Source organism: Pedobacter frigiditerrae (genome assembly GCF_032678705.1).
Taxonomy (GTDB): Bacteria; Bacteroidota; Bacteroidia; order Sphingobacteriales; family Sphingobacteriaceae; genus Pedobacter; species Pedobacter frigiditerrae_A.
Genome location: NZ_JAVTSS010000002.1, coordinates 1,672,476 through 1,787,818, shown reverse-complemented (window position 1 = coordinate 1,787,818; position 115,343 = coordinate 1,672,476). Strand labels below are relative to the sequence as shown.

At 35.2% G+C, this 115,343-nt stretch carries 102 protein-coding genes (2 of these 102 cut by a window edge); 45 read left to right on the top strand and 57 right to left on the bottom strand.

The window, feature by feature from the left end; genetic code table 11:
• The 7 genes from R2Q59_RS18350 to R2Q59_RS18320 form a co-directional block, all read right to left on the bottom strand.
• Window positions 1-476: the 5' portion of a hypothetical protein gene (locus R2Q59_RS18350; protein WP_316786815.1), read on the bottom strand. The gene continues 178 nt to the left of window position 1, outside the view; 476 of the gene's 654 nt are visible here — the first part of the coding sequence; its start codon is at window positions 474-476; its stop codon lies beyond the left edge, outside the window.
• A 39-nt stretch (window positions 477-515) separates the two neighbouring features.
• Window positions 516-833 (bottom strand): hypothetical protein, encoded by a 318-nt coding sequence (locus R2Q59_RS18345; protein ID WP_316771529.1) that lies wholly within the window; start codon window positions 831-833, stop codon window positions 516-518.
• On the bottom strand, window positions 833-1,282 hold the full coding sequence (locus R2Q59_RS18340; protein WP_316771527.1) for a hypothetical protein: 450 nt from the start codon (window positions 1,280-1,282) through the stop codon (window positions 833-835). The genes R2Q59_RS18345 and R2Q59_RS18340 overlap by 1 nt, the downstream gene beginning before the upstream one ends.
• Before the next feature lie 405 nt (window positions 1,283-1,687).
• On the bottom strand, window positions 1,688-2,203 hold the full coding sequence (locus R2Q59_RS18335; protein ID WP_316786813.1) for a hypothetical protein: 516 nt from the start codon (window positions 2,201-2,203) through the stop codon (window positions 1,688-1,690).
• Between the two features lie 8 nt (window positions 2,204-2,211).
• Window positions 2,212-3,342: a hypothetical protein gene (locus R2Q59_RS18330; protein WP_316771524.1), complete on the bottom strand. Its 1,131-nt coding sequence runs from the start codon at window positions 3,340-3,342 to the stop codon at window positions 2,212-2,214.
• A gap of 271 nt (window positions 3,343-3,613) precedes the next feature.
• Entirely contained in the window at window positions 3,614-5,869 is a 2,256-nt protein-coding gene (locus R2Q59_RS18325) for a M1 family metallopeptidase (protein ID WP_316786811.1), read from the bottom strand.
• Between the two features lie 271 nt (window positions 5,870-6,140).
• Window positions 6,141-6,863, bottom strand: a complete 723-nt coding sequence (locus R2Q59_RS18320) for a hypothetical protein (protein ID WP_316771522.1) — start codon at window positions 6,861-6,863, stop codon at window positions 6,141-6,143.
• Window positions 6,864-7,017: 154 nt separating this feature from the next.
• On the opposite strand from R2Q59_RS18320, the gene R2Q59_RS18315 reads away from it, so the two are divergent.
• Window positions 7,018-7,317 (top strand): hypothetical protein, encoded by a 300-nt coding sequence (locus tag R2Q59_RS18315; protein WP_316771521.1) that lies wholly within the window; start codon window positions 7,018-7,020, stop codon window positions 7,315-7,317.
• A 7-nt stretch (window positions 7,318-7,324) separates the two neighbouring features.
• Here the strand turns inward: R2Q59_RS18315 and R2Q59_RS18310 are convergent, their stop codons facing one another.
• Window positions 7,325-7,489: a hypothetical protein gene (locus tag R2Q59_RS18310; protein ID WP_316771520.1), complete on the bottom strand. Its 165-nt coding sequence runs from the start codon at window positions 7,487-7,489 to the stop codon at window positions 7,325-7,327.
• 177 nt (window positions 7,490-7,666) lie between these two features.
• Between R2Q59_RS18310 and R2Q59_RS18305 the strand changes: the two genes are divergently transcribed.
• A complete protein-coding gene (locus tag R2Q59_RS18305) occupies window positions 7,667-8,026 on the top strand; it encodes a response regulator transcription factor (RefSeq protein ID WP_316771519.1) in 360 nt (119 codons plus the stop codon).
• A gap of 94 nt (window positions 8,027-8,120) precedes the next feature.
• Here the strand turns inward: R2Q59_RS18305 and R2Q59_RS18300 are convergent, their stop codons facing one another.
• The 11 genes from R2Q59_RS18300 to R2Q59_RS18250 all read right to left on the bottom strand — a co-directional run bounded on the left by R2Q59_RS18300 (window position 8,121) and on the right by R2Q59_RS18250 (window position 16,534).
• Entirely contained in the window at window positions 8,121-9,302 is a 1,182-nt protein-coding gene (locus tag R2Q59_RS18300; RefSeq protein WP_316786809.1) for a GAF domain-containing sensor histidine kinase, read from the bottom strand.
• 113 nt (window positions 9,303-9,415) lie between these two features.
• Complete coding sequence (gene xth, locus R2Q59_RS18295) at window positions 9,416-10,189, bottom strand: exodeoxyribonuclease III (protein WP_316786807.1); 774 nt, start codon at window positions 10,187-10,189, stop codon at window positions 9,416-9,418.
• 56 nt (window positions 10,190-10,245) lie between these two features.
• On the bottom strand, window positions 10,246-11,964 hold the full coding sequence (locus R2Q59_RS18290) for an ATP-binding protein (RefSeq protein WP_316786805.1): 1,719 nt from the start codon (window positions 11,962-11,964) through the stop codon (window positions 10,246-10,248).
• Between the two features lie 10 nt (window positions 11,965-11,974).
• Window positions 11,975-12,289: a circadian clock KaiB family protein gene (locus R2Q59_RS18285; protein ID WP_316786804.1), complete on the bottom strand. Its 315-nt coding sequence runs from the start codon at window positions 12,287-12,289 to the stop codon at window positions 11,975-11,977.
• Window positions 12,290-12,302: 13 nt separating this feature from the next.
• Complete coding sequence (kaiB, locus tag R2Q59_RS18280) at window positions 12,303-12,584, bottom strand: circadian clock protein KaiB (protein WP_316771511.1); 282 nt, start codon at window positions 12,582-12,584, stop codon at window positions 12,303-12,305.
• A gap of 13 nt (window positions 12,585-12,597) precedes the next feature.
• Window positions 12,598-14,319 (bottom strand): circadian clock protein KaiC, encoded by a 1,722-nt coding sequence (kaiC, locus tag R2Q59_RS18275; RefSeq protein WP_316786802.1) that lies wholly within the window; start codon window positions 14,317-14,319, stop codon window positions 12,598-12,600.
• A gap of 173 nt (window positions 14,320-14,492) precedes the next feature.
• A complete protein-coding gene (locus tag R2Q59_RS18270; protein ID WP_316786799.1) occupies window positions 14,493-14,642 on the bottom strand; it encodes a hypothetical protein in 150 nt (49 codons plus the stop codon).
• 3 nt (window positions 14,643-14,645) lie between these two features.
• Window positions 14,646-14,933, bottom strand: a complete 288-nt coding sequence (locus R2Q59_RS18265) for a DUF3606 domain-containing protein (protein WP_316786797.1) — start codon at window positions 14,931-14,933, stop codon at window positions 14,646-14,648.
• A 2-nt stretch (window positions 14,934-14,935) separates the two neighbouring features.
• Entirely contained in the window at window positions 14,936-15,094 is a 159-nt protein-coding gene (locus R2Q59_RS18260; RefSeq protein WP_316786795.1) for a DUF3606 domain-containing protein, read from the bottom strand.
• 47 nt (window positions 15,095-15,141) lie between these two features.
• Window positions 15,142-15,906 carry a DUF72 domain-containing protein gene (locus R2Q59_RS18255; protein WP_316786794.1) on the bottom strand — a complete coding sequence of 255 codons (765 nt, stop codon included), beginning with the start codon at window positions 15,904-15,906 and terminating at the stop codon, window positions 15,142-15,144.
• Window positions 15,907-15,913: 7 nt separating this feature from the next.
• Entirely contained in the window at window positions 15,914-16,534 is a 621-nt protein-coding gene (locus R2Q59_RS18250; protein WP_316786793.1) for a hypothetical protein, read from the bottom strand.
• A gap of 156 nt (window positions 16,535-16,690) precedes the next feature.
• Here R2Q59_RS18250 and R2Q59_RS18245 point away from each other — a divergent pair, with 156 nt between their 5' ends.
• From R2Q59_RS18245 to R2Q59_RS18235, 3 genes are read left to right on the top strand one after another with little or no spacing between them, the layout of a single operon-like run.
• The gene (locus R2Q59_RS18245; protein ID WP_316771494.1) at window positions 16,691-16,858 is read left to right on the top strand and encodes a hypothetical protein; all 168 of its coding nucleotides are present in this window, start codon (window positions 16,691-16,693) and stop codon (window positions 16,856-16,858) included.
• 51 nt (window positions 16,859-16,909) lie between these two features.
• Window positions 16,910-17,320 carry a response regulator gene (locus tag R2Q59_RS18240; RefSeq protein ID WP_316786791.1) on the top strand — a complete coding sequence of 137 codons (411 nt, stop codon included), beginning with the start codon at window positions 16,910-16,912 and terminating at the stop codon, window positions 17,318-17,320.
• Window positions 17,313-17,807, top strand: a complete 495-nt coding sequence (locus R2Q59_RS18235; RefSeq protein WP_316786789.1) for a DUF892 family protein — start codon at window positions 17,313-17,315, stop codon at window positions 17,805-17,807. Before R2Q59_RS18240 ends, R2Q59_RS18235 begins: the two co-directional genes overlap by 8 nt.
• Here the strand turns inward: R2Q59_RS18235 and R2Q59_RS18230 are convergent, their stop codons facing one another.
• Complete coding sequence (locus R2Q59_RS18230; protein WP_316786786.1) at window positions 17,808-18,023, bottom strand: YtxH domain-containing protein; 216 nt, start codon at window positions 18,021-18,023, stop codon at window positions 17,808-17,810.
• Between the two features lie 156 nt (window positions 18,024-18,179).
• Here R2Q59_RS18230 and R2Q59_RS18225 point away from each other — a divergent pair, with 156 nt between their 5' ends.
• Window positions 18,180-18,926, top strand: coding sequence for a DUF3667 domain-containing protein (locus R2Q59_RS18225; RefSeq protein ID WP_316786784.1), 747 nt, complete (start codon window positions 18,180-18,182; stop codon window positions 18,924-18,926).
• Between the two features lie 63 nt (window positions 18,927-18,989).
• Here the strand turns inward: R2Q59_RS18225 and R2Q59_RS18220 are convergent, their stop codons facing one another.
• Both R2Q59_RS18220 and R2Q59_RS18215 read right to left on the bottom strand, forming a co-directional pair.
• Complete coding sequence (locus R2Q59_RS18220; protein WP_316786782.1) at window positions 18,990-19,412, bottom strand: DUF1810 domain-containing protein; 423 nt, start codon at window positions 19,410-19,412, stop codon at window positions 18,990-18,992.
• A 98-nt stretch (window positions 19,413-19,510) separates the two neighbouring features.
• The gene (locus R2Q59_RS18215) at window positions 19,511-20,143 is read right to left on the bottom strand and encodes a DUF4142 domain-containing protein (protein WP_316786780.1); all 633 of its coding nucleotides are present in this window, start codon (window positions 20,141-20,143) and stop codon (window positions 19,511-19,513) included.
• 685 nt (window positions 20,144-20,828) lie between these two features.
• Between R2Q59_RS18215 and R2Q59_RS18210 the strand changes: the two genes are divergently transcribed.
• Genes R2Q59_RS18210 through R2Q59_RS18200 form a run of 3 tightly spaced genes read left to right on the top strand, consistent with a single transcriptional unit; the run spans window position 20,829 to window position 24,253 of the window.
• A complete protein-coding gene (locus R2Q59_RS18210; protein ID WP_316786778.1) occupies window positions 20,829-21,014 on the top strand; it encodes a hypothetical protein in 186 nt (61 codons plus the stop codon).
• On the top strand, window positions 20,986-21,360 hold the full coding sequence (locus tag R2Q59_RS18205) for a PleD family two-component system response regulator (protein WP_316771477.1): 375 nt from the start codon (window positions 20,986-20,988) through the stop codon (window positions 21,358-21,360). Before R2Q59_RS18210 ends, R2Q59_RS18205 begins: the two co-directional genes overlap by 29 nt.
• A 34-nt stretch (window positions 21,361-21,394) precedes the next feature.
• Window positions 21,395-24,253: a PAS domain S-box protein gene (locus R2Q59_RS18200; protein WP_316786775.1), complete on the top strand. Its 2,859-nt coding sequence runs from the start codon at window positions 21,395-21,397 to the stop codon at window positions 24,251-24,253.
• Window positions 24,254-24,335: 82 nt separating this feature from the next.
• Here the strand turns inward: R2Q59_RS18200 and R2Q59_RS18195 are convergent, their stop codons facing one another.
• Window positions 24,336-24,818, bottom strand: coding sequence for a hypothetical protein (locus R2Q59_RS18195; protein ID WP_316786773.1), 483 nt, complete (start codon window positions 24,816-24,818; stop codon window positions 24,336-24,338).
• Window positions 24,819-24,942: 124 nt separating this feature from the next.
• Between R2Q59_RS18195 and R2Q59_RS18190 the strand changes: the two genes are divergently transcribed.
• Window positions 24,943-25,347: a hypothetical protein gene (locus tag R2Q59_RS18190; RefSeq protein WP_316786771.1), complete on the top strand. Its 405-nt coding sequence runs from the start codon at window positions 24,943-24,945 to the stop codon at window positions 25,345-25,347.
• Between the two features lie 422 nt (window positions 25,348-25,769).
• On the opposite strand, the gene R2Q59_RS18185 is transcribed toward R2Q59_RS18190, so the two are convergent.
• Window positions 25,770-25,922, bottom strand: a complete 153-nt coding sequence (locus R2Q59_RS18185) for a hypothetical protein (RefSeq protein ID WP_316786769.1) — start codon at window positions 25,920-25,922, stop codon at window positions 25,770-25,772.
• 262 nt (window positions 25,923-26,184) lie between these two features.
• Here R2Q59_RS18185 and R2Q59_RS18180 point away from each other — a divergent pair, with 262 nt between their 5' ends.
• Window positions 26,185-28,347: a catalase gene (locus R2Q59_RS18180; protein WP_316786767.1), complete on the top strand. Its 2,163-nt coding sequence runs from the start codon at window positions 26,185-26,187 to the stop codon at window positions 28,345-28,347.
• Between the two features lie 111 nt (window positions 28,348-28,458).
• On the opposite strand, the gene R2Q59_RS18175 is transcribed toward R2Q59_RS18180, so the two are convergent.
• From R2Q59_RS18175 to R2Q59_RS18155, 5 genes are all read right to left on the bottom strand, one after another.
• Complete coding sequence (locus tag R2Q59_RS18175) at window positions 28,459-28,932, bottom strand: ankyrin repeat domain-containing protein (protein WP_316771469.1); 474 nt, start codon at window positions 28,930-28,932, stop codon at window positions 28,459-28,461.
• A 74-nt stretch (window positions 28,933-29,006) separates the two neighbouring features.
• Window positions 29,007-30,164: a zinc-dependent alcohol dehydrogenase gene (locus R2Q59_RS18170; RefSeq protein WP_316786765.1), complete on the bottom strand. Its 1,158-nt coding sequence runs from the start codon at window positions 30,162-30,164 to the stop codon at window positions 29,007-29,009.
• Window positions 30,165-30,192: 28 nt separating this feature from the next.
• Window positions 30,193-30,486 carry a hypothetical protein gene (locus R2Q59_RS18165; RefSeq protein WP_316771463.1) on the bottom strand — a complete coding sequence of 98 codons (294 nt, stop codon included), beginning with the start codon at window positions 30,484-30,486 and terminating at the stop codon, window positions 30,193-30,195.
• 68 nt (window positions 30,487-30,554) lie between these two features.
• On the bottom strand, window positions 30,555-30,839 hold the full coding sequence (locus tag R2Q59_RS18160; protein ID WP_316771461.1) for a hypothetical protein: 285 nt from the start codon (window positions 30,837-30,839) through the stop codon (window positions 30,555-30,557).
• 94 nt (window positions 30,840-30,933) lie between these two features.
• Entirely contained in the window at window positions 30,934-31,284 is a 351-nt protein-coding gene (locus R2Q59_RS18155) for a Spx/MgsR family RNA polymerase-binding regulatory protein (protein WP_316786764.1), read from the bottom strand.
• Between the two features lie 205 nt (window positions 31,285-31,489).
• Here R2Q59_RS18155 and R2Q59_RS18150 point away from each other — a divergent pair, with 205 nt between their 5' ends.
• The 7 genes from R2Q59_RS18150 to R2Q59_RS18120 all read left to right on the top strand — a co-directional run bounded on the left by R2Q59_RS18150 (window position 31,490) and on the right by R2Q59_RS18120 (window position 40,371).
• Window positions 31,490-32,992 (top strand): sensor histidine kinase, encoded by a 1,503-nt coding sequence (locus R2Q59_RS18150; protein ID WP_316786762.1) that lies wholly within the window; start codon window positions 31,490-31,492, stop codon window positions 32,990-32,992.
• A 223-nt stretch (window positions 32,993-33,215) separates the two neighbouring features.
• Entirely contained in the window at window positions 33,216-33,446 is a 231-nt protein-coding gene (locus R2Q59_RS18145; protein ID WP_316786760.1) for a GIY-YIG nuclease family protein, read from the top strand.
• Between the two features lie 240 nt (window positions 33,447-33,686).
• Entirely contained in the window at window positions 33,687-34,367 is a 681-nt protein-coding gene (locus R2Q59_RS18140) for a LytTR family DNA-binding domain-containing protein (RefSeq protein WP_316786759.1), read from the top strand.
• A 106-nt stretch (window positions 34,368-34,473) separates the two neighbouring features.
• Window positions 34,474-36,363 carry a CHASE3 domain-containing protein gene (locus R2Q59_RS18135; RefSeq protein WP_316786758.1) on the top strand — a complete coding sequence of 630 codons (1,890 nt, stop codon included), beginning with the start codon at window positions 34,474-34,476 and terminating at the stop codon, window positions 36,361-36,363.
• A 57-nt stretch (window positions 36,364-36,420) separates the two neighbouring features.
• Complete coding sequence (locus R2Q59_RS18130) at window positions 36,421-37,914, top strand: response regulator (RefSeq protein ID WP_316786757.1); 1,494 nt, start codon at window positions 36,421-36,423, stop codon at window positions 37,912-37,914.
• A 13-nt stretch (window positions 37,915-37,927) separates the two neighbouring features.
• Complete coding sequence (locus tag R2Q59_RS18125) at window positions 37,928-38,770, top strand: protein-glutamate O-methyltransferase CheR (RefSeq protein WP_316786754.1); 843 nt, start codon at window positions 37,928-37,930, stop codon at window positions 38,768-38,770.
• Between the two features lie 8 nt (window positions 38,771-38,778).
• Window positions 38,779-40,371, top strand: coding sequence for a response regulator (locus tag R2Q59_RS18120; RefSeq protein WP_316786753.1), 1,593 nt, complete (start codon window positions 38,779-38,781; stop codon window positions 40,369-40,371).
• Here R2Q59_RS18120 and pth read toward each other — a convergent pair whose 3' ends face one another.
• From pth to R2Q59_RS18105, 3 genes are all read right to left on the bottom strand, one after another.
• Complete coding sequence (gene pth, locus R2Q59_RS18115) at window positions 40,372-40,932, bottom strand: aminoacyl-tRNA hydrolase (RefSeq protein WP_316771448.1); 561 nt, start codon at window positions 40,930-40,932, stop codon at window positions 40,372-40,374.
• A 539-nt stretch (window positions 40,933-41,471) separates the two neighbouring features.
• Window positions 41,472-42,053, bottom strand: coding sequence for a 50S ribosomal protein L25/general stress protein Ctc (locus R2Q59_RS18110; protein WP_316786750.1), 582 nt, complete (start codon window positions 42,051-42,053; stop codon window positions 41,472-41,474).
• Between the two features lie 101 nt (window positions 42,054-42,154).
• Window positions 42,155-43,096, bottom strand: coding sequence for a ribose-phosphate pyrophosphokinase (locus R2Q59_RS18105; protein WP_316771445.1), 942 nt, complete (start codon window positions 43,094-43,096; stop codon window positions 42,155-42,157).
• Window positions 43,097-43,470: 374 nt separating this feature from the next.
• On the opposite strand from R2Q59_RS18105, the gene R2Q59_RS18100 reads away from it, so the two are divergent.
• Window positions 43,471-46,578, top strand: a complete 3,108-nt coding sequence (locus tag R2Q59_RS18100) for a DUF2723 domain-containing protein (RefSeq protein ID WP_316771443.1) — start codon at window positions 43,471-43,473, stop codon at window positions 46,576-46,578.
• Between the two features lie 151 nt (window positions 46,579-46,729).
• Here R2Q59_RS18100 and R2Q59_RS18095 read toward each other — a convergent pair whose 3' ends face one another.
• From R2Q59_RS18095 to R2Q59_RS18065, 7 genes are all read right to left on the bottom strand, one after another.
• Window positions 46,730-47,695: an acetyl-CoA carboxylase carboxyltransferase subunit alpha gene (locus R2Q59_RS18095; protein WP_316771441.1), complete on the bottom strand. Its 966-nt coding sequence runs from the start codon at window positions 47,693-47,695 to the stop codon at window positions 46,730-46,732.
• A gap of 489 nt (window positions 47,696-48,184) precedes the next feature.
• A complete protein-coding gene (locus R2Q59_RS18090; RefSeq protein WP_316771439.1) occupies window positions 48,185-49,765 on the bottom strand; it encodes a S10 family serine carboxypeptidase-like protein in 1,581 nt (526 codons plus the stop codon).
• Between the two features lie 123 nt (window positions 49,766-49,888).
• The gene (locus tag R2Q59_RS18085) at window positions 49,889-51,211 is read right to left on the bottom strand and encodes an alpha-L-fucosidase (RefSeq protein WP_316771438.1); all 1,323 of its coding nucleotides are present in this window, start codon (window positions 51,209-51,211) and stop codon (window positions 49,889-49,891) included.
• 110 nt (window positions 51,212-51,321) lie between these two features.
• The gene (locus tag R2Q59_RS18080) at window positions 51,322-52,305 is read right to left on the bottom strand and encodes a DUF5007 domain-containing protein (protein WP_316771436.1); all 984 of its coding nucleotides are present in this window, start codon (window positions 52,303-52,305) and stop codon (window positions 51,322-51,324) included.
• A 15-nt stretch (window positions 52,306-52,320) separates the two neighbouring features.
• A complete protein-coding gene (locus tag R2Q59_RS18075) occupies window positions 52,321-53,034 on the bottom strand; it encodes a fasciclin domain-containing protein (protein WP_316786749.1) in 714 nt (237 codons plus the stop codon).
• An 18-nt stretch (window positions 53,035-53,052) separates the two neighbouring features.
• Window positions 53,053-54,501 (bottom strand): RagB/SusD family nutrient uptake outer membrane protein, encoded by a 1,449-nt coding sequence (locus R2Q59_RS18070; RefSeq protein ID WP_316771432.1) that lies wholly within the window; start codon window positions 54,499-54,501, stop codon window positions 53,053-53,055.
• A gap of 10 nt (window positions 54,502-54,511) precedes the next feature.
• A complete protein-coding gene (locus R2Q59_RS18065) occupies window positions 54,512-57,730 on the bottom strand; it encodes a SusC/RagA family TonB-linked outer membrane protein (protein ID WP_316786746.1) in 3,219 nt (1,072 codons plus the stop codon).
• Window positions 57,731-58,226: 496 nt separating this feature from the next.
• Here R2Q59_RS18065 and R2Q59_RS18060 point away from each other — a divergent pair, with 496 nt between their 5' ends.
• From R2Q59_RS18060 to R2Q59_RS18045, 4 genes are all read left to right on the top strand, one after another.
• Window positions 58,227-58,919 carry an NUDIX hydrolase gene (locus tag R2Q59_RS18060; RefSeq protein ID WP_316786744.1) on the top strand — a complete coding sequence of 231 codons (693 nt, stop codon included), beginning with the start codon at window positions 58,227-58,229 and terminating at the stop codon, window positions 58,917-58,919.
• A 72-nt stretch (window positions 58,920-58,991) separates the two neighbouring features.
• Window positions 58,992-59,831, top strand: coding sequence for a ribose-phosphate diphosphokinase (gene prs / locus R2Q59_RS18055; protein WP_316786743.1), 840 nt, complete (start codon window positions 58,992-58,994; stop codon window positions 59,829-59,831).
• Window positions 59,815-60,213 (top strand): hypothetical protein, encoded by a 399-nt coding sequence (locus tag R2Q59_RS18050; RefSeq protein ID WP_316786742.1) that lies wholly within the window; start codon window positions 59,815-59,817, stop codon window positions 60,211-60,213. Before prs ends, R2Q59_RS18050 begins: the two co-directional genes overlap by 17 nt.
• Complete coding sequence (locus R2Q59_RS18045; protein ID WP_316786740.1) at window positions 60,210-61,664, top strand: nicotinate phosphoribosyltransferase; 1,455 nt, start codon at window positions 60,210-60,212, stop codon at window positions 61,662-61,664. The genes R2Q59_RS18050 and R2Q59_RS18045 overlap by 4 nt, the downstream gene beginning before the upstream one ends.
• Window positions 61,665-61,697: 33 nt before the next feature.
• Here R2Q59_RS18045 and R2Q59_RS18040 read toward each other — a convergent pair whose 3' ends face one another.
• Both R2Q59_RS18040 and R2Q59_RS18035 read right to left on the bottom strand, forming a co-directional pair.
• The gene (locus R2Q59_RS18040; RefSeq protein ID WP_316786739.1) at window positions 61,698-62,951 is read right to left on the bottom strand and encodes an ectonucleotide pyrophosphatase/phosphodiesterase; all 1,254 of its coding nucleotides are present in this window, start codon (window positions 62,949-62,951) and stop codon (window positions 61,698-61,700) included.
• 10 nt (window positions 62,952-62,961) lie between these two features.
• On the bottom strand, window positions 62,962-64,860 hold the full coding sequence (locus R2Q59_RS18035; RefSeq protein ID WP_316786738.1) for an alpha-amylase family glycosyl hydrolase: 1,899 nt from the start codon (window positions 64,858-64,860) through the stop codon (window positions 62,962-62,964).
• A 157-nt stretch (window positions 64,861-65,017) separates the two neighbouring features.
• On the opposite strand from R2Q59_RS18035, the gene R2Q59_RS18030 reads away from it, so the two are divergent.
• From R2Q59_RS18030 to R2Q59_RS18010, 5 genes are all read left to right on the top strand, one after another.
• Window positions 65,018-66,946: a sensor histidine kinase gene (locus tag R2Q59_RS18030; protein ID WP_316786737.1), complete on the top strand. Its 1,929-nt coding sequence runs from the start codon at window positions 65,018-65,020 to the stop codon at window positions 66,944-66,946.
• Window positions 66,947-67,057: 111 nt separating this feature from the next.
• A complete protein-coding gene (locus R2Q59_RS18025; protein ID WP_316786735.1) occupies window positions 67,058-67,693 on the top strand; it encodes a response regulator transcription factor in 636 nt (211 codons plus the stop codon).
• 152 nt (window positions 67,694-67,845) lie between these two features.
• Window positions 67,846-68,997: an acyl-CoA desaturase gene (locus tag R2Q59_RS18020; protein ID WP_316771414.1), complete on the top strand. Its 1,152-nt coding sequence runs from the start codon at window positions 67,846-67,848 to the stop codon at window positions 68,995-68,997.
• 106 nt (window positions 68,998-69,103) lie between these two features.
• A complete protein-coding gene (locus R2Q59_RS18015) occupies window positions 69,104-71,806 on the top strand; it encodes a PAS domain-containing protein (RefSeq protein ID WP_316771412.1) in 2,703 nt (900 codons plus the stop codon).
• A 43-nt stretch (window positions 71,807-71,849) separates the two neighbouring features.
• Complete coding sequence (locus tag R2Q59_RS18010) at window positions 71,850-72,212, top strand: PleD family two-component system response regulator (RefSeq protein WP_316771411.1); 363 nt, start codon at window positions 71,850-71,852, stop codon at window positions 72,210-72,212.
• A gap of 73 nt (window positions 72,213-72,285) precedes the next feature.
• On the opposite strand, the gene fabF is transcribed toward R2Q59_RS18010, so the two are convergent.
• The 6 genes from fabF to R2Q59_RS17980 form a co-directional block, all read right to left on the bottom strand.
• A complete protein-coding gene (fabF, locus tag R2Q59_RS18005) occupies window positions 72,286-73,536 on the bottom strand; it encodes a beta-ketoacyl-ACP synthase II (RefSeq protein WP_316787318.1) in 1,251 nt (416 codons plus the stop codon).
• Window positions 73,537-73,548: 12 nt separating this feature from the next.
• Window positions 73,549-73,767: a DUF2798 domain-containing protein gene (locus R2Q59_RS18000; protein WP_316771410.1), complete on the bottom strand. Its 219-nt coding sequence runs from the start codon at window positions 73,765-73,767 to the stop codon at window positions 73,549-73,551.
• Window position 73,768: 1 nt separating this feature from the next.
• Entirely contained in the window at window positions 73,769-74,539 is a 771-nt protein-coding gene (locus R2Q59_RS17995; protein WP_316786733.1) for an SDR family oxidoreductase, read from the bottom strand.
• A 237-nt stretch (window positions 74,540-74,776) separates the two neighbouring features.
• Window positions 74,777-75,364 (bottom strand): TetR/AcrR family transcriptional regulator, encoded by a 588-nt coding sequence (locus R2Q59_RS17990; protein WP_316786731.1) that lies wholly within the window; start codon window positions 75,362-75,364, stop codon window positions 74,777-74,779.
• A gap of 155 nt (window positions 75,365-75,519) precedes the next feature.
• A complete protein-coding gene (locus tag R2Q59_RS17985; protein WP_316786729.1) occupies window positions 75,520-77,685 on the bottom strand; it encodes a TonB-dependent receptor domain-containing protein in 2,166 nt (721 codons plus the stop codon).
• A gap of 175 nt (window positions 77,686-77,860) precedes the next feature.
• Window positions 77,861-78,172: a DUF6660 family protein gene (locus R2Q59_RS17980; protein WP_316786727.1), complete on the bottom strand. Its 312-nt coding sequence runs from the start codon at window positions 78,170-78,172 to the stop codon at window positions 77,861-77,863.
• 141 nt (window positions 78,173-78,313) lie between these two features.
• Here R2Q59_RS17980 and R2Q59_RS17975 point away from each other — a divergent pair, with 141 nt between their 5' ends.
• Window positions 78,314-79,378: a sensor histidine kinase gene (locus R2Q59_RS17975; RefSeq protein WP_316786726.1), complete on the top strand. Its 1,065-nt coding sequence runs from the start codon at window positions 78,314-78,316 to the stop codon at window positions 79,376-79,378.
• A gap of 5 nt (window positions 79,379-79,383) precedes the next feature.
• On the top strand, window positions 79,384-80,127 hold the full coding sequence (locus R2Q59_RS17970) for a LytR/AlgR family response regulator transcription factor (RefSeq protein ID WP_316786722.1): 744 nt from the start codon (window positions 79,384-79,386) through the stop codon (window positions 80,125-80,127).
• Window positions 80,128-80,201: 74 nt separating this feature from the next.
• Here R2Q59_RS17970 and R2Q59_RS17965 read toward each other — a convergent pair whose 3' ends face one another.
• Both R2Q59_RS17965 and R2Q59_RS17960 read right to left on the bottom strand, forming a co-directional pair.
• The gene (locus tag R2Q59_RS17965) at window positions 80,202-80,849 is read right to left on the bottom strand and encodes a GDSL-type esterase/lipase family protein (protein WP_316786720.1); all 648 of its coding nucleotides are present in this window, start codon (window positions 80,847-80,849) and stop codon (window positions 80,202-80,204) included.
• Between the two features lie 130 nt (window positions 80,850-80,979).
• A complete protein-coding gene (locus R2Q59_RS17960; RefSeq protein ID WP_316786718.1) occupies window positions 80,980-84,297 on the bottom strand; it encodes a caspase family protein in 3,318 nt (1,105 codons plus the stop codon).
• 470 nt (window positions 84,298-84,767) lie between these two features.
• On the opposite strand from R2Q59_RS17960, the gene R2Q59_RS17955 reads away from it, so the two are divergent.
• From R2Q59_RS17955 to R2Q59_RS17945, 3 genes are read left to right on the top strand one after another with little or no spacing between them, the layout of a single operon-like run.
• A complete protein-coding gene (locus R2Q59_RS17955; protein WP_316786716.1) occupies window positions 84,768-87,851 on the top strand; it encodes a TonB-dependent receptor in 3,084 nt (1,027 codons plus the stop codon).
• A gap of 24 nt (window positions 87,852-87,875) precedes the next feature.
• Window positions 87,876-89,684 carry a RagB/SusD family nutrient uptake outer membrane protein gene (locus tag R2Q59_RS17950; RefSeq protein ID WP_316771394.1) on the top strand — a complete coding sequence of 603 codons (1,809 nt, stop codon included), beginning with the start codon at window positions 87,876-87,878 and terminating at the stop codon, window positions 89,682-89,684.
• Between the two features lie 22 nt (window positions 89,685-89,706).
• Entirely contained in the window at window positions 89,707-91,371 is a 1,665-nt protein-coding gene (locus R2Q59_RS17945) for an endo-1,4-beta-xylanase (protein ID WP_316786714.1), read from the top strand.
• Window positions 91,372-91,888: 517 nt separating this feature from the next.
• Here the strand turns inward: R2Q59_RS17945 and R2Q59_RS17940 are convergent.
• The 4 genes from R2Q59_RS17940 to R2Q59_RS17925 are packed head-to-tail and all read right to left on the bottom strand — an operon-like array spanning window position 91,889 to window position 99,441.
• On the bottom strand, window positions 91,889-93,808 hold the full coding sequence (locus tag R2Q59_RS17940; protein WP_316786711.1) for a sialate O-acetylesterase: 1,920 nt from the start codon (window positions 93,806-93,808) through the stop codon (window positions 91,889-91,891).
• A gap of 9 nt (window positions 93,809-93,817) precedes the next feature.
• On the bottom strand, window positions 93,818-95,434 hold the full coding sequence (locus tag R2Q59_RS17935; protein WP_316786709.1) for a DUF5597 domain-containing protein: 1,617 nt from the start codon (window positions 95,432-95,434) through the stop codon (window positions 93,818-93,820).
• 20 nt (window positions 95,435-95,454) lie between these two features.
• On the bottom strand, window positions 95,455-96,549 hold the full coding sequence (locus tag R2Q59_RS17930) for a glycoside hydrolase family 43 protein (RefSeq protein WP_316786708.1): 1,095 nt from the start codon (window positions 96,547-96,549) through the stop codon (window positions 95,455-95,457).
• Window positions 96,550-96,570: 21 nt separating this feature from the next.
• Window positions 96,571-99,441 (bottom strand): glycosyl hydrolase 115 family protein, encoded by a 2,871-nt coding sequence (locus R2Q59_RS17925; protein ID WP_316786706.1) that lies wholly within the window; start codon window positions 99,439-99,441, stop codon window positions 96,571-96,573.
• 185 nt (window positions 99,442-99,626) lie between these two features.
• Between R2Q59_RS17925 and R2Q59_RS17920 the strand changes: the two genes are divergently transcribed.
• The 5 genes from R2Q59_RS17920 (at window position 99,627) to R2Q59_RS17900 (ending at window position 106,893) form a co-directional block, all read left to right on the top strand.
• Window positions 99,627-100,646, top strand: coding sequence for a LacI family DNA-binding transcriptional regulator (locus R2Q59_RS17920; RefSeq protein WP_316786703.1), 1,020 nt, complete (start codon window positions 99,627-99,629; stop codon window positions 100,644-100,646).
• Window positions 100,647-100,808: 162 nt separating this feature from the next.
• A complete protein-coding gene (locus tag R2Q59_RS17915) occupies window positions 100,809-102,290 on the top strand; it encodes a xylulokinase (RefSeq protein ID WP_316786701.1) in 1,482 nt (493 codons plus the stop codon).
• Window positions 102,291-102,390: 100 nt separating this feature from the next.
• On the top strand, window positions 102,391-103,722 hold the full coding sequence (xylA, locus tag R2Q59_RS17910; protein WP_316786699.1) for a xylose isomerase: 1,332 nt from the start codon (window positions 102,391-102,393) through the stop codon (window positions 103,720-103,722).
• A gap of 205 nt (window positions 103,723-103,927) precedes the next feature.
• Window positions 103,928-105,610, top strand: coding sequence for a sodium:solute symporter family transporter (locus tag R2Q59_RS17905; protein WP_316786697.1), 1,683 nt, complete (start codon window positions 103,928-103,930; stop codon window positions 105,608-105,610).
• A 104-nt stretch (window positions 105,611-105,714) separates the two neighbouring features.
• Window positions 105,715-106,893 carry an MFS transporter gene (locus R2Q59_RS17900; protein WP_316786695.1) on the top strand — a complete coding sequence of 393 codons (1,179 nt, stop codon included), beginning with the start codon at window positions 105,715-105,717 and terminating at the stop codon, window positions 106,891-106,893.
• Here the strand turns inward: R2Q59_RS17900 and R2Q59_RS17895 are convergent.
• Window positions 106,890-108,422 (bottom strand): sulfatase, encoded by a 1,533-nt coding sequence (locus R2Q59_RS17895; protein WP_316786693.1) that lies wholly within the window; start codon window positions 108,420-108,422, stop codon window positions 106,890-106,892. The genes R2Q59_RS17900 and R2Q59_RS17895 overlap by 4 nt on opposite strands.
• A 135-nt stretch (window positions 108,423-108,557) precedes the next feature.
• On the opposite strand from R2Q59_RS17895, the gene R2Q59_RS17890 reads away from it, so the two are divergent.
• On the top strand, window positions 108,558-109,487 hold the full coding sequence (locus R2Q59_RS17890; RefSeq protein ID WP_316786691.1) for a metallophosphoesterase: 930 nt from the start codon (window positions 108,558-108,560) through the stop codon (window positions 109,485-109,487).
• A gap of 92 nt (window positions 109,488-109,579) precedes the next feature.
• Window positions 109,580-110,326, top strand: coding sequence for a hypothetical protein (locus R2Q59_RS17885; RefSeq protein ID WP_316786689.1), 747 nt, complete (start codon window positions 109,580-109,582; stop codon window positions 110,324-110,326).
• 13 nt (window positions 110,327-110,339) lie between these two features.
• On the opposite strand, the gene R2Q59_RS17880 is transcribed toward R2Q59_RS17885, so the two are convergent.
• The 3 genes from R2Q59_RS17880 to R2Q59_RS17870 form a co-directional block, all read right to left on the bottom strand.
• The gene (locus R2Q59_RS17880; protein ID WP_316786687.1) at window positions 110,340-111,605 is read right to left on the bottom strand and encodes an Hsp70 family protein; all 1,266 of its coding nucleotides are present in this window, start codon (window positions 111,603-111,605) and stop codon (window positions 110,340-110,342) included.
• A 594-nt stretch (window positions 111,606-112,199) separates the two neighbouring features.
• Window positions 112,200-112,475, bottom strand: coding sequence for a hypothetical protein (locus tag R2Q59_RS17875; RefSeq protein WP_316786685.1), 276 nt, complete (start codon window positions 112,473-112,475; stop codon window positions 112,200-112,202).
• Complete coding sequence (locus R2Q59_RS17870) at window positions 112,472-113,071, bottom strand: sigma-70 family RNA polymerase sigma factor (protein WP_316786683.1); 600 nt, start codon at window positions 113,069-113,071, stop codon at window positions 112,472-112,474. Before R2Q59_RS17870 ends, R2Q59_RS17875 begins: the two co-directional genes overlap by 4 nt.
• Window positions 113,072-113,246: 175 nt before the next feature.
• On the opposite strand from R2Q59_RS17870, the gene R2Q59_RS17865 reads away from it, so the two are divergent.
• The 5 genes in view from R2Q59_RS17865 to R2Q59_RS17845 are tightly spaced (at most 13 nt apart) and all read left to right on the top strand, a layout consistent with a single transcriptional unit that may run on beyond the window.
• Entirely contained in the window at window positions 113,247-113,705 is a 459-nt protein-coding gene (locus R2Q59_RS17865; RefSeq protein WP_316786682.1) for a YHS domain-containing (seleno)protein, read from the top strand.
• Between the two features lie 13 nt (window positions 113,706-113,718).
• Window positions 113,719-114,162, top strand: coding sequence for a YHS domain-containing (seleno)protein (locus R2Q59_RS17860; RefSeq protein WP_316786681.1), 444 nt, complete (start codon window positions 113,719-113,721; stop codon window positions 114,160-114,162).
• Between the two features lie 12 nt (window positions 114,163-114,174).
• Window positions 114,175-114,567 (top strand): hypothetical protein, encoded by a 393-nt coding sequence (locus R2Q59_RS17855; protein WP_316771367.1) that lies wholly within the window; start codon window positions 114,175-114,177, stop codon window positions 114,565-114,567.
• A 4-nt stretch (window positions 114,568-114,571) separates the two neighbouring features.
• Window positions 114,572-115,078: a DinB family protein gene (locus R2Q59_RS17850; protein WP_316786678.1), complete on the top strand. Its 507-nt coding sequence runs from the start codon at window positions 114,572-114,574 to the stop codon at window positions 115,076-115,078.
• A protein-coding gene (locus R2Q59_RS17845) for an NRDE family protein (RefSeq protein WP_316786676.1) crosses the window boundary here: on the top strand, window positions 115,066-115,343 show its beginning. Its footprint extends 1,513 nt past the window's final position; the window shows 278 of its 1,791 coding nt (coding positions 1-278); the start codon lies at window positions 115,066-115,068; the stop codon falls past the right edge of the window. The genes R2Q59_RS17850 and R2Q59_RS17845 overlap by 13 nt, the downstream gene beginning before the upstream one ends.

The following is a 115,343-nucleotide window of genomic DNA, read 5'->3' as shown; positions in this document are numbered from 1 at the left end:
TGATAATTATTGTAAAAAATCCAAGTTGCTTCGTCTCTATGGTGGTTAAGATAGATGCCTGTTAAAAATTCTATTCTTTGGTTTTTTGCCAATGCAATTGTTCCGAAAGGAGGCTTAAATAAGGGAATAAATAATTCTGTTTCTTTATCATATTCAATTGCTTTTAGGTAATCACAAATATTACCGGAGATAAATGTCAGTGTGATTTTCTGTTCAAATTCGTTGGTTGCTGTTGTTACATTTAAATCATCCGTCAAATTGGTTTCACTAAAAAATACGGTACATATCTTAGCAAGATTATCTGCCTTTGCTTTTTCCCATAAATCATTTAGGGCATAAGTAAATGTTTGGAGAACCGAATGACTAGAATTGAATGTTCCGCCGTAATGATTAAGTATAAATCCAAAAAGCCGATAGAAACTAGCGGGATATTTTGATAATTTCCATAATTGCTCTTCTTCTGAAATATCTATCATTATTTTTTTGATAAAATTTGTTGTGCTTATATTTTGTATTCAATTGATTTTAAAGACAGCTTCCAAATCCTGAGCATAACTTTCCAGTATTTCCTGCTCAGCTATCAAATGTGTTTTCAAACTTCTTAACCAAATGGAGAACTCTTTAAAATGTATGTAGTTATCACTTTTCACCTCAAAAATACCTCCCCCAATATGAGAAGTATCTAATTGGTTAAGTAGAAAAAAGAAATCATTTTTATCTGTTATAATTTGCTTCGGCTGTAATTGTTGCAATATTTTCATCAAGTCCAACTCTTGGTTGATATCCATTATAGTTGGATGATTTTTATATAGTGCAATGATGTCTTGTATCATTATCTCCAAAGTTTTTCATAGTGTTCAACATCTTTCTTTAATACTTTTTCAACTTTATAATTTTCTGCAATAATGTCGAAGTAGTTGTCGTGCCCCTTGCAATGAAAGTGCCTGTAATTTTTATCTTTCCATTTTGTCCAATTGTTATAATGCCTGGTCCTAACCTGTATCATTTCATCCAGCCAACAAGAATTTTCTACCACGCAGATTGATGATTTATATTTCCAGTCTTCAATAGGGAAAATATCATAATATTCAATGTCCAAAGATTTTACAGCCCAAGCATTCTCAAAAATTATTTTGCCGATGTAATTAGCATAAGTAGGTTTATTATCTTCCCAGCAATCAAAGTATACATGGCAATCATCTCTTGATTTTTCTAACATCAGGTCTCCTTGTGGGTCTGCCCAAATCGGTAATTCAATTTCTGTTAAATATTGTGCTTTCATTTCGAAATAAATAAAGTAGAAAAGCTATCCACACCTCTTTGAAGCTGAATTTCTTTTATCTTCCAGCCATTGTTTTTCAATTGTAATTTCCAAAGACCAACAGGTATCAAATTACGGATGGCTTGTGTGTAAATGTGTTTTTCTGTCTGTGTGATTTCAACCGTTTTTTCAATTTCCTTGATGTGTTTAATTTTATCAACTCATAAATATGATTTATGTAAGGGTGAAACTTAAATGCGGTATAAAAATGGATGATTGCCAAAGCCAGTTGTTCTTTATTAACAGTGTTCTCTTTTTTCATTAGCATTTTTGCCGACGTAATAAAGTTTAGTACCACCTCTTCTGGCTTTGTAAAATCGGTCTTCCTATTGATGATTTGTTCTTCCATTTCTAAAAACCTAAAATTTAATATTGGGTTAAAATCTTAGAACCAGGCCTGCAAATTGAAGGCAGATAAACCTCCTTGGTTAATTTATCAATCAGTTTGCTGATGCTGCCATCTGTAGCTTTTTCTATTAAAAATGTTTTTTGAGAAGCTGATTTGTCTGCTTTGAAGATTAAAGTATTCCCAACTATTTTTACACTTCCAGATACATCAACCAACTTAGATTGGATGAGTATATCCTTGTTTGGTTTTCTATCATTGAGCGATAGCCATTCTTTCATAGAAATATTATGCTTAAAATAATTGGTAATGGTGGTCAGCAATGCTTTTCCCTTAAATGTGTAACCAAGTAGATGAGAGGACAATCTAGGAAATGTAACACTGTCTTTGGTTACATCCTCTTCTACATAGTGATGAAAACAAGTTGATTTTACTTGCTTTATTTTTTTGGCACTTTTTGTTTGTGCATTTACCGCTTCTATAAAGAAAGTAAAGACTAAAAAAGCTATAAAGTATCTTTTAACAGAATGGTTCATCTTTTTTATTAGCTATATTTTTTTAACAGGTATGCTTGTCCATCACATCTAACAACGATGTAGTTTTTGAAGAAATCAAATTCTGGTTCCCTGTAATTTTTACCAAGTTTATTTGTTATAAATTCTTCTAGTAATTCGAGGTTATCATTTTTTATATGATAAAGTCTAAAACCTTGTTGTTTCTCTTCGTTATTAAAAGAAGTGGGTTCCAGAAGAAAAGCTTCCTTCCCATTTTTAAAAAGCCATCCATCCTGACCTGTAATATTTCTTTGGGGTACTTCTTTTAATGTGAGATAATTATTGCGATGGAAAAACACATACCCACCATAAGTAGCTATACTTTCTGTATGGTTAATAGCTAAAAAATTGCCAATAAACGGCACTGTTGTAGAAACGATAGTCTTATCTATTGGCTCGGCTTCAGCATTTAGCTCCTTGATAAAAATAGAATTCAAGTTTGGGTTCTGTGGAAAATAACCTGTTCCAGCCTGTTTATTTTTCACTCCTGGTACAAAGAGCAAACTATCATTAAGCATCATCATTCCCTTTATTCTACTTTCAATTTCAGCGTTGTGATAAATTTGTTCAATTACCTTGTCTGCTATACTGTACTTGTAAATTGCCCTGTCAGCATAAAAAATAACTTCCTTTTCTGTTACTACAATTTCTTTTCTATTGAGCGCCCCATAGGTAGATTTCTCTTTTTCTTCTTTCAACACGATAATGCTCAAATCATCAAGGTCTATTTCAATAATCCGTCCCGTGGTATTGGGGCCTTTTTTACTTCTTTCGTTAAGGTACACCTTGTTGTTTTTATGAACCACTGAGCAAGCCACAGTGAATTTTAAAAGCTCTTTAAAATGACCTGTTTCCTTGTCAATCTCAAACAATGAATTTTCATTGCATGCATAAAGCTTTTGCTGGTAAGAAATAAGCTCGAAGAGGATTGGCTTATTTACATTTATTTCCCATTCCCTAGCTTGAGTATCAATATTTGTACACCAGACATTTCCTTTCCAATCGGTTAAAATCAATTTATTTTCATCGAAAAAAGAAGAGCAGATGACGGTTTTTCCCTTGCTTATATTTAAGATTTCAAAGTATGGATTTTTGTTATTTTTTTGTTCGAGGTTAATCATTAGTTATTTGGTTAAAATGTGTTTACTTATTAGCAAAAACATAAAATGATATTTTCAATTTTAATACCAAAGCCAAAACAAGCATTCTACATCCATTTAGCTGATGAGAAATAATTCCTTAGGTCGAAATTTCCACACTATGAGTAAACAAAGGTCGGTCCAATACGGGATTCCTATTGAAGAACAGAAAAGACCAAATGCTGTTTACAAAAAAGGTCCTACAGACATAATCTGCAGGACCTTTTTACGGTTTAAAACTTCGTAAGTGAAGTTACTTATCTTTTGTAAAAACAAAATCTTGTCCTTGTGCAGACAATGTCATTTCGTTTTTAGCAGCGTTAAAAGTAAACTCTAAATTTCCTTGCTCAAATACAAAAGTTGTACCCGAAGAGAATTTTAAGGCAAAAGCAGGTTGTGTACCTAACTGAGCCATTAAACCACCATTCGCTTTAGTAATGGCAATTTTAATTGGCGCTTCCGGATTTGAGTAATTACCTACAAAGACATCCAAATTAGCTGGAGGTGTTGTAGCAGCAGCTGAGGCACCATCCGCATTCCATGTATTGTTATCAGGGTTCCCATCAGGTAAAACTTTATCAGGGTCGATTAAAACGCCTGTAATTTCTTCTGTTGTTGGGTAACGAACCGACCAAGTAGTGTTTTTCATCCAAACATCTACAGGAACTTTTACGATGTCTTTTTTACCGCTTTTAGTAGTGATTTGTAAAATGATAGGCATTGGTAATTTCTCCAAATTTTTAACTTGGATGGTGTAAGCTTCAATTTTACCATCTTTCATTACAGCTTTTACATTACCTAAACCTTGGTCGCTTTTCCAATTGTTTAAGAACCAACCTCTCCAGAACCAAGCTAAATCTTCTCCTGCCCCATTTTCCATAGAACGGAAAAAGTCTGTAGGTGTTGGATGTTTAAATGCCCAGTTTTTAATGTATTGTCTAAAAGCGTAATCAAAACGGTCTTTTCCTAAAATCTGATCACGTAGGATATTTAATCCCCATCCTGGTTTACTGTATAAATTGATACCGATGTTAGCTTCCTGCATTCCATCTGGCATTAACATGATGTTTTCAAAACGTGAATTACCAATGTTGTTTTTACCAATGGCATTCATGTTAGTTGGACGAGCTGGCTTGTATTCTCCCTTGTTAAATTCTGCTTGAGAAATACCATTGATAAAGGTATTAAAACCTTCGTCCATCCATCCGTATTTACGCTCGTTAGAACCCACAATCATTGGGAACCAAGTATGGCCAAATTCGTGATCAATTACACCCCAAGCACCACTTTTTTTGGCAGTCCAGCCACAAAACACAATACCTGGATATTCCATACCACCAATATTGGTGGCTACGTTAACAGCCATAGGGTATGGATATTCGTACCACATTTTCGAATAATGCTCAATTGTAGTTTTTACATATTCTACACCTCTACCATAAGCATCCATTCCATCACTTTCAACCGGATGTGCATCAACTGCCAAAGATTTTTTTCCGCTAGGTAAATTGATACGAGCAGCATCTAATATAAATGATTTTGATGAAGCCCAAGCAGCATCACGAGCATTGGTAATTTTAAATTTCCAGGTTAGCTTGGCACCTGCAGGACGAGATTTAGGATCTAAAACCTCTGCAGCAGAGCGGATGTGTACTGTTGCATTACTTAATTTTGCTGCATTCCATCTTTTCAATTGTTCTGCAGTAAATACTTCTTGTGGATTTAATAATTCTCCTGAACCCATTACAATATGGTTTGCCGGAGCTGTAATAGCGAAGTTGATATCGCCATATTCGCAATAGAATTCGCCACCACCCCAATAAGGTAAGGTATTCCATCCAATTACATCATCATACACACACATACGTGGGAACCATTGTGCAATTGCGTAGATTTCTCCATTCTTGGTAGTCAAATGACCTGTTCTGTCAGAACCTTCTTTAGGAACTACGTAAGAATAATTCATTTTAACGGTAACCACATCGCCGTTGGCTGCCATAGGTTGATCTAAACGGATTTGCATACGTGTATCTTCTACCAATGAAGTAAATTTAACTGGCGCTGCTTTTTGTGAAACAGTAATACCATCAATTTTATAACCACCATCAAATTTTTCGCCTTGCGCACCATAACGACTACGTGAAGGTGTTACTTGGTAACCACGAGAAGTTTCCTTAAAAGTATTTTGGTCTAACTGCAACCATAAATAAGGTAACTTATCTGGACTGTTGTTTTTATAGGTGATGGTGATGGTACCACTCACCATATTTTTTGCGGTATCTAAGTTGGCCGTGATGTTATAATCAACTCTGTTTTGCCAATATTTAGCACCTGGAGCACCACTAGCTGAGCGATACTCGTTTCCATTTTGGGTATAGAATAATGGTCCGAAAGCATCAGACGGAACATAGTTTGTAGCTGGGGGTGTTGTAGTTTGTGCAAAGCTAGTTAAGCTACACATACCAAGCACCACAGCCATTAAAAATTGTTTGGTTGTAATTTTAAGCATGTTTGTTTATTTTGTGATAAAGGTAAATGGTAATTGAATAATTTCAAATAAATGAGCAATATTGTTACTAGCTGTTCACTAGTTCATTAGTATCATTGGTTGATGAAGAAATTGCTGGATTGTTGAATTGCTTTATTGTTAGTTGTGGAGTAATAAAGGTGTTGAGAGGATTTAAACATATTAATTAACCAATCTTCCAATTACCCAACTATTTGTCTCTACAAATCACGCCTTATCGACTCAACAACTCCACCTCTCCCCAACTCAACAACTAATTCCCCTTTAACTTTGGCAATGGCGGTAATTTCCTTTGATCTACTGGTAATTTAAGCCAAGCTCTGTAAGCAGTAGCGATATAATAAGAATAATTGAAAGGCTTTTCTGCTTTAACTTGATCCACTGTTGGCCTGTAAAGTGATAAAAAATCTTTTACATCTGGACCTTCAAACTTAAGTAGTTCTTTTACAGCTTCGGCATTAAAGTTTTTTGTTATTTCTTGTTGGATACGATCATTTTCTTCCAACTCCTGAATTTTAAGATTTTCCTTACGCCATTTACCATAACCTAAGTTTAGTCTCAGTCCGCCCCTTTCCTTACTGTAATCTAATTGTTTAACTGGCGGCTTGTTGTCAGGATTCCCCAAACCACTTAACATCGGAGACACCTTAACACCATTGATATCAACTGTTTTTAGATCATTAACCGCTATCCTTAGATAAATATTCTTAGGAAAAAGATTTGTTAGGTAAACTGTATCTGTCTGAAATCCCGCCATCCCAAAGGAAACCAGATCACCTATTTTTGCTGTAATGGCAAAGTGACCATCTTTATCTGCTAAGGTAAAGGCCTTAGTTGTTAAGTTTTTTATGGCAGCACCTTCTATGCTTGTTGCCCTATTATCATTGTCATAAATATTTCCTGTTAAGAAATTCTGTGCCAGTAATTGAAATGGGGCAAGTACCAACAATAGTAAGATTATTCTTTTAACCATCATCAAATTTAAATCTCTTTTACCTTAAGCTTTGGCTTTTAACAAAATTTAACAATAATAAGACTCTCCTTTTATTACAACCTAATACAATTTTAGTTTTTAGAAATTAATTTTTAAACAAGTAGTCAGTAATTTTGTTAGCCTTTAAAATGAGAATATGGAACCCTTTAATATTAAAATTAGTGATATTGGAAAAGAAATTACATTAACCATTTTACCACAGGATGATGAATATAAGATCATTTATTTTGGAGGAATTGTTGGTGGCCTAAAGCAAGAAAATAATGAACTTCACTTTATAAAACCTGAAGATATTATACCTGGTAGCTTGCCATTGTATAAATATAAACAAGCAGATTCTACCGCAGCAGAAGAGGAATTAAAATTAACAAATAACGTTCTGGAAGCCATTAAAACCGAAGTGCAAAAAACATTAAGTAATTTACTTGACCATTAATTTAATGTTATTTTTCTTCAGCTTTCTTTTCTTGATCACTGTTCTGATCGGGTATTTGAATTTTATCAGTTGGTTGCTTTGGCCTACTTCTGTTTCCATGACCACTAGATTGAATTGAACTACCATAACCTACAGGTTTGTCATCTTGATTGATTTTATCTTGTTTTCCCATCACATTAAAAATTATTTATTGTTCATTTTAGCTAACTAACAATTGACAAATCTTCAGGTTTCAAAAAACATTAATTATAACTACTCTTTTTTGGTTTATGATAATCAAAACAATAAGGCGCTTAACTAGTTAGTTTAGTAGAATTTGCCCAGAACAAATGGCAATTAAAATACATAGATGAAAAAGTGCATATATATTTTAGAGGATAATGATGATATCAGAGAATTAATTTCTTTTCTATTAACAGAAGAAAATTACGATGTGAAGAGCTATCCTACCGTTAAATCCTTCCAAAATAAAATGCTGTATTCACATCCAGATATGGTGATATTAGATGTGATGTTAACTGATGGCAATGGAATTGATGTTTGTGATGAACTTAAGGGAAATACAAGAACCAATGACATTCCTATATTAATGATGTCTGCACATAGTCATGGACACGACATTAAGCAAAAATGTGATGTAGATGATTTCATTAGCAAACCCTTTGATATTGATGATTTTGTAAAAAGAGTTGGTACTTATTTGCATTAAATAGTTCATTGGTCATTGGTTCATTGGTTCATTGGTTAGTTTGCATAACCCAGAACATTCCTTATCATTAAATTTCTGATTTTATAGCGTTAACTCAATTGGCCATTGTAAAAGTAAAGCAAGTTTGCTGTTTAGTAGAATCTACTATAATTTCTCCCTTATGTGCTTTTGCAATTTCTGAGGAGATGTATAAACCTAAACCCAAGCCTTGTTGTCCATTTTTTATACCCCCCCTAGAAAAAGGCTGAAACAATTTCTTCAAAGTTTCATCGGGCATTTTAGTTCCTCGATTGATAATACATAGGTTAAATATCCCATTGGTACTTGAGGCTTTTACTACAACTGGAAAGTTTTTATCTCCATGGGTGAGTGCATTACTCAATAGATTAGAAAATAATTGCGCTATTCGTTTTTCATCAAATGACACTTTTTCTTTTAAGTTAAATTCAACCTCAATATTTCGTTCTGGCCAAATCAATTTCAACTCATTAATTACTTGATTGAGCACTTCGTCTATGGGTTCATTTTCACTTAAATTAAGGGTAATGCCACCACCTAACCTTCCTCTTGCAAAATCAAGGACATTCTCGATAAGTCCGTTTATTCTATAAGAAGAGTTTTGAATAATTTGAGCTAATCTTTTGGTTTTTTCATCGGATGCTATTTTTAGCAAAAGCTGAGCTGCATTTAAAGAAGCCCCCACTGGATTACGTAAATCGTGCCCCAGTATAGCAATGAACTGCTCCCTTAATTCGGCAGTTTCTTGTTCTTCCATCAGTTTTAATTCACTTTCCTCTAATTGATTTTTTGCATCCAGATGAAAAGCTATTAATTCTGCAAATAGTTTAAACATACCAATGGTTTGCGGCGTATTTAATATGTTAGGTTTAGGGTCTATGGCGCAAACTGTTCCAAAGAAAGTACCATCCCTTAGCATAATTGGCATAGAGATATAACTTTGAAAGCCATACATTAAAGGTGTATGATGATTTGCAAACTGCTCATCAACCGACACATGATCTATAACTACAACTTTATGATGCTGACGAATTTCATTACAAATGGTTGTTTCAATTTGTAACTCGCCGCCTGGTTTTAAGCCAAAGGTGATGTTGTCATTAACCGAACAAGCAATCCATTTATCTTCAGTAACCCTTGCCACTGCAGCAAAGCCCATTCCAGTAGATTTGCAAATAACTTCTAATATGTTGGCTACAGATGGTATCGCATTTACTGCTGCTACATCTTTAGCAAAGTTTGCTGAGAGCGTATTCACGGCATTAATTTTTGGGATGAAATTATATTTAAACCTAAAGAAAAAAAATTAACTGAATAGCTATAAAATATTCCTTTTGGTTGTGTAGGTTAAGGCCATAAATTTGCGTTATTCTAATTCGCTATTTCTATCCAAACAGGGCAATGATCACTTGTTTTTTCCCATCCACGCACATGACGATCTACCGCAGCAGCTTTTAACAAATCTTTTACTTGTGGACTTAATAAAAAATGATCTATCCTTAAACCGGCATCACGTCCGTAAGCATTGCGAAAATAATCGTAAAAGGTATAGATTTTTTGATCGGGATAAAGTGTGCGAATGGCATCTGTCCATCCTTGGTCTACCAAGTTTTTAAATGCCTGACGAACTTCCGGTCTAAATAAAGCGTCTTCTACCCAACGTTCGGGCTTATAAACATCCAACTCTGTTGGCATTACATTATAATCGCCTATTAAAATAACGGGCAAGTTATAGGATAATAATTTTTGTGCATGATCTGTTAATCGTTGAAACCAACGCATTTTATAATCGAACTTTGGACCAGGGGCAGGATTTCCATTAGGCAAGTACAAACAGCCAATTACAATTCCGCCCACCTCGGCTTCTATATACCTGCTGTGCAAATCATCCTCTTCACCAGCTAAGCCTCTGCGTGTTTCTTTGATTTCTAAATTACGAGCTAAAATTGCCACACCATTCCAGCTTTTTTGTCCGTGCCAAATAGCATTGTAGCCTGCATCATTAATGGCTTGCAAAGGGAATTTTTCATCTGGTGCTTTCAGCTCTTGTAAACAAACAACATCTGGTTGCGTTTCTGCTAACCAGCGAAGTAAAACAGGCAATCGGCCATTTACACCGTTAACATTATAGGTAGCTATTTTCATTGTTGATTGATTTAAGACAGGCAAATATCGTGATAAAATATTAGCCCCTATTAATCCTATTCAATTGGCAGTGTAAACCAAAAAGAACTTCCTTTACCAAATTCACTAATGGCACCAATTTCGCCATTGTGTTTTTTAATGATTTCTGCTGAGATGTATAACCCTAATCCAAGGCCAGAATATTGGGCCCCTCCATCATCTACACGATAATAACGTTCAAAGAGATGAGGTAACTTATCAGGATGAATACCTGGCCCATCATCAGTTACTGTTACTTTAGCAATATTGTTCTCCTTTTCTAACAGAATTTCTATTAATGTAGCATTAGGGGCATACTTAATGGAGTTATTGATAAAGTTAACAATTACTTGCTCTATTCGATTGGGATCTCCATTAACCACTAAATCTAAATCGCCATTTATTCTTAATTTAGACTTAAAGTTTTCATTTATGCTAGACAGGCATTCTTTTATCAAATCTGTTAGCTTAAACAACTGTGTCTTTAAGTGCATTTGTCCTGAGGTAACTTTACTTGCATTTAAAAGTTCTTCTATAAGGTTACTTACCTTGGTCATGCTCCTATTTGCTTGCGCTATTAGTTTTGGCAAATGTGAACTTGGATTATCCTTAATTCTATCTAATAGTTGAAGTGCTGCCTTTAAACTTGTAATTGGCGTTTTTAGCTCATGGCTTGCCACGCTAATAAAATCATCCTTTTGCTGAATTGCTTTTCGTCTATGGGTAACATCAACAAAGGTTCCAATACCTCCTGTTAATTTTTTAGCTTCATCATAAATTGGGACAGCATTTACGGATAAATAAACTAACTCCTTGCCTTCTGCTTGCAAAGCGATTTCAAAATCATATACTGCTTTTCCTGTTTGCATGGCCAAGTAAATAGGGTGCTCTTCTATGGCTAAAGGTTCTCCATCCAATTTGTAGGTTTCCCATTTCATGTTATGGTATCCTCCTAGGCTATATTCATTTCCCCTTACGCCTAAAAAATCCTGAGCCATTTTGTTGGCATAAGTCATTTTATGATTCACATCAACAATCATTACCCCTTCGGCCATTGTTTCTAAAACCCTGCTTAATTGTTGTTGACTTTTATACAATTCTTGAGTTCTGGCTTTTACGGAAGCTTCTAAATTGGTGTTTAACTGTGAAGCTAACTGTTCAGAAATCAGCAGTTCTTCATTCTTTTTAAGCAATAATCTTTGCGTTAGCTTTTGCTCGCTGAGGTCAGTTAAAATAACACTCAAAGAAACGCCTTCATCCAAATTTAATGTTTTAAGAGAGAGCAAAACGGGTATTTCTCCATTGTTACCTTTTAACCTTAACTCGGCCTTGGTAACAATATCCTGCCATGCGCCGTCTACCAATTCCTTGCACAAAGGAACATCCGACTCCATGAAATATTTATAGAAAGGTTGCCCAATTACTTTTTCAAGCGGTTGGTTTATTAAAGTAGCAAATTGGGAATTGCTATAGAGTATGGTGCCAGCTTTATTAATGGTAATTGCACCTTGTATCATCTGCTCAATAAAGATGCGATAGGTTTGGTCGGCACTTTTTAGCGTATAAACCTGATGCCCATCTGCACCATTTATAACCAAAGCATCTACTTCACCCGTTCTTATAGCGTCTAAAGTATCGTTCGCTTCTTCCAGTTGATCGGTTAAACTAGACAATGCTTTACGCTGTTGCCTATCTTGAAGTCTTAACCTTTCAAGCTCAGCTAATAATTCCTCTTGTGTTTTTGGATCCTCTGTCATACTCTTTCAATTACGCTAATCCTAAACCTTTAAGCACTTTTGCCTTATCAGACATATCGCCAACTAATCTTTTTATTGGCAATGGTAATTTTTTGATTAACAAAGGCACTGCAAAAATATTTTCTTCTTTTACCAATAAGGGTTGTTGATGGATATCTACGATTTCCAAGTCATACCTATCTCTTAGATGTTCATCTAAAATAGCTTGCAAATTACCAATTGCTCTTATAGATATGGATGAAGCCCCAGCTACAAATAACCGAAGGCTGTATCTTTCATCAGCTGCAATACCCCAATCTTGCAGTGAGCTGCCTTCTGTATTCATTTGTTTATATTTATTATAATTTAGGTCTGATATCTAAACCCACTAAAACTTTCTCCTGATTAGAAAGATCGCCAATGATTTTTCTAACGGGTTCTGGTACTTTTTTAACCAATGTTGGTATGGCTAAAATTTGGTCGCCCTCTGCCAACTGAGGTTTTTCTAACAAATCGATTACCTCAATCTCGTATTCTCCCTTCAAATGCTCTTCACAATACTGTTTTAAGTTATTTAAAGCGGTAACTGATTTAAGCGTTTTCCCAGCTACATATAATCTCAATTCATATTTCTTACTCACAAGCTTATCCTTTCTATTTAACATCTTTATTTCCAGATCGCAGGTCCGTCATTTGTTGGCGTGTTTTGTTCATTACACCACGTTTGATTTCGTCCTCGATATAGATCTTATTCAATTCTTCTTCCGCCGATTCAAATTCTGTTTTTAGACTTTCAATCTTAGCTTCTAACAATTTACGCTTCCTTAATACTTCGCGATCTTTTCTACCTACCGCATTTGTATGTAAAACTTGTCCAGTTTCTTCCAGCAGCATTTGCGATTCCCTTGCCGAACCTGTTAAAATTCCCTCCGGACCAATATATACATCCACTAAACTTAAGCCATCATTGGTAATTACAAATTCTCTAATCTGATTAGAGTGTTGCATTCCACGAGCTTTCATCACATACAAACCTCTGTTTCTCTCTCCATTCATTTCAATGTCCTTAATGCAAATCCATGAATCAACCAAAGAAGAAACACCATCGTCTGTTAAATCATTTATTACGGTATTTAATGTTAATGCCGTAAACATAACCGTGATCTGGTTTTCTTGCAAAAAGTCTATCATTCTTACCAACATAGATTTAACTTCACTAAAACTACCTATGGTAATTAAATTGGTTATGGGATCTAATACAACCACATTAGGTTTAAATTGCTGTATAGCCTTATGTATAGCCACTAAATGCATCTCTAAACCATACATAGTGGGTCTAGAGGCATAGAATTTTAGCAAACCTTTATCAACATGCTTTTGCAAATCCATACCAATAGATTTCATGTTTCTAATGATTTGCGCTGGCGATTCCTCAAAGGCGAAATACAGACACTTTTCTCCTCGTTTACAAGCTGCATCTGCAAAACTAACCGCGATACTTGTTTTACCTGTACCGGCGGTACCAGAAGTTAAAATGCTACTGCCTTTATAAAAACCTCCTGTAGGAAACATTTTATCTAATGAAGGAATACCTGAATTAATAATGTCTTTTGAAACTGGCTTATCTAACTTTAAAGAGGTTACAGGTAATACTGATATACCATCCCCATCAATTAAAAAAGGATATTCATTGGTGCCATGTAAGGAACCACGATATTTAACAATTCTTAACCTACGGGTTGAGATTTGATTAACCACACGATGATCTAAAAGAATGACACAATCAGAAACATACTCTTCCAAACCTTGTCTGGTTAGCGTTTTTTCTCCACTTTCTCCTGTAACAATAGCGGTAACCCCTTTGTCTTTTAAAAACTGAAATAACCTGCGCAATTCTGCCCTTAAAATACCTTCATTTGTTAAGCCAGAGAATAAATTTTCTACTGTATCTAAAACTACTCTTTTTGCGCCAATAGAGTCAATGGCATAGCCTAAACGGATGAATAGTCCTTGTAGGTCATATTCCCCAGTTTCTTGTATTTCACTTTTATCCACGTGGATATAATCGATACGCAGTTTCTTTTCATCTTGTAGTTTCTTTAGGTCAAACCCTAAAGAAGTTACATTTAAGGCTAATTCCTCTGCTTTTTCTTCAAAAGCAATAAAAACACCTGGTTCATTATATTCCTCAATACCTTTAACCAGAAACTCAAGTGAAAATAAGGTTTTACCACAACCTGCGCCGCCGCAAATTAGCGTAGGTCTTCCTTTTGGAAAGCCTCCCAGCGTAATTTCATCTAAACCATTAATTCCAGTTGGGGTTTTGAGAAACGTTAAATTATTTGCCACTTCAGCAGTAGCCTTTTTCTTTGGCATATTACTTTGTTTATTCTATTATACTTTGATTACGTTAATGAAGTTCAAATACAGCACCTCTTTAAAATTATTTTACTAGAACAAATTATTTGCCACAATGTTTGAAACACCTTTTGGGAATGATAAAATTGTTATTAAAATAAAGAAAGAATTGCAAAGGAGAACAGGATATTTTATTTGCTATTTAACCAAGTTTTGGCCAATTCTACGTCAGAAACATTGATTTTCTTGGCAACTATCACCTCCAATTCTTTTAAAGTTTTCCCTTTAAATCTTCTATTCAAAATGCCTGCGAAAACGGTTAAATCTGGTAACTCTGCCATCACTTAAATACTTAAATATTTCTTGATGTCTCTTACAGCATTTCCATTGAGCACAATGGCAGCTTTTAAATCTGCCACGCTAATTTGAAATTCATTGGCCCAATGAAATAGGTCAGCCGCATCTTCAGCATTGATTAGCCGATGTTCAGTTTGGTCATCAAAGGGTTCCCAGGTATCTTCATCACTTTCTATTTCATGCTTTTGATTGCCATCTGCGCCAGCAAAACTAAGCGTATGCTGTAAATCTTGGTTAGGATCATTAGTAGGTGAAGGATTTTGGCTCGTTTCCATCTTTATTTTTTTAAAAATAACTTAACTGCATAAACAGACTTTCCAACTGTTAACACGGCTTTTTTTAGTCTTTCTGTACTCACTTGCAGTTCTGCAGCCCAGTCCCAAAGCTCGTATGGTTTCTCAATGTTAATTTGTGGTTCGTTAATTTTTTGATTCATCTTATGGTATAATGGTGTGAGCTTAAACACAACAGATGCGAAAATGTTTACAAATAAGTATCTCGTACAATTTGTCTTAGCATATTTAGGTTGCCATGTGCATCACCCATGGTATTATTAAAATAAACAAACACCTCTTTGCCCTCAGCTAGCCAATCGCTAATGTAACTGGCATATTCATAAAGTACATCATCTGCATAACTTCCTCTATAATTACCGCCCGGCCCATGGAAACGTAAATACACAAAATCTGGGTGTGTTTCTAAAATAGGAGAATTAGCAGGTGTTTTATCGTGCAAAACCATTCCCATTTGATGGGTTTCTAACAACTTATAAATTTCATCAACATATAAAGAAGGATGACGAAACTCTAAAGCAATTTTCCATTCCATTGATGGGTCATTAGCCCTTAAAATTCCCATCAACCTGCCTAATTGCAGTAAATGATTAATGCGAATGCTAGGCGGAAACTGCACCAATAAACATCCTTTTTTTTGGCCCACATGGGAGGTGACTTGCATGAACTTTTCTACTACAGCTACATCAAATGCCAAATCCTTGTGATGGGTAATTTCCTTGAACAGTTTAAAGGTAAAACGAAATTCATCGGGTACAGTTGCTGCCCATTTTTTAAGGGTAGCTGCCTGTGGGATTTTATAGAATGAGCTATTGATTTCGATGGTATCCATTAAGGAAGCATAGTAACAAAGCCTGCTTTTATCCTGAAATTCTTCCGGATAATAAAGCTTGTTGGGAACTGGCAGCAATAGGCCGCTGGTGCCTGAATAATAGTTTTGAAGGTTTATAGGCATGCAATTTTTAGCTAGATTTACTCACTGGATCTTCTTCTCTAACTAAGCCATCTACCAGTAATTTCCATTGCGGATAAGACAATCCTATTTTGGCCGTGTAACCTACCGTCATGTTCCGCAATCCGTCAAAAAAACTGGCGTCTGCTGTATTTGGCACTTCATTACGCCCATGCATTTCTGCATATACGGTATTTTGTGCAAGTCGAACCAAAAAGGTAGAGGTAGCCGAATCTTTAAAAAAATGTGCCGTGCCTGCCAATGGTTTATCTGGATTGGCACATGGCCTTACCCGAAAGCCAAAAAATTGTTCGTTCAAGTTTTCTCCCGATTCTATCTTTTCAATTTTTACCCAATCATAACCACCGCCAATTCCTGTACCTGGACCAGGGATATCAATTTTAATTAAGTTACCCTCACCCAATTCAGCAGGTGCCGACCCTAAAGTATTTAATAATTCGAATGTTGTAGCTTCAGTGCCACACACCCTTGACCAATTACTTACGTCGGCTAATCTCTTTTTTGCAATGACAAAAAATGTAATTGCTTCCGCTAAAGTTTCAAAAGAAATAGAAGAAACAGCATCCATCTCACTTCCAATTTCTTGTTTAGGTATCAGTTGACTATCCATTTTCTAAAATTCATTTTATGCATGCTTAACAAAACATGATACACAAGGTTTTATTCATTTTGAGTTACCAGAAACGAATGCCGTAATTTCAAAAACTAAAAACAAAGCTTATTAGGGGATGTTTAACGACAATAAACCCCATTAAACTTTCAAAATATGAAAGGAATATCTCCTTGGAGCTTAGCTGCAAAGGCAGCCTTGACTAATCAGAAATTGTCTTCTTTATATGAAAACAAATTGGGCAATTATCACCTTTCGGCAGCAGCATTAACCTTACAAACAAAAATATCACCTTCTGGTTCTTACCCTTTACACGTTAGTTAAAATAACTTTCACCTTATACAATCTTTAAATAAACTCAACCCATTTAGGAATATGGCAAACAAAACACCTCCTAAAAAGTTAGGTACTAAAATGAGAGGAGCCGATATGAAAAAATGTGTATTTGTACTTGAAGACGATGAATCCCTAAGAGAACTATTAACCATCTTGTTAGAACAGGAAGAATATGAAGTTAAAACTTATGGCACTGTAGTTAGTTTCAAACAGCACTTGGAACAAGAGCAACCCGACCTTATTATCATGGATGTGATGTTGCCCGATGGGGATGGCATGCAAGTTTGTAATGAGGTTAAAGCAAACGCCGCCACTCAAGACATCCCCATCATCATGATGTCGGCACATAGAGATTTCTCTTCAGTAAAACATTTATGCCCTGCCGAAGCCTTCATCAACAAACCTTTTGACATTGACTATTTAATCAAAAATGTAAACAGGTATGCCTAAAGAACTACCAAAACCACAGGCTATATTATTAAACCATTTTGTAGATGGGTTATTGGCGCTCATTGCTATTGAACAACAATTTGCAAAGCTATACGCTAAACTGGAAAAGGCTTCCCTTACTGCTGAGCTTTCAAAGGCATTAACGCCAGAAATATCAGACCAAGTACAACACATATCTAGGTTAAAACTTATCCATACCGCCTTAAACCTCGGGAAATTAGTTGTACCTAAGGTAAATGAAGGTATACCTATTCTAAAGCTCAGCACCAAAAAATCAGCACCGCAGGATTTGCAAATCATACATTGTGCCTTAAAATTGCAAAACCTAAAGCTAGCGTATTACGAATTGCTGCATCCCTTAGCAAAAGGCTTAGCCCTAGCAACTGAAGCCACTTTATTGGAACAAACCATGAGCGACAATCGAAATACCAATACATGGTTGCGTCAAATCATCCAAAACATTATCGCCCCTAGCCTTAACGAGTAATTAATAAGAAGCCGGAATAATAGGTTCTTCAGGCGTTGGTGCCTCCATTTTAATCTCTACCTCTTTAGCATAAATTTTTGCTTTTTCTATGTATTCCGGTGCTCTTTCCAAAATATCATCTAAGATAGACCTGCCTGTTAATACGTCCCTTTTTGTAATATATTGCACTGCTGCATATACTGCTGCACCAATCAGTGCCGATTTAATAAAACCCATAAAATTTCAATTTTATTAGGCAACAATAAGGAGCGGAAATAGTTTTATCAATTTGCATGTAGTTGTTTGAAAAAGAAAAACATTTATTCCAATTTTCATCAACCCATATATCTTTTTTGCAGGATTTACATATCTTAGTACCAATCCCCTAAAACTATGAAATGCAATAATTGTGGCGCAACAGTACAACAAAATTACTGTGGAGTATGTGGTCAAAAAGTATCGACAGCAAGGTTACACATCAATGAGCTTTTTCATGATGGTTGGCACGCCATTACACATACCGATAAGGGATTATTAAGACTCCTTAAAGACCTCGTTATACATCCGCGTAGCTTTTACGCCAACTACTTTAATGGACAAAGGAAAAAATACTTTAGCCCCATTCTCTTTTTCATTCTAACTGCCGGTGCGGTTGCTTTGTTATATGGTTACGTATTTGCTTATCAAGATAAAATTTTTAATACAAATAATGAATTTGGCAAAGTAGTATTCCATGAAACTAAATTTAAGGCCTTATTGATTTTGCCAGTGCAGATTTTGTTGAGTTGGATTGCCTTCAGAAAATATTTTAACCTAGCCGAGGTGGCTGTGTTTTGGCTTTTTACCTTAGGCTTAAGCTATTGTTTAAGAATTGTTGCCATACCGCTTTATTTTCCCCTAATAGCCTATAAAGATGAGATAGATTTAACCCTATTTTACCTTAGCTACCTACTTATACTTTGGCAAGGCTTGGTGTTGTTTGGTAAAAACTTCTGGAGCATCGTCGGCTTTTTCATTATCCTCAATATTTCCATCATTCTAGATTCAGTGGTTTCTCTCTATATCTTATTTGGAGAAGATATTTTTGACAATCCGATGGGCGTTAAAACTTGGTGGGACTTGATTAAAATGTCTTATTGATGTTATACAAAAAGGTGAACTGCTGGGTCAAAATCTAATTGTCTATACACCGACGTGCTCGCCCTAAGCCTTTTCGTTTAGCAACTTTAAGGTCGCTTCATCCATTTGCCCATTAAAATACTGTTTAATCACCGCTCTAAACACTTGGTCTGCTCCAGGTACATGCGCAAATAAAGTCATTGATGATTGGAGTTTAAGCTGATCTGGGTAACCAAATATTTTTAAAGAATCATTTTGATCTAGCGCCATTAATACCTTGCTTATCCCTATCAATCTATTGCCTAAAATACAATGTGCCAAGAATTCTTTTGCCTCCGATAAGTCATTGATGCCGTAAAATCTGGCAGTTTCACTATGGCCTAAACCCATCAGCTGCGGAAAAACGTACCACATCCAATGCGATTGTTTTTTTCCTCGTTCTAGTTCTAACAATGCATTGTGGAAGGTTGTATATTGTGCTGCTAAAAACCGATCTAAATTAGCCATTTGATCATTATTTTATCCATTAACACGCTTTATCATGCTCAGCTTGCCCCGATAGCTATCGGGAGGACATCGTCATTCTGTTGATGGGAAAGTAAATTCTATTTCTTTTGTTTTTCCCTATCGCTCAATTTCAGCGGATCATCTCCCTGGTTCATCCTTGGCTGCCTATATAAACTATCCGTTTTTTTAACGTGGTTGTAATGGTGTTTAAGCGTAGGCAACAAACCGCTCGCAAAAGCATTAATTTCTTTATCGGTAGATCGGCTTGCCAATGAAAAAAGATCAATCGCATTGACGTGTTCATTCACCATTAACAACAGGTAGTATTCATTTCTGCCTTCATCCTTAAATGAATCCATTTTATTAATGAGTTCTACCTTACTGTTAGGTAAACTTGCTGGCAAGGCGTAACCTTTACTTAGCGCCAATCCTTTTAAATATTCATTGGCCGCACCATGATCCTGTATCATCATCTCTGCAAAAACCTTAATCTCTGGGTTTTCGGTCAGTGCTAAAATCTTTTTACTACTTTCTACTTCTATCATACCGCCATAGGCTGCTTTTTGGAAAAATGACATATCCACACTGTCCAATTTTTGACTGTTTGCTGTAGCAGATACTAAAGTGTCAGACTGCAATGCATCAGTATCTTTATCAGTTTCCTTCTTTTGTTCCTTGCTACTGCATGCTGCCAGTAACAAAAACATCAAATACAAAATAGGATTTTTCATAGGCTCTTTTTTTGTTGAAACAACCAGAGGCTACTTATGTTTTACCTTTCTTAAAACAGCAGCATTCAAGATAAAAATACCTGTACTGAGCAGTCGATGTTTATTTATGAGCTCTTACTACCAAAGTTAGACCTCGCCTATTGGCAGCAACTGAAGAAAAAACTGGAAAAGAAATTTTTCCAAAAAGAAATATTGATCGTGCACGGCCCAGCTAGCAAGATTGCATAGGTTAATCAACATTACTCTAACGGAAGCTCAAAATAAGCGCTAGCGCCTTTTTTAAATTCACTTTCTGTTCATCGAGTCCATTAAGCTTGTCTTTTCGTCGGCTTGGATATGTCCACGTTAATTTAAATTCATAGGCAAATCAAAGTATGGACCACAGGTTTAACTCATTTTTTCGATACAAATTATTGATCCTGTATAAAATTGCCATTAGCACTAATCACAATAATTTTTCGTATGTTAATGTAATGTTGGTTACTTATGGAATTATACTTAAAAACCATTAAAAAATTAACAACGTGCAAGATTAACAGTTCACAAAACTGCCTAAAATGATTGCAAAATTGACATAATTACTCCTTGCCTAACTAATTGAAAACAATTTAGATAAAATTTGTATTGCAGTAGTTTAAAAAGCAATTTTCAAATAAATTAATGAGGGCATGAACAATTATCAGGTATGGAAAAATTGAGTTCTAAAGTAACCTTCGACTTGGAATATTTCTTCGAGGTAACTCCAGACTTATTATGTATTGCTGGTTTTGATGGGTATTTTAAAAAAATCAATCCGGCTGTTGCCAAAACTTCTGTCTCAAAAAATATTTATCTTAGCCTTCATGGCTCAGCAATCAGTATTGATATTTGATGATGATGAAGATTTGCTTAACATCTTCAGCTTTCTTTTTGAAGACATGGGTTGGCAAGTTTTTACCCATCCCACTTGCGATGATGTAATAGAAAGAACAAGGGAAACAAAACCCAACTTAATCTTAATGGACAATTGGATACCCGCTATTGGTGGCATTGCTGCAACGCAATTGCTAAAAGCTGACCAAGAATTAAAAGAAATACCTGTTATTTATATTTCTGCCAATAATGATGTAAAGGCACTCTCTGCAAAGGCCGGGGCCGATGCTTTTATAGCGAAACCATTCGACTTTGATGAACTAAGTGCTTTAGCAGAAAAACTGACAAACAAAACGGGCATTTAAATGTTATGGCATAGCCAAACTAGCTTAAAAATTAATGCAACTCTGCCGCATGGAAGAACCTAACCAAAACCCAAACAGCAAATCCCCATTAACTAAAGACCACTCAAAACTTAATTATATTAGCGAGGAGCAACAGATCAATGCAATGATTGAGAGTGCGCCATTTCCAATAGCAGTTTACATTGGAAAGGAAATGCGAATTGCAAGAGCAAACCAAGCGGTAATTGAAGTTTGGGGTAAGGGACCTGATGTAGTGGGCAAAATTTATAAGGAATTACTACCAGAACTGGAAGGAACAGGCATTTACCAACGCCTTGATGAGGTATATGAGACTGGAATACCTTTTAATATTCGCAATAGCAAGGTTAAACTCACCATTAATGGAGAATTAAAAGAATTCTATTTCAACTATAGTTTTACACCATTATTTGATGATAGCGGAAAGGTATATGGCGTAATGAATACAGCTGCTGATGTAACCGATTTGAACTTAGCCAAACAACATGCAGAGTTTAGTGAAATAAACTTTCGCAAGATGATTTTACAGGCTCCAGTGGCGATGTCTCTGCTAAGAGGCCCAGCCTTTGTAGTTGATTTGGTTAATGAAGCCATGCTTGACATTTGGGGAAAGCCATTTGCTCAAGTAACTGGCAAACCAGTATTTGAAGCTTTGCCAGATGTTAAGGAACAAGGGCTAGAAGAGGTAATGGAAGCAGTTTATCGTACAGGGGAGCCTTTTTTTGCCAATGAAACCCCAGTTAAATTGATTCGTCATGGCAAAGAAGATACGGTTTATCAGAACTTTGTGTACCAAGCATATCGCGACCCTTATGGGGCAATTTTAGGCGTATTAGCTATTTCTGTTGATGTTTCTGAACAGGTAAGGGCGAGGAAGGAATTAGAAAAAACTTATGAGCAAATACAACTATCTAAAACCGCTGCACAACTAGGCACTTTTGATTTAGACCTAGAAAAAGGCACCATGGAATGGGATGAGCGATGTAGGAAACTTTTCGGCATTGCCCACATGAACAATGTAACCTATGAGCAAGATTTTGTACAAGGCTTACACCCTGAAGATAAGGAACGTATTATAAAAATTATAGATGAGTTATTAACCGGTAAAAAACCAGATGGCAATTATGATGTAGAATACCGTACCCTTGGCCAGCAAGACCAACAATTAAGGTGGGTGCGAGCTAAGGGAAAAGTTTATTACGAAAACAGTAAACCAAAAAGGTTTATCGGATCGGTATTGGATATCACTAACCAGAAGCAAAACGAACAACGTTTATTAGACCTTTCTGAAAAACAAGCAAGGTTAGCCGCTGTAGTTAATTCAACAGATGACATTATTATTTCTAAAACATTAGAAGGTATCATTACCAGCTGGAACCCTGCAGCAGAAAGGGCTTTTGGATTTACAGAAGCTGAGGCCATAGGTTGTCATATTTCTATTGTTATTCCGAAAAGCCGTTTAAACGAAGAAGATTATATACTCGGCCAGATAAGAAAGGGTAGCAAAGTAGACCATTTTGAAACCGTACGTTATAGCAAAGACAAAAGAGAAATACATTTATCACTCACGGTATCTCCTGTGGTAGACCATACCGGTAAGGTAATTGGCGCTTCAAAAATTGCAAGGGACATTAGCCAACAAAAAATAATACATCAAAGGGAAAAAAAATATACTGTTCGTTTAGAAATTATGAACATGGTGATGAGTGCCATTTCTGAAGAGTTGGACTTGAACAAGATTTTACAAAAGGTAACAGATGCTACTACGGAACTAACAGGAGCAGAATTTGGTGCTTTCTTTTATAACAAAATGGATACGACGGGCGAATCTTATACCCTATTTACCTTATCTGGCGCACCACGTGAAGCCTTTGAAAAATTTGGCATGCCTAGAAACACAGCCGTGTTTCACCCAACGTTTTCTGGCGAGGGTGTAGTGAGAGTTGATGACATTACCAAAGACCCCCGATATGGCAAAAACGACCCACATTTTGGAATGCCCAGGGGACACCTACCCGTAGTGAGTTATTTGGCTGTACCAGTAATATCACGTAATGGCCATGTAATTGGCGGCTTATTTTTCGGTCACCCAGAACCTGCAATGTTTAGCGAAGAACATGAAACATTAGTAATTTCCATTGCTGCCCAAGCTGCCATTAGTTTAGATAATGCCAAGCTATTTGAAGAGGTAAGGGCGTTAAACGATAAAAAGGACGAATTTATAGGGCTTGCCAGCCATGAATTAAAAACACCATTGGCAAGTATTAATGGATATTTGCAGATATTAGACCGTCAAATAAAAGAGGAAGCACCTAAGAAATTTCTTCAAAAAGCGCTTAACCAAGTTGGCAGAATTACCGCATTGGTTAATGATTTATTGGATGTATCAAAAATTGAAGCTGGTAAATTACAATTAACCAATGGAGAATTTGATCTTAAGCCGATTGTAGAGGAATCTATTGAGCTCATTCAACACTCGGCGGCAAAACATATCATCAGTTTTTCGAGTGGAATGAGTCATTGTCTGGTGCAAGGCGATGCGCAACGCATAGAGCAAGTAATTGTAAACTTATTGTCTAATGCTATTAAATATGCACCAAAGGCTGATAAAGTTGAAGTAGCTTTAAGTTGTACAACTGAAAAGGTAGTGGTTAGCGTGAAGGATTTTGGTCCGGGTATAGCTAATGATAAGTTGAGAAATATATTTACCAGGTTCTATCGAATAGATGAGGCCTCTCCTAACATTTCTGGCTTGGGGATTGGCTTATATTTAGCCCACGAAATTATTACTAGGCACAATGGTGAGATTTGGGCAGAAAGTGAATTGGGTGCTGGCAGCACTTTCTTTTTCTCGTTACCTAGGCAGCTGGATTAAAGATGGTGTAAGCAATAAAAGATTTGAAACGATGAAGCCCCGATGAAAAATCGAGGCTTCCCTTACAAAAAAACTAACCTTACTAAAGACCTCTGTCGCCTCTTTCTTCTAGGCTACTTTCTTGATTATCTTCTCCGAAAGTTCCTTTGTCTCTATCCGCATCTGCACCATCAAATTGATTTTCGATGCTTGAACCGTCACCTTGGTTGGCAATATCATCTTCTTGGTCGCCATAACCCCTATTTCCACTATTGGTGGTTTGTCCGAAAGTGTTAGATTGATCATCGTTTTGGGATTGTCCTTGCCCCTGCTGGTTACTTTGATTTTGCCCTTGCTGGTTTTGATTACTTGATTGCCCTTCTTTATATTCGTTTTCCTCTTTAGAACTGTCATTTTCTTCATTTTGGTAAGAAGCGCTTGGTGTTGTGCCATTTGAAGCATTCTGACTTTGATTTTCAGCATTTGCATTTTGCTGATTGTTTTCATCTCTCTGGTTTAATGCACCAGTGTTTTCACCTTGTTGGTTAGCCGATTGATTTTCTGGTTGATACTCTTGATTTTCCATGGTATTTTATATTTAGGTTTGATGTAAACTACCTTATCAGTAGTTGTAAATCATAAAGGATTTTGAAATAAAAAAGTTTCAAAATTCTTACAACCTAAAAGGATACATCTGTAAAAACTTTTGAATGGATAATCTGTTATTATGCAAATGTTATATTATGCTTTATTTTAACGCCCCTTCAGAAATTATACAAGGCCATATTTGTTCCTTTAGTTATCAATACTTTTTTGAAAATCCTGCCTTCTACTTCTTAGAAATAAGAAATTATAAAGATGAATTTACAAGCAACAATTATCAATGGTTTATGATCCAGAAATCTAATTTAAAGGTAACTGCATTAAACTTACGTTTTGTAGATTCCTCCACCATGGTAGAAGAAAGGTTTTTTGAAGAGGGTTATTTAAAATTCAATAGTACTTCGGCCACTTATATAGAAAAATATAATTCGGCACAACATAGTTTAATACAAATTCCTTCTGCGGCAATCCCTGCTTCAGTTCATCAAGCGGTTGCTAATTTTATAGGTTAATAGATAGAAGGCAAAATTGATTGGTGAAGACAACATAAGTGCCCAAAAGATTAAAGACTTAAACACATAAGTCACAAAGTTAATATAGGAAAAAAATGCTCAAGCGTAAGTTTTCAATCTCTGTTTATGGTTAGAAAATAAACGGAGGTTTTAATTATCCCAGAGGGATAAAATATGTATAGAATATTACCAGCCGTACATTCGACCCCAGCTGGGGTCGCATACCATAATTGCATATTAACTATAAATATAAGACCTCTCTGAGGTCTAAAAATAGCTTTTAATAAATTTTACTTCACTCGTAGTCTGTGTTTTTGTCAATCTTTCTAAGTCTCTATGTGTTAATAATCATAAAAAATTTGTTCCGAAACAGCTATAGTGGGACACCAGCCAAGGAGATATATTTAACTGATTATTAAGTTTCACAATACCGAGCCACCACTCCGTTCATCAGCATCGAGACTACTTTCTTTATCATTATTTTCTTCGCTCCCGCTTTGTTCGTTGTTTTCTAGTGTTCCAATATTTTGCTCTTCTTGCTCGGCTTTTGCAATGTTTTTTTGGGTATCCTGCACATAACTGGTTCCTGGCTTACCATTTGCATCTTGATCAGTTTACTGTTGAATATCCTTAATCTTGTTCCCTGGTGTATTTCCTTGATTTTCCATAGCTAAATGTTTTATTAAATGCTAATAATCAACATTCTATAGATAAAATTGTTTAGTCCAATTTGTATTTATCTTAAGAAATGAACCTTCTCTTAAAGATTATTTTTAATTGAAACATAACTATTCATTATGTGTTTACAGTAGACTTTGAAAGACAAACAATAATCTTATGGCTAAAAAACCTATCGCCCCAAAAACGACAGCAGTAAACAATGGCGCAAAAATAGAAAATCTTAAGCCACATACGGCTGATGCGACTAACCAGAAAATGACTACCGATCATGGTGTAGGTATAAATGATGACCAAAACTCCTTAAAAGCAGGAGATAGAGGTGCAACTTTGTTGGAAGACTTTATACTTAGAGAGAAGATCACACACTTTGACCATGAAAGAATACCTGAGCGTGTAGTGCATGCAAGAGGATCGGGAGCCCATGGTATTTTTAAATTGTATAAACCAATTCCTGAATTAACTAAAGCACAATTTTTAAACGATGCGGAAATTGAAACTCCAGTTTTTGTACGTTTTTCTACAGTTGCAGGCTCAAGAGGATCAACTGATTTGGCTAGAGATGTGAGAGGTTTTGCAGTTAAGTTTTACACGCAAGAAGGAAATTTTGATTTGGTTGGCAATAATATGCCAGTATTCTTTATTCAGGATGCGATGAAGTTTCCAGACCTTATCCACGCTGTGAAACCTGAGCCAGACAATGAAATGCCACAAGCTGCAAGTGCTCATGATACTTTCTGGGACTTTATTTCTTTAATGCCAGAATCTACACACATGATCATGTGGGCCATGAGTGATAGGGCTATCCCTAGAAGTTATAGAATGATGGAAGGTTTTGGTGTACATACTTTTAGATTTATCAATGAAAAAGGTGAATCAAACTTCGTTAAATTCCATTGGAAACCTCTTTTGGGTGTACATTCGGTAGCTTGGGATGAAGCTCAAAATATTTCGGGTAAAGACCCTGATTTTCATAGAAGAGATTTATGGGAAGCCATACAAAGTGGCAATTTCCCTGAATGGGAATTTGGCATACAGATAGTTCCAGAAGCTGATGAACATAAATTTGATTTCGACTTATTAGACCCAACAAAGTTGATTCCAGAGGAATTAGTACCTGTGCAACGAATAGGCAAATTAACCTTAAATAGAAATACTGATAACTTTTTCGCAGAAACTGAACAGGTTGCTTTTCATGTAGGCCACGTAGTTCCAGGAATTGATTTTACCAATGACCCATTAATGCAGGGCAGGTTATTTTCTTATACCGATACGCAATTGATTCGTTTAGGCGGACCGAACTTTCATGAAATACCTATCAATAGACCCGTAGTACCCGTTCATAATAACCAGAGGGATGGTTTCATGAGGCAAACCATTAACGTGGGAAAAGCAAGTTACAATCCAAATACCACAGGCAATAATGATCCCGCACAGGTTAAGGCTGCTGATGGTGGATTTGTTAGTCATAATGAAAGAATTGATGCGAGAAAAACAAGGGCAAGGAGCAAAAGTTTCTTCGATCATTTTAGTCAGGCGAGGTTATTTTTTAACAGTCAGTCTGAAGCAGAAAAAAATCACATTGTAGATGCCTTTAGATTTGAATTGGGTAAAGTAAAAACAATTGCCATTCGTGAAAAAATGATTGGGAGATTGGCTCAAGTTGATGAAGGTCTAGCTAAGAAAGTTGCTGCGGCTTTAGGATTGGAAGTTCCTAAAAAAGAAGTTGAACCTATCAATCACAGTATCCCAGCAGATGGAAAACCAGCAGATTATCAACCTATAGAAGTAGATCCGAAGCTTAAAGTTTCTGAGGCTTTAAGTATGGCAAATACCATCAAGGATAATATTAAGACCCGAAAAATTGCTATTATCGCCGCAGATGGCGTAAATGACAAGTCTCTAAACGATGTTAAAAAATCTTTAATTACTGCTGGAGCAACGGTAGAAATCATTGCCCCTAAATTGGGTAATATACTAACTGATAAGAATGTAGCAATAGCTATTGATGAAAGTTTATTAACTGCAGCGTCTGTCTTTTATGACGCGGTTTATGTACCTAGCGGCAAAAAAAGTATAGCAACGATTGCCATAGAACCAGACGCCATTCATTTTTTAAATGAAGCTTTTAAACATTGCAAGGCTATAGCCTTTGATGCAGATGCACAAGCAATAATAGACTCCACGTATTTTGCTGCCATTGCGAAAGAAGATGGAATTATTATTGAAGGTGATGTTAAAAAACTAGCTGACCAATTTATAAAAGCAATTGCACAACACCGTTTTTGGGATAGAGAAAAAGCAAGAAAAGTTCCTGCTTAAAATGGAAAAGCCTCACGAAATTTCGTGAGGCTTTTTGATGTTTGTCAGTCTGAGCTTGTCGAAGACTATCTTGGTAATATCCTTCGACTACGCTCAGGATGACATATAATTTTATGCTTCCAACAATTCTAAAGCTTTAACATTCCCTTGTTGCGCTGCTAAATCTGCAGCTCTCATTCCTCTTACATCACAAATGGTTGAATCTGCGCCATGCAACAGTAAAAGTTCAACCAAATCATTTCTACCAAACATAGCAGCAAACATTAGGGCTGTACCACCATTACCATGCTGTAAATTCAAATCAGCTCCACCTTCAATCAGCAATTCAGCAATAGCTGGATAGCCTTTAAAAGCTACACCCATTAAAGCAGTATTTCCGCCTAAATCTTGGGCATTTAAATCTGCTCCATTAGTTAATAATAATTTAGCAGCTTCAAATTGATTGTTATAACAAGCGATTATTAAAGGTGTATAACCTTTTTCATCTTTGATATTAACATTGGCATTGCCTTTTAATAATTCCTTTAGTACAGCTAAATCACCAACTCTGGCGGCGTGGATAAGTAGTTCTTGTTCTATTTGCATAATTTAGTTCATTGGTTTCATTAGTCATTGTAGTATGCTTTAGCAACTGGCAGTTTATTAACAAACAAGACACCTTAAGGTTTTAGTACCACTTTCACACAATCTTCTTCTTTTTCATCAAATATTTTATAACCGTGAGCTGCGTCTTCTAAAGGTAAGGTGTGCGTAATGATGTCGTCCAGTACAACTTTTTCCTCTTTAACCAAATCGATTAATTTATCAATGTAATTTAAAACTGGCGCTTGTCCTTGTTTAATGGTAATGCCTTTATCGAACATTCTAAATAAAGGGAAATTATCATAAGGAGAACCATATACGCCCATAATGGAAACTGTACCCATTCTTCGCACTGCTTCGAAACACATTTCTAAAACTTTCATTGAACCTTTTTCGAAATTGATGGTTGCTTTTACTTTATCAAAAAATGTACGTTCGGGTTCAAAGCCACAAGCATCAACACAAACATCTGCTCCACGTCCATCTGTCATCTCCCTAATCGCTTCTACAACATCCACTTTGTGAGGATTTAAAGTATCAACTTTGTTTACAGCCTTTGCTTTTTCTAATCGATAATCAAGTGGATCTATCGCTATCACTCTGCTTGCGCCATTTAGCCACGCTGCTTTTTGCGCCATTAAACCTACTGGTCCAGAACCAAAAATAGCGACAACTTCGCCTCCTTTTAATTGTGCCCAATCTATTGCCGACCAACCCGTTGGGAAAATATCAGTTAAAAACAAAGCCTGTTCATCTGCTAAATTTTCTGGGACAATTCGCGGACTAATATCTGCATAAGGTACACGAACATATTGTGCTTGCCCACCAGAATATCCACCATATAAATCTGTATAACCAAATAACGCTGCTCCTTTTTGATCCATCATATTTCCATTTGGACCATAGTTTTTGTAATTAGAATTTTCACAAGCTGGTGAGGCATCATGATTACAAAAAAAACATTTGCCACAGGCAATGGGAAAAGGAACAATTACCCGATCACCTCTTTTGAGATTAGTGATTGCAGTGCCAACTTCTTCTACAATGCCCATAAATTCATGCCCCATAATTAAAGGGTCTTTTTGTGGAACTGCACCGCTTAAAATATGCAAATCCGAACCGCATATTGCTGTTGAAGTTACTTTTAAAATAACATCTCTTGGGTCTAAAATTGATGGGTCTGGAACGGTATCCACTCGGATATCACCAGGTTTGTGAAATACTGCTGCTTTCATAAGATAGGTTTATATAATTTCTATAATATTAAGTTCGCTCTTTGTCTGTTTGTGTTTCCAATATCTCGTTAAGCGTAGCTTTGTAAAGAACACCGGTCCACAACCACATTTCATAATCTAGGATGGCTACGATTTCGAAATCTGAATATTGCTCGTAAATCTTCCTTGAGGAAAGATTAAGTGATAAGTTTGACAAGATTTTCATGATCTGTTTTTGCCTAGCTGGAACGATGATTAACTTGTCTATAGTTTTGCCTTTGTACGTCTGATCAACTAAATGACTGTTCGTTTCAATCATTAGTTCTGCTTCATGATAATTCATAAGTCTTAAGATTAAGAAGATTGAAAAAAAGGAAAATACTGCACCTATTAGGCACAAAAAAATGTAGATTAAGCCGATTTAAGCTGAGGTAAAATTTCTTTTAATGAGATTTTATCTAGCTCATTCTTTTTAACTTTTTGATTGTAATCAAATACGATTACCACATCTAATGCTGGATATTTACTATAAGAATAAGGAGAATACAATTGCTGGTTAACCATATAAATTAACCTATCAATACCGTCATGATCTTCAGGTGCGATTACTAAAGCAGAAATAGTTTTGCCTTTATATTCTGTATTGACTAAATGATTATAGTCTATAATTAATTTAGATGCTTGATAGTAGTTCATGTCAAAAACATTAAATGGATTTCTGTTATTTCGTGACAGATAACATCAAATGATTTGAGATGTTTTAAATAACTGAGGATTAGAACTTATAGCTCTACTTTTTTAATTTTGCTTCGTAGTTTTCAGCTGCAAAACCTAAAAGAATAGCCTTACCATTTTGCTCTACAATTGGACGTTTAATGGCGCTTGTATTTTGCATCAAATAAGAAATGGCAGTTGATGGAGAATTGATTTCAGCTTGCTCTTCCTTGCTTAGTTTCTTAAAAGTTAATCCGCTTTTATTAATCACTTTTTCCCAACCAAAAGTATTAAACCACTCCGTTAATTTTTCTGCAGTAATGCCTTTTTTCTTAAAGTCATGGAATTCAAACTCAACTTGATTTTCTTTTAGCCAATCTTGAGCTTTTTTAACTGTATTGCAATTTGGGATACCATAAAGTTTCATAGTTGTAAGTCGTGAGTTGTGAGTTGCAGATCGAATTGCAAACAAATTTAGGTTTTTAAACTAGAAATTTAAAACACCCAATCTCATAACTTTTAACTCATAACTCCAAACTTCCTCCAGTTCATCACATTTTTTTGCAAGTTCATCACATTTTTAAAATAGGTAGCTTTATGCTTCTTAAAATTGTGGCATCAAACTATTAGACATGAAACAAAAAGATTTACAAAAGGCAGAATTCTGGATAGCAACTATTCTTTATGGTATTGCATTAATTCTACTTATTTCTAATACAGGAAACCGCAGGCATTCCTACGAATATTATCATTTTAGAAATAATGGCCTAACCTTTTCTTATCTCTACAGCTATTTTCTTCCAAAACTATTTCAGTATTCAATTATTTATTTTGGCTTTTTGTCTTTGAATTTTCTAATCATTCCTAAACTAATTAAAAAACAACAAAGCACTTTAAACGGCATACTGTTGTTTGGCCTATTTTTAATCATGGGTCTAGTGATCAGTATATGTAAAACTTACACAGAGGCATATTTTTTATTAGAATATGATGATATTCAGGATGCCTATAACCGTGTTTTCTTTAAAGGTTTCTCTAGTTCATTATGGATAATCATTGCTATAGCCGGTTATGTATTATTAAAAGAATTCGTAACCTATTTACTAGAAGACCATAAAAAGACGGAAAGCAATCAAAATCAAATTAAAGTAGACATTGGTTTTGGTCTTGCATTTTGGTTTGTAGGGTTGTTATTATGGGTTTCGGCAAGCGCACCTTTCGAAGTTATTATCATGTGGACATTGGTAATATTGGCTGGCATTTCTATTGCAGTTTACGCCCTATATTTTTACTTACCAACACATTATAAAAAAGGCAGTAAGTTTCGTCGTTATGTATTGCAGATCCTTTTTGCGGCAATTTTATCAGCCATCCCAATTTCTCTTATCACTTTAATGATGGCAAGGGACGAAGAGTTTGCAGCCATTGTACTTTGCTTCCATTTTCCAACACAATTGTTAATTACCTTGCCATTGGCTTGGTACATTTACAAAAGTAGATTTACAAATAGTAATGTATTAACCTCTTTAAGAACAGAACTAGGTAAATCTGACGCAAGTTTAAGTTTTCTGCAATCGCAGATTAATCCCCACTTTTTATTTAATGCCTTAAATACTTTGTACGGTACAGCTTTACAAGAAAATGCAGAAAGAACGGGCGAAGGCATTCAGAAATTAGGAGACATGATGAGGTTCATGTTACATGAAAATGTACAAGAAAAAATCTCTCTTACTAGGGATGTAGATTATTTAGAAAATTACATCGCCCTGCAAAAACTAAGAACTTCTCGCTCTGCTGATATCGTTATTGATACGCAGATTGATGAACAATTAAACAATTTTCAGATTGCGCCAATGCTGTTGATTCCTTTTGTAGAAAATGCATTTAAACATGGTATTAGCTTACAACAGCCTTCACACATTAAGGTAACCTTGCAAACAAAGGAAAATACCTTATATTTTGATGTGCATAACAGCATTCATATTAAACCAGATAACGATCCTGAAAAGTTAAAAAGCGGTATTGGTTTAGAGAATGTTAAACAACGTTTAGCATTATTGTATCCAAATAAACATGAGCTGATTATTCGCGAGAGTGCCAAGGAATTCTTTATTCATTTAACTATACAGTTGTAAATAATATTCTAAGTGTTTCAGGTTTAAATACAATAACTGTGGATGTCACGCGGAGCGTAGTCGAAGCGCTACCTTGTCAAGATTACAAAATTAGATTGTTTAACAAAACAAGTGTTAACTAAATAAATAAAAAATCCTACGAATACGGTCAGAATGACATTTTTTTGTTTATTTTAGACTATATGTCACACGGAGTGTAGTCGAAATGGATAACCAAAAATAGATGAAATATTATTCGGTTTATATTTTAAAATGCAGCGATGGCTCCTATTACACTGGAATAACCAATGATATAGACAGGAGACTTTATGAACATCAAAACGGAGAAAACATTGCATGCTATACTTATAAGAGAAGACCTTTATCTTTAGTGTTTTGTGAGAATTTTCCAGATGTTAATCAAGCCATAGATTTTGAAAAGCAAATTAAAGGCTGGAGTAGAAAAAAGAAATAAGCTATTATTAATGATAATTGGGAGAAACTGAAAGAGCTTTCGATTTGCAAGAATGAAACAAATTATAAAAACTATATTCAAAAATAGGCTTCGAAACAATGTCACGCTGAGCGTAGTCGAAGCGCCAATATTTAACTCAAAAATCAAAAAGATTCCTTCGACTACGCTCAGGATGACATCTTTTTGATTTATATAACAAATAGAAAAATTACTCAGTACTCAGTCTGACAATTTGATACAATGATTGCAATAGCGATAGATGACGAGCCAATAGCCTTGGATATTGTTGCAGCACATGCTAGCAAGGTGCCATTTATTGAGTTAAAAGCGCAGTTTACCAATGCATTTGAGGCCATTACCTATCTGCAACAACACAAGGTGGATTTAATTTTCTTGGATATTAAAATGCCAGACATTAGTGGAATTGAGTTCTTGAAAGCATTAAGTAAACCGCCTATGGTTATTTTCACCACAGCATATAGTGAGCATGCTGTACAAAGTTTTGAACTTGATGCTGTTGATTATTTGTTAAAACCTTTTTCACTTTCCAGATTCTTAAAAGCCTGTAACAAAGCAAAAGAGCTTTTCGATTTACGTAATCAAGCTCCAGAAAGCAAAGCTGATTTCATTTTTATTAAAGATGGCTATGAGCAAATAAAGGTTTTATATCACGATATCTTTTACATTGAAGCATCTGGGAACTATACCCAATTTCATCTGAGTAATGGCAAATTGTTAAGCTCTCGTGTTACGATAAATGAACTAGTGGACTTACTACCAAATAAGCAATTCATTAGAACGCATAGAGCATTTATTATTGCCAAAAACAAAATCAGCAAATATGATCGTTCCCAAGTTTGGATTGGTGAACAAATTATCCCGATAGGAACAACTTACAGTGACTGTTTACAAGTTTTATAAATTTTATTCTTTACTAAGAAAAATCTCTTATTATCGTTAATATTGTATGTCAACCATTTGATTTTTTGTTTTTCATTTGGTAACATGATCTATTAATCCCTATTAAATGTTAAAGCTTTCATTTAAGCAACAAGTACTTACTGGCTTTACGGCATCTTTATTATTTGTTGCAATTTCTTCTATAGTTTCTTATTTAAGCATTGACTCACTTAATGAAAACACAAAGTGGCAGTCGCATACTTATGAAGTTATCGATCTTTCTAAAAAGATTGAGTTGCAAATTCTAAATTCTGAAACATCGTTAAGAGGATTTATTATTACACAAAAGTCCAATTATCTAGAGCCTTACACTAAAAATTCCAAGAAAATACTCCCAACAATTAATACCTTAAGAGAGCTCGTAAACGATAATCCTAAACAAGTTATTAATGTCGATTCATTAGAATCATTTGCCCATCAGAAGCTCGATAATATGCAAGAGATATTACAGGCATATGCCAGTAAAGGTCAAGGAGCTGCATTTAGTAAAATCTTAACAGATAATGGCAAAATTTCTAAGGATAACATTTTAAGGATAAATGCAAAAATTATTCACATAGAAGCACAACTATTAGCTCAACGAAAATTAGATACAGAAAAGAGCAGCCAAAGAACAACACTGATTATCATTATTAGCTCAGTGGTAATCTTCGGTCTAATTTTATTCTTGCTTTCTTATATCCGCAAAACTTTTGACCAGCAAAAAGAAACAGAAATACAAATTCGCCAAAACAATACTCAATTAGAATTACTTTCTTCTGAAAATGAGCAAAAAAACTGGCTACTATCTGGTGTAAAGCTTGTAAATGAAGCCATGCGTGGCGAGCAAGAAATAGATGAATTAGCGAACCATATTATTTCTAGTATCTGTAATTACATCAATGCACCTATTGGAGCTATTTTTCTCGGCAATAAGGAGAAGGGTTTTCATTTAAATGGAACTTATGCGTATGCTGCAAAAGGTATCAAAAAACATTACAATTTAGGTGATGGGCTTATTGGTCAGGTAGCTTTGGAGAAAAAAGCAAAACTATTAAGCGATGTACCTGCGGATTATGTTAAAATCAGTTCAGGATTAGGGTCTACCCCACCTCGTTACATTCATCTTTGCCCTGTTCTATTTCAAAATGAAACTATTGCTGTAATTGAATTAGGTTTAAATAACACCCCTAACGAAGCGATGGGTTTATTTTTAAGTGGAATAGCTGAGAATGTTGGCATTGCTATTAATAGTGCCTCTTCAAGAGTTATCCTCAGAGATCTGTTTGAGCAAACCCAACAACAAGCAGAGGAATTAGAAGCGCAACAAGAAGAACTAAGGACCACGAATGAGGAACTTCAAGCATCTGAAGAAGAGCTTAGGGTACAACAAGAAGAACTAAGACAGACAAATTTAGAACTCGAAGAAAAAGCACTTTTATTAGAAGAGAAAAACGTTTCCATTAATCAGGCAAGGGAAGCGATGGGCTTAAAGGCAAAAGAGCTTGAGATCTCTAGTAAATATAAGTCGGAGTTTTTGGCAAATATGAGTCATGAGTTACGAACTCCATTAAACAGTATTTTAATATTAGCTAGAATATTAAAGGAAAACAAACCAGATAACCTAAATGATGATCAGATCAAATACGCTGGCGTAATCCATAATGCTGGTACAGATTTATTGAACTTAATTAACGACATTTTAGACTTATCTAAGATTGAGGCTGGTAAAATAGACCTTAGTATTGAAACAGTAAGGCCTTTAGAAGTGAAGCAAAACATGGAAGCTTTGTTTAATGAGGTTGCAAAAAACAAAAAAGTAAATTTTGAAGTAAACCTTTCACAAAATTTACCAAGCAGTTTGACTACCGATCAAAGCAGATTAGAGCAAGTGATCAAAAATCTACTATCAAATGCTTTTAAATTCACACCAGAAAATGGCGCTGTAACACTAAATTTGGCCATTTCTGATAAATAAACCACTTTTTATTCTGAACAATTACGAAATAACATAGAGCCAATTATAGCAATTGAGGTGGTGGATACCGGAATTGGCATTTCAGCAGATAAACAAAAAGTTATCTTCGAGGCATTTCAACAAGCAGATGGTTCTACAAGTAGAAAATATGGAGGCACTGGTTTAGGTCTATCTATTAGTAAAGAGATTGCACAAATTTTAGGTGGAGAGATCCAGATCAAGAGCGAATTGGGTATTGGAAGTACATTTACTTTATTTATTCCTGTAAAACATTCCACCACAGGCCTAGTTAATACTGAAGTTGAAATTGAGGAAGTTAAAGAAATAGAAGAACCGATTAACTTTAACACTCCCTTTAAAATTGAAAGAGAAAAAAATCTGCTATTAATAGTTGAGGACGACATTAATTTTGCTGACATTTTAAAAGACTACGCAATAGAAAAGGGTTTTGAGCCCATTCTTGCTCATAGTGGAGATGTTGGCCTAGATATGGCAATTAGTCAGGTTCCAGACGCAATTATATTAGACATCATGCTTCCTGTAATGGATGGATGGATGATTCTTAAAAAGCTCAAAGCTAATCCAATTACCAAACACATTCCTGTACATATCATGTCTGCTAGGGATGAAAAATTAAGCAAAGCAAAACAAGAAGGTGCAATTGGCTTTTTGAAAAAACCTATTGATGAGAAAGAACTGGCAAACGCATTTAATTCTCTTTCAAATTTTTCTATTGCTCAACAGTTTAATAAAGTATTATTGATTGAAGATCAAGAAACCCAAAGTCAGTTATTAGCACAACAGTTATTAGATAGAGGTGCCGAAGTAACGCAAGTTTATTCAGGAAATGAAGCCCTAATTGCTTTAGATGCAGATAAGTTTGATTGTATAATCCTAGACTTAAACCTTCCTGATATATCTGGTTTCGACTTGTTAGATAAGATTAAAGCCGATCCAGCCCGATTGCACATCCCAGTGGTTATTAACACAGCAATGGAGCTAGAAAAGGAGCAGATGTATAGAATTATGCGTTACTCTGAGGCTATGGTATTAAAAACCGATAAATCTAATGATAGGCTAATTGATGAGGTAAGTTTGTTCATGAATAAACTGAATACTAAGCAAAAGCCAACAACAGTTAAGGAAGTGAAAAGTTTATCAACCTTAGAAAAGGCTTTAAAGGACAAAACTATTTTGGTTACGGATGATGATATGCGTAATATCTTCGCTTTATCTACAGCATTACAAGCCTATGAGATGAAAATCGTTATTGCAAATAATGGTCGTGAAGCAATCCAGAAGCTGGAAGAAAACCCTGAAATTGATTTAGTTTTAATGGATATCATGATGCCTGAAATGGATGGTTATGAAGCAATGGCAGCCATTAGAAAAGAGAAAAAGTTTTTAAAACTACCAATTATTGCTTTAACTGCGAAGGCAATGAAGAATGATAGGGAAAAATGTATTGAAGCGGGAGCAAACGACTATATATCTAAGCCAGTAGATATTGACAAGTTACTTTCTATGATGAGAGTTTGGTTAAGCAATTAAAAAATATTTAGCATTGGAACACTCATCTCTAACAATTAACAATGAAGAATTAAATGAATTAATTTTAATCATTCGGAAAATCCATGATTTCGATTTTAGCGTATATTCTCAAGCCTCATTTAAAAGACAAGTAACTAAATTAATGATCTTAGAGAAATTAAGCCTTTTCGACTTAAGGACATTGTTAACAAATGATGCTAACTATTTTGAGCACTTTTTAATTCAGGTAACCGTAAATGTTACTGAAATGTTTCGTGACCCATTATTTTTTAAATCGGTTAAAGAAAATATCATTCCCTATTTAGGCTCTTATCAACATATAAAAGTGTGGAATGCGGGTTGCTCCACAGGTGAAGAGCTTTATTCATTTGCAATGCTGTTTGATGATGAAAACTTATATCAAAGGAGTTTTTTTTATGGAACTGATGTCAATTCTAAAGTTTTAAATACAGCCAAAAATGGCATCTACACTTTAAAACAAATGAAACAATATTCGGAGAATTACTTAGCAACTGGAGCTATCAATTCACTGGCAAAATACTATACCGCTAAATATGATGCTGTTGCCATTAAACAAGCGCTTAAAAAACACACGTTATTCTCGGTACACAACTTAATATCAGACGGTGTATTTAATGAATTTCAGGTTATTTCCTGTAGAAATGTTTTAATCTACTTTAGTAAAGACCTACAAAACAAAGTAATTGAGCTTTTTTATAATAGTTTAGCTAATTTTGGCTTTTTATGCCTAGGATCTAAGGAAAGCATTAGAGACCCCAATTTATTGGCTCTTTTTAAAATCATCGACAAAAAAAATAATATTTATCAAAAAATACCCTTAACTATATCGTCTTAAGCAAGCTCATGGAAAAAATTAACGTTTTAATTGTTGATGACAAAATAGAAAATCTGGTTGCCTTAGAAGCCTTATTAGATAGAGATGATATAAATATCATTAGCACAACTTTACCAAATGAAGCATTACGAATTTCATGGGAAAAAGATATCGCTATAGCATTAGTTGACGTACAAATGCCAGAAATGGATGGTTTTGAGCTGGTAGAAATATTAAAAAGCAATCCCAGAACAAAAGATATATTAGTGGTTTTTGTAACTGCTATTTCTGTGGAAACTAAGTATGCAGTAAAAGGACTAAATGTTGGTGCAGTAGATTATTTATATAAACCTTTAAACCCCTACGTTACTTCTGCTAAGGTTGACTCTTTTGTTCAGCTTGTTCGCAACCAAAGAGAAATTAAAGCAAAAAACATACAATTAGAGACCTATCAAAAAGAGCTAATTAAGGCAAAAGAACTAGCCGAGCAGGGCAAAAAGATAAAGGAAAACTTCTTGGCCAATATGAGTCATGAAATACGCACGCCTATAAATGGGATAATAGGCTTAGTAAATGTATTGTTAGAAACTCCATTATCTGCAGAGCAAAAGGAACTGATAGAATTGCTGGAAATTTCATCAAACTCTTTATTAGGCATTATTAACGATGTATTAGATCTTTCTAAAATTGAAGCTGGTAAATTCAAAATAATAAGAGCTGAAACTGATTTAGAAAAGCTTGGCAATGCGGTAATTAATTTATTAAGTATTGGGGCTAAAGCAAAAAACATAGAGTTAAAGCTAGAATTAGACAAAGAACTACCAAAAGTAGTTTTAGCCGACTCGTTAAGATTAAATCAGATTTTAATGAACTTAATTGGAAATGCAGTTAAGTTTACTACAGAAGGATCTGTTAAGCTAAAAATTGAAGTTCTTGATAAAAAAGGAAATAATAAACGCATCAAATTTTCAATTATAGATACTGGCATTGGCATCCCGAAAGAAAACATTCATAAAGTATTTGAAGTATTTGAGCAAGGCAGTGATGACACAACACTTAAATTTGGCGGAACTGGTTTAGGTTTATCGATAGTGAAAAATTTGGCAAAACTAAAAGGTGGTGTCTTAAATATAGAAAGTGAAATTAATAAGGGTAGTACTTTCTCTTTTACCAATTGGTATGAAGTAGTTGAGGAAATAAAAAAAGAGCAGCCGAAAGCATTGAGAGGCAACCAATTCCCTCCTTTAAAACACGTTAAAATCTTAGTTGCAGAAGACAATCCAATTAATAAACACTTAATAATTGCAACGCTAAAAGAATGGGGCATTGTACCAGATGTAGTAGAAAATGGTAAAGAAGCTCTTGAAAAACTTACAGAAAATGAATACGACCTTATTTTAATGGATAATTACATGCCTGTAATGAATGGTTTGCAGGCCATCGCACTGATTAGAAATGGAGAAGTTCCTGGTAAAGAAAATGTTCCAATCATTACTTTCTCGGCATCTATAATGGAAAGCGATAAAAAAATTGCGCTTGATGCTGGAGCAAACGAGGTATTAAATAAGACTTTTGAACCAGAATTACTATACGATAAGATTACTAGTTTTGTGAGGAAATAGTTATTTATTAAATAATGTCATTGTTTGGGCAGCACCGATGGTTACAAAACTCTTGATCATGGATACGCCACGATTAATTAGAGTAGGCAACTCTTTCTGCTCGTCTTTATCAAATAGACCTAATACATAGTCCGCTTGCTGTCCTTTTCTAAAATTATCGCTAATACCAAATCGCAAACGAGCATAATTCTGACCACCACATAGTTCTTCAATACTTTTCAAACCATTGTGACCTGCGCTACTACCTTGCAGTTTCATCCTTAGTTTCCCTAAAGGTAAGGCCAAATCATCAACCAAAACCAAAACATTTTCTGGTGCAATCTTTAGGTCCTTCATCCAATAATTAACTGCCTTACCACTTAAATTCATAAAAGTGGTTGGCTTAATCACATGTAATTTTTTGCCTTTAAAACTTACTTCAGCATAATAGGCGAGCTTTAAAAGTTCAAAACTTCCATCTAGATCTTTTACGAGCTGGTCTGCAATATCAAAACCAATATTATGGCGGGTATGAGCGTATTCTGGGCCAATATTACCTAGCCCAACAATGAGAAATTTCATTTTGCTAAGATAAAAGCTTAAAGACCAAAGACCAAAAAATAAAGAGCAAAGAAATTATAGATTTTATTTTTTTGAAAATTTAGGCCAGTAATTTATGGCAGCCTTCAGCCCCGTTGTTCGCTTAATCTTTTTACCATTTAATCCCTTCGGGAATGGTAAAAAGTATACCGCTGCCACCGTGTTTATAATGAAGGTGCTGTAGCCAGATTGCAACCTCGTAAAAGAGCACAGGTTTATGTTTTTAGCCCCTGGTGCAGCGATACCCTGCGGCAAGTTGCGCAGCAAACGCAGCGAAGCCTGCCTGCCGGCAGGCAGGCGTATAGCGAAACAAGGGAACAAATTTTGTTACTTACACAAGCCTTGCGCTTCTAAAGCTTAAAGACTAAAGCAAAGAAAAAAGAATGATTGAAGAATATAGATGGTAATACAACTTCCTCTCCTTTGGCGAGGTTTGGGGTGGGGCTTAAAAAAAGCGGTAAAGAATTTCTTCCTTACCGCTTAATTAGTTTAGCAACTGCTAACTCAAAACTGCCAATTGCTTACTTGCCTTTAGCTGCTTCAGTTTCTGCTTGTTTTAATGCTCTAGACATACCTACAGAAACGATTGTATCTTCTGGTGTGTTAGTTACAACGTAATCACCTTTTCGCAAATCACGAACGCGGAATAAGTTTCCAACTTCCATTTTAGCAATGCTAACCTCCACTACTTGAGGCATATTTTTAGGTAATGATTTTACGCGTAGTTTACGTAATTTCTGAACTAATTTACCACCCATTTTAACACCTGGAGAAGTTCCAGTTAATTTAACAGGAATTTCCATCGTGATTTCTTTCTCGTCAAATAACTGAAGAAAATCTACGTGTAATAAAACATCTGTTAATGGATGAAATTGAGCTTCTTTGATGATAGCTTTAACTTTAGTACCACCTATAGTGATTTCTAAAAAGTTAGCTTCTGGAGTAAAAATAGCAGCATTTAAGTCTGTTATTAATACAGCAAAGTGCAATTGCTCTTTACCACCATACAATACTGCAGGAACTTTACCTTCATAGCGAAGCTCTTTAGCATCGCGTTTCCCTACGTTCTCTCTTGGAGAACCGCTAATAGCGATTGTTTTCATTTTTATTTATTTTATTGTTAATTATTCTTTTCAATCAGATATGAGAAGTTAGATATTAGATTTGAGACCTTAAGCCTTCAACCTTCCAACCCTCAACCTTTTTATACTTTAAACAAGTCGCTGATTGAACCATGCTCATTTACATTGGCAATTGCCTTTGCAAATAATTTGGCCGTGCTCAACACCTTAATTTTAGAACTCTCTTGTTTTAGCGGAATGGTATCAGTTACGATTAATTCCTCTAACATTGAGTTTTCTATGGTTTCATACGCTTTGCCAGATAAAACTGCATGCGTACAAACCGCTCTCACACTATTTGCCCCATTTTCCATGATCAAAGCTGCTGCTTTAGCCAATGTACCAGCGGTATCACAAATATCATCCATCAAAACTACATCTAAACCTTTTACATCTCCAATAATCGACATCGATTCGATTTCATTAGCACGTAAACGGCGTTTATCACAGATTACAACTTCTGCATTAAAAAACTTTGCAAAAGTACGAGCCCTGTAAGACCCACCCATATCTGGTGAAGCGATGGTTAAATTCTTTAAGCCTAAGCTTTTGATATAAGGAACAAAAATTACCGATCCATCTAAGTGATCTACCGGAATATCAAAGAAACCTTGTATCTGTGCCGCATGCAAATCCATTGTCATGATACGATGGATACCTGCTGTTTTTAATAAATTAGCAACCAACTTTGCTCCTATTGCTACACGTGGTTTATCTTTTCTATCCTGACGAGATAAGCCATAATAAGGAACAACTGCCGTAATGTAATGTGCTGACGCTCTTCTTGCAGCATCAACCATTAACAAAAGTTCCATTAAATTATCGCTAGGTTGATAGGTAGACTGTACCAAGAAAACATCACTTCCTCTAATCGACTCATCAAATGAAGGTTGAAACTCGCCATCGCTAAAGCGACTTAAAGTAACGCTTCCTAATGGTTTGCCGTAAGCTTCGGCAATTTTTTTCGCTAAATCTTTTGTACCGCTTCCGGCAAAAATTTTAACTGGGTTAAATTGCAATGGCATGATTTGTGGGTATCAATGCTGGTTAAAAAAAATCGGATTGCGCTTTTAGTCACAATCCGAAAAAAATTTGTTGTCCGACCTGGATTCGAACCAAGACAAACGGTACCAAAAACCGTTGTACTACCCTTATACTATCGGACAATTTTATTTCCCATCCGTTGTTCTGAAATGGAATGCAAATTTACGCTTATTTTTTTATGCTGCAAGTCTGAAGTCAAAAAAAATTAAAATATTTTCAAAACCTTATTACAAGCGCAAATAAAGCGTTAATTTTTGTTAAAAGACGTTAAATTTTTGTACTTATATCAATCTAATTCTTTATTTTCGGCAGCATTTTTATGTGCAAATAGCGTTAATTTTTATCCATTTATAGAATGAAATACTCAAAAATAAACAATCTTGTAGGCTGGTTTTGTTTCTTAATAGCAGCTGTAACCTATATTTCTACTTTAGAACCTTCTGTTAGTTTTTGGGATTGTGGTGAGTTTATTTCCGCAGCATTAAAAATGCAAGTGGTTCACCAACCAGGTGCACCATTATTTTTAATGATTCAGCGTTTCTTTTCGTTATTTGCCATGGGCGATAATACAAAAGTGGCTTACTTCATGAATGTTGGCTCTGCGCTAGCAAGTGCGGCAACAATATTATTCTTATTTTGGACCATTACCGCCTTAGCTAAAAAAATTATTGCCAAAGGAGAAGAAGTAGTAAGCACAACAAATTTAATCACTATAATGGGTGCAGGAGCAGTTGGTGCTTTAGCATATACCTTCTCAGATAGCTTTTGGTTTTCGGCTGTAGAATCTGAAGTTTATGCCTTGTCATCATTGGCAACAGCAGTTGTTTTTTGGGCAGTTTTAAAATGGGAAGCCATTGCAGATGAACCACGTGCCGATAAATGGTTATTATTCATTGCCTATATCATGGGTCTTTCTATTGGTATTCACTTATTAAACTTATTAACTATACCAGCGCTTGCTTTTGTTTACTATTTTAGAAAAACCAAAAAGGCAACCAATGCTGGTGTATTTAAAACATTGGGTATTGGAATTTTAATTTTAGCATTCATTCAATATTTTATTGTTCAATATTTAGTTTCTTTTGGCGCTTATTTCGATTTATTCTTTGTGAATACTTTAGGCTTAGGTTTTGGAACAGGTGTTTTATTCTTCATAATTCTATTGATTACGGGTTTGGTATTAGGGATTAGATATTCTATCAAACACCAAAAGAAAATTTTAAACCTTGCGTTACTTTCTACCACTTTAATCATATTTGGCTACTTCTCTTTTGCCATGATTTTAATTAGAGCTCAAGCCAAGCCTAATTTAAACAACAGTAATCCAGATAATGCATTCTCATTTTTAAGCTATTTAAATCGTGAGCAATATGGTGATAGACCCTTAGTGTATGGCCCAAACTATAATTCAATGGCTAAACTTACGGATGATTTAAGTGGTTACGCATCTATTCCTGATGGAAAAACTTATAGAAAAGGTGAAACACAATATGAAGTTGCAGATATTAAAACTAAACGAATTTATGGTGAGAATGAAAACTTGCCAGATAGCTTAAAAAGATTACAGCATGAGGTACTTTTCCCAAGAATGTATAGTGATGACCAAGGACACATTAACTACTATAAAGATTGGCTAAGCCTTAGCGACCAAGATTTTCCTTCTACGATAGATAACTTTAAATTCTTTGCCAGCTATCAAGTTGGTTTCATGTATATGCGTTATTTTGCATGGAATTTTATAGGCAGGCAAAATGAAGACCAAGGTCAGGGCAGTTATTACGAAGGACAGTGGTTAAGCGGAATTAAGCCAATTGATAAGATTTTCTTAGGCGACCAAACAAATCTCCCACCAACTATTGCAGAAAGCACTTCTTATAACCGTTTCTTCTTTTTACCATTAATTTTAGGGCTTTTAGGAGCAATTTGGCATTTTTCACGCAATCAAAAAGATGCAGGGATTATAGGTTTATTGTTTTTCTGTACAGGTGTTGCCATTGTTTTGTATCTAAACCAAAAACCAATGGAACCAAGGGAGAGGGATTATGCTTATGTTGGTTCATTTTATGCATTTGCCATTTGGATTGGTTTAGGAGTACTGGCTATTAAGGAATGGGTATTTAAAAAGCTACAGCCACAAACCGCAGCAATCGGTGCTGCAGTTATTGCTTTATTAGCTGGCCCTGTTTTAATGGGTAGCCAAGGTTGGGACGACCACAATCGTTCTACTAAAATGTTAGCCCATGATATTGCGGTAAGTTACATGGAATCATGCGCACCTAATGCCATTCTCTTTACTTACGGAGACAATGACACTTACCCGCTTTGGTACATTCAAGAAGTTGAAGGTGTTCGTCCGGATATTAGATTAGTTAACTTGAGTTTATTTGATACAGATTGGTATATCAACGGAATGAGAAGAAAGGTTCACGAATCTGAGCCATTGCCATTCTCAATGAAAGAATCGCAATATGTGGCTGGGGTTAGAGATGTGATGTACGAGCAAGATAACAACATACAAGGCTCGGTTGAATTGAAGCAAATTGTAGAGTTTTTATTATCAGACAATCCTGAATATAAATTAACAATGTCTGATGGTAGCAAATATAATTACCTACCTAGTAAAAATTTAAAGTTAACGGTAAACCCACAAGATGTTATTAAAACAGGCACTTTACCAGCAGCAGACTTGGGCAAAATCACTCCTGCCATAGAATGGAAATTCAACAAGGGCTATGTAACTAAAGGTACATTGGCTATGTTTGATATTCTAGCACATAACAATTGGAAAAGACCTATTTATTTCTGTAGCACTGTTCCTTCTTCACAATTTAACGGTTTAGATAATTACCTATATAACGAAGGTTTAACGCTACGTTTATTACCATTACAACCAGATAGCACTGTTGATAGAAACTCTGGTGAAAGCGCTCCAAACTTAGAGCCGATGTATCAACACGTAATGAATAAGTTTAAATGGGGTAACATTAAAACTGCTTCTTATTTAGATGCTCAATCAACTGATGATGTATCTATCTTCAACAACATGTTTAACACATTAACTACCGGCTTAATTAAAGCTGGCAGAATAGAAGATGCTAAAAAGGTGATGAAAAGATATGAGGAAGTTATGCCAAGCAAGTTTTACGGTATTCGCACCATGATGAGCATGCCGCAAATGGCACAAAACCTATATATTTTAGGTGAAAACCAAAGAGCAAATGATTTACTAAAAAAATCTGCCACATTTATTAAGAAAGAAATAACTTATTTGGCAGATGTTACCGATAGCAAAGAGAAATTAGTAGGCATGAATAATATACAGCTAGGATTGATGTATGGTTTAGAGCCAATGTCAAAAGTGGCAACTCAATACAATCAGCCAAAATTAGCTCAAGAACTACAAAAAGAATATGAAAGTTTAATTAGTAGGTTTAGTATGTATTTCGGTCAGCGACAACCATAGTTAAAACGCTTAATAATAAAAAAGTCCCGATCAAATGATCGGGACTTTTTTTATGTTTAGTGTAATCTTAATTCTAACTTTGGAGTAACATAACGCTGCAACGCATTTCGCATTACGATACCCAATCGAGTTGGGTATGACGCTCAAGGACTTATCCCTCTACAACCACACCCATATCACAGAATTTTTCAATTCTAGTCGATATCAGCTTATCTGTATTTACTTTCTTTAATTCTTTTAAATCTTTTACTATTTGAGCTTTTAAGGTTTCGCCCATTAGCTCTGGATTTTGGTGCGCACCACCTAGCGGTTCTTTCACCACACCATCAATCAGTTTATTGCTAAACATATCATCTGAAGTCAACTTCAAACATTCTGCTGCCTTCTCTTTAAAATCCCAGCTTCTCCATAAAATAGATGAACAAGATTCTGGTGAGATTACCGAATACCATGTATGCTCTAACATGTAAACTTTATCGCCAATACCAATACCTAATGCGCCACCAGATGCCCCCTCTCCTACCACAAAGCATAAAATTGGCACTCTTAAAATAGACATTTCTAATAAGTTACGAGCAATGGCTTCTCCTTGGCCGCGTTCTTCTGCTTCCAAACCTGGGTAAGCACCCATGGTATCTATAAAAGAAATAACCGGTTTATTGAATTTCTCTGCTAAACGCATTAAACGTAAAGCTTTTCTGTAACCCTCTGGGTTTGCCATACCAAAATTGCGATATTGACGCTCCTTAGTATTTTTTCCTTTTTGGTGACCGATAATCATAACGGTTTGACCATCTATTGTTGCAAAACCACCAATAATCGCCTTATCGTCCTTAACCGTTCTATCTCCATGCATTTCGATGAAATCATCGCAAATCATATTGATATAATCTAAAGTCTGGGGTCTTTCAGCATGACGAGACATTTGAACTTTCTGCCATCCTGTTAAGTTATTATATAGGTTTTTGCTAGTATGAGCTACTTTTTCGTCAAGTTCTGCTAAAGTAGCAGACATGTCTACCTTAGTTTTATCAGCAACTTGTTTTACCTTTTCAATTTGCTGCATTAAATCAGCTAAAGGTTTTTCGAAATCGAATGATGTTTTGATCTGTTCCATATGCGGGTTACAAAAATAGGGAATTATTTTTAAATGAGAACAACCTTTAAAGATATGAATATTTAGATATTAGCTTTGAAACTTTAATTACCAAAATAACATTTTACAACTTTAGTTTGTTCACTAAATAAACAGAATAAAATTCTTTTTTTGAAAAGCAATTATCTTTTCTATAGCTTAAGTTCGGTCCTGCTATCTCTGCTGCTGTGAAAAACAGCATTCGTTCTATCAGGTTTATTTTACGCAGGTTTATGGAACTATTTACGGTTTACCTGCACAGTCTCATGTTCAATAGCCCTGATTGAAGTGATATACTTTTTTGTCATACTGAGCGTAGTCGAAGTACAAAAAAAGATATAGCGGAAAGCAGGACTAACTTTAATAGCTATTCAAAACTTCCGCTACAAAAAAAAAGCGATTGGAGCAAATCCAACCGCCTTTGGTCTTTTAGCTTTGGTCCCTGCCTACCGCAGGCAGGTTTCAGCCTTTTTAAAACTTAGCTGGTGTACCAAATTTAGGCACTGCTTTTTCTATGAACTCTCTAATATGGTCGTTACCCATTTTTAAATCTGGTTTGCGCAAATACATCATGTGTCCGCTTTCATAACCTTCCCAACTCATTCTGTCTTTCAACTTACCGCTTGGGTCCATTTGCCACATGTTATATTTCGCGTTGAAATAATCACAAGCTCCATCATAATAACCAGATTGAACCAATACGTGTAAATATGGGTTTTGTGCCATTGCCGATCTTAAATTCTCGCCTGTTTGGTCTCCACTTCTATCCCAAGGATTAACAGGACCGAACATGTTATATTTTAAATCGGTTTTGTAGTTAAGCTCATTGCGGATGTACATGTTAATGGCTGGTGTAAACGAATGTAGCCAAGAAGTTAATTCTGCATTATAATCTGGTCCTTCGCCAGCATCTGCTTTATCAATACCTTTATACCTAGAATCTAATCTGCCAACTGTAAAACCTTTATCGCGTAATAATTCTTTCCAAAATAAATTGGTTGATATATCTAAATTATTCTGCAAAATTACCTTTTCCGATAAACCCGAATACTTCGCCATTTTTGCGGCAATTTTTTGCTTTTCGGCCATGGGTAAAAATCCGCCTTTTGCAATGGCAGGAATAAGTTCGTTAACCGTAAAATTTTCTACTTCTGGCAACATTGCAGTCAACTTTTTACCTTGCAAATCTGCAGGTAACATTTTATGATACCAAGCTGTAGCTGCGAAATAAGGCAAACGTAAGGCTGCTTCTACAACCGCACCTCTTTCTATCCCTAATTCTGTTGGCGACACTAAAATAACCCCATTTAAATACATCCATTGGTTACTTTGCAATTCTAAAGCCAAGCCAGATACACGAGTTGTACCATAACTTTCGCCAATTAAAAACTTTGGTGATGCCCACCTATTGTTGCGAGTTACAAACGTATTGATCCACTCTGCCAAGTATTTGATATCAGCCCTTACACCAAAAAACTTACTTGTAGGCACATCTTTACTTGTTGCACGTGAATAACCTGTATTAACTGGGTCGATGTAAACGATATCTGCAACATCTAAAATTGATGAGCTATTATCTTTATAGCCGTAAGGTTGAATAGGATAACCTTCATCATCTATGTTTAATACTACTGGTCCGGTGTAAGCAATATGCATCCAAACTGAAGCAGAGCCAGGACCACCATTAAATGAAATTACCAACGGTCTTTTGTCTTTATTTTGAACATCAGAACGTTCGTAATAAGTATAAAACAAACCAGCGATTGGTTTTCCATCCTCATCCCAAACTGGCAAAGTACCTGTTGTAGCTTTGTAAGGAACAGCTTTTCCGTTAATGGTTACGGTTTTATTGGTTACAACAGCACTTTCTGGAACTATGGTTCTAGAAGCAATATTGGTGTTAATTTTTGTTTCTTCTTTTGCAGGTGCGGTTGCTGTTGGGGTGCTAGTTGTGGTAGTTGGTCTTTGTCCTTGACCTTGTTGACGTTGTTGAGCATAAGAAATGCTTACAAAACTTAAGGCAATAAGTGTTGAGGTAAAAATTTTCTTCATTTGTTTAGGTTTGTTTGAGCGATAAATATCAAAAAATGAAAGCCATAAATTGCAACGAACACGAAATTGTTACTTCGAATAAGGGCCGCAGATCCGCAGATTGTTTCCGTTAAAAAATCTTTTCTATAACTCTAAAACAATTACGCGATCAGGTTCATTATCAAGTGTTGGCACTGAAATATTGGCAATACCATTATTGATTTTAGATACAACTTGAGTATTATCCTTTAATAAATATGCTTTTTTAATTTTCTTGGCTGGAAAATTAGCAAGACTAACTTGTGCTGTTTTATTGTTTAAAACGTGGATATACATTTTATTGCCTTTTTTGGTAATACTGCCCCATTCTTGTGGCTTTAGGTAACCGGCTTCTGTTCCATAAATGCTTTCGCCATAAGTTTTAAGCCAAGCTCCCATAAATTGCAAACGCTCAATAAATTCTGGTTGTACTTGTCCATTTGGCATTGGCCCGATATTTAGCAGCAAGTTTGTACCCAAAGAAGATGCCTTTACCAAATAATCTATTAATTGTTTATTGGTTTTATAAGTGGTGTCTGTTAGGTTAAAACCCCAAGAACCGTTAATGGTTTCGCAAACTTCTACAGGCAATTTATCTGATGCCTCTTGAAAGCTTAGTCCAGATTTATTTTCTCCTGGCAAGTCCTTTTCAAACATTTGAAAATCTTCGCCAACAAATGGTGATAAGTGGTGATTATTACCGATTAAACATTGAGGTTGCAGTTTATGAATAAGTCCATAAATTTCTTCGTATTTCCAATCTATTCGAGAGGTTCTGTCTTTCTCGCCCTCTGGCGCAGTTTGATCCCAATGGCCATCGAACCAAATACCTGCAACTTCGCCATAATTAGTTAGCAATTCTGTTAATTGGTTTTTCATAAATTGTAAGTAACTGGCATAATCACTTTTACCTTTGCGACCACTTGACTGCCCAGTTTTACCAGTTTCTCTTGGGTAATCGTCTCTTCTCCAATCTACTAATGAATAATATAAAAATAATTTTATGCCTTGTTTATGGCATTCATCAGCCATCATTTTAACGATATCCTTTTTGTAAGGCGTATTCATGATATTAAAATCAGAATACTTAGTATCCCACATACTAAAACCATCATGATGGCGGGTAATTAAAGTGATATACTTCATCCCTGCATTTTTTGCCATACTCACATATTGAGCAGCATCAAAAGCTGTAGGGTTAAAAAAATCCTTCAACCTTGTATAATTATTAACTGTTATTTTACGCTGGTTCATTACCCATTCTCCACTACCTGGAATACTAAATGGACCCCAATGAATAAACAAACCAAAACGAGCATCACTAAACCATTTTCTAGCTTCGAGGTTTGCTACTGTAGGTGTATAAGATTGTGCATTTGCTGATACAACAGAAACAAAAAGTAAGATGGTAAGGAGTATTTTTTTCATTTTTATGAAATTAAGGATGATGGCATTACAAATTACAGTAAACTTAAAACTAATAATAAAAATAACAAAAGGCCTCCCAAATTCTGGAAGGCCTCTCGATGTTCTATTCATTATCTATGAGACATATCTGGGAACTTTAAATCTATGTTATAAATTCCATCTTGAAACGACTGAAAAACAAATCGTGGATTAGAAGACCATTGATCCAAACCTAAAGCAGGATTATCAAACTTTACGAATTGAGTTGGAATACGATAGTAATAATTAAAACCATTGCCAAGTGATACCAAAGGAAAAGGCACAGTCCCGAAAGTAAATTCCATTCTATCATTAAACATAACCGTTTTAATAGCATAATCCTTCATGGTTTGTAATGCACCTGTTGTTAAACCAGCCAATGGGCGTGTTACAATTTCTCCAGCCAGCGGATTAAATGCTACACCATTTTTGTCTAACATTCTAAGAATAACTTTTAGCTCAGTACTAGGTGTACGTACTATAGTTACTGTTGGCACTCCAATATTTTGAGATTGAGCTTCATTACCAACTCTTCTTAACTGATTGTAAGGAGTGCCAGGCAACTCATAAGCAACCGAAGGAGTAACATTAAAGTTCCCAATTTTTGGATATACTTTTTTACCTGCCGGATTTGATATTTCTAAATCGAATGTATAACTCCCAACGGGAATGTTGCTGCTCGTATAATTAGCCTGAACTTGCCCACTTGCATCATTAATATGAATTGGATTTACTAATGAATCCTTTTGTTTTTTTGCAATCAATTCTTCTGAGGTATCTTTTGTTGGGTCGTATATTCCAGTCCAAACCTTTATTTTATAAGTTTTAAAGAACATATCATCAACAATGTTGCCAGTAGCCTTATCATAAAAATGAACAACTTTAACTTTCATTGGCTGAGTAGAACCATCAACATTTAATGCAGTACTATTTAAAGCACGACCTTGAGGGATATTAACAGGATCTTCCTCGTATCTAATGCCATCACTCAAAAACCCATCTGGAAGCTTTTTACAAGCTATAATTAAAACCATTAAACTTAATAGTCCTAATGCATAATATTTATATAATTTCATTTTATTAGGTTTAAATTAATTTCTTTTTTGAGAAAAATAAAGGATGTGTCCAGTTCTATCTGGCTTACCATTTTCTAGTACATGCAACATACCCGTAGTTGTTTCAATGCCCGAAGTTTGTACTCTTGTACGAACGCCATCACTAGCGCTTATTTCTGATGCCACTATTGGAGGTGTAAGTGTCTTTTTCAAAAAGGTATAGTACATAATTTGTGGTTTATTGGCACTGTTAGGGTTGTAACCTAAATTAACATCGTCTGTATACTCAAATGAAACCACACTATTTACACTAGCTTTTGCTGTTTGAAATAAAGTGCCCTTTTCGTTTAAAGCTTTGGCTTCTACTTTACCTGGTATAATATAAACGCTAACTGAATCTGTAAAGTGAGACAAATCATATTTAATCAATGTGTCAATTGTGTATCTTTTTGCTGGATCCTTTCTTTGTGCTTCTAATGTTTTATTTAACAAATACGCCCTTATAGAATAATCAGTAGGCGCAAAAAATGTAGCACCTGTTTGATTTATTTTATCCTTTGTACCTGTCTTATCAACTATTAAAAGTAAGGTATCAAACAATTGATCCTTATTGCTTTTTAAATAATCGTAGGTAGTCATGTTTACTTTTGCATTGTGCAATGTACCACCCACAAAATAATCATCATGCTTACATGAAGCTATAACCGATGCCAATACAACAAAGGCTAATAATATTTTAATTTTTTTCATTTCTTGATTTTTTAGCTGTTAAAAATGACCTTTCCACCATTCGTTTTGGGTTAGCAATGAGTTTTGTTTACCCAAAACCCTCATGTTCAAAGGCCAATAATATCCTTTTTGGGCAATTCTTTGTGGAGAATAAGAATCAGGATATAAACGCTGCAGTTGCTCCATTCTAATTAAATCAAAGGCATTGTATCCTTCGCCAATCAATTCTCTTCTACGTTCGTCTACCAGCTCATTAAATAAATTTGTGCCAGAACCAGCGTAATCAATTAAACCTGCACGTTGCCTAACGAAATTTAAGTCGGTTAAACACCCTGGTTCATTTCCATTTTTAAATCTAGCTTCTGCTCTCAATAAATAAATATCTGCTAAACGTTCTAACACCAAATTGTTGCTAACAACATAAGCTGTTTTATTATTAGGGTCGTAATAATTTACATTGGTGTATTTAGTAAGCAATAAAGAGCCATCACTTGCCAATTGAATTACTTTGTCCTTACGATCTTCCGGATCAACGAAAATCTCATCAAAGGTATCGCCACCAAACCAAGTACTACTTACACTTTTATCGGTAATAAAAGGAGCAGCTAAGAATACATTAAAGAAACTACCACTAGATTCGTTTTTGCTAATGGCATCATAAAGCATATTTAATTCAAAAATACTTTCCTGACTGTTTCCAGCCCAAATATCATTGTAATCGGCAACGTCCTCTAGATGGTATTTATTTGAATTAATTATACTATCACAATAAAGTTGAGTTTTAACATAATCATGTTTCCAAGCATATATGTTTGCTGTTAAGCCTAACACGCTACCTTTACTTGCATGTGTTTTAGGTTCTTCATATCCTAAAAGTGATGTTGCTTTGCTTAAATCAGTTAAACAAAACGCCAATGTTTTAGCTTCGTCGCTACGTGGCAAAGGCGGTATGTTTAGCGGGTCTTTAAAAGATTCTGTTGTTAAAATTACATCGCCCCATACACGTTGAATATAAAAATAAGTATAAGCTCTTATGTAACGGGCTTCTCCCTCAAGCTTATCTTTTTCTGCTTTACCACCACTAAATTTAGCATCTGGGATGTTTTTTACATTTTCTATAATTAGATGGCATTGGTTAATTACCTTGTAAAACCTGCTCCAATCTTGCAAGCTTCCTTCCAAATATGGAACATAATTAAAGTTAAATTTACCACTACTGATAATGCTTGTGTAATTCCAATAATCGCCACCCAAGGCAAAATTATTTGCAGCTAAATCACCAGCTATAAAAAAGCTTCTATCTGCTTTTAACGCCTCTCTTAATAAAGAATATGCCCCTGAAACAGCCTTGTTAACATTAGCTCCATTAACCCAAAAAACTTGGTCATATGTAGCATTTTCTGGTTCTAAATTGATTGCTTTCTTACATCCAAAAGAAGATAGGAGTGTAAAAACTAAAGCAATATGTATATATAAATTCCTTTTCATGATCTATAAATTAAAATGTAAACTCTAAACCAATTGTGTATTTTTTTGGTATTGGATAACCACCACCAGTATACTCCCCTTGTGGGGTAATTAGTTCTGCATCTGGTACAGTGGCAGATTGAAAACCATAAACATTATCCATTGTACCATAAATACGAGCACTTTTAATTTTTGCTTTACTAAGCCATTTTGGGTTTAGCATGTAACCAAAGGTGATGGTTTTGATTTTAAAGTAATCTCCTTTTTCGTTCCATAATGTACTAAAAGGCAAAAACTGATAATAGTTTGGTCCAAAGGGACTTATTGATGGAAAACCCGCAACATAATTAGGATCCTGAGCTTTACCTGGTGTCCAATAATTTACACCTGTTAAATCTGGTAATCGTTGACCAGCAAAATGCTCTGACAAATTACCGAAATTAAATATATTAGCATATTGGTTGGCTTTGTAAGTATTAATAATATCTCGACCTAAGGTAAAAGTGCCCAAAATACTAAGTGAAAAATTCTTATAGGTAAATTCATTGTAAATACCTCCTGTTACTTTAGGGTTTGGGTCTCCGGTACGGCGTAAATCTCCGTCAGCTGCTCCTTTATCTTCACCACTCCAAACATCGTAATCGCCATTTACATCTGCCCAAATTGGAGCGCCCGGTTTAACTACATAATTTCCTTTAAAATAAGTAATGTATTTACCAGTAAGTGGATTAACAGGTATTTGCCCAGTATTATTATACACGCCCTTATAAATCATTTGAGCCCAACCATACACTGGTCCACCAACGGTGAAATATAACTGTTGATTGTATCCACGGCTATCGGCATAAAAACTTTTGTTACCATTTGGCAATGAAGCTAAACGGTTCTTGTTGAAACTAAAGTTGATATTAGTTAACCATTGCAATTTGCTCGTTTGAGGTAAATTTCTAGTTTGTAGCGAGATATCAATACCTTCATTCAATATCTTTAAAGGAACGTTATAAGATACTTGGCTATAACCTGTGTACGACGGGAATGGGAAAGAAAGTATTGGGTTTTTAGTTTGTTTACGATAAAAATCTACCGTTAAATTAACCCTGTTTTTAAACATATAAATATCAGCCCCAATGTTAGCCTGATCTGATTTATTCCATGTTAAATTTGGTTGTGTTAAAGGATTTGAGAATGATGGGAATGCTGTTATTATACCATCATAACTTTGCGTACCAACATCCCAAGTGTTAAACGGAGCATAAAAGTTATCAGGCAAGGTGCCAGATAAACCATAACTACCTCTAATTTTAAACAAATCTAACCAAGTGAATTTTTTAAGGAATGCTTCTTCTGAGGCTACCCAAGCTAATGATGCAGCTGGGAAATAACCCCATTTAGTATCTTTTCCAAATCTTGATGATGCATCTGCCCTGTAAGATGCGTTTAAGATATACTTCGATTTATAATCGTAAGAAAACTGTGCAGCAAAAGATAATAAGTTTGCCTTTTCAAAATTCGAATAGCCAGATAAATCTTGTTGAGGAATTCCCTGTACTACTTTAATATCATCGGTTGGCACATTATAACCTTGAACGTATGTTTTACGGCGTTGGTCACTTTGAAAGGATTGAACACCTACCAAGTTAAAACTATGGTCTTTGTTTAGAATTTTAGAAAAAGTTAAAACGTTCGCTAGGTAATAGCTAAAGTAACTTGATTTATCACTTGATGCAAATGAAACGCCATTTGCATCTAATTCTGCTGGCTGGAAGCGATCCCTATTATCAAAATTACCCGATAATGAGCCTTGTAATGAATATTGTAATCCTTTAACTATATCAACATTAGTTTGACTATAAATGCTAAGCTGGTCCGTTTGATTAACATCCTTTAATTTATCATACTGTCCATAGTAAAAGTCATAATCTTGCGATGTTAATTTAACAAAAGATGATGGCATTGAAGTTGCGTTAACTGGAACAACTTCATCCCTACCTCTTCCTAAGCCTCTTTTTCTGGCCGACCTAGATGCAGCCATAATGATGTTTGTATTTACTGATGGCGATAATTTAAAATCGAAATTACTTCTGAAGGAATATCTTTGGAAACCTGTATTTCTTACAATCCCATCCTCATCGTAATAGTTTAATGATAGTCGGTAATTTAATAAATCGTTACCTGCAGAAACGTTAACATCGTAGTTGCTTATTCTACCAGACTTATAAAATAAATCCTGCCAATCTGTAGCATTGTTAAATGAAGTATTTAAACTGTCAGATAAAATTTGAGGAATGTTAGCCATTTGATCATAAGTTCCATAGGCTCTCATCAAATCTAATTTCTGTTGACGTTCTTGTGCACCAGCATAAGTTGTTTGTAATTCTGGTCTTTCAGTTATACCAGTATAATATGATAATCTAACAACTGGTTTTCCTGTTGCACCTCTTTTTGTTTTTATAATAATTACACCATTTGCACCACGTGAACCCCAAACTGCGGTAGCCGCAGCATCTTTTTGTACTACGATACTTTCTATATCATTGGTATTTATACCCGCTAAAAAATTAGAGCCAGTTGCTGATGAGCCTTCTAAATCTGTTACAGATAAAGGAATACCATCTATAATAAATAAGGGTGTACTTAGTGTTTTTGCTAAATCTAAGTTCTCAGCATTTAAATCGCCGGAGATTGTAGAGTTCCCCCTTACGGTGAAAGTATTTCTAACGCCTGGTTCTCCAGAAAAGTTCTGGATGTTAATACCAGACACGCGGCCTTGTAGCAAGCCCTCAAAGCTAGGAGCTGGTAAATTCTGGATTTGTGCAGCATCAACAACTTGAATTGCGCCAGTAGCTTTACGTAAGCTTTGTTTTTGATAGCCCACAACCACAACCTCATCAAGTTTTGATAAATCTTCACTTAAAGTAATGTTAAATGTTGTGTTGTTACCCACAGTAACCTCTTTTTTTGTGTATCCAATCATCGAAAACACAAGAACGTCTGTTGGTTCTACCGAAATACTGAAGCTACCATCTGTAGCCGTAACCGTACCTTGAGCAGTTTTGCCTTTTACCGATATGCTAACGCCTGGTAATGGGCCTTGTTTGTCTTTAACAGTACCTCGTACTATTACAGGAGCTTTTATGCTTTTGTTTGTTCGCGTTACTTTTGAGAAAGTAGTTGCAAAACCATTTATGCCTAGCGACATTAAAATTAACAAACATAATACGCCCTTAAAGAGTGTAGAATTACATTTCATAAATAGGTTTTTTAGTTAAAATTGGTTAGTTGTGCTGTAGTTATTTTAATCAGCAACCCAATTTATTAACAATAGAGCTAGCTAAAAAGCACAAACGTTTGCGGAGATTAAAGAGACGATCGTTGTATTTTGTAGGTAAAACTGTTCATGAAGCCATTTTTTGAGCAACCAAAATTTATGACCCATTTATAAGCGTTATCGCGATATAAACTTCAGTCACAAACTCAACGCAAACGTTTGTTAATCCAAGAATGTGGAAAGATGAAAGACTACCTGGATTTAGGTTTTCTTAATACTTAAAAGTAATTTCTTTAAAGTTTAAAAATGTGGGTAAAAATAGAATGCTTACTTCAAAATCGGAATTAACACTTTTTTCTTACCATAAATTTTTTGAGTGTAGGTTAAACCCAGTATTTTAGTGATTAAATAAAGTATATTCTAATGATATTTCCATTACGTAAATCATTATTTTTGCGTAAAATTTACGCATATAAAAATGGAACTTCAACAAAATATAAAGATTGCTGTTGACGCTATAGTTTTTGGTTACCAAGAAAACGATTTAAATGTACTGCTCATAAAACAAAAGTACGGGGAATTAAAAAACCAGTGGGCTTTAGTTGGCGGATTTATTAAAGATAATGAAACCGTAATAAATGCTGTAAATAGAGAGCTTAAAGAAGAAACAGGGATTAAGGTAAACTACCTTGAGCAACTTTACACTTTTGGAGATGATTTAGGTAGAGATCCTAGGTTCAGAGTAATTTCAATAGCTTATTTTGCGCTGGTAAATTCACAAAGACTTATTTTAAAAGCTGATAGTGATGCTGAAGATGCTAAATGGTTCTCAATCGCAGATCTTCCTAAATTAGCTTTTGATCATGACATTATTGTAAAAACTGCCCACCAAAGGCTTCAAAATAAATTAACCTATCAACCAATTGGATTTGACTTGCTACCAAAAGAGTTTCTTTTTTCTGAATTAGAAAATCTTTACTGCACTATACTTGACAAGGAAATAGATAGAAGAAATTTTCGAAAGAAGATATTAAGTTTTGGAATTGTAGAAGAAACTGAAAAATTTGGAAATAAAAAAAATGGAAGACCAGCCAAACTGTTTAAGTTTAATAAACTGAAATACAACAAACTAAGCAAAGAGGGCTTCTTGTTTGACATTAATTTTGCGTAATTTTTACGCAAAAATTTGGAGATTAAAATTATCCTTATAACTTTGTGTAATAATTACGCAAATTAAAAGATTATGATACTTAATCTAGACCCAAATTTCAAACCTTTAAAAGGTGAAGAAATACAATTTAAAAGCTTTACCTTTTCTGGAGGTGAGCCACATATTAAAATATCTACAGACTTCGATTTAGATGCAAAAGTCTCTATTACTCATCGATTAAATTCGTTTAATGATCTAGGCTTGCTTTGCCTAGCTGTAGATGCCCTGCAAAGAATGGGAGCAATTTTAACTGATTTATACATTCCATATTTCCCTTCGGCACGACAAGACAGGGTTATGATTGCAGGAGAACCGTTATCTGTAAAAGTTTATGCGGATATCATTAATAACTTGAATTTTAAAAAAGTTTTCATTTTTGATGCACATTCTGAAGTTACTCCTGCTCTTCTAAACAATTGTGAGGTCATTACAAACCATCAATTTATAAAGGAGGTTATCGATAAAATTAACACGGATATTTTATTGATTTCTCCAGATGGCGGAGCTCTAAAAAAAATTTATAAAGTTGCAGAATATCTAGGGGGTGTTGAAGTGGTAGAGTGTAGTAAAAGTAGAGATGTTAAAACAGGGAAATTATCTGGATTTAGAGTTTATACTGATGATCTCCAAAACAAAGACTGCTTAATTGTAGATGATATTTGTGATGGTGGAGGAACATTTATTGGCTTAGCCCAAGAGCTTAAAAATAAAAATGCTGGCAAATTATACTTGGCCGTAAGCCACGGAATTTTTAGTAAAGGTTTTTCAGAACTTAACAATTGCTTTGAACAAATTTATACGACCAATTCGTTTAAAGATTTTGAAAATGCTAATCTATATCAAATAAACCTAGACAATGGACTTCTATCTTAATCCTTTCAATTCTTCAGCAAGGCTGATTGATGAATACCAAAAATACGGTTCAATAGTTATCGCTTACGATTTTGACGATACAGTTTATGACTTCCATAAAAAAGGAAGAATGTATAATCAAGTAATTGACCTTTTAAGAGAACTTAACTCTATCAATTGTTTTCTAATATGTTGGACTGGTCAAGAAGATATTCAGCTTGTTAAAACCTATCTAGCCGAAAACAACATCCCATTTGATACAATAAACGAAAACCCGCCATTTTACAAATCCGAAAGTAGAAAGGTATATGCCAATGCCTATCTAGATGATAGAGCTGGTCTTAACCAAGTATATAATGAATTAATCGATTTAGCAAACTACCTTAAAACACCTACGATATGAACCCATTATTATTAACAGATGGTTATAAAGTTGACCATCGCCGACAATACCCAGAAGGAACAACGTTAGTATATTCTAACTGGACGCCTAGAAAAAGCAGAATAGCTGATATTGAGGAAGTAGTATTTTTTGGCTTACAATATTTCATTAAAAAATATATTTTAGAAGATTTTGAAAACTACTTTTTTAAACAACCTAAAGAAAAAGTAATTAAAGAATACAGTAGAAGAATAAATAACTACTTAGGAGAAAACCAAGTTGGCACAGCACACATAGCAGCATTACATGACCTTGGCTATATACCAATGGTTTTTAAAGCACTACCAGAAGGAATTTCGGTTCCAATGAGAGTTCCTATGTTCACTATGTATAATACTAAACCAGAGTTTTTTTGGCTTACCAATTATTTTGAAACATTGTTATCAGCAGTAATTTGGATGCCATGTACTTCTGCAACCATTGCTAAGCAATACAGAAAGGTGCTTGACAAATTTGCTATTGAAACTTCTTCAATACCTGAATTTGTAAATTGGCAAGGGCACGATTTCTCGATGAGAGGTATGGCGGGAATTGAAGCTGGTGTCTGTTCATCTAGCGGACATTTGCTAAGTTTTACTGGCACCGACACTATTCCGGCAATTGATTTTTTAGAAAAATACTATAACGCAAACTCAGATAATGAATTAATTGGCGGATCTGTTGCAGCAACCGAGCATTCTGTTATGTGTATGGGTACAACTGAAGGCGAATTAGAGACTTTTAGAAGGCTAATCTGTCAGGTATATCCAAAAGGAATATTATCTATTGTTTCAGACACTTGGGATTTATGGAAAGTATTAACCGATTATATGCCTCAATTAAAACAAGAAATAATAAATAGAGATGGGAAAGTTGTAATTAGACCAGATAGTGGTGATCCTGTGGATATTATTTGTGGTAATCCAAATGGTAAAACAGCAGAAGAAAAAAAGGGAGTAATTGAATTGTTATGGGACTGTTTTGGAGGCGCAACAAATGCAAAAGGATTTAAAGAATTAATCCCTCAAATTGGTGCTATTTATGGGGATAGCATAACCATTGATAGAGCTACTGAAATCTGCGAAAGATTAAAAGAAAAAGGATTTGCTTCAACAAATGTTGTACTAGGCATAGGGTCTTTTACTTATCAATATAATACAAGAGATACTTTTGGTTTTGCAATGAAAGCTACTTATGGAGAGGTTAATGGAGAAGGTAGAGAAATTTTTAAAGATCCAATTACAGATGATGGCACTAAAAAATCGGCAAAAGGATTAATGAAAATTGAGGTAGAAAATGGAAAATATAAACTTGTTGACCAGGTAAATTGGGATAGTGAGCAAAAAGGAGAATTAGTAGAGGTTTTTAGAGACGGAAAACTGTTAGTTGATCATAGCCTTGAACAGATAAGAAAACAAATTAAATCATATTAGAATTACCTCTAATATGATTTAATTCTAATTAACCTATTTCAAAATCGGGGCAAGTATCTTTTCCTTGCCATCAATTTTTTGAGTGTAGGACAAGCCGAGTATTTTTGTGATTAATGGATAGACATTTACATTCTCAAATGCAGGGATTTTTAAACCAGATTTAAAGTTCGGCCCCCAAGCATAAAATGTAGCATGCATTTCAGGAATGGCTGGATCAAAACCATGTTGACCAACATCTGGTTTTACACCATTGATATTAAAAACTTTTGGTAAATGTGGAACTAGTAAAATGTCTCCAATCCGGTTATATTTATCTTCTTTTTTATTGTAATGCCAAGCTTTGGGAATATTTTTGCTTAAGTAAACATCATAATCTTTGGCTTCTGCTTTTAATGCTTTATAAGTTGGCTTAATGTATTGCTTTTCATTCGCATAAATGTGCAGGAGCGCATTCCCTGTCGGAACTTTAAAATGATTTAAATCAATCGCCTTTGGCAAAGTGATTGTATTCTCTCTATCTATTGTTGCCATTCCATGGTCTGAAAGCACAATGAAATTCACATCCAATCCACTTGCTTTTGCAGCGTCAACCATTTTACCAATGGCATCATCTACAATTTTAACTGCAACTCTTGTTTCCTCAGATTCTGGTTTGTAATTGTGCGCAGCCTTGTCTACTTGTGGAAAATATAATGCTATAAAGTGTGGGCGTTTATCATCTGGCAATTTTAACCAATCTTTAACCACATTAATTCTTCTATCAATTGGGATAATCTCACTATAATTAAAAAGATAAGTTGGTTTTATACCATCCATCGAAATTTCAGAGCCTGGCCAATAAAAAACAGCGCTTAACATTTTCTGCTGTTCTGCTATTACCCATAGTGGCTTACCTCCGTACCAAGAGCTATCAACGGCCATTATTTTATCTGATTTTTTGTAGACAACTCCTCTCTTCTGGTCGTAGAAAGTATTATCAACAATTCCATGATGAGAAGGATACATACCTGTAGCAATACCATAATGATTTGGGAAAGTTAGCGAAGGATAAGATGGTTTTAAGTAATCTGCCTGCACCCCACTTTCCCTCAATTTAATCAAGTTTTTAGCTTGGTATTTATCTGCTAAATCCCATCTAAATGCATCAATCGAAATTAAAATTACATACGGTTTTTTCTGTTGCTCAATGCTGTTATACCTATTGGCAACTACTTTTTGAGTAGTGTCTTGACCACAAACGTTTAAAAAGAAAAATGAAAAAACTACAGCAAGTAATAACAATCTCATTGGCATAAATTTAATTTAAGGCTTGTTTGCTGTAAATATGATATTCACCAGGCGCAAGCGTTGCCCCAAATGTAGCGCTTCCTAAATTAATATTTGCACCGCCAGTTGCATCAATCCAGGTTCCAGCTGCACCAAAATCTATGTTTGCCGTTTGATTGGTTACGTCAAAATTACCTACAACCACTACAGTATTTGTGCCGTTGGTTAGTTTGATATATTTTATGCCATTTGTTGTGCTATAAGTATATGTAGGACTAGAAAAAATGCTATTGTTCTTTTTAAGTTTGATAAATTTAGCATAAGCATCGTACAAAGCTTTACGACGACTATCATTAAAATATTCCCATTTAATAGGTTTATCTCCTGTTCTTCCATTAAAATCTATGCTGATATCGTAACCTAATTCTCCAAATTGCCAAACCATTTTCGGTCCTGGGATGGCGAACAAAAATGCTGCTGCCATTTCTTCTCGTTTTAAAGCCGTAGCTAAATCCTTAACAGAATATCCGCCAGATGCGTTACCGAAACTAATGTTTTTATAATTCAGACGTTCTTCATCATGACTCTCTATGTAGTTAACCAAGTTTTCAGATTTTGCGAAATTGTGTTTGTTAAAAAATCCCCATGAAAAATCTGATGAAGAAAGCCAACCCATTGTAGCTTCGTTCATGTTATAGTTTAGGTTATTCCAAAGCATCATCCCTTCATCTGCCAATACTTTTTCTTCAGTCGCATCAGCAAAATGCTCTAAAATCACGTAAAAATTATTTGGGTCGATGCTTTTAATATAGTTATTGTACTCTTTCCAAATGGCAACTCTACTCGCATCATAAGCTGCAAATGGTGCATCACCTGTGGTATAATTTTGTGTAAATCCTTTTGATAAATCGAACCTGAACCCATCAATTTTATATTGTTGCATCCAAAACTTCATCACATTTTTCGAAAAATATTTTGTTGCAGGACTTTCGTGGTTAAAATCATACCCTACATTGTATGGGTGTTTCGCATCAACATTAAACCAAGGCGAGTTTGAAGTTGGTTTGCTACCATCAAAATACAATTGTACCATAGGCGATTGACCAAAAGAGTGGTTCAAAACCATATCCATAATAACAGCAATGCCCTTTCCATGACATTCGTCGATAAAACCTTGTAATGCTGTTTTTGTGCCGTAATATTTATCAGGAGCGAAATAATAAGAAATGTTATAACCCCAACTTAAATTACCTTCAAACTCTGTTACTGGCATTAACTCGATAGCATTTATGCCTAAATCTTTTAAATAATCTAATTTCTGTAAGGTAGAAGCGTAGCTATGTTCTGTTGTAAAATCGCGAATCAATAACTCATAAACCACTAAATTATCTTTTGCTGGCCTGGTAAATGAACCATTTTTCCAAGCATAAACAGGTTTATTGGCTTGCATTGTGCTCACATTTCCAGTGGTTTTTCCTGTCGGATATGCCTTTAAACCAGGATAAACAACAGCAGAAATATAACTGTCGTTATTTGGGTCCAACACCTTTTCGCAATATGGGTCTGCAACTTTTAAAGTTCCATTAACCAAAAACTGGTACGCATATTCGGTATTCGGATTTAGGTTATCAATTTGAACCCACCAAGTATTATTATCAGGTGCTAATTTCATCTGATAATTTGAAGTCGCTTGCCAATCATTAAAATCGCCTATTAAGGCAACCGAAGTTTTAGCTGGTGCATATAAAGTAACAATAGCTGACGTACCGCCATTGATAAACACTACTCCGTCTTTCGCATTTGAAGGTAGTGCATTTGAACCGCTAGGCGTTGGTGTAACTGGGGTTGGCTCTGGCGTCGGGAACGTTCCCGATTTTTTGCAAGAAAAAAGAGTTGTTGCTAGAATTAAAACTAAAAGAATTTTTTTCATCTGATCTATATTTGGTCTCCAAAAATACTTAATATTAGGTATTTACATCTATAAAATTAACTGTAATTTTCATCTTCTTACTTTTTTTGCTAAAAAACATACATAGCAATAACATTGGGGCTATTTATAGCAAACTAGAAAAATGGAAATTTAGAGAATGTATAAACTGCTATTCGTTTTTTTTCTAACGTTTTTTGTAAATACTGCCGTATTTGCACAGGATGGCGCATCTCAAAATGCAGCTAAAAACACCTCTTACTCAGATCAAGATGTAAATCGTTTTTACGAGTACATAAGGTATTTTAACGATGCCTTAAAACTAAATAGCAAAAAGACAGCAAAAGGTTATCTACTATTAGCAGAGAATCAATTAATGTTGATGAATGCATTAAACGAAGCCAGATTTTGTGCTGAAATGGCACTAGGTTATGCAAGAATCGGCGATAAGAAAAAAGCCATTGCCTTTCAACAGAAAGCAACTATGGTTTCTAGAGGGAAAACAATTATTCTTTCAATTAAAAACCTTAATCATTTAGCACAAAGTTTTGTTTTAACTAATGATACAACAGGGTTGAAAAGACTTTTTGACAAGGCGATTTCTACTGCATCAAAAACCGAGAAAAAAACTGTAAAAATTGCTTATGTGAATGGGCTATTTGGGGTTGATGAAAATGTAAAAGCATCAACTTTGTTAAATGAATTATACACAGACACACCACTACCAGAAAATGAACGAGCAGAAATTTTAAACTTATTGATTATCAACTCTATAAAACTTAAAAAAACACAATATATTGATAAATATTATCAAGAGTTAGAACAGTTAAAACCAAGTATAACTGCTAATTACCTATTGGCAAAAGGGATGTATTTTGAGCTGAAAAATCAATATGCAAATGCCAGTAAAACCTACCAACTTTTAGTAAAGGATTTCAACGCTGGCAAACGAGAAAATGTTTACCTAGAAGGAGTGCTACAGCTTGCACAATTAGTGAGCAAACAGCTTAAAAAGGATAGTGCAAATTATTATTTTGCCCTTTTAGAAAAAGCTATAATTAAACCTTTTCAGTCTACTGCCATTGGAATTAGGTATTTGAAATTTTTTAATGCCCATCAAACGCGTTTTAAATCGGCTAATTCAACGGCTATTGATAAGGCAATAAACACCAAAGATTCCCTTTATAAAAACGAATTAATCGCTGTTACAAAAGAGCTACAATACAAGCATAAAATTGAGGAGGATAAACAAAAGGCCGAACTGCTTAAAAGACAAAGGGATATAGCGAAACAACGCTCAGTGTTAATCATTGGAGGTTTGTGTTTGCTTGTGATTGTTGCTGGAACTACAATCTACATTTTATACCAACGACGAAAACAAGCTAATTTACTGCATTTGGCAGAAGTAGAACGCTTAAAACAAGTTCATAAAACTGACATCATCAAAAAACTATCTGCAACACAAGAGGCCGAGCGCTGGCGCATCGCCGACCAGCTACATGATGAAGTTGGCTCTATGATTTCAGTAGTGCGATTAAATCTTTCTGAACATCCACTCAAAAAAGAACCAATCACACCTGAGAAATTAGAAACAGCAAATAGAATATTAGCCGATGTTGCAAACACAGTTAGAGAAATGAGCCATGAGTTAATGCCTGTTGCGATTAGGCAATATGGTTTGATTAACGCTATTGAACAACTCATTAATGACATTAACACTTCTGGCAAGCTTTATATTGAACATTTAATATACGGTTTTGATGACCTTTCTAAATATCCAGAAGATTTTCAGGTTAGCTTTTATAGAATTGTTCAAGAGCTTTTCCAGAATATCGTTAAACACTCAAAAGCAACAAATGCTATTTTTCAGTTGGTAGAGCTTCCCGATTCTATTAACCTTTATATTGAGGATAATGGTAAGGGAATTGAAAAAGAAAAAGTAGACAAAACAGGAAAGGGAATTGGTTTATTGGCCAATAGAATTGATTATTACGAAGGTAAAATAAGCATTGAAGGGCAACCAGGGAAGGGGACCTTAATTGTAATTGATATACCAACTGAGCATATGGTTGGAGAGCAGAAAGACTAAAGCTGAAAGACCAAAGCTGAAAGACCAAAGACCAAAGCTGAAAGACCAAAGACCGAAGCTGAAAGACTAAAGACTAAAGCAAAACGAACAACGATAGACGGAAAACGAAAAATGGCAGATTTAAAAATATTCATCGCAGATGACCACCAAATATTAATTGATGGGATTATCTCTTTTTTTAACGAATTGGAAGGTTTTGAAGTTATCGGTTATGCCAATGATGGAATAAATCTATTGAGAGATATTGCCGTAAAAACTCCAGATATCATTTTATTAGATTTAAATATGCCTAAACTCGATGGAATATCAACCTTAAAAAAACTTAAAGAAAATTATCCAAATATTAAGGTTATCATTCTATCAAATTACCATCAATCTCAATTAATTAAGGAAACAAAGTCTTTGGGAGCGAGTGGATATATATTAAAAAATGGTTCTAAAAGTGATTTATTAACTGCAATAGAAACTGCACAAAGTGGAAAACTGTATTTCCCAGAGGCTGAAGAAGTGAATTTAGATACACAGCTTGTTTTCACCGATGAGTTCATGAAAAAACATCAGCTCACTAAAAGAGAAGTAGAGATTATTAGATTGGTTTGCGAAGAACTAAGTAGTAAGGAAATTGGCGACAAGTTGTTTATTGCTGAGTTTACGGTAACGACACACAGACGCAATATCTTAAGCAAATTGGGTTTAAAAAATACACCAGCGCTTATCAATTTTGCCAAACAGAATGGAATAGCTTAAAAAAAGCAAATTCTATACATCTAACAATAAGCTAATTGCGTAAGTACAATTGTGGTTTATGAAATTAAAATGACAATCGTACCTTATCCGCCATTAATTAAACTACATTAGCTAAATTATAAAAACTGTCCATATACTACTTTACACAAAATATGACACAAAAAGTCAAGTTTACAAACATCAATAAATCTACGTTTTATGCTACCTTAAGAAAGCGAGTTGATGCGCATTTTGACGACCAAAATTTAAGTGTTCATGCCAATGGAGCTATGTGGTTTAAAGCAGTTTTCTTTTTGGGAACTTTTATTGCATTGTATCTTTCAATATTATTGGGTGATATCAGTCCGCTTATAAAATTAGGAATGGCAATTGCTTTAGGGATGTTTGGTGCATTTGTAGGTTTTAACATTTGCCACGATGCCATTCACAAAGCATTTTCGGCTAACCAAACTGTCAATAAAGCATTCAGCTTTTTATTTAGCTTAATTGGCGCAAGCGCTTATGTTTGGAGCATTTGCCACAATATTGTTCACCACACTTATACCAATATCTCTGGTCACGATGAAGATATTGATGTAGCACCAGGCTTAATCCGCTTTTGCCAAAATGAGCCTGTAAATAAGATACAACGCTACCAACACATTTATGCTTTTGGTTTGTATAGTTTAGCCATGCTTTCATGGGTTTTTAGAAAAGATTACAAGAAATTCTTCCAAACTAAAATTGGCTGTCAAGTTGCTAACCATCCAAGAATAGAATATTTCAATCTATTTTTCTTCAAATTTTTATACTATTTCTTATTCATCATTCTTCCCTTAATATTGATAGATGTGACTTGGTGGCAATTTTTAATTGGCTTTTTAGCCATGCAATTTGCGCAAGGTTTAGTATTGGGATTAGTATTTCAATTGGCCCATGTTGTGGAGGGAACAAGTTTTCCTCATCCAAATGTTGATGGAAATATCGAAGAGGCTTGGGCTGCACATCAAATGATGACAACTGCCAACTTTGCTGTAAATAGTAAAATTGCTGGCTTTTTATGTGGCGGTTTAAACAGACAGGTAGAACATCATTTATTTCCAAAAATTTGTCACATCCATTATCCAGCCATCGGAAAAATTGTAAAAGAAACAGCCTTAGAATTTAACTTGCCTTATATAGAAAGTCCAACATTTTTACACGCATTGGGTTCTCACTATCGCATGTTGCGTAAATTGGGCAAGGAAGCATATACAGCTAAGCAAACCGAGGCTCCAATCCCTTGTTTACTAACGGCTTCCATAAAAATTACCCAACCTTTGTAGTTAAAAAAACTGTAAATTTTCTTTTGTTTATTGCGAACAAATAAATAAATTGTTTGTTAGTAGAGGATATATTTTGCCCTTGAAAATAAAAACAAATTAGCGCTTTATGAGTTTCGGATTCATTAGCGGAGGAGGCGAAAGTGGCGCTCTTATCCGCTCTATTGATTGGAGTAAAAATCCCCTTGGGCCAATTGAACAATGGCCTCAAAGCTTGCGTACAACTTTGAGCATTATCTTAAATTCAAAATTCCCTATGTTTTTGTTCTGGGGAACAGAATTAATCTGTTTCTACAATGATGCCTATAGACCAAGTTTGGGTAATGACGGCAAACATCCTCAAGCGATGGGCCAGAGAGGTGCTGAAACATGGCCAGAGATTTGGGACTTCATTAAACCATTAATTGACCAAGTTCTTGATGGTGGAGAAGCCACTTGGAATGAAGACCAACTTTTACCAATTTACCGTAATGGCAAAATAGAAGACGTTTATTGGACTTTTAGTTATAGTCCGGCTTACGATGAAACGGGCAAACCAGCTGGTGTTTTTGTTACTTGTAGCGAGACTACTAGTAAGGTTATGACTTTAAATTCCTTAAATGATTATAAAGAAGAGTTAGAATTTGCGCTTAATGCAGCAGAGCTTGGAACTTGGGACTATAATCCACTTACTAATAAATTTACTGCCAATAAGAGGTTAAAGAAATGGTTTGGACTTCCTTCTACTGCAGAAATAGACCTGAACTTAGCATTAAATTCAATTATTGAAAAAGATAGGGAAAAGGTGAGTTCTGCAATTTCCGACGCTTTGGATTTTAACTCTGGAGGCAATTATACCATCCAATACACTATAGTAAATGCAAAAAACGGAAAGGAAAGAATAGTAAAAGCTAAAGGAAAAGCACTATTCGATTTCAATCATATTGCCTATCGCTTAAATGGAACTTTACAAGACGTAACTGATGAAATTGAAGCACAAAATGCTTTTAAAGAGAGCGAAGAAAATTTCAGAAAACTTATTTTGCAAGCACCAATTGGGATGATTATTCTCAAAGGCGAAAGTTTATTTGTAGAGCTAGTAAACGATGCTTATTTAAAACTAGCTGGGAAACAAAGAAAATATTTTGAAGAAAAACCACTCTGGGATGCCTTACCAGAAGCAAAAACTTTAGGTTTTGACAAAATTCTTAAAAAGGTTATGCAAACAGGCATCTCTTACCATGGAAACGAACAACAATTAAACCTAGTTGTAGATGGAAAAAAAGAAACTGTTTATGTGAACTATGTTTATGAGCCATTAAAAGATATTGATGGGACAATAAACAGAATCATGGTTGTCGCCATAGATGTAACCGAAATAACTGAAAGCAAGCTTAAAATACAAGATGCAGAAGAACGTGCTCGATTGGCAACTGAATCTACTGGTTTAGGCATTTTTGCGCTCGATTTGCGTAATGGAGACCTAAAAACTTCTGGAAGATTTGATCAAATTTTTGGATTTGACAAAAAAGTAGCTAGGTCTAATTATATTTCAGTTATTCATCCAGACGACCATGATGTTAGGTTAAAAGCGCATAAAAGGGCACTGCTTAATGGTCATTTATATTATGAAGTTAGGGTGATTTGGCCTCACGACAATTCTATTCATTGGGTAAGGGCCGAAGGAAAAATTTACTATGATGCTGATAATAAGCCAATGAGAATGTTGGGTACATTGATGGATATTACCCCACAACGTAAAGCAAAGGAAGAACTAATTCGAATCAATCAAAGGTTAGAGATTGCTTTAGAAACGGCCAGTTTAGGTTCTTATGAGATGAATGTTTTTACTCGTAAAATTACCTTCTCAGAACAGTTCAACAAAAACTATGGTTTATCGCCTAAGGCAAATTTAAGCTATGATGACTTACTAGATTTTATTGAACCAGAATTTAAGGAAAATGTAATTGCAGCTGTAAACTCAGCTATTTTAAATACAACAATTTATCAAGCAGAGTACAAAATTCGATGGAGAGACAACTCTATCCATTGGATAAAAGAATCTGGTAAAGCGCAATATGATGATAAAGGCAACCCTGTAAGTTTTATTGGCGTATCTTATGATATTACTGATATTAAACAATTACAACAGCAAAAAGATGATTTTATCGGCATTGCCAGCCATGAATTAAAAACACCGGTTACTAGCATAAAAGCTTACGCCCAGGTATTGGAGAAAATATTAACAAAAAAAGGTGATGTAATGGAAGCAGGGCTGATGAAAAAAATGGATGCCCAATTGAATCGTTTGACTAGTTTAATTGGAGATTTATTAGATGTTACAAAGGTAAATTCTGGCAAGATACAGTATAATCACACTCGTTTTGACTTTAATGAAATGGTTGAGTTTGTAATTGAGGATTTACAAAGAACAACTGAAAATCATCAAATTATTGCCGATTTAAAATATGTAGGATTAGTTTTTACAGATAAAGAAAGGGTTAGCCAAGTGGTAACCAATTTAATTACCAATGCCATCAAGTATTCCCCAAATGCTGAACAAATTATTGTTCATACTTATATTGATAATAAAGATGTTGTTGTTTGTGTTGAAGATTTTGGAATTGGCATTGCAGAAGATAAATTGAATAAAGTTTTTGAACAGTTCTATCGAGTAAGTGGGAGCATGCAACATACTTTTCCAGGGCTTGGATTAGGCCTTTATATCTCTTCAGAAATTATTAAAAGAGAAGGTGGCAAAATATGGGTAAATAGCACTGAGGGAAAGGGTTCAAAATTCTGTTTCTCCATTCCTCTACAAAAACCAGACTAATATAAATATTGATAACAAAAACTGTTTTTAGAACGATTAGATAATGAATAAGCCAAAAAGAATAACCTTAGCAGATGATGACCCTGGAATTTTGGATGCAGTTGGTATGATGTTAGAAATGGAAGGTTATGAAGTTAGTGCAACTTTAAATGGCAATACGGTTCTTAATCTTGAAAACGATTTGCCAGATATTTATGTTTTAGACATTTGGATGTCTGGCTCTGATGGTAGAGAATTATGCAAAAAATTAAAAATTGAAGAAAGGACAAAGGACATTCCAGTCATTTTAATTTCAGCTAGTAACGACTTAAAACGTTCTGCAGAATTTGCTGGCGCTGATGATTTTTTAGCAAAGCCTTTTGAGATTGATATGTTATTAGCTAAAATAGAAAAAGCCTTACATTAATTATGTAAGGCTTTTTCAGTATAACTGTCAGTCTGAGCGAACCTGTCCCGACTTCTTCGGGAGTCGAAGACTTTTATGACGAATATTTCTTAAACAAACTAGTCGCGGTGTGACCACCAAAACCAAAAGTATTATTTAAGCAATAGTTTACGGTTTGATAAACTGGTTTTCCTACAATGATATTCAATCCTTCTGGAATAGCAGAATCTAATTCAGTTGTATTTATAGTTCCTGGAATTACATCGTTTTTAACCGATAAAACTGAAATAATACTTTCAATCGCCCCTGCTGCACCTAATAAGTGACCAGTCATAGATTTTGTTCCACTTATCGCCACCGGCAAATCTCCAAAAACCCTTTTTATTGCCTTTAATTCGCTTATATCACCAATACCAGTAGAAGTTGCATGAGCATTGATGTACTCAACATCTTTTGCCTCAATCCCTGCTTCTTCTAACGCTCTTTTCATTCCTAAAACTGCGCCTAAACCTTCTGGATGAGTTCCAGTTAAGTGATAAGCATCTGCAGCCATTCCTGTTCCAACTAGCTCAGCATAAATAGTTGCTCCTCTTTCTAAAGCATATTCTAAATCCTCTAAAACTAAAGCACCTGCACCCTCTCCCATCACAAATCCATCACGGGCTACGTCAAACGGTCTTGATGCTTCCAATGGATTTTCATTATTTTTTGAAAGTGCTTGAGCAGAACTAAATCCACCTACAGAACCTTCGGTAACTGCGGCTTCAGAACCACCTGCAATCATAACCTTTGCTTTACCTAGTCTAATGGTATCAAAAGCGCTAATTATAGCTGTGTTTGATGATGCACATGCAGAAACAGTACAATAGTTTGGTCCGTGTAATTGATGTTTAATAGAAATTGCTCCCGCCGCTATGTCGACAATTAATCTTGGGATAAAAAACGGACTAAATCTTGGTGTACCATCTCCGCCATTATATTCTTTTAATTGTTGCTCGAAACTAGCAATTCCGCCGTTTCCGCTAGCCCAAATTACACCTACATCGTATCTACCAATCTCACCCATTTGGTCAAAATCTAAGCCTGAATCTTTAATGGCTTGGTCGGCCGCTGCAATTGCATATTGCGTAAACAAATCGTACTTTTTTACTTCCTTTTTATCGATGTATTCTTCGATATTGAAATCCTTTACTTCACAAGCAAAACGGGTTTTGAATTTACTAGCATCAAACTTTGTTATTGGGCCAGCAGCACTTTTGCCAGCTAATATGTTTTCCCAAAGTTCATTTACAGAATTACCTAATGGTGTAATAGCACCCATCCCAGTAACAACTACTCTTTTCATCATATTTATTGTTTAAGACTTCTCCCTTATCAAATAATCTACCAATTTTTCTATTCGCGGTGCGATGATTAATATGGCAGGAACGGCCACAAGATAAGCAATTGGCCACGATTTTATCCATATTGTTAAAAACTGACTAACAAAACCAACGTTTACAGCAACAACGGTAAAGGTTACCAATCCAGTTGTTACTGCACTCATTAGCAAAGCAAAGGTTATTTTCTTTTTCATTTTATGGCTGAACAGATTCTATCCAAGCTGCTCTATTTGCATTAATTACATTTAAAGCATCTGCCGGCGATGAAAGAAATAAATCATAGATTTTAGCTGTATCTCCAACACGGATTTCGAATTCATCATTTTTTAAGCCCTCCAATAGTTCTTCTGCAACTTGTAAAGGTTCTATGCCATTATGACCACCAATTTCTTTTGAAAATTCTGTATTCACCAATGGTGGAAACAATTCGAAAACTTTAACCGAAGTATTTTCTAAACTTAATCTTAATGAAGTGGTGTATGAATGAACTGCAGCTTTACTTGCCGCATAAGTTGGCAAAGTAATTCCCGGAACGTATGCAACAACCGAAGAAACATTAACAATTGCTGCTTCACCTTGTTGTTTTAACAATGGCAACAATTGTTGGTTTAGTCTTATGATTGACAAATAATTAGTCAACATTTCATCTTCAGCATTTCCAAAAGCATCCTGATTTCCATCTGCTAAATTGTAAAGCAATGCCCTACCAGCATTATTGATAACAATATTCAATTCTGGATATAATCTAGAAATAGTAGCAACCAATTCTTTTACATCTTCTGCTTTGCTAACATCAGCCTTGATGGCAGTTACATTATTTAACTTGGCTTTTGCATCATCTAATCTGTTTTGGTCTCTACCAATAATGATAACGTTGTTTCCTTGTTCGCTTAATAATTTTGCAGTCTCGAAACCAATGCCAGCACTTCCGCCAGTAATTAGTATAGTGTTTTTTGTAGTTTTCATCTTTTATTTATTGTTTTTTAATGGTGATGAAGCTTGCAGAAGTATTTTTATGTATTGGCCACTTCTGCAGGTTTCATTTTCTATATTGTTTATATTATATACCAATCGGTATATTTTAGGTTAAAAAAATTTTATTTTAACGAGAGAATGTCATCCTAAGCGTAGTCGAAGGATTTACATAAGAATGTCTTCGACTACGCTCAGACTGACTCATCATATTATAATTCATCTTTAATTTTATTTTAAATCGTTAATCATTTTTTTTAGGGATTGCATTACGGTCCCGATATATGCTGAACTTCCCAGTAATTTTGAAATCATAACTGAACCTTCAATCATTGATATCATTGTTAAGGCAATTTGTTCGGTATTAATGTTTGCATTAAATTCTCCGTCTGCTTTTCCTTGTTCTAAAATCTGCATCAATTTTCCCTTCCAAGAAAGCACAGCTTTTGCAACCTGACTGCGCAACTGCGGATGTGTATCATCAGCTTCTATTGCAGTATTTAAGATTGGACAACCCCCATCATCACAAGATGAATTAAATATCTGCTCGTAATTATTTACATAAACCAATAATTTGTCCTTGGCTGTTTTTTGTTTTGAAAATTGAGCCGCCACGCAAGCATTCAGCTTATCTAGGTTATAGTCAAAAACCGCCAAGGCAACTTCGTCTTTATTAGCGAAATTACCATAAATACTGCCTTTCGTTAAACCAGTAGCTTCAGTCATATCATTTAATGAAGTACCAGTAAAACCTTTCTTGTTAAAGATAGGTGCCGTTTTTTCGATGATAAATGCTTTAGTTCTTTCTGCCTTAGACATTGTTGTAATTATTTGACAGGACAAACATATACCGATTGGTATTATTTTGCAAATTATTTTCAGAAGATGATTTTGGGAAGACAATAGCATTGTCATCCTGAGCTTGTCGAATGACATTTGTGCGTTTCGACAAGCTCAACGTGACAATTATTTTATTACAACCTAAACTTTATTCCACCATTCATCACAAAACCATCTAATGGCGCATAAATATCTCTAAACTGCGGATTATTTAAAGTACCTGTGTAAATAGAATCAAATCTGGTTTGGCGAGTATCGGTAAAGTTTTCAAAGTTGATATAAATTGAAAAACGTTTCCAAAGTTTCTCTGCCATAAAACCAGTGATAATGTAATTCTTACCTATTGAACCATCATTTAACAATTGTTTGCTGAATGAATAAGCTTCCAAGCCCAGTTTCCATTTATCTTCCACTTCGTACATTAAAACTGCGTTAACACGATGCTTTGCAGTTAATGGGTTTGGCGATTGAACTCCATTTTGATGCTGATGAGCATCGGTATAAGTGTAACCTAAGAATAGTTTGAAGTCTTCATAACCTAACTTCACATTAGTTTCTGTTCCTTTACTTTCTACATTTCCATTCACATTTATAAACTGATAATTACTACCAGCAACAGGAATTAATTGCAAAGGGTTTTTCAAATGAGTGAAGAAAAATAAATGGTTAATGGTAAAGGAAACTTGGTCGTTAAATAGTGCAGTACGATAATTAATATCCCAATTTGCTCCATAACTTTTCTCTAGATGATTAATATTTGAATTAATTGCCAACACATTTCTATATTGAATTCGTTCGCTATCTTCTGTAAAAATAGTTGGTGCTTTATAGCCTAATCCGCCTCCCAAACGAGAAGTTAGCTTTGGTGTAATTTTAAACAAAGTTGAAATTCTTGGCAAAAATGCGAAACCATAATCGTTTACATAATCACCTCTTAATCCAGTTTCAATATGTAGCCATTCATTAGCTTTCCAAGTATTCTGAATAAAAACACCTGTTGTGGTTTGTTTATAATTCCTAAGATTTGAACTTGGCTCCTTAAAATTATCTGTCCATAAATTTACACCAGCAATCCATTCTAATACTTCTCCGTGATTGGCATAATTTGCTTCAGAAAAAGTTGAATATTGTGTACCATCAAACTCATAACCTGGTGTGTTTAAAATCCTATTAAAATAACTCACACTATTTTTAACCGTAAAATGCCCGCACTTACCTAATTTATGGTCTAATGAAAATTGAGAACTTATCCTTTGCGTTTTATTTTGCTCAAAATAACTGTGAGTAGCATCGGCTTCGCCTTTAATGTAATGCATATCTCCGCCAATGCGGTCTTCAAAAGTAGAATTTACCCCAAAAACAATCGTTGTTTTATCGCTTGGGTAAACGAATATCTTCGGATTAAAAGTAAATCGCTCAGATTTCGGAATGGCAGATAAATCTATGTGAGCTGGGTCGTAAGCAGAATTATTTTGATAGGATGCAAACAAGGTGGTTCCGATTTTCTCATTTCTTTTGCTGTAAAAACCATTTAAGGTTAAACCCAAAGCATCAGTTCCATCAAAGTGGAAATTTAATTCTCTTTCTTCAACAGGAATTTTCGAGATAAGATTAACTAGACCTGCGATAGCGCCACCTCCATATAAAGTTGATGCTGAACCTTTAATTACTTCCACTTGTTTTAAATCTAATGGGGCAATTTGCAATAAACCTAATCCGCTAGATGCGCCAGCGTATAAAGGAAAACCATCTTTTAAAATTTGAGTGTACCGACCATCTAAACCTTGAATTCTGATGGCTGAATTGGCTGATGTTGCAGAAGTTTGCTGTGTCTGAATTCCTGTACTTTCGCTTAGCATCATCCTGATATCCCCAGGCTTCATATTGGCTTTTTCTTCCAATTCTTCTCCAGCAATAAATTCTACACGAGTTGCAATATCCTTTATGCTTCTCGAACTTCTTGTAGATGAAATTGTAATCTCATCCAACTCGTCTTCAGACTCCATTAAGAAAACTTCTTGAGGTTCTGTTTGAGTTATTGGAAAAGTTAACACAACTTCTTTCTGCTCGTATCCAACCAATTTAATGATGATAGTTTGAGCTCCATTTGGAATATTACTTAAAGTTATGATTCCTTTTTCATTGGCCTTTGCGTTGATATTCGTTCCTTTTAATAAAGCATAAGCTTCGGTTAAAGGTGTTTTTGATTCTGTATCTGTTACTTTTGCTTTCCAAGTATTTTGGGCAAAAGTTAGTGTAGTTATAAATAAAGTCAATAACGACAATATGATTTTCTTCATTTTTTAATGATTTATCTTCATATCGAGTGAGCGCAGCGACGAGATATCTGTTTCCTAAAACCGCAGCCTTGATTCTTAAGAAAATGCTAAGACCGTTACAGATTTCTCCTCGTTCCTCGTTCGAAATGACGTGGGGTTAGGGAATTACGTGAGATAATAAAACAATAAGACTAAACTAAACCAACTTTGGTGGTTGCCAAATATTTTGTGCTCTTTGTTCTAAAGAGAAATGATAGTTAGCTATTTGATTTTCCAAGATTAAAACCGGAACCTTTATTTCAAAGGTGATAAATTGAGGTTCAATAACATTTTGACCGCAGCAAGAACATAAACAGATTGGCGAGCAGCTTTCTGTTTCTAGAGATTTTTTTTGTTCTATTGTTGATATTTGAGAAAAGGCAGCATCCAGATTTTCAATTTCATCATTACATGGCAAAGCACCAAGCAATACCATAAAAATTAAATAAATGATGCCTAGATTTTTCACTTCGCAAATGTATAGAAATAGAACAAAAATTAACCACTCATCTTTAATTTTCTACCACTCATCTTTAATAACTTTACTAATGCACTAGTATTTTGCAACTTTGAACTGCTAAAATCACTAAATTATGCCTGTTAAAATATCATGATAGAAAAAAGATTATCGTTTAAAGAAGGTGGTTGGCTAAAAACCAATATCAAATATGCCATAATCGGAATTTCGGTAGGCCTTTTAATGAGCACTTTCATTTATATCTTTAATCCACAAGATATGCAAACTAAAAATGTGTTATTCAACATTCTTTTTAGTTTATTCATAACCCTTAGCATCGCTAATGTTATAGCGTTTGTGCAACGCTATTGTACACCTGCTAAAATTGGTTTCTGGAATTTTGTTTGGATTTATTACATCTGCAATTTAGTAGGCCTCTTTATAGGCGTGGAGCTATCATACTTCATTGTTTCTATCGCATTTGACATTAAATATAATTTTATAGGTCATATTAATGATTACAAATTTAATGTGTTGATAACAGTAATTGTGGGCACACTAATTTTACTATACCATTTCCAAAGAATAAATGCAGAGACCATGCTAAAGTCTAAAGAAATGGATTTAGTGAAGTTAAATCAATTAAAAACAGCAGCAGAATTGCAAGCATTACAATCTAAAATCAATCCACACTTTTTATATAATGCCTTAAATTCCATTGCGAGCTTAATTCATGAAGATGCAGATAAAGCTGAAGACATGACTATGAAACTGTCTAAGCTTTTTAGGTATAGCATAAACACCTTGCAAGAAAATCATGTCGCCATAAGGGAGGAAATAGAGATTTTAAACACCTATTTAGACATTGAAAAAGTACGCTTCGGCAATCGTATCAACTTTAAAATTGACGTTTCGCCAGAACTAAGAGACAAATTAATACCTCGCTTTTTATTACAACCTTTGGTAGAAAATGCTTTAAAACACGGACTAAAAGATGTTCCCGACGATGGCGAAATGAAAGTTAATATTACAAAGATTGGAAACAGAATTGATATTTTTATTTACGATAACGGCACTCCTTTTCCAGAAGAGTTAATTGCTGGATATGGATTGCAAAGTACGTTTGACAAACTGCAGTTATTGTACAAAGATGACCACGACATACAAATTAACAATACACCCGAAAAACACATTAAAATTTCAATACCATTTATTTAATTACTATGTGGAAGACCATAATTATTGATGACGAACAATTGGCTCGCCAACGAATTAAACGCTTGTTAACGCAGTACGATGAAATAGAAATAATTGCCGAAGCTGAAAATGGAGCTGAAGGATTGGAAATAATTGAAAGTTTAAAACCTGATTTAGTTTTTTTGGATATTGAAATGCCAGTATTAAATGGTTTTGAAATGCTGGCGAAATTGAAACATCATCCTAAAGTTGTTTTTACAACGGCATACGACCAATATGCCATTAAAGCTTTTGAAGAAGGCTCAATTGATTATTTATTAAAGCCGATTGAGATTGAAAGGCTGGACAAGACCATTAAAAAATTAAAGCAAACCAACCTTGCTCCTGCTCAAGTTCCAATCGAAGAATTAATCCGACAGATACAAGGTAAAAAATCTATTAAAACCTTAACTGTTAAACTTGGAGATAAGATTTTATTAATCAAGCTGGATGATATTGTTCACATCCAAGCAGAAGACAAATATGTTTTTTTACACACAGTGGATGGCAAAAAACACCTAACAGATTTTACTTTATCTACACTTGAAGAGAAATTACCTGAAGAATTTTTAAGGATTCATCGCAGCGAAATCATCAATACCGAATACATCAAAGAGATTAGAAAAGGCTTTAATGGCGCACTCATTTTTGTACTCAACAATGCTGATGAAACAAGGGTTACTTCTAGCCGTTCAAATAGCGAAGCTTTGAGGTTAAGATTTGGGATTTAATGGTTTTGTCAACCAGAACGCAGTGAAGGATCTACTAAACAGATTCTTCGCTTCGCTCTGAATGACAAATGGTATTACTTCAAATAAGACTCCATAATAGGTGCCCAAATCGCATAACCTTTTGCGTTCATGTGCAGGTTGTCCGACAGGAAAATATCTTTCATGATTGTTCCATCTGCATTAAACATTGCATCATAAGTATTAATATAAGTCGCTCTTTTTGTTTTAGAAATGAGCTCCATTATCTTTTTGTTAGCATCAACCATTAATGGCCAGTATTTTTCTCTTGAAGGGCTTGGCTTAATGGATATAAATGTTAAATGAACTTTTGGATATTTCTCTCTAATTAGCGTAAACAATTGCTTAACTCTATCCACTACAACATCTGCAGTAGCTCCTCCTGTAAAATCATTCTCTCCACAATAAATAACCACCTGTTTTGGCTTGTATGGATAAACGATATCCTTTACAAAATAAATTAGATTAGGCAATGATGAACCACCAAATCCTCTATTGATGATGGTATGATTTGGAAAATAGGTTTGTACATCTGTCCATTTGGTAAAGGTTGAACTACCAATAAACAACACTGCTTTTTTCGGCGGAAAAGCTATGCTATCCTTCTTTTTAAAATTCTGTATATCCTTTGAAAAAGGTACTTCTTGAGCTTTTAAGCTAACAAAAGCAAGTAAAAATAAAATGATTAAACTTAATTTCTTCATCTGAGTCTATAAATTTTACGACAATGAAGATAATAAAGATTTATCGAAATCTCATTTAGCTAAGCTTCTAAAAGTCAAATCGGTCTTACCGAAAGAAGAAACAAAAGATAATTTCAATTCATCATAACCATTAATTTTTAGCTACAGTTGTAGGTTTTGCTGGTGGCGTGATATTCGGAATTAATAAAAACTCACTCCCTGGCTTGTCATCTCCAAAACTACCTAAAAGCGGACCAGATGGCAATTTTTCTACAAATTGATATAAATTTTTAGCCGTTAGTAAATTATTGGCTCCACCTTTGCCTTGCAGTGCCATAATTAATCTTTGTGCAAAAGGAGAATGTTTGCCTGCATAACCATCTGGCACTTCTTTTTTACCACCGGAGGTGATATAAACCCTAGTCTTTTTCCCAAGTTTACCTTCGATATAGGTATTTGCATTTAAATCTGCGTACTTCCCTTCCCCGCTTTTAGTAGCATTTGTTAATACGGTTTCGTCATAAGCAAGAGCATTCATATCGAACATATTATCTGCACCTCTTGATACATTGTTAGCTACACGGTCATCAAACGTGCCTCCAAAACAAACATCAAGCAATAATAAAATCTGGTTAGGAGGCAAGTTGTTTATCATTCTAGATAGTTTAGAATATTGTATATATGAATTTCTAAACGGATCATCGCTGGAAGGTTTCGAATCATTAACCACAATCAATCCATCATCCAATAAGTTATCATCAAAATCTCCATGTCCGGCAACAAAAATCACTAACTGGTCACTCTCCTTTAACAATTTAGACAACATTAGCACCTTGTTATAAATGGTATCTAACGGCTTATCAATTAAACGTGTTACCTTATAATTGTAGTTGTTTTCTAATTCATCTGCTATTGCTTTTGCATCGAGAGTTGGATTGCTTAAATTACCCCACTGTGCACTTGCTTTATAAGTATTTGTGCCAATAACCAAAGCATAACGTTTTGAGTTCTCTCTAGTTAATTTCTCTTTGGTTTGATTTCTAATCTTAGCCCCACGCATTTGCATGGCTTGTTCGGGCATAAAATATTGCAGATCACTAATAAAGTTCTTTTCAAAGAACACATCAAAATAACCGCTTCTTATGTAATCACAATCGGCTTCCGCTTTTCCAATTGCATACTTTAAAGCATTAATGTATAAATCGTTTTCAAACAAACCATAAATATTTAAATCGCTTGTTAAGTTGGTGATATAATAATTTAAAGGTCCATGCTTTATATCTCTATTATTACAAACCATATTATCCATACCTGCACCTTTTGGAACAATGAACACCCTATTTTTATTAGATATCGCCGCTAATGTTGGGCTATTTTCTATCAAATTTTTGATAAATTCTTTTTGAAAATTAGTTGTACTTCCAGCCTCTGTTATAAACAGTTGATTATTAGCGGGTATCATTTGTAATAAATCTTTCAATTGCACTAATGATATTCCATTTTTCTTAATCTCAGCTGTATCAGTTAAGGTTTTTAACCCATAGGGGATGAAATAAGTAAGTTGTTTACCTAATGAATCTTTTAAAGGAACCGTGTAACCAGAAAAATTGAACACGAAATAATCTTCAGGTTTTGATGTCATTGTTTTGTTAATGGCATCTAATATATTTTTTTTGGTGGCTAAAGAATCTGTTAGCAAATAAGAGCTAACATTTCCTGTCTCAGATACAGATTTATACTGATCAGTAAAATATTGATTATAAGAAGTTGCATCAGCCACGCAATTTAGAAAAGAAAGCTTACCTGTTTTTGGGTATTTACTGATGCCTACAGAAATGATATGCGCATTGCCCTTAGGTTTAATTTCTGCCAGTGTTACACCTTGTTCTGTTGAGGATTGATTTTGTTCGAAAAGATATTGCGGGAAATTTGAATAATAGTTGGGATTTTGTTTAGTTACATTCAATCTAACTTCGTTGATTAAATCCTCATCTGTTATTGAATAAGGCAAAGCAAGTGCGTTTGCAAGCGCATAAGAATAAATCCCATAGGTAACTCCATTCTTAGAAGCTTCCATACTCAATTCATCACCACTGGTACCTGATAAGATAACAAATGGCACATCTGTGTATTTTTTAGAGGAAAACAATAGGCTACCTTGCTCACCCCTAAATTGGACCTCGTTCTTTTTTTCGTCTTTTGCGTTATCTGCAGACTGACCACAAGCATCGTAAGAAACTATTAGCTGTCCCTTACTACCAATTTTCTTTTTAATGGCATCAAACACCTGTTCAATTTCCTTTTTTGTTATCCAATAAGTATTAACTGTATCACTTTTACCCTTATAATAATCACTAGCTAAAATAAATACTTCATTACCATCTTTTACTTTAGTAGCATCATAGCTCAAAGCACTAAAATGCAAAAATGCAATATCAGATGGCAAAAGCTTTGCAGCAAAATTGTTTAATGCCTGTAATATACCTGCTTTTGTAGCTTGCCCATCGGTTAATAAGCTTACATTCTCCTTATTAAAACCTTGACCAGAAATAAGTTTACTCTTAATGAGGTTAACATCGTTTACAGAGCCAGCGATATTATACACTTCTATAAATTTATCATTAATTTCTTTTGCTGTATATTCTACTGGTCTGGTGTATTGATTGATACCAATTAATAGAGCCTTTTTGTAATTCGAAGCCGTTGAATTTGGGGTTCTAATTGGCTCAACCAATGTTTTAACAACATTACCTTTGCTATAAATATATTGTCTTGATACCACACCATCCATATTAAAAAATGTGAGTGTGTCACTAATTAAGCCATCCTCATAATTAATACTTGCTTTTTGACTTCCGTTTTGATGATAAAGGCTTTGGCCTATCTTTTTTACATTGTATAGATTATACCATTTTGAGTAGACAGTATCTACCCTATTTAATGTTTTTGAAAGCAATGTGCCTTGCTGCGAATAAAGCAATACATCTACCAAGTTATCATTGCGAGAAACCAATCTTAATTCTTTTAATTTTTTGGCAAGATAATTAACTGTTATAGACCTATTAATTTTTCGCTTATTATCAAAATATAAAAGGTTAATTTCCTTAAAATAACCTAGCTTTTGAATGGATTCCAAAAGGGTTTGAACCTCTGCAACACTTGCTAAAGAACCATTTAATCTGATTACTTTTTTATTGATTGTGAAATAATAATACTTTTTTTTACTGACTGAGTCGGTAGCTACAGATAAATTTTGCTGCGTAAACAAAACGCATGAATCGGGGGTATAAGCGTTAAGATCACTTGGCAAGAATTTTATGGGTATAGGGAGGTAATTACTTCTGATTAAAGCTGTGCCGAATATTTTTTTTTCATTGTCTATGCTATTCTTTTTGCTTCCGAAACTTAGCGAGCAAATAAAAAGCGAGTAAAAAAATAGCAAGAAAGCCTTATTTAGTTTGAGAGTCATTTTATTGAGGATTGAAATGAGTTAGTTATCTAAATAGCAAGCATTTAAGAACCCGAAAAGATACTACAAGGTAACCTTTTAAATAGGTTTAATAAATACCTATTATTGGGTATTTTTATTAAGTAAACCTAATGGCATTTCATTATATTAATAGATGGAATAGCCAGACGAAATGGCAAGTTTATAAATAATTCTTCATGCAGCAATTGAGTTATTTAGCTCAAAAAGCAATCGGTTTCAATACTAGATGCAATCGGTACACAACAATTAAACGGCATTTTTAGTGAAATTAAAGGCATTATTAAATATATTAAAAATATTTTATGCAATCGGTTGCAATTTAATTTTTTAATATCTACTTTTATCCTAACCAAATATACTTAAGCTAATCTCCTTCTTAATCAGGAGAATAAAACTTAAGGTTATTTAAAGGCAGTTAAAGAAACATTGCGTATTAAATTAAACCTTGTATGAAAAAACCTAGACAAAAAATGCTGTTTAAGAGTTTAGCTATGCTACTACTTTTAATAGGCCTAACACCATCTTTGCTTTTTGCCCAAACCGTTTTAAAGGGAAAAGTATTAGATGAGAAAAATCAGCCGATGCCTGGAGCAGGTGTTAAACTTAAACTTTCTGGAAAAGCGACGGTAACTGACGCCAATGGCGATTTTACCATCAGTGCAAATCCAGATGAAAAAACATTAATTATTTCTTACATTGGCTATCCAGCTCAAGAAATTGAAATTAAGAGTGGCGTAACCAGTTACAATGTTACCTTAACACCCGACTCGAAGAATTTAAATGAGATCGTTGTTATTGGATACGGAACTCAAAAACGCCGAGATGTAACTGGATCTATTGTCTCGATGAGCGGGGCAGCTATTAAGGAAGTTCCAGTAGCAAACATTCAACAAGCATTACAAGGAAGATTAGCAGGGGTAGAAGTTCAATCTGTTGGTACCGCTCCAGGAGCAGGCGCACAAATCAGAATTCGTGGCGAACGCTCTATCAATGCTTCCAACAATCCTTTATTTGTTGTCGACAATATACCTTACAATGGAACATTAAATGACATCAACCCAGATGACATTGCCAGTTTAGATGTGCTAAAAGACGCATCTGCAACTGCAATTTATGGATCTCGTGGCGCAAACGGTGTAATTTTAATTACCACAAAACGTGGCGTAGCAGGCGACACCAGAGTTTCTTTTAACTCTTATTATGGTGTAACTAAAATTACAGATAAGTATAATGTGTACGACGCTAATCAATATAGGGCTTTGCGTGACTATTCTATTTACACACAAGATTACTTGGCTGATGAAAAGCAAGGAATTACCGCAGGTAGAAATACCGATTGGCAGGATTTGATGTATAAAGATGGTTTAATCACCGATAATAATTTAAGCATTTCGGGAGGTAGCGAACAAAGCCAATTTTCTGTTGGAGGTGGATATTTTAAACAAACATCTGTTTTGCCAAGTCAAAACTTCGCTCGTGCATCATTTAAGGCAACTGGCGATTTCAAAATTGGAAAACGTGTTAAAATTGGATTTAATAACTTATCGAACTACAGTATAACAAATGGCTCACAATTTGGCCTGAATGTATTCCCATTGCTAACATTAAGCCCTCTATCATCACCTTATAATCTAGATGGTAGCGTAAATAAAAAACCTGCAGGAAACCTGGATGATCAAAACACAACCTACAACCCTTTAATGCTTTTAACCAATGACAATCAATGGGTTGATAGAGTTAGAAGATTTAGAACCTTTACCAGCTTTTTTGGAGAGGTAAACATTTATGATGGCTTAAAATATCGCTTAAATGCTGGTTTAGATTTTAACCAACAAGAAGGCAATCAGTTTAGAGGTACCGACAGTTATTTTAGACCAGGAATGAGTAATATTGCCGCTGTTAATAATGGAATTGGAACAAAATATTCTATTGACAATCTAATTACTTATGATAAAACATTTGCACAAAAACACCGTGTATCTGTAACTGCGTTATTTGGCATAGAAGAAGAACAATTCCACAATACATCGGTAAGCAAGGAAGCAATTACTGCAGATTTTGTTCAATTCTATAACTTAGGCCTATCTGCTGTAGAGCCTGCTGCTGTCTTAGGTGGAAGTGAAGCTTCCTCTACGCTAATCTCCATGATGTTAAGAGCTAATTATGTCTACAATGACAAATACATGATTACGCTAACTGGACGTAGGGATGGTTCATCTCGTTTAGGTGCTGGTAACAAATGGAAACAATATCCAGCTGTTTCCGCAGGATGGAGCATTACCAATGAAGAGTTCATGAAAGAGGTAAAAGTTTTCTCAAATTTAAAATTAAGAGCAGGTTATGGTGTTACAGCAAATCAATCAATTGATGCTTATAGTACTTTAGGTGGCGTAGCCTCTAACGGCGTACGTTACAATTATGGAAATATCTCACAAACTGGTTACTACGTAAATAGAATTGTTGATCCAAAATTAGATTGGGAATATACTAAAACAACAAACATTGGATTAGATTTTGGAATTCTTAACAATCGCATTACGGGTAGCATTGATTGGTACACTGCTAAAACAGATAAATTGCTATATGGAATTCCATTGCCTCCAACCTCTGGTATATCAGAAAATTACTTAACCAACATTGGCAATATTACCAATAAAGGTTTAGAGGTAGCATTATCAAGCCAGAATATTAAAACAGATGGAGGTTTCTCTTGGAGCACCGATTTAAACTTTTCATTTAATAGAAATAAATTAGTGGCTTTAAACCAAAGCACAACACAAGTTATTAATGCTCAGCTATTTGTTGGTCAACCTTTAACGGCAATCTATGACTATAAAAAACTAGGCATTTGGCAAACAAGCGAGGCTGCAGAGGCTGCAAAATATGGCTTTGTTCCTGGACAATTAAAATTAGAAGACCACAATGGTGACGGAAAATTAACAGTCGATGATAAATATGTAATTGGTAACGGACAAGCAGATATTCAAGGTGGTATGACTAACCGTTTTAGCTATAAGGGCTTTGATTTATCTTTTGTTTTATATGCTCGTTTTGGAGGAACACTGATAAGTCAAGTTCACCAACCATTAGCAGGATATTTAACTATCAATGATGGCAGAAGAAACCAGTTAGCTGTTGATTATTGGACACCAACAAACCCAACAAACGCATTCCCTTCGCCAAATGTTGCTGGTGGTTTATTAAGTTCACCATTAACTAGCGATGCAGCTACTACACTTGGTTATTATGACGCAAGTTTTGTAAAGGTAAGAAGTATCAACGTAGGGTACTCATTTGATAGCAAACTTGCTAAAAAATTAGGTGCGCAAAAACTTAAAATCTATGTAACTGCACAAAACCCTTTCATTCTCTATTCACCTTACGTAAAAGCAGGCGGCCTGGACCCAGAACCAACTGGAACAGGAAATCAAGGGGTTCAAAATCCAGGGAATATTTCTTCAAGAGCACTTACCATTGGGGCAACAACGCCACCAATAAGATCTTTCCTTGCCGGTTTAAATGTTACTTTTTAATCGCTAGAATTTAATTTTAAGAAAATGAAAACAAGATATTTTATCAAAGCAATGGTACTTTCAGCATTAATCATGCTTGGAAGTTGCAAGAAAGCCTTAGAAGAGCAACCATATACAGCTTTTACAACGGATTATTTTAAAACAGCAGACGGAATACAAGCCGCAATTAATTCTGCATACTCTGGTATGAGGTATGATTACGGTCCCATTGGAGCTGTGCTATTGGCTAATATGGGAACTGATGAATTTACTTTTGGTGATCAAGGTAACTCAGGACAAACCTTAGAACTGGGAACCTATCAAATCCCTCCTACCAATGGGTCAATATTAACACCTTGGAATAGGAATTATTCTAACATCAACCTTTGTAATGCCATTTTAAAATTCGCTCCAGAAGTTAAGATGAGCGATGCTGCAAGAAATGCAATCATGGGTGAAGCTAGATACCTAAGGGCACACTACTACATGTTATTAGTAGAACAATTTGGTGCCGTACCTTTAGATTTAGGATCTGGAGATTTGGTATTTACCGATGTTGCGTACTTTGGCTTCAATCGTCTTCCATTCAATGACATATTGAAAAAGAACTATCAAGCCATGATTAACGATTTGATTTTTGCAAGTCAAAATCTACCAGTTACAAGACCAACAAACGCATTTAAACTTTCTCAATCAGCTGCATTACATTTGTTAGCAAAAATTTATTTATATCGTGGTTACTCTGATGCTAAAGAATCTACGGATTTTAATAACGCCTACAAAACCGCGATGGAATTGATCAACAATAAGGCAAAATACGGAACAGATTTATTGCAAGATTATAGCTTGATCCATAAACAAGGAAATGATTATAACCAAGAAATTTTATATTCTGTAGAGCGTTTACCTTTAAATAATGCAAACAATGAAGTTCCTAATCCAGATACAGAATTTGCTAATAAGGCAAACATTGCTGCTAACTTGTTTACTTGTAATTACCAAAATTCAGCTACAGTAGGTGGCGTTTCATTAATTGATGACAGGCCATTCCAATATAACCGCCCATTAAGACAATTAGCACCAACACCTTATGTTTTCAATAAAGTATTTGCCGACAAAATAAATGATGCTAGATATGATGGAAGCTTTAGAACATTATGGACAGTAGCTACCTTACGCACAGGTGCAGATTTAGAAACTTTTAAAACAAGGTTAGCTGGAGTAGGCGTTGCACTTGGCGACACAGCTATTTATTTAGCACCAACTGATGCAAGAGCTGCTCAATTAAAGGCTGCTGGCAAAAAATACAAAGTAATCGGCCCATCAGAATATTGGTCTAACCAAAATAAAACAAACCAGATTTACCCTAGCTTAAAGAAATATAATGATAGCATCAGAAATACTTTCCAAGATGCGTCAGGAAGACCATTTATTGTAGCTAAATTATCTGAGGTTTATTTGATGGCAGCAGAAGCAGCTTTACAAGATGGTCGTCCAGCAGATGCTGTGCCATTGATCAATACTTTGAGAGAAAGAGCTGCTTTCCGTTCAGGACTTAATGCTACAGACCTAGCCGCAAGAAAAGCATTAATGCGTATCAGTGTATCAGACATTAACTTAGATTTTATCTTAGATGAACGTTCAAGAGAGCTTTGTGGAGAAAGTTTAAGATGGGCAGATTTAGCAGTTCGTAAAAAATTGGTTGAGAGAGTAAAACTCTATAATCCTGATGGAGCGCCTAATGTTAAGGATTTTCATAATTTAAGACCTATCCCTCAGGCCCAAATTCAAGCTGTAGTAGATCCTGCTGGCGACCCTAACAGAAACAAATATCAAAATCCAGGTTATTATTAATCTATAATTAAAGAAATTAAAAATGAAACATAAATTAATTATTCCTGGCTTATTGTTACTTGCAGTAACAGGAATGTATTCTTGTAAAAAAGAAATATATAACGGTGCAGATAGCTTAGCTGAGGCTCAATTTACAGATAGCATAGGTACATTAAAAGGTTCGGCTTCTTTCCCTATCGGTTTGGCTGTAGAGTACCCACTATCAACTACCAGTAACGGTAAATATTGGTCTATCGTTAAAAGAGAAGCTGCATGGGTTACATTTGGTAACGAACTTAAAAACAGCTCCTTGGTAAAAACAGATGGAACTTACGATTTCACAACAGCCGATAATTTCTATAGCCTTGCAACTAATGCAGGTATAAAAGTTTTCGGACATACTTTAGTTTGGCACACGCAACAAAGAGCCACCTATTATAACACCTTAATTGGAGCTACAGGCAATCCAACAGGCCCTACAAATCTTCTACAATCGGGCTCAGTAAACGGAAACCCTGGCTTTGAAGACGGCACAGGAAATGCTTTTACAAACTGGGCTACATTTAATGGTGCCGCATCATTTACAGCTGGCGCAGCTGCTGATGCACGCACAGGCGCTAGAGCACTAAAAGTTACAGTGGCAACAGACAATCCTGGTGGCGAATGGAGGGTGCAGCTTGCCAGCGTATTATTTCCAACTGAAGTAGGTAAAAACTATAAAATAACTTATTGGGTTAAGGCATCGACACCAGGTAGTGCAGCAATTAGATTTTCTACCCAGAATAGCGCAGGAGCAAATGCTTCCTATCAAGGTAATCAGGATGTAAGTACCGCATATACAATGAAGGAATTTACATTTGCAGCAAAAGACGCACAAACTAGAATCCTTCTAGACCTTGGAGCAAAAGCAAACACCTATTATTTTGATGACATTGTAGTTGCTGACGCTTCAATTGTACCGCCACCAACAGGTCCAGCCTTAGTTGCTATTGTTGACAATGCAATGAAAAAACACATACAAACTGTTGTAGCACGATATGCTGGTAAAATTACTGCTTGGGATGTGATCAATGAACCATTTACTGATGGTGGCGAAATTAGAAATAATGTTAATACGCCAACACCTTCAGGCAGAACAGATGTATTTGTTTGGCAAAACTACTTAGGTAGGGATTATGCCGCAAAAGCTTTTACCTATGCAAGAGCATCAGACGCGACTGCAGATTTGTACATGAACGATTACAACTTGGAATCGAGCACTGCAAAACTAGATGCTTTTGTAACCTTAGCTAATGAGTTAAAAGCGGCAAACACTGGTATTACTGGAGTAGGAACACAGATGCATTGCAACATCAACACCTCTTATAATTCAATAGACCAAATGTTTATTAAATTAGCTGCAACAGGATTAAAAGTTAGAATTTCTGAATTAGATGTAAGGTTAAATCCTTCTGAAAAAGTGGGCGATGTTGGTGCTTCAATGGCCTTACAAAACCTACAAGCTGCAATGTATAAATATGTAATTCAATCTTACATAAAACACGTTCCCACAGCACAAAGAGGTGGTGTTTTAGTATGGGGCGTTAGCGATTCAGATAGCTGGATCAGCACAAGCTTAGGCAAAAATGATGCACCTTTATTGTTCGATAAAAACTATGTTAAAAAACCAGCATTCGCTGGAATTTTACAAGGATTAAAAGGCAATTAATTAAGATAAATTTGGTTTTATGGCGGCAGGTTTTTATAACTTGCCGCTTTTTTTATGCTCAAATCGCTAAGCAATCGAGGTTAAAAAGAGTTCTTTAGAAATAATTTGAAAAGCAAGTTCAGCAAATAATAGGATGGGTTCTGCCCTTCTTTCCGCTTTACTTCACCCAATGAAGAGATTGGGTTCGTGCTCGCTGCAATAAGGTTTATTAAAATTAGGCCATACAGCTATTTAAGGTTGCATGTTGCAAACCCAGCCAAGCACCACCACCTTTGTTAAATAAACCTGATAGTAGCGAATCCCGATTTTTCTTCGGGAGTAGCGTATAGCAGGACAACATTAGCCAAGGATTACTGGCATTCGTTTTCAAATTAATCTCAATGAAATTATGCTAGAGCACAGATTCGTCATTGCGAGGAATGAGGCAATCTCAAAGAGATTCACATTAACCAGTCTATGAATGAGATTGCTTCGGACGATGAAGAATCGATCCTCGCAATGACGTGGCGATTAGATTTTACAATCCAACCTTTGCTTCAAATGGCGAGGCTGGCAAGTTTGCTTTATTGTACAAATTAGCACCTTCTGGATTATCTGCCCAAGCATAACGAACAGAAACTGGATTTTGCACTTCCTTGCTCCACACCACAACTTTATTGTTAATAATTTGAGCATTTGCCCAGTAATATTTTTTGTCTGCCCCAGCAACCGCGAAGTATTTTAACTCTTTTGCTCCTTTTGCGATTAAACCGCCACCAACGTTATTAAAGCTGATGGTAATTTTATTTTTATTCAGCTTGGCTTCCTTAAACATTGGTCCAGAATTTACACTTTTAGTATCTCCATAAACTAAATGCTGGGCTTGTAAAGCCAAACGTTTTCCTACATCTTGTTTGTTTAACGGGTGAATATCATTCCATTCGCCTAAATCAATGGCAACTGCCATAGCTGTATTAGGCACAGTTAATAAGTCTAGTTGCTGTTGCCTTAACTTAGCCCAACTACTTTCTGTAGGCGTTGTTTTAGTTTCCATAAAACCTGGCAATTGCACATATAAAAATGGGAAATTACCTTGATTCCATTTACTTCTCCAGTCTTCGATTAAAGTTTGCATTAAACTTTTATACTCTTCTGCTTTATTCGTATTCGCTTCTCCTTGATACCATAAAGCACCTTTGATGGCATAATTGGTTAGCGGACTGATCATTGCATTATACAAACCAACAGGTTTCCATCTTACAAAAGTTTGAGAAGGAGTCGGTTCCATCTTGGCACCTAGCTTATAATTCCACGCTCCTTTTAAATCAATTGTTTCATCGCCAACAATTAACTCATAAGGTTTATCTGGGGCAAAACCTCCCTTGCCAGAATTACTTACTACCCTTACCACTATTGTGTTTTTTCCTTCTTTTAAAAGATTGCTCGGCAAAACATACCTCCTTGGTGGATATTGATAGCTTGTTGTGCCTGCAAATTGTCCATTAATGAAAACTGAATCTGCATCTATAATTCTGCCTAACATTAATTTGGCTGGTTTACCAACCATATCTTTAGTGACATTGATATCTTTTTTAAACCACACCACTCCGTTTACAAAACCTAAAGCACCATCGGCCCAATAACCAGGAATATTCATTTCCGCCCATCCTTTAGCATCTGTTTTTTTCCAGTTATTAATTAAACCTTCATCAGCGGCATTTAGCTTTTTATACCAGTTAATTGATGCTTGCTGGTCTGCTTTTTCAATGTTTTTAATTAAATTATCATCTTTAAATTTTTGTAGCTCTTCATAGTAGCCAGGAAATTTTTTAATGGCACTTTCGCTTATCCAATCTTGTGCTGGAGAACCTCCTAAAGCGCTGTTGATGAAACCAATGGGGATATGATTTCTCTTATAGATCTCTAAAGCAAAAAAGTAAGCTACACCAGAAAAATCTAATACATTTTTAGGACTAGCACTTACCCATGAACCATTTGAAAAATCTTTGCGTTCCTGCTTAAAATCAAATTCATCAGGAACTTGAAACTGTCTAATCTGATTGTTATTGGCATTTGCAATTACATCTGGGTATTTATCACTCAATCTACTCATTGGCAATTCCATATTTGATTGTCCACTACACACCCAAACATCACCAAATAGAATATCCTTAAGTATAATTTTGTTGCTTGCCGTAAAAACCATTTGGTAAGGTCCACCAGCTTTTTGAGCAGGCAATTTTATTTGCCATTCGCCTTTTTCATTGGCTTTAGCAGTATATTCTGCTTTATTAAAATTCAGCTTAACGCTTTCATTTGGAGTAGCCCAACCCCATAACTTAATCGGAATTGACCTTTGCAAAACCATTCCATCGCTAATTAACCTAGGCAATTTTATTTGGGCAGAGCTGCTTAGACTTGCTAAAATTAAAATGACATATAATGATATCTTCCTCATTAGAATTAATTATTTGTAAGTATATAACTTGATTTTTTGGATGCTATAATCTCCCTCTGGAATTCTTAAATGCCTACCCTGATGACTTTGGTCGCCATTCATTCTTAAACCTGGAACAAATATACCATCCTTAAAAACACCTTCGTCAATGTATCCAATTCCAGCCCGTGTGTTGGTTGCTATTGGTTTAAAAGTGACTACAACTCCTGTTCCAGCTACAATAAATTCATCCGCAGCAAGCTGAATAACCAATGCACCTGTAATTGGCCATTTTTCGTCTTTTGCTTTTGCCGACCAACCTAAACTTAAGTCGTGAGAGAAAGTTAAAATATAATCGCCCATTTTGATTTCTTTTTTGGCATCTATTTTATCAAATAAAACCCCATTAATTGTTCCCTTACCTTGATGCTGAAGAACAATAGGTTTTAATTGATCCAGTAATTTATAAGTCGCTGTTACTTCAGCAGTCTCTTCTTTTGAACCATTTTCTATAGAAAAAGGCGAAAATCCCATAGCGCTATGATGCCCTATTGCATAAAACGCCTTTCCTCCAACTCCTTGTTCGAAACGAATTTCTGGGATGAAGAGTGTATTTCCTCCTCTCACATATAAATCATTCCAATACTTAAAATCTGGATTATAAAAGTCGGGCGATAATAAATCTATTCTTGGCGCTGCCGATTTCCAAACATCCATTACATGAGGCAATGGTCCTGCACTTGGATATTCGCCTGGCTTAGCTTCTTTTTTATAGTTTAAGGCAGTATTTAAAAACATCGGTAAATTATATTCAGACTTTCCAGCATCCGTTAATTTGTTAATGAAATCGGCATAATACCAAGCCATAAAAATTTCATCAGTTGCCAAACTTTTACCAAAAACTTCTTCCCAATTACCAGCAGTTTTAAAACCATTCCTTTCCCAAACCGCTTTAAATTCTGGCATTAAGCTATCTTTATTCTTTTTTAAGTAATTAAAAAATGCCGCTGGAATTGGCTTTTTAAATGCCGCTGTTGCCAAAGGGCTGTGGTCTCTAGCTTCTGGCAACATTCCAATTTCATTTTCTACCTGAATCATTACCACAGTTTGGTCTTTACTGTCAACTGTTTTAATGTGTTTCATTAATTCCTTGAAAACTTTAACATCTGCATTGAGATTATTCTCGTAAAAAGGGCTAAGTATTTCTTGACCAATACCATTTTTATCCGTTGCTCTTTGAAATCTTTGTTGGTCTTTTTTAACCCAATATGGCGCATAACATGACATGCTGTTTTTCCAAACGCCAAACCATAAAAACACAAGTTTTATATCATTCCTCTTTGCATTTGCGATTAAGCTATCAACTAATGTAAAGTTTAACTTTCCCTCTTCTGGCTCTATCAAATCCCAATATACGGGAGCAAGAATGGTATTTACATTCATTGCCGTCATTTTTGGCCAAATGTTTTTCATATACTCATTATCAGAAGCACTTGAATTACCCAATTCTCCACCTAAAATTAAATAAGGTTTGTCTTTAACGAATAACTGCTTAACCGTCCCTTGTTGTTTTAAATAGGTTTGTGCATTGGATAAGTTCGCAAAAACTAGAAGAAACATACAACCAAAAAAGAAACTCTTTATCATGATATCACTAATCAAATATGTTATTTATTCATTGGTTCTATCAAAGCGATAGTTCCATCTGCATTGTGTTTTAATTCCGTTACCTTGATATTTCTTAAATGAGTTTTATTAGATAACTCTGTATCATGGTAAAAAATATACCATTTACCTTTTATCTCAAGGATTGAATGGTGGGTTGTCCAGCCTTGAACAGGATTCATGAAAGTACCTTGATAAGTAAATGGACCCATCGGACTATCGCTAATCGCTGAAGCTAAAAAGTGCGTATCGCCAGTTGAGTAAGTAAAATAATATTTACCATTAAATTTATGCATCCAAGAACCTTCAAAAAATCTTCTATCATGGTCTTTAGTTAGTAATTCTTTTCCGTTTTTATCCAAGATTTTCACATCCTGAACAGCTCCATCAAAGCTTAACATATCTTTACTCAACTTGGCAACTTTTGCAGAAATAGCAGGTTCATTTTCTTTGCCAGAATCTGTTTTTGACCCATTGGCATCGTATTTTCCGTTGTTCCATCTTTGCAATTGACCACCCCAAATTCCACCGAAATACATGTAAGAATTACCGTCAGTATCTGTAAAAACAGCTGGATCTATACTAAAACTACCTTCCATTGGTTTAGGTTCTGCTTTAAACGGACCAGCAGGATTTTTAGCCGTAGCCACACCTATCCTAAACACATCGTTTTTATCCTTAACAGGAAAATATAAATAGTAAGTCCCGTTTTTAAACGCTGCATCTGGTGCCCAAAGCTGTCTACCTGCCCAAGGAATATCCTTTACACTTAAGGCTACGCCATTATCAGTTACTTTTCCTGTAACACTGTCCATACTTAAAATATGGTAATCACGCATATCAAAGTGGTCACCCATGTCATTTTCTGGAGTTCCAGCTTCTATATCATGAGATGGATAAATATAAATTTTGCCTTCAAAAAGATGCGCAGAAGGATCAGCAGTATAAATTTCTTTAATTAATGGCGGAGATAGATATTTAGATTTTTTAGTCGTATCTGCAGTTTCATTATTTGCCGTTTTTTGGTTCTGCTGACAGGCGCTTGCAGTTAAGGCCATCATTACAAATAAGCCAGAAAGTTTTAAATTATTGCTCATATTTTCAATTTATAAATGGTTTTATTTTTCTTGTTTACTTACAAAAGTTTCCGGCGGACCTAAGTAACTTGGCTTTAATCCACCTAAATCTATTACTAGTTTTTGCAATACTACACCAGGAGTTACCATCCAATATTTTAAGGTGTGTTTGCCTACAGCATCAATTTTCAGTGCCGTTTTAAAAATCTTGATGTTATCTGCAACTGATTTTCTCCAAGCTGCTTCAGTTCTATAATCGGCGCTAATGTTAACAATAACAGGTGGTTGCTCGTCTACAGAAATTGCAAATTTTAATCCATCAGTATTTGTAAAATCTATGGTTGGAGAGATATAACTGTGCAAATTGTAGGTTCCTGTTTCGTTTGAATAGAAATCATATTCCAAATGCGGAGTATTAGCATCTAATTTTTGAACTGGCGAAGTAACCGGAACTGGCATCACACCTCCTGCCGTTTTACCATAATTAGGTATTGTTTTCCAAAAAATTGGTCGGCTGTTTACGGCTCTACTGTAGCTTGGCGCTTCCATTGAGATGTATGCATCTTTTGGAACAAAGGCATTAATATTTTTATCCAAAAACCTTCTGTTGTCTATTTTAATTGGCAAGGTAATTTTAGAACCATCGTTTGCAGAAATTGTAATTACAGATTCCGTTTTTCCAGCAGGTGCTTTTTCCCAATCTATACTTAAATAAATTCTTTGTTCGGTTTTTACTTCACCCGTTGGAGCATTTACATTTACGAAACCTGGGGCTTTAATTTCATACTTAAACGACCCTTTTCTGCCATTAAATAGCTCTAAGTAATGTGTTTTGTTGCTGTAATAATCAAATGTTGGAAAAGCTACATCAACCTTTGTTTTACCTGTCCAGGATGAATCACTGCTTTCGATTGCAAGTCCGAGTTGAGCTTTAGATAAATCACCTGTAAACGCAAGCATAACAGTTTCAGGCATCGAATTTTTATCAGGTTGTTGCCAATAAGTATAACCAATATGAGTTTGATCCATCATGTGATCCCATTTACCATTTGCCATTACTTTATTATAGTAATTGGTAATTTCTTCATCCTTTTTATATAATTCCGCTGCTTTATCTGCCATTGCATTTGCAGAAAAACGGCCCTGTCTAGCGTATAATTTATTTTTGGCAACTGACAGATATAACTCATTTAAATTGGCACTTGCTTCTACAGGATGTAAAACCAGTTGATAAAAAGCGTCTTTCTGATTAGCAGGAATTCTATCGTAAATAAATTTGCTGCGATCTTTTAACGAATTATAATCGGCCACAACATTTTCAAATTCGTTATAATTAGCTAAACTATAAGTTTTATCATTCAATAATTCTGGCTTAATTCGCCCATTGTACTTGCTGTATAAATCTAAAATATCAGCGATGTCAGCAGCATACTCTTGTCCAAATTGTTTGTTAGACCAATTAATAATATAGTCTTTCAATTTTTCGGCAGGAATGGCATCAGGCGCCCAAGCGTAATCTAAAAAGAATTCTATCGGAAACTCCATTGGCTTTAAATCGCCTACATTAACAATCCAAATCTGATTCGCGTTATACTCATAAGCCAAGTTCATTTGCTCCCAAACCTTCTGAATTGGATTGGTATTTACCCATTTATAATTTCTCGGATCGCCCACATAATCAAAGTGATAATAAATACCATATCCTCCGCTTCTTGGCGCTTCATTTAATTTAGGCAGCTTTCTGATATTACCCCAATTATCATCGGCCAATAGCAAAGTCACATCATCTGGCACACGCATTCCCTTATCATAATAATCCTGTACTTCTTTATATAAAGCCCAAATTTGAGGAGTTTCTGATGCAGGTTTTTTGGTTACTTTCTCAATTATTTCTCGTTGATCTTTAACAATTTTTTCTAACAACGCAGTGGCTGTTCCGGTAGACATCGGTTCATCTCCATCGCCTCGCATACCAATAGTGATGATTTGCTCCTTATCTGCTACACGCTGTAAACCACTCTCCCAAAATTCTCTTAATTGCTGTGGATTTTGATCATAATTCCATTTACCGCCTTTATATCTTTTCCATTCATCATGGGCTCTAGTTAAAGGTTCATGGTGCGATGTACCAATCACCACCCCATATTCATCAGCCAAAATCGGGTTCATTTTATCGTCGTCGTTAAACGCATTGCCCCACATTGCAGGCCATAAATAGTTGCCTTTTAAGCGCAAAATCAATTCGAATACCTTTTCGTATAATTTAGAATTGAAACCTCCAAACTCCTTATGTGTCCATCCTGATAAGGCAGGCGCTTCATCATTTAAAAAAATGCCTCTGTACTTTACCGCAGGCGATGAAACAACGTACCTTCCTGATTTAACAAATAAACTTTCACTTTTTTTAACAGGAACATCTGCCCAATAATACCACGGCGAAACGCCTATTTGATATGATAATTCATAAACACCGTAAATCGTTCCTCGTTTATCGCTTCCAGCAATAACCATAGCACTGTCTATACCAGGCAATGGGTTTTTAACCACTTCAATTAATGTGCTTTCCCATTTCCCAGCAATACCTGCAACGTTAATTTTATTGTTTTTCACCAACTGGTCGATGATTTTACTATTGCCAATGGTTCCGATGATGATTGTTAATCCAGTTGCTTTTTCTGTAGAAAGTGAAGGATTTAAACCTGTTACTTTTTGTAAGTCGCTTTGCAGGTTTTTAGCAGCTCTGGTTACACCGGCAAACTCATTATCACTCAATAAAATAGAGCTAACCTTTCCTTTATTGGCAATTACAAAACTTCCAGGAACGTAAGACTTGATAATAAATGGATTTGTTCCAGCCGCAAAGACAAATCCTCGCAGTAAAACCAAAACAACTACAATTAGCAATTTTTTCATAACGCTCATACTCTTTAATAATTGAATATTATTCCCACAAATATTTGGTACGCCTAAATTAACTTTATTTTTATAAAAATGCAATCGGTTGCACTATTTTTATTTAAACTATCGGTCAAGATTTTTAGAATGATTTATTTTTTCTTAGTTTGCAGCCGAATTGGAGTTTTAACATATAACAATAATTGAAAAAGAAAACCACCATATACGACATTGCCAAGGAGCTGAACATCACCGTATCAACGGTTTCTAGGGCATTAAGTGGTTTTCCAGCTATTAGTGAAGCTACGAGAGAAGCAGTAATCGCCACAGCTAAAAAATTAAATTATAGTCCAAACCGGCTAGCTTCTGCATTAAAATCAGGCAAAACATACATTATTGGTGTAATTGTACCAAGCGTACAAGCACATTTTTTTGCTTCTATTATACATAGTATAGAAGAAGGTTTAAAAGATAGTGGCTATAGAGTTATCCTTTATCAATCTAACGAGTCTGTTGAGAACGAAATAAACGGGGTTAAAACATTGCTAGAAGCACAAGTTGATGGAATAATTGCCTCCATGTCTTTAGAAACTGAAGACGTTTCTCACTTTACTGAAATCATTAAACAAAACAAACCACTTGTTATTTTTGATAGGGTGAACAGTAACTTAAATGTACCAACGGTAACACTAGATGACTTTAAAGCTGGTTACATGGCTACTGAATATTTAATTCAAAAAGGATACAAGAACATTGCTTTCATCACCACCATCCATCAAATAAAGATTTTTAGCGACAGGCTAGAAGGCTACAAAAAAGCATTAAAAGACAACAACTTACCCGTTTCGGAAGAGAACATCATCCTCGGTGGACTATCTATTAAGGACGGTAGATTTGGAGCTAGTAAATTAATGCGATTAGAAAATAGACCTGACGCAATTATTGCTGGAGACGATTTTACGGCGCTTGGGGTAATTAAAAAACTAAAGGAAATTGATGAAACTCCTCCTAAAATTGGCGTAATTGGATTTGCAAACGAAGGTTTTTCGGCATACATTACCCCAAACCTATCCACAATAGACCAACACCCCAACCAAATGGGTAGTGAATGCGCTAAAATGTTTCTTAAAATGATTCAACAAGAGAATCCATATCAAGACATTCAACATATTGTATTAGACCCAACGTTGGTCGAAAGGCAATCGACAGGGAATTCTATTTAAGACATTCTTCTTTATCCTGATGGAAAGCAACTCAAAACAACAAGTTGCATAACCTTATTTAAAAAAATCGAAAAAAACTTTCAAAATATTTGACTTTTATAAATTTACGTCTATCTTTATGCAACCGTTTGCATAGAACCAAATTTATAAATTACAAACTGAATGTATTTACTAGGTATTGACGTAGGCACATCGTCTATAAAAGTTGCAGTTGTTGATATTCAAACTCAAAAGAGTGTGGCTACTGTACAGTACCCAGAAGAAGAGACAGCCATTAAATCAATTCAACCCGGCTGGGCAGAACAAAGCCCAATGGATTGGTGGCATAATGCGCAACAAGCTATTTTAAAAGTAAATGCTTTAGATTTATTTGACCCAAAATCAATAAAGGCAATCGGCATTGCCTACCAAATGCACGGATTAGTTGCAGTAGATAAAGAACAAGAAGTTTTAAGGGATAGCATTATTTGGTGTGATAGCCGAGCTGTAGCATTAGGCGAAAAAGCCTTTGATGCAATTGGCCACGAAAAATCACTCGAAAACCTTTTAAACTCTCCAGGTAATTTCACAGCTTCAAAATTAGCTTGGGTAAAAAACAACGAGCCTGCAATTTATGAAAAAATAGACAAGGTGATGTTGCCGGGCGATTTCATTGCAATGAAACTTACAGGGCAAATTACAACTAGTATTCCTGCTTTATCTGAAGGTATTTTTTGGGATTTCAAGAAAGATGAAATCTCTAAAGATGTAATGAATCATTACGGATTAAATGAAAATCACATCCCTAAAATTCAAGCTCTATTCTCAGAACATGGTTATCTAAAAGAAGGCATTGCTAAACTTTTAGGCCTAACTGAAGGTATACCTGTTTCTTATAAAGCTGGCGACCAACCCAACAATGCTTTATCATTAAATGTGTTAAAACCTGGTGAAGTTGCCGCAACTGCCGGAACATCAGGTGTAATTTATGGCGTTAGCGATGAATTAACATACGACAAACAATCGAGGGTAAATACCTTTGCACACGTAACCTATACGCCAGAATTAAAACACACTGGCGTTTTACTATGTATTAACGGAACTGGAAGTATGTATCGTTGGGCAAAACACAATTTCGCTCCTTACCTTTCTTATCCAGAATTAAATCATATCTCGGCTCAATCGCCAATTGGCAGCAAAGGCTTAAAGGTTTTACCTTTTGGCAATGGCGCAGAGCGGATGTTGAACAATAAGTTTACAGGCGCACAATTATCAGGTATTGATTTAAATACGCATAACCAATCAGATATTTTTAGAGCCGTTCAAGAAAGCATTGCCTTCTCATTTAGGTATGGATTAGATATCATGAGAACAAACGGAATGCAACCAAAAGTAATTAGAGCGGGTAAGGCAAACTTATTTTTAAGTGATGTATTTGCTCAAACTTTTGTAGATGTAACGGGTGTGCCTGTAGAACTATATGAAAACGACGGTAGTGTTGGAGCAGCTTTAGGTTCAGGAATTGGCGCAGGCATTTTTACTGATGCAGCAGATGCATTTTCGCAACACGACATATTAAAATTAATAGAGCCTAAAAACTCACAAGCATACGAACCAATTTATCAAGATTGGAAAGAAATATTAGAACAAGAGTTAGCTGGTTAATAGACAATAGTAAATTGTTAATGGCCTAACCGCCCAGACAATTGACTATCAACCATAGACCATTAACCAAAATTTATCCAAAAAAATTAACAAAGAAACGATGACAAAAGTAGTAACAGGAGCAAAAGAATTTTTTAAAGGTATTGAGCAAATACAATTTGAAGGTTTGCAAAGCGATAATCCACTAGCATTTAGATGGTACGATGCAAACAAAGTAGTTGCTGGAAAAACCATGAACGAGCACTTTAAATTTGCATGTGCTTATTGGCATTCATTTAATGGAAATGGCGCAGACCCATTTGGTGGAGCAACACATATTTTCCCATGGGATGAAAAGAAAGATGCAGTTGAACGTGCAAAAGATAAAATGGATGCAGCATTTGAATTCATTACCAAAATGCAATTACCTTACTACTGTTTCCACGATGTGGATGTTGTTGATTATACAGATGATGTTGCAGATAACGAACGCAGGTTACAGGCTTTAGTAGAATATGCTAAACAAAAACAAGCAGATAGCGGTGTAAAATTACTTTGGGGAACAGCTAACCTATTCAGCCACAGACGTTACATGAATGGTGCTTCTACTAATCCAGATTTTCATGTATTAGCACATGGTGGAGCGCAGGTTAAGGCTGCATTAGACGCAACCATCGCCCTTGGCGGAGAAAATTACGTGTTTTGGGGAGGAAGAGAAGGTTACATGAGCTTGCTAAATACCAACATGAAACGTGAGCAAGAGCATTTGGCTAAATTCTTACATACGGCTAAAGACTATGCTCGTAAACAAGGTTTCAAAGGAACATTCTTCATCGAACCAAAACCTTGTGAACCATCTAAACACCAATATGATTATGATGCAGCAACTGTAAAAAGTTTCTTGCAAGAGCATGATTTATTGGCTGATTTTAAATTGAATTTAGAAGTTAACCACGCCACTTTAGCTGGTCATACTTTCCAACACGAACTACAAGTTGCAGTAGACAATGGTTTATTAGGTTCTATTGATGCTAACCGTGGAGATTACCAAAATGGTTGGGATACTGACCAGTTTCCCAATGATATCAATGAATTAACAGAAGCCATGTTAATCATATTAGAAGGTGGTGGCTTACAAGGTGGCGGTGTAAACTTCGATGCTAAAATTCGTCGTAATTCTACAGACCAAAAAGATTTATTCTATGCTCACGTAGGCGGAATGGACTTATTTGCTCGTGCTTTGGTAACTGCTGATTCTATTTTGCAAAAATCAGACTACAAAAAAGTTCGTGCAGACCGCTATGCTTCTTTTGATAGTGGTAAAGGTGCAGAATTTGAACAAGGTAAATTAACCTTAGAAGATTTGAGAAACTATGCTGCAGAAAATGGTGAACCAGCTACTTTAAGCGGCAGACAAGAATACTTAGAAAACATCATTAATAGACATATCTAGTTATTAGGTTAATTGTAAAATCAAAAAATGTCATCCTGAGCGTAGTCGGAGGAGCATTTTTTGATTTTCTTGGTTTTCTGAGTCTTCGACTACGCTCAGACTGACACTAACAGTTAACCAGTTTCAACAATTAACCGGTTGTAACGATTAACCGATTTAGCCAAAAATTACTACATTTAGAACTCTAACCAAACAAACACATAAAATGAATAGTTTAGACATTAAAGATTACATTGTATTTCTTGTTTACTTCGTTATCGTAGCCGTTTATGGCTTCTGGATATATAGAAAAAAGAAGAAATCAGTTTCTGCATCCCATGATTACTTCTTAGCCGAGGGTTCGTTAACCTGGTGGGCAATTGGAACATCATTAATCGCATCCAACATTTCTTCAGAACAATTTATTGCCATGAGTGGTAATGGATTTAAAATGGGTTTAGCTATCGCTACCTATGAGTGGATGGCGGCAGCTACATTAATTATTGTAGCGGTATTTTTTATCCCTGTATATCTTAAAAACAAGATATATACCATGCCGCAATTTTTGCAGCAACGTTACAATGAAACTGTAGCCATGATCATGGCTGTTTTCTGGTTATTGCTTTATGTAGTAGTTAACTTAACATCAATCTTATACCTAGGTGCATTAGCCATTAATGGTATTTCTGGTATCGATACTAATTTATGTATGTATGCCTTAGCTGTTTTTGCTATCATTATCGCATTAGGCGGAATGAAGGTAATTGGCTACACAGACGTTATCCAAGTATTATTCCTGATTTTAGGAGGTTTAGTTACCACTTATCTTGCTTTGGATAGAGTTGCTGAACTTAACGGACAAGAAGGCGTAATGAATGGCTTTAATTACATGATGAGCCAATCAGACGACCACTTCCACATGATCTTGAAGAAAGAGAACACCAACTTCCCAAGTTTACCAGGTTTAACTGTATTACTTGGCGGTATGTGGATCGTGAACTTAAACTATTGGGGCTGTAATCAATACATTACCCAAAGAGCCTTAGGTGCTGATTTAAAAACTGCTCGTAGCGGTATTTTATTCGCTGCATTTTTAAAGTTATTAATGCCTGTAATTGTTGTATTGCCTGGTATTGCTGCTTATGTGATACACATGAAAGGTGGTTTACAAACCGAAATGTTGCAAAATGGAGAGTTGAATCCAGATAAAGCTTATCCTGTATTATTAAATCTTTTACCTGCCGGATTAAAAGGACTTTCATTTGCTGCCCTTACAGCAGCTATTGTAGCGTCATTAGCGGGAAAAGTAAACAGTATTGCAACCATTTTTACATTAGATATTTTCAAGAAAAAAATAGACAAAGATGCTAGTGAGCAAAAATTAGTAAGCGTTGGTAAAATTGTAGTGGTTGTTGCCATGATTGCAGCAGTAATCCTTGCTCCTTTCCTAGGTATCGACAAAAAAGGTGGCTTTGAGTTTATTCAAGAATATACCGGTTTTGTTAGTCCGGGTATTTTTGCAATGTTTATTTTAGGTTTTTTCTGGAAGAAAACCAGCTCAAATGCAGCTATGTTTGCCACAGTTGGAGGTTTCGCCCTATCGGTATTATTTAAATTCTTACCAAGGTTGATGGACTTACAATTCTTAAGTTCAGCTGGTTTCTCATCTTTAGTAGTTCAAGAAGACGGAACATCATTATATGAAATTCCTTTCTTAGATAGAATGGGATTTGTATTTATAATTGCTGTTATTGGTATGGTAATTATTAGCTTAATCGATTCGAAACGAGGAAAAGAATCTAAAGGTTTAGAAATAGATAGCAGCATGTTTAAAGTAAACAATAGCTTCGCCTTAGGTACTGCAGCTATCGTAGTTATTTTAACTGCACTTTATGCTTATTTCTGGTAACAATTAGAAATATTTTTTTTTAAAGTCCCCCGATATAAAATTGGGGGACTTTTTTTGTTTTACAGCTTTATATAGGTGTATTAAAATAATATCTTTATCGTGTAATGACATCGAGCATCTCGCAACCAAAGAAATTGATTCTACCCATTATTGTAGTGGCACAATTTTTCTGCACTTCATTATGGTTTGCAGGAAATGCCATTATCAGTGACTTGGTTAAGGAACTACATTTTCCTTCTTCTTATTTAGCTCACCTTACCAGTGCAGTTCAATTTGGCTTTATCATTGGCACTTTAGTATTTGCCTTATTAAGTATTTCTGATCGTTTTTCTCCTTCTAAAATTTTCTTTATTTGTGCCGTTATTGCTGCATTAACAAATCTTTGTGTAAATATTAACAACCTAAATGTTGTTCTTTTATTGCTTATTAGATTCACCACAGGCTTCTTTTTAGCTGGCATTTACCCAGTGGGGATGAAAATTGTGGCAGACCATTTTCAAGAAGGTTTAGGTAAATCGTTAGGGTTTTTAGTAGGCGCCCTAGTTTTTGGAACCGCTTTCCCTCACTTTTTAAAAAGCATAAATGGAATACCTTGGCATTATATTGTACTTTCTACTTCATTGCTTTCCTTAATTGGGGGGTTAATTGTATTCAGCTTTGTTCCAGATGGCCCCTATAGAAAAGTAGGTCAGCAATTAAGTTTAAAAGCTTTTATAAAAGGCTTTAGCAACAAGAAATTCAGAAGCTTTGCTTTTGGTTATTTTGGGCACATGTGGGAGCTTTATGCTTTTTGGGTCTTTGTTCCTGTTATTTTATTAACCTACAACAATCAGCACCCGAATGAAGCATTTAATATTCCGCTTTTTTCTTTTTTAATAATTGCCGCAGGAAGTATTGCTTGCGTAATTGGTGGAATAATTTCGAAGCGATTTGGCGTAAAAAAAATCGCGACACTTTCTTTAGGTTTATCTTGTGCTTGTTGCCTAACCTCACCCTTATTTATATTAAACAGTCCTGCAATAATTTTCATCACGTTTCTGTTTGTTTGGGGAATGGCGGTAGTTGCAGATTCTCCTTTGTTTTCAACCCTAGTGGCTCAAAATGCCGTTGCTGAATATAAAGGTTCTTCCTTAACCATTGTAAACTGCATAGGCTTTTCCATCACCATCATCAGCATACAGTTAATTGGCGCTTTAAAAACTGAAGCCAACGAACAATACATTTATATGCTGCTAGCGATAGGTCCAATTTTAGGGTTAATCGCCCTGCGAAAAAACGATTAATTATTTTCTGCCAACACCTTTAAAGCAACGTCATCTTTATTCTCTGTTACCAAAGCTTTTAATTTTTGCTTTAATTCGCCTGTTAAGCTAGCACTTGCTTGCTGCCCATAAATATTGTTCATTTCATTTGGATCTGTTTTTAAATCATACAACTCCCAAAAATTAGCCGCACCATAAAAACGTATAAGTTTATAACGATCTGTTCTGATGCCGAAATGCCTCATCACACTGTGCTCTCCAGGGAACTCATAATAATGATAATAAACAGATTCTCGGAACTTCGCTTTTGGATTTTTTAGTAAATTGTCAAATGATTTACCTTGAATTTCGGCAGGAATAGGGACATTGGCCAACTTTAAAAAGGTTGGGGCAAAATCTACATTAGAAACTAACTGCGGCATAATAGTTCCAGCTTTAACCACTTCAGGATAACGCACAATAAATGGCGCATGCATCGATTCCTCGTACATGAAACGTTTATCAAACCAACCGTGTTCACCCATATAAAACCCTTGATCAGAAGTATAAATTACGATTGTATTTTCAGTTAAGTTGTTTTTATCTAAATAATCTAAAACTCTACCAATATTTCTATCTAAAGACAAAGTAGTACTTAAATAATCTCGCATGTATCTTTGAAATTTCCATTCTACTAACTCCTTCCCTTTTGGGTTTTGTTTTAAAAAATCGGCTTCTATTGGATCGTAATATGCATTCCAAGCTTTGCGTTGAGTTGCGGTCATCCTTGTGGTAAATGCAGTAGCAGAATTTACTTTATCTGACGTATCGCTCTTCATTTTCAAGTCGTAACCCAATTTCATTGTATTTACAATGTTCATATCCTGTTTGCCCGCAGCTAGCCTATTCTCGTATTGATCATAAAAGTTTTTAGGCAGTGGGAATTTAGTTTGATCATACTTACCCAAATCCTGAATATCTGGCATCCAAGTTCTGTGAGGTGCTTTTTGACCAATTACAATGCAGAATGGCTTCTCTTTATCACGTTTATTTAACCAATCTAAAGCAATATCTGTAGTTACATCAGTACAATATCCATTGAGCTTGCTTGTATCTCCATTCATGCTAATAAATGACGGATTGTAATACTGTCCTTGACCAGGAACGATATTCCAAAAATCAAATCCTTGAGGATAAGTCTTCAAATGCCACTTGCCCACCCAAGCCGTTTGAAAACCAGCTTGCTGCATTCGCCTTGGAAAAACATCTTGCGAGGCATCAAACTCATCCATATTATCTCTTAAGCCATTCATGTGACTATATTTCCCAGTCAACAAAGTAGCTCTGCTTGGCGCACAGATTGAATTATTTACAAAAGCATTTGTAAAAACCGCACCTTCTTTAGCCAAGCGATCTATATTTGGGGTAGCACCATATTTAGCGCCATAAGCACCGATGGTTGATAGCGCATGATCATCTGAAATAATGATGATGATGTTTGGTGTCTTTTTTACCTGTCCATAAAGGGAGGTGGTAAATAAAATTATGATTAGAAAATATATCCCTTTCATGAGTTAGTTGATTAAAACTGATGAGTTAAATATATTGATTATTGACTAAATTTATGAGCGTTAAATGGGATTACGCCTTATTTTTTAAGGATAAAAAATAAATCTAATGTATATTGTATTAAATATGTTTGAACAATGAAAAGAAAAGAATTTCTTCAATCTGGCTTTATTGCCGCAGGGCTATCCGTACTTCCCGCAGCAATTAGTGCAAAAGAACAAGCTCCGAAAAAATCCTTCAGATTTGCCTTTATATCTGACATACACGTTAAAACTGGTGCGGTCCCTGAAGCTGGAATGGCAAAAGCCTTAAAGCATGTCAATCAATTAAAACCTAAAGTTGATTTCATCATCAATGGCGGAGATTGTATCATGGATGCATTAGCTGCAACTAAAGAATCAACACAAACGCAATGGACACTTTATCATCAAATCATGCAAAAGGAGAACAGTTTACCTGTATACCCTTGCATTGGGAACCATGATATTTATGGCTGGTTCCAAAAAACACCTGATACTACCGATCCTTTGTACGGGAAAAGTTATGCGGTAAAAGAACTTAAAATGACAGAGCGTTATTATCATTTTAAAAAAGAAAACTGGAATTTTATTGTCTTAGATAGTACTCAACTTAATCTAGCAGGAGGCTATATTGCAAAAGTTGATGAAGTACAATTAGAGTGGCTCAAGAACAAGCTTGCTGAAATTCCTGCTAACCAACAAATTTGCATTGTTTCACATATCCCAATCCTATCTATTTGTGCTGGCTTATTTTTTAATAAAACCGAAGCCAATGGCGATTTGATGATCAAGAGAAACTTAATGCATACCGACTTTTTTGCACTTAAAACATTGTTCAATAAATACCCAAACATCAAAACTTGCTTAAGTGGTCATATCCATTTACAGGATGAAATTAATTACCACAATATTGATTATTACTGTAACGGTGCAATTTCTGGGAATTGGTGGGGTGGAGCTTTTCAAGAATTTGATCCTGCTTATGCTGTTTTCGATTTTTTTGATGATGGAACAGTGAAGAGAGAAATGATAAAATATGAGGTTTAAACAAGAGTAGCAAACAGCTTGTAACTAATATTTTATATGATTTTTGATTTTCATCAACATCACAAGCTTATCTTGTATTAAATATTTAAACCATGAAGTTTAACCTAAAAATAGAAAGCTGCTTTGCCCTCTTATTATTGATGTTAGCCGTATCAGCCATTGCACAAACCAATACAAAACTAAAGGAAATACACCAACAGTTTTACGGAAAATGGCCAAAGACCATCACTTTTGTGCAGAAGACAAGTATGCTTAGGGCCGACACCGTATTTAGAACTCAAACTTGGTATGAAGCAGGTATTTTCCCTAATCTTTTTAGAATAGATTTAGGCGATATTAAAGACGGCAATGCCATTATTTACAGAGGAGATTCGACTTATAATATTAGGAAATTTAAAAAAGTGCAAGCTGTTATAGATCCAAATATATTGGTGTATTTATTAGGGGGGATGTATTTTGAGACGTTAGAACAAGTAAACAAAAAACTTACTGACCAAGGTTTCGACTTAACAAAAGCTCATAAAAGCAAATGGAAAGGACGGGCAATTGACATTATTGGAACTTCAGTTGCGGATACAACAATTAGTCAGCTTTGGTACGATTCTAAAAATCATTATTTAGTAAGGATGATCCAACAAAGACCAAAGTCTCGCTTAGAATGTCAGTTTGAAAATCACCAACAAATTGGGAAGATGTGGCACGAAGGAAATGTTAAAATTTATGTACAAAACAAACTCGTTCAAACAGAAGAATATTCAGATTTTAAAATAAACGTAGAACTTAACCCTGATTTCTTTAATCCAGATAAATTTGGTTCATGGCATTGGATGAAAAAGTAGATATCTAAACTGCTTAATCAAAAAGATAACCACTATAGGCTAAGCCCTTGGCAACACTTTTGAAATTGTCTCCAGAGTTTAGTTTAAGATGAGGGAATTTTTCTTTAAACAGTTGCTGAATACTCCCTACCATAGAAGTTCCACCTGTTAAAAAAAGGCTATCAATATCTTTTCCCTCTATATTATTTTGCAACATGAATTCATTCAAATAGGTTGAAATTCTATCTACATCTTTTTTAATGATTTGCTGGTAGCTTGACAAAGGAATTTCTTCATCAATATTGATATCCATATTATGATAACTAAATTTAGAGGTAGTTGTGTTTGATAATTCAATCTTAGTTTTTTCAATAGCTTGAAAAACCGAATAGCCTAAATTATTCTCAATCAGCGTAATTAGATTTTTAAACTTAGGGTCGTTCCCAGAATAATAATAGTAGTCTTCAATATCTTTTTTAATCCGTTGCCCGTTAAAGAAATTCATCTGTTCCCAAGAGCAAATATTTACAAAAAGGGATTTGGGAACGGTTAATACCTTACCCCTAGTTGCTTCATAAGTTGTGTATTTACCGAAATAAGGTGTTCCTTTTTCCCACATGAACGACGAATCGAAACTATCCCCACCAATATAAATCCCTCCAGTGGCCATCATGTCATTCTTTCTATCCTTACTGCCCACTTTTTCGGGATCAAGTACCAAGTAGGTAAAGTCTGTTGTACCGCCACCTAAATCTGCCACTAGCACTTTTTCTTTTTTCGATAATGTTTTCTCGTAGGCAAAAGCTGCTCCAATAGGTTCAAATTGAAAGCGAACTTCGGTAAAGCCAGCAAGTGTCGCAGCCTTATCCAGCCTGCTTTGCGCCAAAGTGTCTTTTTGTACATTATCATCATTAAAAAACACAGGTCTACCAATAACTGCCTTTTTACAATCTTGACCAATCAATTCATCGGCCCTGCCTTTTAATTCTTTCAAAATAATAGACACCAAGTCTGATGCATTGTACTTTCTGTTATGAATTCGAGTTTCAGTAAAACTACTTCTTGATAAAATTTGCTTAATAGATTTAATAAAACGACCCTTCATCCCATCATTTAAATAAGCCTCAATAGCTTCTTCACCTACCACATAGTTTTTATCCTTACCAGCATCTAGCTGATGATAAAAATAGATCAATGAAGGAATAATGATTGTGCTATGGATTTCTTTTGAATCTTCGTTATAAATAGCCAATGCCGAATTGGTAGTACCAAAGTCAATTCCGTATAAAAATCTCTTCATCTGGAGGGAGCTAGCAAATAAAAATTTAGTGGGGGCGGCGAAAGTATTAAAATTTAAGATAAGAAAAAAATTGAATGATAAAAGGCCACATCTGAGCTGTAAAACGAAACCCATATCAGACCTAGTGTAAGGCTATATCCGTTTATCTTTTTATCACTGTAAGTATATAACCGTTTAAGTATCCTTTTTTGTAAGGTTAATCAAGTATAAGACACCGCATCATCCTTTAATTATCATTGCAGTCCCATTGCTGTTTTCTCCCTAGTGAATCCGCATCTAGTCCGCATTGAGTCCGCGTCTAGTCCGCATTGGAGGCGGACTAGACGCGGATTAGTTTTGCACTCATTGCGGATTAGATAGGACCCACATACGAATAACACACGAATAGGGAATACATCTACAATAGCTGAGGCCCCAATCATTCATAAATGATTAATGTATATTAAAATTTATGTGTTTAAGCTGAAAATGATTGTAGATATAGCTCAGAAGGTTATCCTCAAATTTCAAAACAAGCGATAAAAGCCAAAGCCTTATAATTTTCATTATAAGGCTTCGTTTGCTGTATGAGAACATTAAAAAAATTCCTTTGTCTTATTGCTTATCCATTTCATTTTCGATACGCTTCGTTAATGCTTTCTTAAAATCATCATCTAGCTTTGGGTTTTCGTTCGTATCGGTAAAAAAATGTCTTTTTACCATTCTATCAATCATTAAGCTTTGTTGCTCAAACAGCTGACAAACAGAGCAGCCAGCCAGATGAAATTTAAGTTCGAACTGTTCCTTTATTGAAATCCTAGTTATGCTCTTTTTTTCAATCAAAAAAGTTGCTTGGCGACAGTTGTAGGAAATTTTCTTTAGTGGGTTCATAACCAATTTTTTTGAAGGCAAGCTCTTAGGCTAAGCTTTGTCCGGTGAATAATTACCCAAAAATTTGCAGATGTTAGTCGAAGTTCTGAAAGGATTACTTCCGTTTTTTCTTCATCTAGGTGTTTCATTGCAAATACCGATGCCCATAAAACTGGAAGTTTCTGCATACACACCTTTAGAACCTTATTAAATTCTTTTGCTTGAAGTGGGTCTTGCCCTGTTTCAAATGGTTTTGGTGCGTGTTCCTTTTTCCAATGGCCATCATCAGTATTAAAAAAATCGTCTTGAAGCGATTCTTCCTCTGTAAGCTTTTTGATGTTATTTAGCCCTGAAGATTCCTTTCGGTATACATCGATTATTTTAAATTTTAAAATAGCAGTTAGCCAAGTACGTTCACTACTTCTTCCATCAAAACCAGTTAATCCTTTAAGTGCTGCCAAAAAAGTTTCCTGAACCAAATCTCTCGCTAAATCGTCATTACGAACACGTAAGAAAGCATATTTAAAAAGATAATCGGCATACTCCCCAACCCATTTTTTGGGGTCTAGCAATAATGATTGCTCAGTTAAGGTTTTATCTTCATTCTCAGTTGGCATAGCTTGACGTCATAGCTTATAAATATAATTCATTTTCTATTAGTCGGAAAACAAAATACATCCTTACAATTTTTTTAAAATGAAATATAAATTTTTTAACCGAGAAAAAATTTAAGGAAAGTTGTAAGGATTTTAAAACATAGACGACCAATTGGCAAACAACATGAAATAAATTATGAGAATAATAATTACAATGCTATTGCTAGTTTTCTCACTAACATCAGCATCTGCCCAAACGGCACAACGCAAAAAAAACTTTAATATAGACAAAAGTGCACTTGCAATTGAAGGTTATGATCCAGTAGCTTATTTTTCTTCCAAAAAAGCAATAGAAGGCAAAAAGGAAATAAGCTTAACCAACGAGGGTATTACCTACCATTTTGCTACAACTCAAAACCGTGAACTTTTCAAAGCCAACCCTTTAAAATATGAACCTCAGTTTGGTGGTTGGTGCGCTTATGCAATGGGTAAAACCGGCGAAAAGGTAACTGTAGATCCCGAAACTTTTAAAGTATTAGATGGCAAACTCTATCTTTTCTATAATAAATTTTTCAATAACACTTTGAAAGATTGGAACCAAAATGAAACTATACTTAAACAAAAAGCAGAACAAAACTGGTCAAAACTCAACTAATCAATAAAAAAACATGAAAAAATTATTCACAATTACTGCAATGCTGCTGATTACCGTATCTATGGTTAAAGCACAAAAATCTGAAATCTTTTGTACTGCTGGCAAAGCGATTAAAGGCTATGACCCTGTAGCTTTTTTTACCGAATCTAAACCTGTAAAAGGAGCCGACAGCCTTTCCTATTCCTATAAAGATGCTACTTGGCTTTTCTCTTCAAAAGCAAATTTAGAAAGCTTTAAAAAATCGCCAGAAAAATATAGTCCACAATATGGGGGCTATTGTGCTTACGGAACTGCAGATGGCCACAAAGCACCAACACAAACCGATACTTGGACCATTGTTGATGGCAAGCTCTATTTTAATTACAACGGGAAGGTGAAAGAGATGTGGACAAAACAACAAACTTCTTTAATAGAAAAAGCAAACACGCAATGGCCCTTAATTAAAGACAAACCTTAAATCCATATAACCATGCAAACAAAAACACAAAACATTTTAATTTGGGTAGCAAGGCTGATAGCAGCAATCATTCTTTTACAAACACTCTTTTTTAAATTCTCTGCGGCTCCAGTATCGATATATATTTTCACTGAATTAGGGATAGAACCTTGGGGAAGAATAGGTACTGGAATACTTGAACTAATTGCTTCCATCTTAATACTTATTCCAAAAACAACAGTTTATGGCGCTATACTTGGATTTGGTTTAATGGGGGGAGCGCTGTTCTCTCATTTAACCAAATTAGGCATTGTGGTGCAAAATGATTCTGGAAAATTATTCATGCTTGCAGTAATTGTTTTTGCTAGCTGCCTATTTCTCATCATAGCTGAGCGAAATAAACTTTTGGCGTTCATCAAAAAATAAGACCATGATCAATCAGCTTAGCCAATCTATCTGTTACTTGCTCACTCAGCTTGAAAATGCACTTGAGGCATTGTCTGATGAACAATTTTGCGAACCAATACCCTTATTAGGAAACGCTTCCATTGGCCAGCACATTAGGCATATTTTAGAGTTCTATATTGAGCTTGGCAATGGTTATCAAACTGGTATCATAGATTATGACAAACGTAAACGAGATCATAATCTAGAGACTATTAGGGAAATGGCGATCGCCAAGATTCAACAAATAAATAGATTAACCATGCTAGAGAATAAGGAACTTAACATTATGGCTGAATATAGTTTTGAGGATGAAAGGAAGCAGCAATTGCCTACAAATTATTACAGAGAGTTAATGTATAATCTTGAACATACTGTACATCACATGGCGTTGATTAGAGTTGGTTTTAGCCTAATTTCTAAAATTTTATTACCAGAAGATTTTGGCATTGCAGCTTCTACCTTAAAGTATAGAAAAGCATGTGCACAGTAAGTTATATTCCCACTGACGAAGGTATTATTATCACATCAAACCGTGATGAAAATAGTGAACGCGGTTGTGCATTTGCTCCTGTTATTGAAAAGCAAGGGGAATATCAATTGGCCTATCCTAAAGACCCTAAAAGCGGTGGAACTTGGATTGCTGTTAAAGACAACGGTGATGTGGCTGTATTACTTAATGGAGCATTCGAAAACCATGTCAAACTTCCATCCTATCGTAAAAGCAGAGGTATAATTTTATTAGAAATCATACAATC

What these genes read in the sequence shown, in the direction of transcription:
- R2Q59_RS17995 (WP_316786733.1), bottom strand. Translation starts at nt 74,539, where the DNA reads ATGAAAACTACAAAAAACACTATACTAATTACTGGCGGAAGTGCTGGC.
- R2Q59_RS18040 (WP_316786739.1), bottom strand. Translation starts at nt 62,951, where the DNA reads ATGAGATTGTTATTACTTGCTGTAGTTTTTTCATTTTTCTTTTTAAAC.
- R2Q59_RS18020 (WP_316771414.1), top strand. Translation starts at nt 67,846, where the DNA reads ATGACACAAAAAGTCAAGTTTACAAACATCAATAAATCTACGTTTTAT.
- R2Q59_RS17895 (WP_316786693.1), bottom strand. Translation starts at nt 108,422, where the DNA reads ATGAAAGGGATATATTTTCTAATCATAATTTTATTTACCACCTCCCTT.
- R2Q59_RS17970 (WP_316786722.1), top strand. Translation starts at nt 79,384, where the DNA reads ATGTGGAAGACCATAATTATTGATGACGAACAATTGGCTCGCCAACGA.
- R2Q59_RS18255 (WP_316786794.1), bottom strand. Translation starts at nt 15,906, where the DNA reads ATGCCTATAAACCTTCAAAACTATTATTCAGGCACCAGCGGCCTATTG.
- R2Q59_RS18180 (WP_316786767.1), top strand. Translation starts at nt 26,185, where the DNA reads ATGGCTAAAAAACCTATCGCCCCAAAAACGACAGCAGTAAACAATGGC.
- xth (WP_316786807.1), bottom strand. Translation starts at nt 10,189, where the DNA reads ATGAAAATAGCTACCTATAATGTTAACGGTGTAAATGGCCGATTGCCT.
- R2Q59_RS18100 (WP_316771443.1), top strand. Translation starts at nt 43,471, where the DNA reads ATGAAATACTCAAAAATAAACAATCTTGTAGGCTGGTTTTGTTTCTTA.
- R2Q59_RS17985 (WP_316786729.1), bottom strand. Translation starts at nt 77,685, where the DNA reads ATGAAGAAAATCATATTGTCGTTATTGACTTTATTTATAACTACACTA.
- R2Q59_RS18120 (WP_316786753.1), top strand. Translation starts at nt 38,779, where the DNA reads ATGGAAAAAATTAACGTTTTAATTGTTGATGACAAAATAGAAAATCTG.
- R2Q59_RS18110 (WP_316786750.1), bottom strand. Translation starts at nt 42,053, where the DNA reads ATGAAAACAATCGCTATTAGCGGTTCTCCAAGAGAGAACGTAGGGAAA.
- R2Q59_RS18160 (WP_316771461.1), bottom strand. Translation starts at nt 30,839, where the DNA reads ATGAACTACTATCAAGCATCTAAATTAATTATAGACTATAATCATTTA.
- R2Q59_RS18165 (WP_316771463.1), bottom strand. Translation starts at nt 30,486, where the DNA reads ATGAATTATCATGAAGCAGAACTAATGATTGAAACGAACAGTCATTTA.
- R2Q59_RS18090 (WP_316771439.1), bottom strand. Translation starts at nt 49,765, where the DNA reads ATGAAGAAAATTTTTACCTCAACACTTATTGCCTTAAGTTTTGTAAGC.
- R2Q59_RS18210 (WP_316786778.1), top strand. Translation starts at nt 20,829, where the DNA reads ATGGAAAAATTGAGTTCTAAAGTAACCTTCGACTTGGAATATTTCTTC.
- R2Q59_RS17955 (WP_316786716.1), top strand. Translation starts at nt 84,768, where the DNA reads ATGAAAAAACCTAGACAAAAAATGCTGTTTAAGAGTTTAGCTATGCTA.
- R2Q59_RS18225 (WP_316786784.1), top strand. Translation starts at nt 18,180, where the DNA reads ATGAAATGCAATAATTGTGGCGCAACAGTACAACAAAATTACTGTGGA.
- R2Q59_RS17950 (WP_316771394.1), top strand. Translation starts at nt 87,876, where the DNA reads ATGAAAACAAGATATTTTATCAAAGCAATGGTACTTTCAGCATTAATC.
- R2Q59_RS18220 (WP_316786782.1), bottom strand. Translation starts at nt 19,412, where the DNA reads ATGGCTAATTTAGATCGGTTTTTAGCAGCACAATATACAACCTTCCAC.
- R2Q59_RS18000 (WP_316771410.1), bottom strand. Translation starts at nt 73,767, where the DNA reads ATGAAAAAGAAAATAACCTTTGCTTTGCTAATGAGTGCAGTAACAACT.
- R2Q59_RS18330 (WP_316771524.1), bottom strand. Translation starts at nt 3,342, where the DNA reads ATGATTAACCTCGAACAAAAAAATAACAAAAATCCATACTTTGAAATC.
- R2Q59_RS17905 (WP_316786697.1), top strand. Translation starts at nt 103,928, where the DNA reads ATGAATAGTTTAGACATTAAAGATTACATTGTATTTCTTGTTTACTTC.
- R2Q59_RS18105 (WP_316771445.1), bottom strand. Translation starts at nt 43,096, where the DNA reads ATGCCATTGCAATTTAACCCAGTTAAAATTTTTGCCGGAAGCGGTACA.
- R2Q59_RS18235 (WP_316786789.1), top strand. Translation starts at nt 17,313, where the DNA reads ATGCCTAAAGAACTACCAAAACCACAGGCTATATTATTAAACCATTTT.
- R2Q59_RS17870 (WP_316786683.1), bottom strand. Translation starts at nt 113,071, where the DNA reads ATGCCAACTGAGAATGAAGATAAAACCTTAACTGAGCAATCATTATTG.
- R2Q59_RS18140 (WP_316786759.1), top strand. Translation starts at nt 33,687, where the DNA reads ATGATTGCAATAGCGATAGATGACGAGCCAATAGCCTTGGATATTGTT.
- R2Q59_RS17930 (WP_316786708.1), bottom strand. Translation starts at nt 96,549, where the DNA reads ATGAGCAATAATTTAAAACTTTCTGGCTTATTTGTAATGATGGCCTTA.
- R2Q59_RS18290 (WP_316786805.1), bottom strand. Translation starts at nt 11,964, where the DNA reads ATGACAGAGGATCCAAAAACACAAGAGGAATTATTAGCTGAGCTTGAA.
- R2Q59_RS17990 (WP_316786731.1), bottom strand. Translation starts at nt 75,364, where the DNA reads ATGTCTAAGGCAGAAAGAACTAAAGCATTTATCATCGAAAAAACGGCA.
- R2Q59_RS17945 (WP_316786714.1), top strand. Translation starts at nt 89,707, where the DNA reads ATGAAACATAAATTAATTATTCCTGGCTTATTGTTACTTGCAGTAACA.
- R2Q59_RS18200 (WP_316786775.1), top strand. Translation starts at nt 21,395, where the DNA reads ATGCAACTCTGCCGCATGGAAGAACCTAACCAAAACCCAAACAGCAAA.
- R2Q59_RS18170 (WP_316786765.1), bottom strand. Translation starts at nt 30,164, where the DNA reads ATGAAAGCAGCAGTATTTCACAAACCTGGTGATATCCGAGTGGATACC.
- R2Q59_RS18205 (WP_316771477.1), top strand. Translation starts at nt 20,986, where the DNA reads ATGGCTCAGCAATCAGTATTGATATTTGATGATGATGAAGATTTGCTT.
- R2Q59_RS18145 (WP_316786760.1), top strand. Translation starts at nt 33,216, where the DNA reads ATGAAATATTATTCGGTTTATATTTTAAAATGCAGCGATGGCTCCTAT.
- R2Q59_RS17885 (WP_316786689.1), top strand. Translation starts at nt 109,580, where the DNA reads ATGAAGTTTAACCTAAAAATAGAAAGCTGCTTTGCCCTCTTATTATTG.
- R2Q59_RS18070 (WP_316771432.1), bottom strand. Translation starts at nt 54,501, where the DNA reads ATGAAAAGGAATTTATATATACATATTGCTTTAGTTTTTACACTCCTA.
- prs (WP_316786743.1), top strand. Translation starts at nt 58,992, where the DNA reads ATGATACTTAATCTAGACCCAAATTTCAAACCTTTAAAAGGTGAAGAA.
- R2Q59_RS17975 (WP_316786726.1), top strand. Translation starts at nt 78,314, where the DNA reads ATGATAGAAAAAAGATTATCGTTTAAAGAAGGTGGTTGGCTAAAAACC.
- R2Q59_RS18080 (WP_316771436.1), bottom strand. Translation starts at nt 52,305, where the DNA reads ATGAAATTATATAAATATTATGCATTAGGACTATTAAGTTTAATGGTT.
- R2Q59_RS17940 (WP_316786711.1), bottom strand. Translation starts at nt 93,808, where the DNA reads ATGAGGAAGATATCATTATATGTCATTTTAATTTTAGCAAGTCTAAGC.
- R2Q59_RS18285 (WP_316786804.1), bottom strand. Translation starts at nt 12,289, where the DNA reads ATGAATACAGAAGGCAGCTCACTGCAAGATTGGGGTATTGCAGCTGAT.
- R2Q59_RS18305 (WP_316771519.1), top strand. Translation starts at nt 7,667, where the DNA reads ATGAAAAAGTGCATATATATTTTAGAGGATAATGATGATATCAGAGAA.
- R2Q59_RS18095 (WP_316771441.1), bottom strand. Translation starts at nt 47,695, where the DNA reads ATGGAACAGATCAAAACATCATTCGATTTCGAAAAACCTTTAGCTGAT.
- R2Q59_RS18155 (WP_316786764.1), bottom strand. Translation starts at nt 31,284, where the DNA reads ATGAAACTTTATGGTATCCCAAATTGCAATACAGTTAAAAAAGCTCAA.
- R2Q59_RS18310 (WP_316771520.1), bottom strand. Translation starts at nt 7,489, where the DNA reads ATGGGAAAACAAGATAAAATCAATCAAGATGACAAACCTGTAGGTTAT.
- R2Q59_RS18015 (WP_316771412.1), top strand. Translation starts at nt 69,104, where the DNA reads ATGAGTTTCGGATTCATTAGCGGAGGAGGCGAAAGTGGCGCTCTTATC.
- R2Q59_RS18335 (WP_316786813.1), bottom strand. Translation starts at nt 2,203, where the DNA reads ATGAACCATTCTGTTAAAAGATACTTTATAGCTTTTTTAGTCTTTACT.
- R2Q59_RS17965 (WP_316786720.1), bottom strand. Translation starts at nt 80,849, where the DNA reads ATGAAGAAATTAAGTTTAATCATTTTATTTTTACTTGCTTTTGTTAGC.
- R2Q59_RS18320 (WP_316771522.1), bottom strand. Translation starts at nt 6,863, where the DNA reads ATGATGGTTAAAAGAATAATCTTACTATTGTTGGTACTTGCCCCATTT.
- R2Q59_RS18260 (WP_316786795.1), bottom strand. Translation starts at nt 15,094, where the DNA reads ATGAATCAAAAAATTAACGAACCACAAATTAACATTGAGAAACCATAC.
- R2Q59_RS17860 (WP_316786681.1), top strand. Translation starts at nt 113,719, where the DNA reads ATGAAAAAATTATTCACAATTACTGCAATGCTGCTGATTACCGTATCT.
- R2Q59_RS18150 (WP_316786762.1), top strand. Translation starts at nt 31,490, where the DNA reads ATGAAACAAAAAGATTTACAAAAGGCAGAATTCTGGATAGCAACTATT.
- R2Q59_RS17960 (WP_316786718.1), bottom strand. Translation starts at nt 84,297, where the DNA reads ATGACTCTCAAACTAAATAAGGCTTTCTTGCTATTTTTTTACTCGCTT.
- R2Q59_RS18065 (WP_316786746.1), bottom strand. Translation starts at nt 57,730, where the DNA reads ATGAAATGTAATTCTACACTCTTTAAGGGCGTATTATGTTTGTTAATT.
- R2Q59_RS17900 (WP_316786695.1), top strand. Translation starts at nt 105,715, where the DNA reads ATGACATCGAGCATCTCGCAACCAAAGAAATTGATTCTACCCATTATT.
- R2Q59_RS18045 (WP_316786740.1), top strand. Translation starts at nt 60,210, where the DNA reads ATGAACCCATTATTATTAACAGATGGTTATAAAGTTGACCATCGCCGA.
- R2Q59_RS18315 (WP_316771521.1), top strand. Translation starts at nt 7,018, where the DNA reads ATGGAACCCTTTAATATTAAAATTAGTGATATTGGAAAAGAAATTACA.
- R2Q59_RS18340 (WP_316771527.1), bottom strand. Translation starts at nt 1,282, where the DNA reads ATGAAAGCACAATATTTAACAGAAATTGAATTACCGATTTGGGCAGAC.
- R2Q59_RS18025 (WP_316786735.1), top strand. Translation starts at nt 67,058, where the DNA reads ATGGCAGATTTAAAAATATTCATCGCAGATGACCACCAAATATTAATT.
- R2Q59_RS18075 (WP_316786749.1), bottom strand. Translation starts at nt 53,034, where the DNA reads ATGAAAAAAATTAAAATATTATTAGCCTTTGTTGTATTGGCATCGGTT.
- R2Q59_RS18325 (WP_316786811.1), bottom strand. Translation starts at nt 5,869, where the DNA reads ATGCTTAAAATTACAACCAAACAATTTTTAATGGCTGTGGTGCTTGGT.
- R2Q59_RS18240 (WP_316786791.1), top strand. Translation starts at nt 16,910, where the DNA reads ATGGCAAACAAAACACCTCCTAAAAAGTTAGGTACTAAAATGAGAGGA.
- R2Q59_RS18230 (WP_316786786.1), bottom strand. Translation starts at nt 18,023, where the DNA reads ATGGGTTTTATTAAATCGGCACTGATTGGTGCAGCAGTATATGCAGCA.
- fabF (WP_316787318.1), bottom strand. Translation starts at nt 73,536, where the DNA reads ATGAAAAGAGTAGTTGTTACTGGGATGGGTGCTATTACACCATTAGGT.
- R2Q59_RS17935 (WP_316786709.1), bottom strand. Translation starts at nt 95,434, where the DNA reads ATGATAAAGAGTTTCTTTTTTGGTTGTATGTTTCTTCTAGTTTTTGCG.
- R2Q59_RS18175 (WP_316771469.1), bottom strand. Translation starts at nt 28,932, where the DNA reads ATGCAAATAGAACAAGAACTACTTATCCACGCCGCCAGAGTTGGTGAT.
- R2Q59_RS17915 (WP_316786701.1), top strand. Translation starts at nt 100,809, where the DNA reads ATGTATTTACTAGGTATTGACGTAGGCACATCGTCTATAAAAGTTGCA.
- R2Q59_RS18195 (WP_316786773.1), bottom strand. Translation starts at nt 24,818, where the DNA reads ATGGAAAATCAAGAGTATCAACCAGAAAATCAATCGGCTAACCAACAA.
- R2Q59_RS18010 (WP_316771411.1), top strand. Translation starts at nt 71,850, where the DNA reads ATGAATAAGCCAAAAAGAATAACCTTAGCAGATGATGACCCTGGAATT.
- R2Q59_RS17925 (WP_316786706.1), bottom strand. Translation starts at nt 99,441, where the DNA reads ATGAAAAAATTGCTAATTGTAGTTGTTTTGGTTTTACTGCGAGGATTT.
- kaiC (WP_316786802.1), bottom strand. Translation starts at nt 14,319, where the DNA reads ATGCCAAAGAAAAAGGCTACTGCTGAAGTGGCAAATAATTTAACGTTT.
- R2Q59_RS18270 (WP_316786799.1), bottom strand. Translation starts at nt 14,642, where the DNA reads ATGGCAGAGTTACCAGATTTAACCGTTTTCGCAGGCATTTTGAATAGA.
- pth (WP_316771448.1), bottom strand. Translation starts at nt 40,932, where the DNA reads ATGAAATTTCTCATTGTTGGGCTAGGTAATATTGGCCCAGAATACGCT.
- R2Q59_RS18035 (WP_316786738.1), bottom strand. Translation starts at nt 64,860, where the DNA reads ATGAAAAAAATTCTTTTAGTTTTAATTCTAGCAACAACTCTTTTTTCT.
- R2Q59_RS18135 (WP_316786758.1), top strand. Translation starts at nt 34,474, where the DNA reads ATGTTAAAGCTTTCATTTAAGCAACAAGTACTTACTGGCTTTACGGCA.
- R2Q59_RS17850 (WP_316786678.1), top strand. Translation starts at nt 114,572, where the DNA reads ATGATCAATCAGCTTAGCCAATCTATCTGTTACTTGCTCACTCAGCTT.
- R2Q59_RS18250 (WP_316786793.1), bottom strand. Translation starts at nt 16,534, where the DNA reads ATGGATAGTCAACTGATACCTAAACAAGAAATTGGAAGTGAGATGGAT.
- R2Q59_RS17880 (WP_316786687.1), bottom strand. Translation starts at nt 111,605, where the DNA reads ATGAAGAGATTTTTATACGGAATTGACTTTGGTACTACCAATTCGGCA.
- R2Q59_RS17855 (WP_316771367.1), top strand. Translation starts at nt 114,175, where the DNA reads ATGCAAACAAAAACACAAAACATTTTAATTTGGGTAGCAAGGCTGATA.
- xylA (WP_316786699.1), top strand. Translation starts at nt 102,391, where the DNA reads ATGACAAAAGTAGTAACAGGAGCAAAAGAATTTTTTAAAGGTATTGAG.
- R2Q59_RS17875 (WP_316786685.1), bottom strand. Translation starts at nt 112,475, where the DNA reads ATGAACCCACTAAAGAAAATTTCCTACAACTGTCGCCAAGCAACTTTT.
- R2Q59_RS18060 (WP_316786744.1), top strand. Translation starts at nt 58,227, where the DNA reads ATGGAACTTCAACAAAATATAAAGATTGCTGTTGACGCTATAGTTTTT.
- R2Q59_RS17865 (WP_316786682.1), top strand. Translation starts at nt 113,247, where the DNA reads ATGAGAATAATAATTACAATGCTATTGCTAGTTTTCTCACTAACATCA.
- R2Q59_RS17890 (WP_316786691.1), top strand. Translation starts at nt 108,558, where the DNA reads ATGAAAAGAAAAGAATTTCTTCAATCTGGCTTTATTGCCGCAGGGCTA.
- R2Q59_RS18050 (WP_316786742.1), top strand. Translation starts at nt 59,815, where the DNA reads ATGGACTTCTATCTTAATCCTTTCAATTCTTCAGCAAGGCTGATTGAT.
- R2Q59_RS18245 (WP_316771494.1), top strand. Translation starts at nt 16,691, where the DNA reads ATGAAAGGAATATCTCCTTGGAGCTTAGCTGCAAAGGCAGCCTTGACT.
- R2Q59_RS18265 (WP_316786797.1), bottom strand. Translation starts at nt 14,933, where the DNA reads ATGGAAACGAGCCAAAATCCTTCACCTACTAATGATCCTAACCAAGAT.
- R2Q59_RS18215 (WP_316786780.1), bottom strand. Translation starts at nt 20,143, where the DNA reads ATGAAAAATCCTATTTTGTATTTGATGTTTTTGTTACTGGCAGCATGC.
- R2Q59_RS18345 (WP_316771529.1), bottom strand. Translation starts at nt 833, where the DNA reads ATGATACAAGACATCATTGCACTATATAAAAATCATCCAACTATAATG.
- R2Q59_RS18085 (WP_316771438.1), bottom strand. Translation starts at nt 51,211, where the DNA reads ATGAAAAAAATACTCCTTACCATCTTACTTTTTGTTTCTGTTGTATCA.
- R2Q59_RS18190 (WP_316786771.1), top strand. Translation starts at nt 24,943, where the DNA reads ATGGATAATCTGTTATTATGCAAATGTTATATTATGCTTTATTTTAAC.
- R2Q59_RS18030 (WP_316786737.1), top strand. Translation starts at nt 65,018, where the DNA reads ATGTATAAACTGCTATTCGTTTTTTTTCTAACGTTTTTTGTAAATACT.